The organism is Saccharothrix sp. AJ9571 (assembly GCF_021725495.1).
Classification (GTDB): domain Bacteria; phylum Actinomycetota; class Actinomycetes; order Mycobacteriales; family Pseudonocardiaceae; genus Amycolatopsis; species Amycolatopsis magusensis.
In genome coordinates, this window is the sequence record NZ_CP091382.1 from 2,793,761 (window position 1) to 2,904,842 (window position 111,082).

Here is a 111,082-nt window from a genome sequence, read left to right on the forward strand (position 1 = left end):
GGTGAATATCGAATAACACTCTTGCCACGGGGCTTGCGTGGCACACTTAACGGATGTGGCGGCCGTGGCTGATCGGACTGGGCTGCTTGGTCGCGGTGGCGTTGCTCCTGGTCTCGTTGCTCTACGCGTTCCAGCGCCGGATCGTCTACCTCCCCGCGACCGATCCGGTGCCCGCCGCGGCGTCCTTCCTGCCGGGCGCACGCGACGTCACCTTCGACACCGCGGACGGGATCCGGCTGGGTGGCTGGTTCGTGCCCGCGCGCGGCACGGACACCGGCTTCACCGTGCTCGTCGCGCCGGGCAACGCGGGTGACCGGTCGATGCGGGCGCCCTTGGCCCGCGCGTTGTCCGGCCGCGGGTTGAGCGTGCTGCTCTTCGACTACCGCGGCTTCGGCGGCAACCCCGGCTCGCCGAGCGAAGAGGGGCTGACGCAGGACATCCGTGCAGCACACCGCTTTCTCACCGCTGAGCTGGGCGTTCCGCAGGACAGGTTGCGCTACTACGGCGAGAGCCTCGGCTGCTCGCTGGTGACGAAGCTGGCGACCGAACGACCACCCGCCGCGCTCGTCCTGCGATCGCCGTTCACGGACCTGCCCTCGGTGGGGCAGCTGCAGTACCCGTTCCTGCCGGTGCGCTCACTGCTGTGGGACCGCTTCCCGGTGGCCGAGGACGTCCGGCGCGTCACCGCCCCGATCACCGTGGTCTACGGCGACGCCGATTCGATCGTGCCGCCGGAACAGAGCGTCGAGGTGGCCGCCGCCGGCCGGGCCCGCGCGGTCCCGGTGCACGGCGCCGACCACAACGACCGTGCCCTGCTGGACGGTGCCCAGCTCATCGACGCCGTGGTGAACCCGTAGCCGTGGGGGTGGGGCGCGTGCGGTTCGGTGTACCGATCAGTGATGACCAAGCGGTAGCCTTCCGGCTCGCCGACTTGCCGGGAACGCTCGTGGAGAACTGGATGCACGACGCCAAGCTCATCGCCAGAGGGGCCGCGCGGGCATGAGCGAGGAAGTGACCCCGCCGTCCCCGTTCTCGGACCCGGCCTCGGTGGCCGTGGTCGGCGCGAGCGCGGACCCGGCCAAGTGGGGGCACTGGCTGGCCAGGGGCGCGCTCACCGGCGAAGACCGGCGCCGCGTGTACCTGGTCAACCACCGGGGTGGCTCGGTGGCGGGCCGGATCCCGTACGCCACCCTCGCCGACCTGCCGGAACCGCCTGAGCTGGTGGTCTTCAGCGTGCCGGCGCGGGTCGTGCCGGAGATCGTCGACCAGGCGCTGGAGCTGGGCGTTCGCGGTCTGGTCGGGATCAGCGGCGGCCTCGAGGACGACTACGAACTGGCGCGCCGGGTGCGCGCGGGCGGGGCGCGGCTGCTCGGCCCGGCCTGCCTCGGCCTGTTCGACGCGGACACCCAGCTGGCGCTGGCCTGGGGCCGGTTCGAGCCGGGCGCGCTCGGCATCGTCTCGCAGAGCGGCCAGGTCGGCCTGGAGCTGGCCAGGCTGGCGGCGGAGGTGGGCATCGGCGTCTCGCGGTTCGTCTCGGTGGGCCGTCAGGCCGACGTGACCTTGGAGGAAGCGGTCGGCGAACTGGTCGACCACGCGTCCACGCGGGTGGTGGCGATCTACGCGGAAAGCTTCGGCGACGGCCGCGAACTGGTCCGCACGGTCACCCGGCTGACCGAGGCGGGCAAGCCGGTCGTGGTGCTCACAGTCGGCGAGAGCCCCGCGGCGCGCTCGCACACCGGCGCGCCCGCTTCCTCCCTTGAGGTGGTTGACGCGGCCTGCCGGGCGGCGGGCGCGGTCCGCGTGCGCACCCCGGCCGAGATGATCGACCTGGCGCGCTACCTGCTGCTCACCGTGCGGCCGCGGGGAAACCGGGTGGCGATCGTCGGGGACAGCGGTGGTCAGGGCGCGGTCGCCGCCGACGTCACCGCGCGCTCCGGACTGCGGGTCACGCCGTTGCCCGCGGTGCTGGCCGCCCGGATCGAAGCAGGCCTGCCGGACGCGGCGAACGCGATCAACCCGGTCGACCTGGCCGGCGGCGGCGAGCAGGACCTGCGCAGCTACGCCCGCGTGGTGCGCGAGCTGACCGGTAGCGGCGAGGTGGACGCGGTGCTGCTGACCGGGTACTTCGGCAGCTACGGCGAGGACACGCCGATGCTGCGGGAGACCGAACTCGGGGTGGTCGCCGAATTCGGCTTCGCCGTGCACCGCACCGGGATCCCGGTGGTGGTGCACAGCATGTCCGCCGATTCCGACGCGGTGCGCGCGTTGCGGGACTGCGGCGTGCCGACCTATCACACCGTCGAGGCGGCCGCCGGTGCGCTCGGCACCGCCGCGAGCTTCGCGCCGCCCTGCCCGCTGCCGCTCGTGTGGGGCAGCGCGGCGCCGGTCGGCGAGGGCTATCTCGCCGCCCGCGACCTGGTGGCGTCGGCCGGGGTGCGGTTCCCCGCTGGCGTGGCGGTGACCGATCGCGAAAGCCTGCTGGCCGCTGCGGAACTACTGAACCCGCCCTACGCGCTCAAAGCGGACTTCGTGGCGCACAAGGACGACACCGGCGGGGTCGAACTCGAACTCAAGGACGCGATGTCGGCGGTGTGGTCGCTGGAGGACATGATCCACCGGCTCGGCGCCGGCACGTACGTGCTCGAGGAAATGGACACCCGGCAGGGCACCGTGGAGATCATCATCGGCGCCCGCCGCGATCCGTCGTTCGGGCCGCTGGTGGTGGTCGGCGCCGGGGGCACGGACGCCGAATTGCACCGCGACACCACGATCGAACTGGGTCCGGTCGACACCGAGCGCGCACTGACGATGCTGCGTAGGCTCCGGTGCTATCCGCTGCTCGACGGCTGGCGAGGACGGGCACCGCTGGACGTGAAGGCACTGGCCGAAACGGTGGCGGCGGTGTCCTCGGTGCTGGCCGGGTGCGCGGCGGTGGCCGAGATCGAACTGAACCCGGTGCGGGTCGGTGCCGACGGCGTGCTCGCCGTGGACGCGCAGCTCACCAGGGCCGGAGAGGAACGCACGTGAAGCTCAGCGGTGGGGCCGCGCTGGTGGAGTCGCTGGCCGCGCACGGGGTCGAGGTGCTGTTCGGCATCCCCGGCACGCACAACCTCGGCATCTACGCCGAGCTCGGGCGCTACGGCGTCCGCCACGTGCTGACCAGGCACGAGCAGGGCGCCGGGTTCGCCGCCGACGGCTACGCCAGGGTGACCGGCAAGCCCGGCGTGTGCCTGACCACCAGCGGCCCGGCGATCCTCAACGCGGCGACCGCGGCCGCGCAGGCGTACTCCGATTCGGTGCCGATGCTGTTGATCTCCCCGGGACCGCCGGTACGCCACCCCGGACGCGGCAACGGAATCCTGCACGAGGTCCGCGACCAGACCGGCGCGATGGCCGCGGTGACCGCGGGCAGCCACCGGGTGACCAGCGTGGCCGAGATCCCGGTGGCCGTGGCGCAGGCGTTCGCGCAACTCCGCTCGGGACGCCCGCGCCCGCTCCACCTGGAAATCCCGCTCGACCTGATCGACGAGGCCGACGACATCGACCCGGTGCCGCCGATCCCGGTGGCCCCACCGGTCCCGGCCGCCGGCGCACTGGCCAGAGCGCTGGAGTTGCTGAACTCGGCGGAACGGCCGGGTGTGCTCGTCGGCGGTGGCGCCAGGGCCGCCGCGGAACCCCTCGCCGAACTCGCCTCGCGGCTCGGTGCGCCGGTGCTGTCTTCGGCCAACGGCAAGGGGATCCTGCCCGAGGACCACGCCTGCGCGCTGGGCGCCGGGCTGCACCACCGGTCGGTCGCGAAGTTCGCCGCCGACTGCGACGTGGTGCTGGCCGTCGGCACCGAACTGGCGCCCGCGGACCTGTGGCACGGGCCGCTGCGCTTCCCCGGCAAGCTGATCCGGGTCGACATCGACCCGGTGGGCGTGGTGACCAACGCCAATCCGGACGTGCCGCTGGTCGGCGACGCGGCGAGCACCCTGCACACCCTGCTCGACGGCATCACCCGGGTGTCCATTTCGGACTCTTTCGACCGGGTGGCCCGCTGGCGGCAGCAGATCTTCGCCGAAGCGACCCGGCAGGGCGGGCCGTGGCTGCCGATCCTCGCCGCGCTCGACGAGACGCTGGGCCGTGACGGCGTCCTGGCCGCCGACAGCGCGATGGTCTGCTACTACGGCGCGCTGTCGAACCTGCCGCGCTACACCCCCGGCTCCTTCCTGTACCCGACCGGCCTCGGCACGCTCGGCTACGGCCTGCCCGCGGCGATCGGCGCGCGGCTGGGCCGCCCGTCCTCGCGGGTGGCCGCGCTGCACGGCGACGGCGGCATCATGTTCACCGTGGCGGAACTCGCCTCGGCCGCCGCGCTCGGCCTGGCGCTGCCGGTGCTGGTGGTGGACAACGGCGGGTACGGCGAAATCCGCGACGAGATGGCCGAACGCGGCGACCTCCCGATCGCCGTCGACCTGCCCAGCCCCGACTTCGCGGAACTGGGCCGGTCGATGGGCTGCCACGGCGTGACCCTGCCCGACTGCGACGGCTTGGTCGACGTCCTCCGCGACGCCTTCGAAGCGCACCGCCCCACCGTCATCCACCTGCGCGGCTAATCCCCGACGGCGATCCGCGTGCGGTGGTGCTTCGGGGTGTCGATCTCGTCGAGCACCGCGATGGCCAGGTCCGCGTAGGACAGGTGGCCCGGCTCGCCCGGGGTGAGCACCTGGTCGCCACCGGTGCGGTAGCGGCCGGTGCGCGGTCCCTCGTCGAGCACCATCGGCGGGCTCAGCATCACCCAGTCCAGCTCGGCCGGCGCGGCGCGCAGCAGGTGCAGGCCGGTGGTGTGCCCGAGCGCGAACGGCAGGTACTCGGCCGGGAAACCCGGCTCGTCCAGCACCCGCACCCCCGGTGACACCTCCAGGTTGGCTGCCATGCCGATCGCCACCAGCCGGCTGACCCCGGCGCGCGGCAGGCCTTCGAACAGGGCCAGTGCCGCCCCGGCGAACACCAGGTCGGCCGGCCTGCCGAGTTCGGCCGCCGCGTTCACCACGGCGTCGTGCCCGGCCGACACCTCGGCGACACCGGCCGCGTCGGTGATGTCGCCGGTCACCACGGTGACCCCGGTGGTGGTCAGGTCGGCGTGCTTGGCCGGATCCCGCACCACGGCGGTCACCCGGTGGCCACGCCCGGCCGCCTCGGCCACGATCGCCCGGCCCGCGCGGCCTCCGGCCCCGAAAACCACGATTGCGCTCATTGCGTTTCCCTTTCGCTCGGACCCCGCCGAACGTATTCAGGAAAAATCCGTTACCGCAACGAAAGTCAGTTACCCGGAGGGAACCATCAGCACGTGGCTCTCCGCGGCCGGTTCGGCGAACCGCAGCAACTCCGCCCCGGCTGCCTCCAGTGCACTGACGTCCTTTTTGGACAGTTTCTCGAAGGGTTCCACGGTCAGCGTGGCGACCCCACCGGAGCGGTCGATGGTCCAGCGGCCCCTGACGAAGCCGTCGGTCAGCACCACCTGCGGGATGAGCCCGTTCTTGGTGAAGATCCGCTTGCGGTACTCCTCGCTGAGGATGCGGGTGCGGTCGGCGAACGAGAGCAGGTTCTGGTCGAACCCGCCGAGGAAGCACGCCGGCGCCGGGGTGTCGGGATCCGGCCGGGGCGCGTCGGGCAGGTCGAACAGCTCGCGCCCGGCCTCGGTGCGGAAGGTGCGCAGGCGCGGTCGCAGCCGGTCGACGACCTCGCCGAGCCGGGTCAGCCCGCACCAGGCCTGCACGTCCATCACGCTCGCCGGACCGAACGCCCGCAGGTACCGCAGCACGAACTCCTCCGGGGACGGGTTGGCCACCGTCGGCTCGCCAACCCATTCGTCCAGCACCACGTAGGTCGGCTGTCCCGCCCGGCCCCAGACACCCCGCGGCGGGATCTGCACGAGGGGCAGCAGGTTCCTGGCCGCCTGCGAGAGCGAGGACGGCGTGTGTCCCGGCCATCGCTCGGCCAGCGCGTCGCCCAGCGCCTTGCCGGACAACGGCCCCTCGGCGAGCAGTTCGCGTGCGTCCGCCGCCACCGCGGGGCAGTCCAGCCCGCGCCAGGTGGGATTGGTCCGCATGTAGTTGTCGAGCAGGGGCTGGGTCAGCGTGCGCCAGTCGAGCGCGTCGCGGGCGGTGAGGAGGTGCACCGTGCCACGCATGGTGACGATGCGAACGACCCGGCGGTCCAGCAGCAGTTGGGACAGCTCGTCCGGCTGGAAGCCGTCCAGCCGCGCCCACAACGCGTAGTACGGCGGAAACGGTGCCTGCGCCTGCAAACCGGCGAGGTGCTCCACCGCGTCGTACGCGGCCATCCGCGCGCGCCCCAACAACAACTGACGGCTCAACGTGGCGCGGTTGAGCGCACGCGTGTCCAGTACGTCCCCAGTCGACATGGGCAGAGCCTAAGAGAGAGCTGGCGTGTCGGCTTCGGCTGCGGTGTCGGATCTTCCAACATTGTCGGATGCGTGATCAGGTTTTGACCGACGAGCTGTAGGCGCGGCTGGAGCTCAAAGGGGGGACCACACCGGGCCGAGCCCGGTCGACCGGCGCAAACCCGGCTCCAAGCACCACCTGATCACCGACACGCACGGCACTCCGCTCGCCGTCACGCTGACCGGAGGACACCGCAGGCGGCGTCACCCAGCTGATCCCGCTGCTCGACGCCGTCCCGCCCATTCGGGGCGTGGTCGGCAAGCCACGTCGGCTGCCGCAGCGGCTCTACGCCGACCGCGGCTATGACCACGACAAGTACCGGCGCTTGGTCCGAGCCCGTGGCGTCACCCCGCTGATCTCCAAGCGCGCCCCGGCTGCTGGCCGTATGCGGAATCTCGGTTGGTGGCCGGCGGGGAGCCGAGGGCGGCGGACTGCCGGGGGCTGAGGTGAGGTGCTGAGGGCGGCGGGAGCGGGGAGTCAGGGTGATGGGAGCGGGCGGCGGGGTGGATGGTGTAGCTGGCGACACCGCGCGAGGGCCGGGGTGGGGGAAGAATCAGCGGTATGGACAACGTATGGCGCCGGGTGGCCGAGTCACTTCGGTACTGCCTCGGGACCCTGGGGACCGGCATCACCGCGGCGGTGATGCTGCCGGTGATGATCTTCACGGCGGCGGTCAGCCTGCTCGGGATCGGGTTGTTGGCGTTGCCCCATGAATTGCGGTGGCTGGCCATGGCCGCCGACTTCGAGCGGCGGAGGGCGGGGGGTCGCCTGGGGCGGACGATCCCCGGCCACGAGCGGCTTGGTGGCCAGGTGCGTGAGCTGCTGGCCGATCCGGCGACCGTTCGCGACCTGCGCTGGTTGCCGGTCCACCTGCTCGCCGGGCTGGTGCTGGGCACGATCGGCACCGGCTTCATCCTGATCCCGCTGCTCGCGGTGCCGGCGATCGCGCTGTGGTGGCTCTTCCCGGAAGACGACCCGATGCGGGTGCTCGCGAACATCCCGGTGACCAACTGGGGCAGCGCCATCGGGCTCGGGCTGGTCCAGTTGCTGCTGTGCGTCGTCCTCGCCGTGTTCGTGGCGCCTCGGATCGCTGACCTGAGCGCCCGGATCTCCGCGTTGCTGCTGGCGCCGTCGGCCAGGGAGGAACTGACCGAGCGGGTGGAGACGCTGGAGGAGACGCGGGCCGGGGCGGTCGACGCGCACGGTGCCGAGCTGCGGCGCATCGAGCGCGATCTGCACGACGGTACGCAGGCCAGGCTGGTGTCCATCGCCATGCGGCTGGGCCTGGCCGAGCAGCAGCTCGCCCGCGACCCGCAGGCGGTGGCCAAGTTGCTCGCCGAGGCGCGGGAGGGTGCCGAGGAGGCGATGACCGAGCTGCGCGGCGTGCTGCGCTCGATGTACCCGCCGATCCTGGCCGACCGCGGTCTGGAAGGCGCGCTGGCGGCGGTGGCGGCCAACTGCCCGCTGCCGGTGGAGCTGGACGTGCCCACGCTCGGCAAGCTGCCTGCCCCGGTGGAGGCGGCCGCGTACTTCGTGGTCAACGAGGCGCTGACCAACGTGGTCAAGCACAGCGGAGCGACCGGTGCGCAGGTCACGGTCACCCGGATCGGCGATACCTTGAGCGTGATCGTGCTGGACAACGGGCGCGGCGGGGTCAGCGAGGAAAGGGGTACCGGAGTGGCCGGGATGAGGCGCCGGATCGCCGCGCTGGACGGGCAGTTCATGGTGGACAGCCCGGTGGGCGGTCCGACCGTGGTGGCGATGGACTGCCCGTGCGGGTCCTGATCGTCGAGGACAACGTCCTGCTCACCGAGGGGCTGAAGCTGCTGTTGAGCACCGCCGGGCACGAGGTGGTCGACACGGTGACCGACGGCGCGGCCTTCGTCGAGGCGGCGGCAAGGCACCGGCCCGATGTGTCCATTGTGGATGTACGATTGCCGCCGTCGTTCACCGACGAAGGGGTGCGGGCGGCGCTGCGTGCCCGCCGCGAGACGCCGGGACTGCCCGTGCTGGTGCTTTCGCAGTACGTCGAGCAGACCTATGCCGGTGAGCTGCTTTCCAGCGGCGAGGGCGGGGTCGGCTACCTGCTCAAGGACCGCGTCGCCAGGGTGGCGGAGTTCCTGGACGCGCTGGAGCGGGTCGCCGGCGGCGGCACCGCGATGGACCCCGAGGTGGTCGCGCAGCTGCTGACCAGGCGGCACGACCCGCTGGCGGCGCTGACCGCGCGCGAGCGCGAGGTGCTGGAACTGATGGCGCAGGGATTCGCGAACGGGGAGATCGCGAAGCGGCTGGTGGTCACCGACCGGGCCGTGCACAAGCACATCGGCAACATCTTCGCGAAACTCGATCTTCCGCCGGACGAAGCCGGGCACCGGCGGGTTCTCGCGGTGCTGGCCTTCCTCGGGTGACCTCCCGGGTAACGCGAAAATTCTTCGAGTTGAGACCTGAGACACAACCCACCGGTATACCGGGAGGTAGGTCTTAAAAGTGAAGAGCGGCCAGGTTTTCCCTTCCTCTGGCCGGTGGAGGAATCTGTAGTGGCCGCCGTGCTCTGTGGACTCGGCGCGTGGCTTCCGCCGCGCGTGCTCACCAACGAGGAGATCGCCACCCGGCTCGACACCTCGGATGAGTGGATCCGCAGCCGCACCGGCATCGCCGAGCGGCGGGTCGCAGGCCCCGGATTGTCCACTGTGGACATGGCGGTGGCGGCCGGGGAGCTGGCACTGGCCTCGGCCGGAGCCGACGCCCCCGCGGTCGACGCCCCTGCGGTCGATGCGGTGGTGCTGGCCACCGCGACGCCGGACCAGGTGTGCCCGGCGAGCGCGCCGCAGGTCGCCGCCCGGCTCGGGCTCGGCGAGGTCAACGCGGTCGACGTGAACGCGGTGTGCAGCGGATTCCTCTACGCGCTGGCGACCGCGAGCGGGTTCATCGCGGGCGGGATCGCGCGGCGGGTGCTGGTCATCGGGGCGGACGCCTTCACCACGCTGGTCGATCCGGACGACCGCGGCACCGTGCCGATCTTCGGGGACGGCGCGGGTGCCGTGGTGCTGCGGGCCGGCGACGCCGACGAACTCGGCGCGCTCGGCCCGTTCGCACTGCACAGCGACGGCGCGCTGGCGGACCTGCTGATGGTGCCCGCCGGCGGGGCGAAGCAGCGGCGGTCCGACGATCCGCGCGACTACTTCCTCGACATGCAGGGGCAGGCGGTGTTCCGGCAGGCGGGCACGCGCATGGCCGAAGCCTCGCGCACGGTGCTGAACCAGGCGGGCTGGACCGTCGGCGACGTGGACCGGTTCATCGGGCACCAGGCCAACATCCGCATCCTGCAGTCCACCGCGAAGCACCTCGGGCTGCCGCAGGACGCGGTCGTGGTGAACATCGAGCGCACCGGCAACACCAGCGCGGCGTCGATCCCGCTGGCGATGGCCGACGCCCAGCGGGACGGCAACCTGCTGGCCGGGCAGAAGGTGCTGCTGAGCGCCTTCGGCGCCGGTCTGACCTGGGGCGCGACCCTGCTGCGCTGGCCGGCGCTGGTGGGTGCGTAGGAATCCGTGGGGCACCCCTCGACTGTGCCCCGCGGCGGTGCTCGCCCGCTCCGCCCGACCCGAATCTGTGGACAACCACCCCGCTTGTGGACAACTCAGGAGCGCGGCGTGAAGGTCACGGTAGGTTGTTGGCGTCCCCGGAGTCGGAGGCGGCGATGGCGGCGCCAGAGTTCGCGTTCGGTCGTGGTCGCGGCGTCGAGCACGGCCTGACTGGCCAGGATGCGGTGGCGGACGCCCTTCGCGTTGTCGGTCAGGCGTGCGGCTTCGTTCACCGCGTCGCCGATCACGGTGTATTCGAAACGGCTGCTCGAGCCCAGCTGCCCGGCGAACACCGGGCCGCTCGCGACGCCGATGCCCAGGTCCAGTTCACCGGCCTCGCGCACGGAGTCGCGGATGGCCCTGGCCGCCTGCAAAGCCGCGGTGGCGGGGTCGGCGAGCCGTGTGGGGGCGCCGAAGATGCAGAGGGCGGCGTCGCCCTGGAACTTGTTGACCAGGCCGCCGTGGGTGCCGACGGCATCGACGACGGCGGCGAAGAACCGGTTCAGCTTCCGCACGACCTCGACCGGAGGTGATTGGTAGGCCATCGCCGTCGAATCCACCACGTCGACGAACAACGCGGTCACCTCGCGCACATCGCCGGACAGCGACGCGCCGTACTCCATGGCGTGCCGTGCGACATCCGCGCCCACGTGCCTGCCGAACAGGTCGCGCAGCCGGTCGTGTTCCCGCAGGCCGTCGACCATGTCGTTCACCGACGCCTGGAGCCGGCCGATCTCGCTGGAGTCGTCGACCGGCACGTGCACGTCCGTGCGCCCGCGGGCGACCCGATCGAGGGCGAGCTTGAGCTGGTGCAGCGGAGAGGCGACCGAGCGCGCCAGCAGCGCGGTGGCGATGGCGCCGATCACCAGGCCGATCGAGGCCAGCAGGATCAGGCTCGCCGTGGGGTCGCGGGTGCCGAGGTACGGCGGCAGGACCACGACCAGCACGCCCAGCATCGGCACGCCGCTGGCCAGCGCCCAGGTCACCACCAGCCGGGTGAGCACGGTCACCGACAGCGTGCCCTCCGGCGGCCGGGCCTTCAGCGCCAGCGCCATCACCGGCCGGGCCAGCCGTTCGGCGAGCAGGTAGGTGAGGCCGACCGTGGTCAGGCCACCGAGGAAGATCGTCAGGCCGACGCCCATCGCGTCCCAGAGTGACCCGAGCACCCACGCGAGCCCGCCGAGCACCAGCGCGCCTGTCAGCCACAACGTGCCGCTGACCAGCGCGAGGTCGACCGGGATCCGCAGCGCGCGGCGCACCTCGTCCTCGGACGGCTCGCGGTCGAAGAGGAACCAGACCGCGGTCCGCCGCTGCAGCAGCGCCGTCCACAACGAACCGGCGAGCAGCGCGAAGACGATGTACCCGGCGGAGCTGATCACCATCGTCCAGCCGTGTTCGCCCACGTCGTGCGGGATGTCCTGGAGCGCCAGCAGCACGAAGACGACGCCGGAACCGCACACGCTGGAGCCGATGCCGAGCGCGGCGAAACCCAGGCTGGTGCGCAGCAACAGGGGGAATCTCGGCGGAAGAGACTCACGGATGCGCACGTGGTGATCGTATGGCGCCGCGGGAAAATGCGTGGCCGCGGCCCGCGCCGGAAATTACCCTGGCCGGTCGTTGCGTCGGAAAGGGGAATCGCGGTGGAGCCGCTCACAGAGGCCGAGATCAGGGCGTCGTTCGTCAACTGCTCGAAGGGCGAGGCGAAGGGCCTGACGCTGCCCGCCCGGACGGAGGAGATCCCCTGGCCGGACCTGGATTTCCTGGCCTGGCGGGATCCGCGGGCGGTGCAGCGGGCGTACCTGGTGACCCGGCACGACAGCGGCGTGGTCGGCCTGTCGCTGCGGGCGACGCAGCCGCCGAAGAGCCGGTTGCGCAGCAACATGTGCGGCCTGTGCATGACCACGCACGGAGTGGTCGACGTGGCGTTGTTCTCCGCGCGCCGGGCGGGTCAGTCCGGAAAGGACGGCAACACGCTCGGGCTGTACGTCTGCGCCAACCTGCGCTGCTGCGACTACATCCGCGGCAAGCTGAAGCCGGAGACACCGCAGCCGAAGGAAACCGTCACGCTGGACGAGCGGATCGCGCGGCTCGAAGCCAAGCTGCACCGGTTCGTGGACCAGGTACTCGGCGCCCGCGTCTGAGCAGGAAAACGGTCAGGAGGCCTTCTTCTTCGACGAAGACGAAGACGAAGACGAAGCCTTCTTGACCGCCTTCTCCAAGTCGGCCCTGGTCATCTTCGAGCGGCCCTTGATGCCCAGCTCGCGCGCCATCTTGTCCAGGTCCGCCTTGCTCAGCGAGGACAGGTCCTCCGCAGCGGAGGAGGAGTCGGAGGAAGAGGACGGCTTCCGGCCCTTCACGCTCTTCGCCAGCGCCTCGAACAGGTCCACCACCTGCGTGGCCTGGGCGGGCTCGTCCTCCGGGGTGACCGTGCGCCCGGCCTTCTTGTCCTTCACCAGCTTTTCCACGCGCTTGGTGTAGGTGTCCTCGAAGTTCTCGGGCTTCCACGGCTCCGACATCGAGTCCACCAGCGCCACGGCCATGTCCAGTTCCTTGCCGCGCGGCTTCGCCTTCGCGGGCAGCCTCCGCAGCTCCTTGGCGGGGTCGCGCAGGTCGGCCGGGAAGTGCAGCGTGTTCAGCACCAGCACGCCGTCGCCCGCGCGCAGGGCGGCCAGGTATTCCTTGCCCCGCATGACGAACTTCGAGATCGCCGCCTTGTTCGTCTTGTCCATCGCGGCCAGCAGCAGCGTGTACGCCCGCTCGAACTCCTCCTTCGACGGCGCCAGCCAGTACGTCTTCTGGAAGTACGTCGGGTCGATCTCGTCGAGGTCGACGAAGGCTTCGATGTCCAGCGCGCGCGAACGGCCCGGCGCGATCTCGTCCAGTTCCTCCGGCTCGATCAGCACGTAGTCGCCGTCTTCGAGTTCGTAGCCCTTGACGATGTCGCCGTACTCGACCTCCTTGCCGGTGCGCTCGTTCACCCGGCGGTACCGGATCCGGTCGGAGGTGCCGCGCTGGAACTGCCGGAAGTGCACGGTGTGGTCCTCGGTGGCGCTGTACAACTCCACCGGCACCGTGACCAGGCCGAAGTTCACCGCACCGGACCACATCGGTCGCGCCATCTCGAGCCTCCTAAGCGAACTCGGCGAGCTGGGCCCTGGCTTCTTCGGCCGATCCCGCGTGCTCGTGCATGTCCTGCCAGGGATCGTCCTTCTGCGCCAGGCGCCGCCGCAACTTGGGGATGTCGTAACCGTCCGGCTCGGTGCGCCCCAGTTCGTCCCAGTCCAGCGGGGTGGCCACGCGCGCGCCCGCCCGTCCGCGCAGGGAGTACGGCGCCACGAACGTCTGCGCGTACCCGTTGCGAGCCGTGTCCAGGAAGATGCGTTTGCCGCGCTTGTTCTTCCGGAACTCCGTGGTGAGCAAGGCCGGTGCCTTGGAGGCCAGGAAGTCCGCCGCCTCACGGGCGAACGCCACCACCGTCTCGTGTGGACTGGACCGGTCCAGCGGCGCCACCACGTGGTACCCGCGTCCGCCGGTGGCCTGCACGTACGCGGTCAACCCGACTGCCTTGTACAGCTCCCGCACCGCCCGCGCGACCTCGCGCAGCGAGTCCACGGCCGTGCCGTTCGGCGGGTCGATGTCGATCACCACGAGGTCCGGGTGGTCCAGCGCGTCCCAACTGGAGGTCCAGATGTGGAACTCCAGCGCGGCCTGGTTCGCCAGGTAGACCAGGGTCGCCGGGTCCTCGGCGAGCACGTGCCGGGTGCTGCCCTGGCCGTCGTGCTGCGGGACGTCCTCGGTGCGCATCCAGTCCGGCCAGTGGGAAGGCGCTTCCTTCTGGAACCAGTTCTCGCCGCCGACCCCGTGCGGGTAGCGGCGCATGGTCAGCGGGCGTCCGCGCAGGTGGGGGAGCATCACCTCGGCCACGGCCCGGTAGTGCTCGATGACCTCGCCCTTGGTCACCCCGTCGGCCGGGTAGTACACCTTGTCCAGGCGCGTGGTCTTCACGTCCAGTGCGGGCATCTCGCTGACCACCTCCCGCGGTGCCTTGTCCGTCCGCAACCCGAGGTACCGGGCGTGCCGCAGGCGGCCGTCCGACGTCCACTCCGCGAAGCCCGCCTGCACCACCAGCTCCGGCTCCACCCAGTGCGGCCGCCGCTCGGGCACCTCGCCGGTGAACGGCGAGTCCGGCCGGGACAGTTCCCGCAACCGCCCGTGCAGCTCACGCAGCGTCCGCTGGTCGAAGCCGGTGCCGATCTTGCCGGCGTACCGGAGCACTTCGCCCTCGTAGTACCCAGCCAGCAGCGCGCCGAACCCCGCCCGTGACCCGGTCGGGTCGGTGTAGCCGCCGATCACCACCTCCTGCTCGCGCACGCACTTCAACTTCAGCCAGTCGGAGGACCGGCCGGGGCGGTACGGCGCGTCACCGCGCTTGGCGATCAGCCCTTCCCAGCCCTCGTCGCGGGCTTCGGCCAGGAACTTCTCGCCCTCGGTGTCGCGGTGTTCGGACAGCCGCAGCGGCTCGTCGAAGTCGAACGCGTCCGCGAGCAGCTGCTTGCGCTGCCGCAGCGGCAGGCTGGTCGCCTCCATGCCACCGAAGGCCAGCAGGTCGAACAGGTACAGGAAGACCTCGATGCCGGTGGCCACCGACGCCCTCGGGTCACGCAGGTGCATCCGGTGCTGCAGGCGCGCGAAGCTGGTGCGGCCTTCGTCGTCGAAGGCCACCACCTCGCCGTCGACCACGAAATCCGGCCCGCCCTGCGTGGCCAGTGCCTCGACCAGCTCGGGGTACGCGCCGTTCATCAGCTTCTGGTTGCGCGACCACAGCTGCGGCTCGCCGCCGTCCTCCCGGATGATCAGCGCCCGCACGCCGTCCAGCTTCCGCTCGAAGATCCAGTTCGGATCGGTGAACGGGCGGTCGGACAGCGTGGCCAGCATCGGCTCGCGCTGGAGCTTCATCGGCGCACCCCCCGAAGTCTCAGAACCGGCAGCGGACTATGCGCCCCATCCTGTTCACCGCGGGGACCCACCGCAATGCCGCCAGCTGGAGCCGGGGCACCAGCGGCAGCTTCGGCAGGTCCTCTTCGGACGCGAACTGCTGCGCGAAGTGCTCGTCGACCAGCTCCAGGCCGAACTTCTCCAGCTCGCGCGAATCGTCGAGACCCCAGTACAGCGTCGACCCGCTCTTGCGCACCACCGGATTCATCTTCTGCGCCTTGATGCCCAGCTTGCTGAAGATGTCGAAGACGAACTCGCCGGACGGGAAGCGCTCGATGACGCGCCGGAACAGGCCCTCGGCCTCGGCGTCGCGCAGGTACATGGTCAAGCCCTCGGCGACCACGACGACGGGCCGGTCGGCGGGCACCTCCTCCAGCCAGGCCCAGTCCGTCACCGAAGTGGCCAGCACCCGGTAGTTCTCGCGCTCGTCCAGTTCGGGCCACAGCTGGTGGCGCAGCTCGGCGATCTCCGGGAAGTCCACGTCGAACCACCGCGACTCCGGCGGCGGGTCGATGCGGAAGACCCGGGTGTCCAGGCCGCACCCGAGGTGCAGCACGCTGGCACCCGGGTTCGCCGCGAGCGCTTCGCGCGCCCAGGTGTCGATCGATTTCGCCCGCAGCGCCACGCTCAGCGCCATGCCGGGTTTCATCAGCTTGCCGAAGTCGTAGTCCAGCCTGCCGATCGCCTCGTCGGCTGCGGTGTCCCCCAGCACCGGTCGCGCCGACCGGCTGTCCAGGGCACGCCCCCAGAGCGTGGCGAGCATCGTCTCCTTGGTTCCGCTGAGCTGCACCCGCACCATGGATCGAACACTCCAATCACAAGTTTCACAACTTTGTGAATGGAGCGTACTCTCATTCGCCCGGCCGGCGGCTGAGTCCTTCCCGGAGCTGGGTCAGCGTGCGGGCGAGCAACCGCGACACGTGCATCTGCGAGACGCCGATCTTCTCCGCGATCTGCGTCTGCGTCAGGTTGTGCACGAACCGCAGCGCCAGGATCTTCCGCTCGCGCTCGGGCAGGTCGCGGATCAGCGGCTGGAGCATCTCGTGGTTCTCCACGTCCGCGAGCGCGCTGTCCTCCTCACCGAGCGTGTCACCGAGCGAGACGTTGTCGGTGTCCCCGGAGAGCACCTCGTCCAGCGACATCGAGTGGTAGGCGTTGCCTGCCTCCAGCCCCTCGTACACCTCGTCCTTGTCGATGCCGAGGTGCGCGGCGAGCTCGCTCGGCGTCGGCGCGCGGCCGAGGCGCTGCGCCAGTTCGGTGCTGGCGGTGCTGATGGTCAGGTGCAGTTCCTTGAGCCGGCGCGGCACCCGGATCACCCAGCCGGTGTCGCGGAAGTGCCGCCGCACCTCGCCCATCACCGTCGGCACGGCGAAGGAGAGGAAGTCGAAGCCGCGCTCGGCGTCGAACCGGTCGACCGCGTTGATCAGCCCGACCCTGGCCACCTGGACCAGGTCCTCCTTGGCCACGCCGCGACCGGCGAAGCGCTGCGCGATGTGCTCGGCCAGCGGCAGGTAACCGGTCACCAGCTTGTCGCGTACCTCGCTGCGCCGCGGATCGTCTCTCGACAGCGCGGCCATCTCGCCGAACAGTGGTGCGAGGTGCTCGTACCCGTTGCTGTCCGGCTGGTTACCCGTCACGCGCCCGGCCGTACGTCGGCGCGACGCTTGGCGAGTTCGATGTGGACTACCTGCTCACCACCGGCCGGTACGTCGACCCAGCTGGCTGCCGAGTCGGCCAGGGTGGTCAGCACGCGCCAGCCGAACGACCCGGAGCTCGGCGCTTCGCCGTCGGTCGATGGCACCGTGCCGCGGAACCGCAGCTGGCCGTCCTCCAGGACGAACCGGCAGGTCAGCAGGCTTCCCGCCTGCGCGCGGGTGATCAGCGTGGAGCACGCCTCGTCGATCGCCAGACGCAGGTCGGCGATGGTGTCGAGGTCGAAGTCCGCGCGGACGGCCAGGTTCGACACCAGCGCGCGGATGATCGGCAGGTGCGCCAGATCGGCGCCGAGCCGCACCTCTATGTCATCCAGCGGGCCGATCTCGTCCAGCGCGGGCTGCTTGCCGTTTGTCACGTCCACCTCGTCAGTCGACCCGTTGTCGCGAAGCATTTTTACCCCGCGACGCAAAACCTGAAACCCGCTCCGAATCCTCCTGGGACGTGTGTCACGTTGTCTAGCGGGACACACCCGGTGCGTGTGCCGGAGTGCGGATGCTTAGGGTGCCGGTTGTGATGACCCAGTGACGTGGTGGCACGCGATTCTGATCGCTCTCGCGGGGGTCTGGGCGGGCACCATCAACGCGGTCGTCGGTTCGGGCACCCTGGTCACCTTCCCGGTGCTGGTCGCCTTCGGGTATCCGCCGGTGACCGCGACGACCTCCAACGCGATCGGGCTGGCGCCCGGCACGATCAGCGGTGCCTGGGGTTACCGGCACGAACTGCACGGGCAGGGCAAGCGCCTGGCCGTCTACGGCGTCGCGTCCTTCCTCGGCTCGGTCGGCGGGGCGCTGCTGCTGCTCGCCCTGCCCAAGGACGCCTTCGAGACCGTGGTGCCGGTGCTCGTCGGGCTCGCCGTGGTGCTGGTGATCATCCAGCCCAAGGTGTCCGGCTGGGTGGCCTCGCGCCGGGAGAACAAGCAGAAGCCGGAGCGGATCTACGCGCCGCTCCTGCTGTTCCTGCTCTTCCTCGTCGGCATCTACGGCGGCTACTTCACCGCCGCGCAGGGCATCATGATGGTGGCCTGCATGGGCATGCTGCTCTCCGATCCGGTGCAGCGGCTCAACGGCATGAAGAACGTGCTTTCCGCCGTGGTGAACGTGGTGGCGGGCACGATCTACGCCTTCGTCGCGCCGGTCGACTGGGCCGTGGTCGGCCTGCTGGCCGCCGGCTCGGTGCTCGGCGGCCTGCTCGGCGCGAAGATCGGGCGCAAGCTCTCCCCGGTGGTGCTGCGCGGGGTGATCGTGGTGGTCGGCCTCGCCGCGATCGTCCAGCTCGTGCTCAGGTGAGCGCGGGGAACGAGCGGGCGGCGGACAGGAAGACCTCGTTTTCCTCGGGGGTGCCGATCGTCACGCGGGCCCCGTCGCCGGCGAACGGTCGCACGATCACCTTGTTCGCCAGCGCGTGCTCGGCGAACTCCATGGTCTTCTCGCCCAGCGGCAGCCAGACGAAGTTCGCCTGCGACTCCGGGACCTGGTAACCGGCTTCCAGCAAGGCGTCCCGCACGCGGGTGCGCTCGCTGACGATCTCCGCGCAGCGCGCCAGCAGCTCGTTTTCGGCGTCGAGCGAGGCGATGGCCGCGGTCTGCGCGAGCGAGTTGACGCTGAACGGGATGTAGACCTGGCGCAGGGCCGCGGTGATGTGCGCCGGCGCGACCGCGTAGCCGACCCGCAGCCCGGCCAGCCCGTAGGCCTTGGAGAAGGTCCGCAGCACGGCGACGTTCCCGCGATCGGCGGCCAGCGCGAGGCCGTCCGGCACCTCCTGGTCGGTGACGAACTCGCGGTACGCCTCGTCCAGCACCACCAGCACGTGCGGCGGCACGGCGTCGAGGAAGCGCTCCAGCTGGGCGCGGCGGACCGCGGTCCCGGTGGGGTTGTTGGGGTTGCAGACGTAGACCAGCCGCGTCTTCGGGGTGATCGCGGCGAGCATGGCGTCGAGGTCGTGGGTGTGCCCGGCGTCCAGCGGCAGGGTGACCGCGGTGGCGCCGACGATCTGGGTGAGGATCGGGTAGGCCTCGAACGAGCGCCAGGCGAACATCACCTCGTCGCCCGGTTCGCACAGCGCCTGGATCAGCTGCTGGCACAGGGCGACCGAGCCGCAGCCGACCGCGATCCGCTCCTGCGGGACGGCGAACCGGGTGGCGATGCGGTCGACCAGCGCCCACGCGCCCATGTCCGGGTACCGGTTGATCTCGGCCGCCGAAGCCGCGATCGCCGAGGCGACGCTCGGCAGCGGACCGGCGGGTACCTCGTTGCTGGCCAGCTTGATCGCCCCGGGCAGGGAGCGCCCGGGCACGTACTTGGGCAGCGACTCGAGACCGGCGCGGGTCGGCACGACGGACGGAGTGGGCATCAAGGCTCCTCGTGGGTCACTTGGTCTGCTCCTGCCACGTTAACCCGGCTGGATCCGCTGGTTGAGGTTGACTCACGTTCACCCCTCAGTGGTTGAGTAGGTACATGACGCATACCCACACCGACGACTACCGGCGCGCCGACGGCCGCGCGCTGCGCCTGACCTTCGCCGAGCCGGACGGCGTGGTCCGCGGCGGACTGGTGGTACTGCACGAAGCGGACGGCGTCACCGACGGGGTGCGCTTCCTGGTGTCCAGCCTGGCCGAGGAAGGCTGGCTGGCGGTGGCACCGCACATCTACGAGGCGGGCCAGGACGGCAAGCTCACCGGGCAGGACGTGCTCGACGCCACCGACATCACGCTGGCCTGGCTGGTCGAGCGCGGGGTGCAGGCCGATCTGCTCGGCGTGGTGGGCTTCGACCTCGGTGGCACGGCGGCGCTGGTGGTGGCTTCGAGCAGGCGGCTGGGGGCGGCGGTGAGCGTCGGCGGCCAGTCCTCGACGAACGACCTGCCCGCGCTGGTGGACATCGCGGGCAAGCTGACCAGCCCGTGGCTCGGCATCTACGGCGATTCCGGTGACGAGACCGGGGTGGCCGAGGTGGAGCGCCTGCGCGAGGTCGCCGCGTCGTCGAAGGTCGCCACGAACGTGGTCCGCTACCCGGGCGCCAACCACCGGTTCGACGCCGATCCCGGTGCCGCCGCGGAAGCCTGGCAGCGCACGCTCAGCTGGTTCGACGCGCATCTGCGCTGACGCGGGAGCGAACCGGTACTGCCCTGCGTCCAAGCCCGGTACAGTTCAGCTTTGAGTGTCACGCAGGGTGGGGATTCGAAATGGCTGCTGTGAACAAACCCGCGAGCACACCACCGCCGGCCTTCGGGTCCGCGGCGGGCGGCGCGCTCGCCCCGATCGCCGGGGATGTCCGGAACGTCAAGATGGAGGCCAAGAAGGGCAGTCTCCAGCTCAGCGACGAAGCAGCGGAGGGGCTGCTCGGCGCGCTCGCCGAAATCGAGGCCACGGTCAACCAGCTGATCCGGGACTCGAAGGAACTGGACGTACCGCTGCGGCTGGGCGCCAACTTCGTCGGCCGCACCATGGGCGAGCGCCTGCGCGAGGCGGCGAACTCGGCGGCGACCCCGGTGCTGCAGGACTTCGGGAGCGTGCTCAACGACCTCGAACTCACCGTGCGGGCCGCGCGGAAGAACTTCAAGGCCACCGACGCGGAAGCGCAGGCGCTCCTGGCCGAAGCGCGCCGGCGCCTGGACGACGTGGCGGACAGCGGTGAGTTCAGGTGAACCGTCCCGACGAGGCGCGCTGCCTGCCGTACCCGCCGCCCTACCCGTCCGAGGAGCCCGAACCGGTCGCCGGTGATCTGGGCATCCCGGTCGACTGGCTGACCTACCCGCACCCCGACCTGTACACCATGGTGCACGAGGACGTGGACCTCGGCGGCGCGCAGACCGTCGCCGCGACCTGGGCGACCCTCGGCGACAAGCTGACGCAGATCGGCGCCGAACTGCGGGCCGCGATGGCGAAGGCGAGCCAGGGCTGGACCGGGGCGTCCGCGGAGAAGACCAAGGGGACCGTCGAGCGGCTCGCCGCCTGGTGCGACGAGACCGGCGTCCGGGCCACCGAGGTCTGCGGTTGCGTGACGCGGCAGGCGGAGAACGTGCGGGTCGCGATGAACACCATGCCCGAGCCGCGGATGACCGCGCTGCCGTACCCGATGCCCGCGGACGGCACGGCGGCCATGTCGTTCGCCGGTGGGCCGCAGCTGATCGCCGACGACGAGGCCGACCGGCGCGGCGGCGACGAACTGCACCAGCGGGCCGCCGACGTGATGAAGCAGTTCCAGGAGGAGACGTACGAGGTCTACGGGACCGTGCCGGAGTTCAGCACGCCGACCGGCGAGCAGATCACCTACCGCACGCCCGAAGTGCCGCCCGACGAGCCGACGCCGTCCGAGCCGAAACCCGAAGCGGCACCGCCGGACGACTCGACCGGTGCCAGCGGCGTGACCGACAACCCGGTCGACGGGGTGATCGGCGGCTACGCGCCGCGTGAGCCGTCGCCGTCGGCCCCGGTTCCGATGGTCGGTGGCGGTGGCCAGGTCGGCGGTGCCATGCAGGACCCGATCGCGGGCGGGCGCGCAGGTGCGCACCCGGGCGCGCCGGGGCCGGGTGTCGCGCCCGCGGCCGCCGCGGCCGCCGCGCGTGGTGGTGGCACGGGCGGCATGCCGATGGGCGCGATGCCGATGGGCGCGGGCGGTCAGCGGCAGGAGGACGTCGAGCACAAGCTGCCGGGCTACCTGCAGGAAGAGGACAACATCTTCGCGGCCGACCTCAAGGTCGCGCCGCCGGTGCTCGGTGAGGAAGGGCCGCGTCGCCGTGCGTGACCCCGAAAGCGGCTGGATCCGCTTGTACCCCAACGAATTCTTCCTGCTGTGGACGCGACTCGGGCTCGGTGAACCGCCGAGCGTGCTCGGCATCCGGCACGTCGGGCGGACGGCTGCCGCGCGCCGGTGGCACGCCGAAGCCGCCGACGCCGAACTCAGCGCGCGGGACCTCGGCACGATGGACTACCCGGCGCGGGATCTGGTGCAGCTGCTCAAGATCCTGGGCGAAAGCGAACTGCGGCTCGACCTCCACCTCGCCGGTGAGCGTGGCGAGGTCCGGTCGTTCTCGGCTGCCGGTCGCCAGGGCGCGGCGACGGCCGAGGTGATCGGCGGGGAGGTCCGCGTCGGTCCCGTGCGTGAGCCGATGCTGGTGGCGACCATGCTCGACGCGCTCAAGCCGCTGCCCGCGGCGCCGGGTGGTCCGGCGAACGTGCGGGTGGAGGATTTCCACGAAGCCTGCGCGGAAGGCGAACGCGACGGCCAAGCCGGGTTCCTGGGCAGGCTCGAGGACAGCGGCGTGCGCGGCGGCGAGGCGGGCATCCTGCTGCGGTTGCTCACCAGGCGGACCGGCGGCGGGCAGATCGGCGCCGGTGTGCGCGGCCGTTCGGGGCGCTGGTCGCGGGCGGGCAGCGTGGTCAACTGGGTGGACACCGACGAAGGCCGGTATGCCCTGCGCACGCGTGGCGGCTGGCTGACCGCGACGCCGGTGGACCCGCTCCGGCTGAGGGTGTGGGCTCAGGACATGGTCGGGGAGCTCGTCGGTCAGTAGGCTCCGCCGTATGACCAGCGACACCCCTGAAGTGCTGTGGCGGCCGGATGTGAACCGGGACACCAAGATCGACCAGTTCCGCGGGTGGCTGCGGGACAACCGCGGGGTCGCGACCGACGACTACAACTCGCTGTGGGAGTACTCCACCACCGACCCCGCCGGGTTCTGGTCCGCGACCGCGGAGTTCATGGGCGTGCGCTGGCACGACGAGCCGACCGAGGTCCTCTCCGGTGCCATGCCGTCCGCGCGCTGGTTCGAGGGCGGCACGCTGAACTACGCCGAGCACGCGCTGAGCCCCGGGGTCGCGGGCGCGCCCAAGGCCGACGACGAGCTCGCGGTGATCTTCCACCGCGAGGACGGCCTGGCGGCGCAGCTGACCTACGGCGCCCTGCGCGCCCAGGTCGCCGCCGCGCGTTCGGCGTTGAAGGAGCTGGGTGTCACGAAGGGCGACCGGGTGGTCGCGCTGGCGCCGAACAGCCCGCAGACCCTGGTCGCCTTCCTGGCCGCGGCCAGCCTGGGCGCGGTGTGGTCCTCGTGCTCGCCGGACTTCGGCGTGCGCGCCATCGTGGACCGGTTCGCGCAGATCGAGCCGGTGGTGCTGATCGCGGTGAACGGCTACGCCTACAACGGCCGCTGGTTCGACACCCGGCCGACCGTGACCAAGCTGCGCGAAGAGATCCCGGGGCTGAAGGCGACCGTGCTGGTCGACTACGCCGGCGGGCCGCTGGCCGGCACGCACGACTGGGACACGCTGCTGGCGTCGCACGCCGACGCTCCGCTGGAATTCGATCCGGTGCCGTTCGACCACCCGCTGTGGGTGCTGTACTCCTCGGGCACGACGGGGTTGCCGAAGGGCATCGTGCACGGGCACGGCGGCATCGTGGTGGAGCACCTGAAGGCGCTGGCGCTGCAGAGTGATCTGGGGCCGGGTGAGCGGTTCTTCTGGTTCACCACCACCGGCTGGATGATGTGGAACTTCCTCATCTCGGGGCTGCTGGTCGGGTCGACGATCGTGCTGTTCGACGGCAGCCCGGGGTATCCGGACCTGAACGCGTTGTGGCAACTGGCCGAGCAGCACCGCGTGACGTACTTCGGCACGTCGGCGCCGTACATCCAGAGTTGCCTGAAGGCGCACGTCAGGCCCTCTCGGGACTACGACCTCACCGCGCTGCGCGCCCTCGGCTCGACCGGGGCGCCGCTGAGCCAGGAGGGTTTCCGCTGGATCGCCGACGAGGTGGGGCGGAAGGTGCAGATCTGCTCGGTGTCGGGTGGGACGGACCTGTGCACCGCGTTCGTCGGCGCGTCACCGGACACACCGGTGTGGCTGGGAGAGCTGTCGAACCGCTCGCTGGGCGCCGCGGTGCAGGCCTACGACGAGGCCGGGAACGCGGTCGTGGAGGAGGTCGGCGAACTGGTGGTGACCGAGCCGATGCCGTCCATGCCGGTGTTCTTCTGGAACGATCCCGACGGCACCCGCCTGCGCGAGGCGTATTTCGACGTCTACCCGGGCATCTGGCGCCACGGAGATTGGATCAAGATCACATCCAGGGGCTCCGCGGTCATCTACGGCCGCAGCGACTCGACCCTGAACCGCGGCGGCGTCCGCATGGGCACGGCGGAGTTCTACCGCGTGGTGGAGAACTTCGATCAGGTCGCGGACTCGCTGGTGATCGACACCTCGGCCGCGGGTGCCGAAGGTGAACTGCTCTGTTTCCTGGTGCTGGCCCCAGGTTCGTCTCTGGAGGACATCGAGCCCGCGCTGCGCAAGGAGCTGCGAAGCGCCCTCTCACCGCGTCACGTGCCCGACCGCTTCGTGGTGGTCGAGGAGGTCCCGCGCACGCTGAACGGCAAGAAGTGCGAGGTGCCCGTGAAGAAGATCCTCTCCGGCGTGGACCCGGAACGCGCGGTCAGCCGGGACGCCCTCCTCAACCCGGACGCCCTTACCCCATTCGTGGCCCTATCTGCCCGCTGACCTGGGGTTATGGTTGATCTGGGGGGTGGCTTCACGCGGTCGAGGGGCGGTGTGTAATCTTTACGAGCAGTGGTCGTTCGACCTGGGAGGCTTCGCCTAGTCTGGTCTATGGCGCCGCACTGCTAATGCGGTTGGGGGTAACCCCCCCTCCCGGGTTCAAATCCCGGAGCCTCCGCTGGAGCTCGGTCCGCCGAGCACCACACCCGGTCGTCCGACCGGCACAACTGAACACGAGCGCCCGTAGCTCAACGGATAGAGCATCTGACTACGGATCAGAAGGTTAGGGGTTCGAATCCCTTCGGGCGCGCGTCTGGTTGAGACGGCGAAGAGCCCCCTGGCAACAGGGGGCTCTTTTCTTTTCAGTGCACCTGGTCCCAGGTGCACTGAACCACGGCGCGGGCCTCGTCGGCCGTGATGGTCAGGCGGGTTTGGCCGGAAGCTCACGCTGCCAGTGATTTTCGTCCGGTGCTCGGGCGAACGCGCTGGCGTGCGGTGGTTTGTTCGTCGGCCCGAATTTTCGGAAGAGGACGGCGGCTTCCCGGTTGGAGCGCGTCAAAGCCGACGAGCAGCCAGAGGTCGTACAGGTCCCGCAGCGCGGCGCGATCGAGCCAGGCGGCGGTTTCCACGCGGCGAAGGATTCGATGGTCGGCACGGTCAGCGTGGCTGCTGGCGCGTCGGAATAGCGCTGCGCCAAGGCGCGCGGCTCGGTCGGCCATGGCGGATAGCCGGTGCGGTTGAGCAGTTGCACGCGGACCGTGAGACCGTCGGCGGAGATCAGGACGGCGGGGTCGGTGTCGCGGACGCGGGTTAGCGGCGGGCTCCCAGCGGAGGCCGGGGAACTCACGGCGAGTCCGCCGCCGGATGGTCCGTTCGAGCTGTTTGGCGATCTTCGTGCGCGAGGTCAGTGCGATGAGGTCGATGTTCTCTGAGAGACGACCGCCGGGGGCGAAACTGCGGGAAAGCGCTGTGCCGCCGAAGAAGAGCACTTGATCCGCGAATTCGTCGCTGAGGATGGCTAGCAAGTGGGGATCAGGTGGTCGCGGCGCACCTGTGCGCTGGTGACGCCGAACTGTTCGGCCACCGCGCATTCTTCCGGTTCGAGCATGTAGGTCAGTCTCCAGCGAGAAGCCGTCGGAGGGTCGCCTGCCGACGTTGGGCGATTGCCAGCTCCTCGAGGATGTCCTGGTCGGCGCGGGGCAGCAGGGCGTGTGCCGTAGCGGTGGATTCGTCGGGCAGGTCGCCGAGCCGAGTACGGGCCGCGAGGTCGAGCACGGTCTGCTCAGCGGTGGTTACCCAGTATGTACCCAGCTCGTCGCTCTGCCGTTCTACGTCCAAAGTGGATACCTTGCGGCGGACGTACATCGCGGGTCGCGGCACGGTCGCCGAACCGCGGTGGCGACCGATGCCGGCCCGCGGCGACGATGGCCACGCCCAGCGCGCGGGGAATCGCACCGTGCAGCCGGGCTGCGGACAACCCATCGCCGCGACGGTGTCCACACCTTCGTCGGCCACCGCGATCTCCACCGCCGCCGGCTCTAGCTCCGGCAGCCACCCGATCATCCGGCACGACGGCGTAGTACCCGCTGGCCAGACGGTGAAGGGCGCCGACCCGGGCCTAGCCGCGCGATCTCGGGGCGGGCGTGCGCGTAGACCCGCGCCGCGTCACGCGGCCGGCTCACCCGCATCGCCCACTGAGCAACACGGCGGAACACGAGCAGGAGCATGCGCCACGAGTGTCACCTCCGCAGGGTTAGACCCCTACGTTCATGCCAATTGTCGAGCAATTCACCCAAGGACCTGGGCCGCGTCGCCTGGGCGCGGCCCAGGTCCCCCGAGTTAGCTCACGAAGTTGGCTACCATGGGTACTTCGTCAGCCACTCCACGCAGAACATGATCACCTCCTCGGCGGCCATCAGTGCCGCGCGCCTGAACAGCGTTCGCCAGATGGCCTGCTGGCGCTGCTGCCAGTAGAGCTTCCACTGGGTGAGATACGCGACGGGTTCCGGCAGTTCAGGGTCGCGAGGACTACCCTTCACTAAGGACCTCCTAAGTCGAAGCAAGTCGATCGGGACGGTTCCGAGGAGGAGGGTCGGCCGGTCAGGCGCCTAACCGAAGCCGGTCGACTCTTCTCTGCTGCTCGCCGATTGGCGGGAGGTCTTCCCGTCATCGATGGGCAGCCAACTATTTCAAGGTTCATTAAGATGACTTCGGGGCATGTGCAACGCGCATGACCACTCAGCTTTGCGATGTGAAGTTTTCGAACTTTTCAATTTCCTCCTAGTGGGCTGCCGTGGCACTCGTGGCAGCAATTCTTGAACCTCCCTCCGTGATCTAAATCGCGAAAGGTGGGCTCAGGCTACACGGTACGAGCGTAGATTACGAACCGCCCTCCTGCGGGTGTGTTGCAGCTGATTTTGGCCAACTTCCGACACATCTGGTGACCCGTCAACAATGGAGACATGTCGACACGGGCCTCAATGTGTCGTTGCGCCGGTCCCCCTGCTGGCGGGGATAACCAGAGAACGTTAAGTGTCGTTGCGCCGGTCCCCCTGGGGTGGAGATTATGGTGCCGTTGATCTCTTCCATGTGCCCTGACCTCGCCTTATGTTGGAAGAAGCGTCTGCCCGCCTCGATGAGACCCGGGTTGTCCTGAGTCCTTTTTGGGCACGCCTGGGACTTGCGACCGCAATGATTCCGAAATTCGCGCACTATACCCGAGTGGCGTCGTGATGTCAAAATCATAATAGCCTGCCCTGAGGTCGAGATCGAAGCGGCGGCATTATAGGGCAAACGCAACCTAGCTTCCAGGGTGAAATTTTTTTGTTAGAACATCGTTGTCTCTGCTGAAGCTTCCGGCGCGGATAGTTGGCTGAACATGCCCAGTTGTGCTATCAAGGTTAGTGGCGGCCAGCTAAGCCGTGACGGTGGTCGTCAGCCTTATAAAGGAGACACAAAGGTGCTTCCCTCGTGGACGGATCCCGACCTGGGTTCGATGAAACGCGTTGCTTTGTGGCTGCTCACTGTTGTGGGTGAAGGGCAGGAGTTCACCAAGGAGGAGTTACGCCAGGCGTTTCCCGGTGTGTCGCAGGTGGATCGGCGCATGCGGGACCTGCGAGACTTCGGGTGGCGCATCGACACCAACAGGGAGGATCCAAGCCTGGAAGCCCACCAGCAGCGCTTCGTCCGAGCTGGGGTGTCTGTCTGGGAGCACGGCAAAGCCACCCGGCCGGCGGGCGCGGTGGTCAGTGCTGCACGCCGACGGGAGGTCATGGCTGCTGACGACTACATGTGCAGGTCATGCGGCATCACCACGGGCGACACCTATCCCGGCAGCTACGAGCGTCCTCAGCTCGACATCGCGCGCCGCGAGGTGCGGAAGGCTGACGGCAAAACCGAGGTTCAGCTGGTGACGGAATGCAAGAAGTGCCGTGTTGGCGGACGTGGAATGGTGGTTGATCTGGCCGGGGTGACCGAAGAGGCCGACGCGCTTGATCCGCAGAGCCGGAAGCTGCTCGCCGGATGGATGGAAGCGGGCGAGCGCGTCTTCACGCCGGCGGAGCGCGTCTGGAGCAACTACCGGGCCCTCCCGGAGGAGTCCCGCGCGGCATTGCGTGCCACGCTGGGACTTGGCTGATCTCGGCGACCACCAGTACCAGGAGTGAACAGTGACGAAGGACTATGGCCGACCGCCGCGTGCTGATGAGAACCGTGTGCTGATCGGCCGTCGTCGCAAGGAGGTCGCTGATGCTGGCGGGCCGCGGGAGACGGTGACTGTTGACTGGCGCGGCAGGCCGACACACCTCGATGTGATCCAGATGCCGATCGGGGAGCTGTACTACAACCCGGCGACACATCGGATCAGGGCTCAGCGCAGCCACGATCCCAAGCGGGACAAACTTCTCGAGACGCAGCCCTGGGCGCCGGAAAGCCAGGAGTACCTGGGTTTCTTGCTGAAAGCGTTGCCGGCGAATCCAGCGTCCGACGATCCAGAGTTCGCGAAGCTGAAGAGCGATCTCGAGACCTACGGTCAGAACGAGCCGGGGTTAATCACGCCCGATGGCGTTCTGGTCAACGGCAACACCCGCCGCGCCGCACTGCTTGATCTTGGCCCTCCCACGCAAAACATGCGCGTGGGGGTGCTGCCCGACTCGTGTGACTGGAACGACGTTCGTGACATCGAGCTCTCGCTTCAGCTGCGCAAGGAACACCGTCGCGACTACTCATACATCAACCGGCTTCTAGCGATCGATGAGCTTGCTGCGCAAGGGCATTCAGCGGAGGCCATCGCGTCGATCTTCCGGATCCGGGTCTCAACGTGCAGGCAGGACCAGTGGGTGCTCTCCTGTATCAGGTCGATGATCGAGCGGAGCCAAGAGAGCGGTGTGCGACTCCCGCTGGTGGCGTTCGAAGACCAGACCGAGAAGCTCCGTGAGCTGCACCGTCGTTATGCCAAGGATGCTGCGGTAAACCAGGACCAAGCCGCCCTGATCCTCGAGTCCAGGCTTGCGGCGATCATGCTGGGCAAGTCGAAGACCGATGTGCGGTTGATCGAGCCTGACTTCCAGGACCGGTACCTACGGCAGTTGCTGCCGGACGAGCTGAAGCCCGAAACCGAAACATCCTCTGTGCAGATCCCTGGGCTTGGCAGGACGGTCAAGGGACCTTCCCAGACACTGGCCGCAGCTAAGGCGCTCACCGACACGGTGTTGAAGGCCAAGGCGGTTTCCGCAGCTGGCGCGGCACTGCCCGAAGCAACACGGGTGAAAGCGGAGCAGAAGACGCAGGTCATCCTGGGAGCGATGGAACGGGCGCTGGATTACGCGGGTAAGGACGACCGTGTGCGCAAGCGCAAGCAAGCGGCGCCGGACCGACTGGTCGAGGCCACCCGCATGGTCGAGCAGTGCACGACTGACCTGGTGATCTCCCGCGGTTCGAGGAGCCTGGACGAGGAACTCTTCGACGAGGAGATGCTGAACCTCAAGAAGAGCCTTGCCAAGCTTGCCAGGGAAGCCAGGAGGACGATCGCCGAGCCGGGCGATGGTGTGTCGTGGTTGCTCGATGCCATGCAGGTGGAGTCCTGAGTGCCAGCCGGGGGGAGCCGAGTCTAATCATCGGCTTCGACATCACCCGCACCCAGGCTCTCTTGCGGACCACAGCTGAGTTCAAGTCGGCTTTGGTCAGGCTGCTCACGGGGTTCCCGGCTGGCCGCCTGGCCGACCTGCAGGACGCGACCATCCCGGTAGAGGAATTCCTGGCTGGCATCGGAGTGCTGGCTGAGTGGCCGGATCCAGAAGGAGTTGTCTGGGAGGAACAGTTCCGCGCCGTTGCTGAAGAAATGCTCAATGACGCGGATCGCGCGGAGCGTCGGCTCGCGGGTGAGCCAGATGAGTTGACAATCACCGCGGATGACGTCCTTGGGCTGCTGGGCGCCGATTGGATCGGCGACCTGACGGAGTTCCAGCTTCGGGACGCGGCAGCTTTGCTGTCGCTGGGGCACAGCGCTAACTTCAGCGTTCCCGGGGCAGGCAAAACGCGTGTGGCTCTGGCGGTCTTCGCCGCACTGCGCGAGCGCGGTCAGGTGGACCGGCTGCTCGTGGTGAGCCCAAAGTCTGCTTATGAGGCATGGCAGTTCGAGAGCGTGATTTGTTTCGAGCAGCCGTTGAACATGCATGTGCTGACCAAGCGGGTGCCGGCTGGCACGGAGCTGTTGCTGGTGAACTACGAGCGGCTGGACCGGGTAGCTACTGAACTGGCGGAGTGGCTGGAATCCGCTCCAACGATGATGGTTCTCGATGAAGCGCACAGGATGAAGCTCGGTGGAGCTGGCGTTTACGGCGCCACCTGCCTGGCACTTGGCCCGCTCAGCCGGGTTCGCATGATCATGACCGGGACACCGGCTCCTAACGGTGCCAAGGATCTCGAGAGCCTCATGGCCTTCGTATGGCCAGGCCGGGGCCGCCGGGTCGTCACCCAGGCGATGGATGGTGGCAACCTCGCCCATGCGAGCCGGGTGCTGAAACCCTTGTACACCCGGACGACCAAGCACGAGCTGGGGCTCCCCCCAGTGGCGACAACGATCCGCCAGGTGGAGATGCCGCGTCTGCACCGGGAGATTTACGATGCTCTGGTCGGCCGGTTCACCGCTCGTGCGGAGCGCGGCCGCTCGGACTTCGAAGCGCTGGGGAACACCGTGCTGCGCCTGCTGATGGCCGCCACCAGCCCTGCCCTGCTGGCCAAGGGGTCCACTCGGTATGAGCCCCTGTCGTTCCAGGTTCCCCCGTTGGAGATTCCTCAACACGATCAGCTCTACACGCTGCTCAAGGAGCTGCCCAGCTACGAAGTGCCACCCAAATACCAGGAGGCACTGACTGTCGTGGCCGACAATGCCACACGCGGGCGGAAGACGCTGGTCTGGTCGAGTTTCGTCCGGAGCATCATGACGCTGGAGCTGCTGTTCAAGGAGTTTTCGCCGGCCGTGGTGCACGGCGGCACCACTGATCGGGAAGAACAGATCCGGCGGTTCCGCAAAGATCCGGGCTGCGCCGTACTCGTGTCCAATCCCGCGACACTCGGGGAAGGCATCAGCCTGCACCAAGTGTGCCATGACGCCGTCTATGTGGACCGGGACTTCCAGGCCGGCCGGTTCTTGCAAAGCCTGGACCGAATCCACCGCCTGGGCCTTGCGCCGGACACGCAGACCCGTGTGACTGTGCTCGCAGCGCGGGAGACGATCGATGAGCTAGTAGCGACGAGGCTCAGGGAGAAGCTCGAGTTCATGGGCCGGATACTCGATGATCCGTCAGTGCGGCAACTCGGTGATCCAGAGGAGGAGCCAGCCCTGGCTGCGGGCATGGACATGGGTGACGTCCGGGCTCTGATGGATCACCTCGACCACCGCGGTTAGCCAGAAGCCAGCGTTTCCAGCAGTAGCCCGTAGTCGAGAAGCCTGCGCTGGCCGACAACTTCTCGCCACGCGGCGGCCTGGTCGGGGTTGGCGTTTTCCTTCACGCTCGTGGCCAGTGCGTCGAAGGCGACGTGGTAGACCGCGTCCACTTCGCCAGTTCCCCTGGCGATAGCAGCCAGGCGGCTTGGCAATGGTTCCGCGGTCACGGTGACCAGGTGAGGTTGGCGGCCTCGGCGATGCCGGATCATCTGCAGGCATTCGTGGCGGATGTTCTGGACTCGATCCGATCGAATCGTCCATTTGCAGGCGACGGCGGCGTGCAGCAGCGGGCGGGCGGACGCGGTCTTGACGCCCTTGATCGCAACCGTTACGTCGGGCTTGATGAGGTAGTCCGTGCCGATGGTGATCCGCAACTCGGGGTTTGCTTTGACCAGCTGGTCCAGCTCGTCAAGATGCGCGTACTGATCGAATTCGGCGATGACCGCGCCTCTGGTGACATCCCAGTGGCGATCGGGGTGCAGCCTGCCGAGTGAAGAACTGAGGTCTTCACGGACAGCCTCTTCGAGCGGGGTGCCCGGACTGGCTGGGACCCGCGACGGCACACCGCCTTCCACACCGAGTGCATCGAGCATGCCACCCGCGATACGCAGGGATTCGGCGTTGTCGCTGTCAGCGCAGTTGGCGACGAGCTCGTGGTTCAGCTTGTTCTTGCTCGACCTTTTCCAGCCCAGCAGTTGCTTGGCGAAGCGTGCGTTCATCTCACCCCTCGTGGATGAACGCAGACTAGCTGATCTTGGCGCGGTGCTTCAAGAAGTACTCATGCCGATCGTGCTGCTCCTGGCCGGTGAATGCCTTGAACTGGCCGAGCCGGTACAGCGTTGTGCCGTTGCCTGGTTCGATCTCGATTTCGAAGTCCTTGCTCAACAGACTGATGCGCCGCTCGAGGTCAGATGCGTCCATCTTGTCCCCGGCTTCCATCAGCTTCTCCGCCTTGACGAAATCGCTCGCAGTGCGCAGCACCCGGTAGACGGGGTCGTGCTCGGTGAGCTCGCGGACTACCTTGCTACCGCGGCGTTCGAACGCGTTCACGATGGCGGTACCCACAGCATGCGCGACCGGGGGTGGGAACGCGTTGCCGATCTGCCGGTAGCGCGAGGTCTTGCGGCCGGTGAACTCCCAGCGGTACTCGCCAGACCAGCCCTGGATCCGCGCGACCATGTCGCAGGTGAGTTTCGGCCCCACGGAGAACTTCTGGCCCGGTCCTGGCGGCTCGTCAGCTACACCCATCGCATCGACGCCCAGCTCGGCCCAGGCTCGTTTTGCCCGCGTGGGACCGAGATCGGCGCCGCCGTGCTTTTTGGAACCACCGACGATCGTGGGACCGATCTTGTTCGCCTTGGCAGCCCAGGCATCGGTGCCTTCCCATCCGCCGGCCGCCATCAGGTCCTTGATCGCCTCACCGACGGTGACCTCTTCGGTTGACTTCTCCGGCCAGGTGAAGTACTCGGCATCGGCTTCCTGAAGCGCCACGAGTACAAAGCGCGGGCGTAGCTGAGGAACACCGAAACTCGAAGCCTGAAGGAGTTTCCATTCAGCTACGTAACCCGCTGCGGTCAACCGGTCCAGGACGTGCTGCCGGTAGCCGGCGAACCGCGGCATGCTCAGTCCGCGGACGTTCTCCAGGAGCAGCGCCCGCGGCTTGATGAGGCACGCTTGCTCGACTGCCCAGGCGAACAGGTCGCGTTCGTCGCTGGCGCCCAGTTGCTTGCCCGCGATCGAGAAGGGGGGGCAGGGGACTCCGCCGGCCAGCAGGGACACCTCGGCGTAGTCGGCTGGCTTCCAGACTTCCGGGTCGGCGACATCGCCCTGCTTGACGATCTCCTCCGGCAGGTTCGCCTTGAGCGTTGTGCAAGCGTTTTCGTCGAGCTCCACGGCGAGCGTGTGCTTGAAGCCCGCCTTCTCCAGTCCGAGAGCCTGGCCACCTGCACCTGCGCAGATCTCGACGGCCTCGAAGGACTTAGCCATGGAACATCCCTTCGGGGTGGCGCGGCGTGGGCGGTGGTTGCCCGGTATCTTCCACCACGAGACTCGCTGCGGCGAGCACGGGCCTAGTGATCATGCCGGAGTAGTTGTGTCTGACCGAGCGGATGTGCGAGCGCAGGCCCACGCCAAAGGGATCTATCCTGCGCCGGCGAACGAGGGGCGTTCGCGCAACATGCGCGCCAACCGGCGTTCTGACACGAAGCCCGAAGTCGCACTCCGTAAGGAGCTGCATCGGCTTGGTTACCGGTACCGGAAGGACATGCGACTCGACCTCCCGGAGGGTGTGCGAGTCCGGCCGGACATCGTGTTCACCGCGCGCCGGATCGCGGTCTTCGTGGATGGTTGCTTCTGGCACGTCTGCCCCGAGCACGGCCGGGAGCCGACGTCCAACGAGTGGTACTGGACGCCCAAGCTCCGGCGCAACCAGGAGCGCGACCGCATTGCCACCAGCTCCCTCGAGCAGGCTGGCTGGCGGGTCGTGCGCATCTGGGAGCACGAGCCGCTGCCGGCCGCGGTGGCCGTGGTCACGGAGGCGGTCAAACACGCGTTCGATCTTAAGCCGGAGGATTAGCCAGCGGCCGCAGACACGCTGACGGCGGCGGCCTGTGCCACTACAGCCGATGGACAGCGGGGGTTCAATGGTGGGCGTGACTTGGTTCAGTGAGGACGAGCTGCGCTCCCTCGCCGGTAACGCGGTGTTCCAGCGTGGGCGTGGGATGGTCGGCAAGGTGGAGGACCTCGGCGGGCTGGTGGACGGGGTCACGGCGGTGGTCATCGGGTCGGAGCCGTATCGGGTGGGGCTCAAGCATCGCGGGGGGACCATCGAGGCCCGCTGCACCTGTCCGTTCGCGGCGGACGGGGCGGTGTGCAAGCACGCGGTGGCCGTCGGGCTTGCGTGGTTGCGTGGGAGCAAGCCGGTGGGGGATCAGGCCGTCGTGCGCAAGTACATCGACGAACTCACCAAGGACGAACTGGTCGACCTCGTCCTGAACGAAGCCGGCCGGGATGCCTCGTTGTTGCGCCGGTTGTCGTTGCGGGCGATGGCCAAGCAGACCGGGACCTTGAGCGGTCGCGTGGACGCGCTCGAGCAGGAGCAGGCGTTCCTCGAGGACGCGCGCGACGTGCTCGACCTGCTCGAAGAGGAACTCGCCGAGAATCGGGACCTCATTCGCCGGGCCGTGGAAGTGATGGCCCAGGTCGCGCCTGACATCGACGACGAGTCCGGCGCCGCGGCCGCTCATCTGCTCAGGGCGATCGCGTTGTACGCGCGTGCCTGTGCGGTGAACCGGCCCGACCGGCAGGAGCTGGCGAGTTGGATCGCCGGGTTCGAGAAGACGTTGCCCGGCTGGCTGCAGGTGCGGCCGTTCGCCGAGGCGCTCGAAGAGGACGGACTCCGTCACCTCGTCGAGCTGGCCGGTGACGAGCGCAAGCTGCGCGAACAGGCCGTCGAGGCGCTCGGTGACGTCGACGAACTGGTCAGCCTGCTCGCCGAGGACCCCCGCGTCGACCACGTCCGGATCGCCAAGGCGCTCTACGACGCCGGCCGCGTGGACGAGGCGATCGAGCGCGCCGAGCACAGCATGACCGAGCTGCCCGCGACCCGCTGCGGCGAGCTGGCCGAGTTCCTGGTCTCCGTGCACCTCGAGGCCGACCGCCCCGACCAGGCGTCGGCCGTGCTCGAGCGGTTTCTCTGGCGCTCGCCGACCAAGCAGGCGTACGACCAGCTCAAGGAACTCTGCGAACGCTTGGGCACCTGGCCCGAGCCGCGCAAGCGCGTGCTCCGGGTACTCCGCGCGTCCGCGCGTGAACGCCAGGCTGACCAGCTGATCGACGTCCTTCTCGCCGAAGGTGAGGCGGCGCAGGCGTGGGACGCCGCGGCCGAGTTCGGCTGCTCCCAGTCGGCTTGGCTGCGCGTGGCCGACCAGGTCGCCGAGGTCCGGCCCGCCGAGGTTGCCGGGGTGTACCGCCTGCTCGCGACCGACTGCGTCAAGCAGGCCAGCCGCGACGGTTACCGACAGGCCGTGGTGCTGCTGAAGAAACTCCGCCGGGTGCACGAACTCCTGGAAAGCGACGAGGAGTTCGACGACTACGTGGACGAGTTGCGCCGCGATAACGAGCGGCGCCCGGCTTTCCTCGACGAATTGCGCAAAGCCGGGCTATAGCTCGTTCCAGGCGGTGCTCAGCAGAGTCGCCGCTTCGGTCACTTCGGTGACCGTGTGCGACGCGGTCACCAGGAGCGTGACCGCCGTGCCGCCCTGGCAATCCCTTCGCAGCAACGCATCCACGCCTCCGGTCGCCAGCCGTTTGAGCAACCGGCGGCCGGCGGCGGCGGTGACCGGCGGAGTCGCCTGTGCGGGAAAAAGGCCGCCGGACAACGGCAATCCCTGTTCACCACAGGCACGTCGCAACTGCCGGACCCGGGACGCCAGCCGTTCTCGTGCGGCATTGCCCTCGGTCTGGTTGAGCCGCAATGCGTGTGCGGCGGCCGCGACGTCCACAGTGGATGGTGGACTCGCGTGCATGGCGCTGCCGCCGTGCTTGCGGATCCGGTCCACCAGCAGCTCCGGACCGGCGACCGTGGCGACCGGCGCACCGAAGGCGTTGGCCAGTGAGGACACCAGCACCACCGGCCCCTTGGTGCCCGCCAGCCGCAGGGAACCGCCGCCGCCGTCGCCGAACGGGTGGCCGGGGCCAGGCCGGTCGCCGAACAGGCCGAGCGCCTGGGTGTCGTCCAGCAGCAGCACCCCGTTGCGGGCGGGCAGCCGGCTGACCGTGGCGGACAGCGGGAACGGCTTGCCGCACCCGCCGCACACCCCGTCCGCGACCACCAGCGGCCGCAGGCCACGCGCGTGCAGCCGGTCGAGCGCGTTCGCCAGGGAACCGAGGTCCTGGTGCGGGATCCGCAGGACCGGGCGGCCCAGTCCGGCCGCCCGCCGGACCGCCCAGCGCGCGATCGGGTAGGCCGCCGCGTCCAGCACGATGCCGGTGCGCTCGTCGCCGAGCACCTCCAGGCTGTCGGCGAAGCCGTGCAGGGTCGACCGCGCCAGCAGCGCGCGTTCGGTGCCCTGCAGTTCCGCCAGTGCCTTCGCCACACCCTCGGCGACCGGGGGCACGCCGAGCGCGGCGGGCCGCCCGGTGGTCAGCGCGGACCAGCCGGGCAACTCCGTGCTCGCATGCCGCATGCCGAGGTAGAGCGAGGACGTGAAGTCGGCCCGCTGACGGCTCATACGGCACGATAACCCGCCGCGGACCGGGAAATCGTCGGCTCAGGCAGTGGAAACGACCGTTCTGGTGAGTTCGGTAATCCGGTTGGCCGATTCCCGGAACGGCGTGCCCACGGCCTGCAGCGTCAGCACCACCACGATCTTGTCGTCGTTGCCACCGACCGTGCCGCTGGTGTGCATCAGCGGGCTGGTCAGGTCGACGTCCGAAGTGGACGGTCCTTCCGGGGCGGGAGCGCCGCGGCCGCCACTGCATTCCTCGCCGGGCGGCGGGGTGTCACCCCAGGCCGACCAGCCCTGCTTGACCGCCCACGGTTCGGTCACCGCACTCGGGATTCCCCACGACTGGTCCCAGGCGCCGGAACACTTCGTCGCGGCACGCAGGTGTCCCATGATGAACGTGCGGTGCCCGGCATCCGCACTGTCCAATATGTACTGGTATAGCTTCACCACGTCCGCCGCGCTGGTCGAGGTGAAGCCCCACATGCCGGGGTTGGCCGGGGGAGCGGTGTCACTCAGCCCCAGCTTGGCGACCATGCGGTTGACGATTTCGCCGTAGCCACCGCGAACCCACAGCTGGCTGGCCGGATCGTTCGCGCTGCTGCGCAACATCGGCTGCATCAGCGCGGCGTCCGCGGCCGGGATTTCCTTGCCCGCGCCCAGGGTTTCCAGGTAGTCCAAGGCGATCAGGATCTTGACCACCGACGCCGAGCGGAACCGCACGTGCTCGTCCTGCGCGACGGTGTGGCCGGAGGCGCGATCGAGGGCGAGGTAGCTCGCCGTCATCCCGGGTGGCAGGTCGATCGCCGCCGAGGCGGGCGGCGCGAAGAGGGCCGCGGCCAGGGTGGCCCCGGCCAGCGCCGGAGCCAGTCTGCGAAAACTGATCACGATGTACACCCCAGTTCTGGTCACTTTGTAACGCGGGACCGTACTCCCGGGGTTTCGCGGTTCGCAGCCCTCTTCAGGCCTGCCTGAATCAGTCGTCGATCGGGGCGCCCCGCGGCGGGATCTGCTCCGCCACGGCCGGGTCGATCTCGCGGACCGAGCCGTCGCCGGCGCTCTTCGCGATCGCCAGCATGGCCGCCAGCGCCGAGCGGATCTGCGCCTGCTCGTGCTCCGGGCCCATGTCGCTCAGCTCGATCAGCACGCTGCCGGTGCCGAGCAGGCCGTAACCGTTGCGCGCGATGCCTTCGTAGTCGCCGCCCGGGTACTGCGACACGTTGCCGCCGCCGACATCCATCGCCCGCTGGGCCACGACGGTGAGCTGCTTGGCGAAGTCGACGTCCGCTGGCTTCACGTCCGGGTGCGTCGGCCACAACGCGGACGCGGTGATCTCGCGGCCGTCGTCGCCGCGGTAGCGGCCCTGCATGTGGTAGTCGACCACGATGGACGGCTTGAAGGCGGCGAAGTGCCGCTGGATCAGGCCCGCCTCGGTGGCCGGGTTGTCGGCCGGGGCGACCGCCGGGTCGTGGTAGCGGTTGATGTCGTACCCCTTGCCCTTTTCGCCGTACTCGGGATCGGCGTCGGGGGCGTAGTTGAAGCGCCAGTCGCGCTCGTGCCCGTCGGGGTTCGCGCGGACCACGATGTCCACGGTGACCTGGCTGCGCAGCTTGCGCTGCCAGTTCGCGTTCCCGGTGCCGACCTGGCGCAGGAACTCCAGTGCGGCGGGTGTACCGAGCGGCTCGTCGCCGTGCTGCTGGGTGACGTAGAGGATGCGCAGCGGGCCGGTGCCGACCTTGGCGTGCCAGACCAGGCGGCCCTCGTTGGACCTGCCGATCTTGCCGACCTGGACCCGGCCGTGGCTGAGCCAGTGCAGTTTCTGCAGTTCGAAGGCCAGTTTTGTGGTGCCGGGCCGGGGGTCGAGGTGCCCGGCTCCGACGGCTGGCACGGTTGGTGCGGCGTGGGCGGCTGGTGCGGCGACCGTGGTGAGCACGAGAGCGGCGAGAACGCCGAGGATCCGCTTCATGGCCACCGAGTCTGCCAGCGCGGGTGCGGATCCGACAGGGCCGTGATCGCCATGCGTGCCGACGCGGCGACTGCGGGTTGTGGACTAGGCCACTGCTGTTGTAAGGTGGCCTAGTCCACTGATCAAGAGGCTAGTCCGAAAGGGGGTAGGGGTAGAGCAGCTTCCACACTTCGGCGGGGAAGACGGACTCGTCGAAGCGGAACGCGTTCCCCTCGGCGTCGAAGAGGATCAGGTGCTGTTCCAGTACGGCCGACGGATTCGGCAGTTGCAGCCGTTTCCGCTCACCGGCGGTGGCGAGCCGCGCGGACACCTGGTCGCGGCCATAAGAGGGCTTGCGTCCGGTCTGCGCCGTCACGTAGTCGTCGATCGAGGCCGGTGACTTCGCCGGGTCGAGCAGCTGGGGTGCCTGCGCGGCGAGTTCCTTGGAAAACCACGAGGTGCGCAACTCCGACGGCGTGCCGTTCTCGTCGTTGACCAGCACCTGCCGCCGCACGGCCGGGATGTCGGCGTGCTGCCCGAACGCGTCCGCGACGTGCGAAGGCACCGCGGTTTCCTCAACCAGCAGGACTTCGGGTGCCCCACCGGCGCCGAAGCTGACCTCGACCGTGCGCGCCTGGGCGAACCGCCTGCCGTGCCCGCCGGGCAGATCCGCGCGCACGTAGGTGCCCGAACCGTGGCGGCTCTCGACATACCCCTGGTGCCGCAACAGGCGCAACGCATCGGCGGCCGTCGGCCTCGCGACGTTCCAGTCCTTTTCAAGGCGGCGCTCGGACGGCACGCTGTCCCCAGGCTTCAGCTCGCCAGTGATGATCTGCCGGCGAATGCTGTTCGCGATCTGGTGGTACTTCGGCGTTCCGTCAGTGTTGTCCGGCATGCACGTCCCGGGTCAGCATGTGGTGCACAGGGTTGGGCACACACGTCAGTGGCACAGTGGCCCGGACTTTAGCAGCGAACTTTCCACTTGCGGTGCTTCCGCGCCGAGAGTTCACGCGTTTTCTGACGGTCGCACTACTCCTAACGGATGACCGGACCCCGGAGACGTGAACGCTGAGTGCGGCCTCCGGGGTTTCGCCGTTCAGTCTTCCAGTGGGTACGTGTGCGCGTAGTTGATCGTGCACACCAACGCGTCGCGGCGGGCGGGCTCGTTCGCGGGCGGCACCAGCGGCGTGGTGCTGTGCCGGAATCGGCGATCTTCGAACACGAGCAGGTCGCCGGGGTGCAGGATCTCCTTCTGCACGACCTCGTCCGAGTCGACGTCGAACAGCTCGGTCTCGGCGCCGCTGCCGTGTTTGTCCACCACGTAGACGTAGATGAACTCTTCCTGGTCCTGGTGCGGCCGGGTCACCACGTTGGTGTGGGTGCGGAACAGATTGATGCCGAAGGTCCCCCGCTGCTGCCGCCGGTGTTCGGGCACCAGGGAAACCGCCGCTTCGATCCAGTGGGCGAAATCGGTGTTCTCCAGCAAGGGCACGCGATCGAATTCGCGGCGCTCCGAACTCCAGTCACCACGGCCGTCGATGGCGACGCAGTCGTGTTCGCGCAGACTCAACTGGTCACCGCGCCAGTCATAGCGGACGACGTCGCGGGCGCGTTCCCGGTCGGCGGGGATGTCGCCGGGGTAATTGCGCAGAAAACCACCCTCGAAATACTTCTGATGAATGGTTTCGCGCACGGATCGGGGCAAACCCAGTTCGTGATCACTGGTGATCACGAAACCGTCGGTGACCAGCTTTTTCCGGGCCACGGCAAGGGCTTCCGGGTGCAGCCGGGTAAGGAGTCCAGTTGTCATCGGTTGTCCAAACGGGAGAAGAGCCTCCGGGAACGTCAGGAGTAGTACTGCTCCTGCACCGACCTGATCAGTGCGCGCGTTTCCTCGGGTGGCAGTGAGTGGGCGTAGAGCTCTTCGTAGTAACGCCGGTACCGGCTCACCTGCTCGGTGGTTTCGATGTACCGGAAACCAGCATGGGTTTCGACGTTCACCACGTCGCGGTCCATCGCGTCGTGGAATTCGAAATAGGCGTACATGCAGGTGCTGGTGAACAGCGGCGGGCTGCTGAACGGGAACACGCGGAGTTCGATGTTCGGCGCGGTGGACCGCTCGACGAGGTGGCCGAGCTGCTCGTGCATGATCTCCGCCGAGCCGATCGACTGGCGGATGCTCGACTCGTGGGTGATGGCGATCAGCTTCAGCGGCTGGAGGCCGTCGCGTTCCTCGAGTGCGGCCTGCCTGCGCTGGCGCACTTTGATCAGTTCTTCGATGTCGTGGTCGGTCCACCACGGTTCGGAACTGCGGTAGAACGCCCGTGTGTAGGGGGTGGTCTGCAGCAGGACCGGGAGCACGGGGATGGTGTAGACCCGGGCCACCGAGGCTTCGGTTTCGTAGGCGATGTGCGAGTCGAGGCCGCTCGGGAGGGTTTGCGAGTAGTCGGCCCACCAGCCCTGCTTGCCGGCGTTGCGCGCCCAGCGCATCAGCTTGTCGGCGAGTTCGGTGCCTTCGATGCCGTAGAGCCGGATCAGGTCCCTGACGTCGCGCGACTGCGGGCTGCCCTGCGCGTTCTCCAGCCTCGACAACTTGGAGGTGGAGATCAGCAGTTCCGAGGCGACGTCCTCGAGCGTGCGCCCGGCTTCCTCGCGCAACCTGCGCAGGTGCTCGGCGATGCGCCGCCGCGGGATGACCGGGCCTTGGATCGATGCCATGGGACCTTCTTGGGAGTGCTGCCAGTGACTATCTCGCTGAGGGATGTACCTCGTGGGAATCCCAGAGCGGGAGCGTACACCACGGCGGTCGAGTGCTTCTGAAGCACGCCTAGGCCAGTTGGCTGGGCTAACCGAGTGAACAGGGTGGTCCCAGGTTGCTGCGGATGGGCGCTTCGTTACGGGATCGCCGTTTTGGGAATTGCACGACGGGCATGCAATGCGGGATGCTTGCCGCGTAGCTCCCACCACACGTCACCGATCAACCAGCCTCGGCGGAAGGAGTCGCACTCGGGCCGCAGCAACCGGATGGAGGGGGCACCACCGAGCCCACCGGGCGGAGAGGACCGATCATGTTCGTCGCACTCCGATTAGGGTCCCTGGTTCGTGCCGCGGCGGTCGCCGTGCTGCTCGTCGGCTTCCTCGTGTTGTTGTTGTTCCTGCCGCAGTCCACCGAATCGGCGTCCGGCGTCCCCGCGCCGAGCGGGCCGGTCAACGAGAAGGCGTTGCCGAGCATCGCCTTCTCCCTCAGCGGCGCCGGTGGCCTGAACGTCCGCGACTGCCCCGGGCCTGCCTGCGCGAAGGTCGGGCTGGTGCGCTCCGGCGGCCACTTCACCGTCCACTGCTGGATTTCCGGTGCCACCGTCGAGGGGAACGACCTCTGGCTGCGTGGCACCTTCGACGGCAAGGCCGGATTCGCCTCCGCGCACTTCCTCGACGGTCCGGGATTCACCGCCACCCGTGACCTGCTCCCCGGCTGCACCGCCTCGGCGGAACCGCCGGAAACCCTGGCCGCCGGCTGAGTTCGGCGGGCTCGCGGGCGTCCGCGAGCCCGTCACCAGCGGTGATGTTACGGACGGTCAGCAACCACGGAGGGTCAGCCCGATAGGGTGGATTCGTCTGGTTGAGCCAGCGCTGCGACGTCCGGCCTAGTATCTTGGGTCGACTTTGTGGGAAATGGTCCCACCAGGCCCTGATTTCCGGTAAAAAGACGTCTCCGCGCGTCTTCTACTGTCGAAGGGTCTCCCGCGTGAAACACGAAGTGACGGTGGCCCAGCTGCTGGAGCGCGAGGGCTGGGACTCCCGGCGCCGCCCGAAGTCGCGCTCGCGGCTCCAGCTGTTCTCCGTGATGGCCGCCGTGGTGATCGGCTGCGGCATCGCCGCGCTGCTGGTCCGCGTGGTCCACGCACCCGCCCCGGAACACCGCGCCGAGACCATCGTCGAGGACGTCGGCATCATCCAGCCGCCGGCGCGCACGCCGAGCGGGGTGGCCGGCCCGGAGGCCACGGTCGCTTCCGACGAGCCGAAGCTGGTGCCGGGCGGGGGTGCCTGGTACGAGGAGGAGACCCCCGAGACCGAGCCGGACACCACCGAGCCGACCACGACCACGACCTCGAAGAAGCCCACCACGACCACCACGGCGAACCAGCCGTCGGAGCCCGGTGGGGAGGACCCGCCGACCACCACCACGTCGAAGAAGCCGTCGACGACCACCACGTCGAGGTGCGTGCTCTGGCCGCTGATCTGCTGAGCGTCAGCCGATCAGCGCGCTCAGGTTGGTGATCGAGCGTTGCAGCTCCCCGCGCACCGCCCGGCCGACGGCCAGGCCGAGCGGGCCGAACACCGGCTTCCCGCGCACGTCCGCGTCGATGCTGACCTCCGAACCCGAGGCCACCGGCCGGATGCCCAGCGAAAGCGCGATCCGCACGCCGCCGACCCCGTCGCCGGAGATGGACATCGCGCTCGGCTCGTCGTAGCTGTCCACCCGCCAGGTGATCCGGTTGCGGAACCCCTTCACCGACACCACCGAGGTGAACGTGGTGCCGTGGGTGATCTCCGGCGGGATCGGGCTGCGCCAGGCTTCGTGCAGCACCAGCCATTCGTCGAACCTGGTCAGGTCGGCCGCCACCGACCAGGTCTGTTCCGGCGTCGAAGCGATTCGAGCCGACACGCTCACCTTGGCCACCGGCGCAGGTTACCCGCCGCGGGGAATTATGTTGAGCGTCTGTCGACCGATGGAGGAGAGTTGTGATGCGGACCCGTTCACTCGGCACCACCGGCCCCGAGGTTCCCGTGCTGGGACTGGGCTGCATGGGCATGTCGGACCTCTACGGCCCGGCCGTCGCCGACGACGGGATCGCCACCATCCACGCCGCCCTGGACGCGGGCCTCACGCTGCTCGACACCGGTGACTTCTACGGCGCCGGCCACAACGAGCTGCTCATCGAGCGGGCGTTGCGCGGGCGTCGCGAGAAGGCCGTGATCAGCGTGAAGTTCGGCGCGCTGCGCGGGCCGTCCGGCGACTGGCTCGGCTTCGACGGCCGTCCCGAAGCGGTGAAGAACGCGCTCGCGTACTCGCTCGGCCGCCTCGGCGTCGACTACATCGACATCTACCGGCCCGCGCGGCTCGACCCGGCGGTGCCGATCGAGGAGACCGTCGGCGCGATCGGCGAGATGATCGAAGCCGGGTACGTCAAGCACATCGGCCTGTCCGAGGTGGGTGCCGAGACGATCCGGCGAGCGGCCGCGGTGCACCCGATCGCCGACCTCCAGATCGAGTACTCCCTGCTCTCCCGTGACATCGAGCGCGAGATCCTGCCGGCCTGCGCGGAACTGGGCATCGGGCTCACCGCGTACGGCGTGCTTTCGCGCGGCCTGCTGTCCGGGCACTGGACGCCGGACCGCGACTTGCCCGCCGACGACTTCCGTGCGATCAGCCCGCGCTTCCAGGGCGAGAACCTGCGCCGGAACCTCGAACTCACCGACGCGCTGCGCCGGGTCGCCGAGGCCAAGAGCGCCACGCCCGCCGCCGTGGCCATCGCGTGGGTGCTGACCCGAGGCGAGCGCGTGGTGCCGCTGGTCGGCGCGCGCAAGCCGGAGCGGCTGGCCGAAGCGCTGGCCGCGGTGGACCTCGAACTGTCCGAGGGGGACCTCGCCGAGATCGAGGCCGCGGTACCCGCCGGTGCCGCCGCCGGTCCGCGTTACCCGGAACCGCTCATGGAGCACCTGGACTCAGAGCACTGAGCTGACGGTCGTGCGGGCGCCGGAGCAGCAGCTGCGACGCGACGGCCCCGCACACGCACAGGAACATGTCCCACTGGGTGTCCCAGATGTCGCCCTGGGTGGCGAGGAAGTCCTCGGCGTTGGCGCCGAGGACCACCGCCGACCCCCATTCGACGAACTCGAAGCAGGCGGCGAAGGCGAGGCAAACGCTCGCGGTGAGCAGGAAGGTCCAGCCACCGCGACGCAACGGGGTCAGCCGCAGCAGCAGTTCGCGCACCAGGATCGCCGGCACGAAGCCCTGGACGACGTGCGCGAAGCGGTCGTAGTGGTTGCGCGAGGTGCCCCAGTTGTCCTGGACCCAGTTGCCGAGCGGGGTCTCGGCGTAGGTGTAGTGGCCGCCGTAGCAGAGCACGAGCGCGTGGAAGACCAGCAGCCAGCAGAGCAGCCGGGTCGGCGGGAACCGCTTGCGGAACACCAGCAGCAGCACCAGGCCGATGAAGATCCAGATGACTTCGAGCAGCCAGGTCAGCGCGCTCTTGGCGCCGATGCCCGACCAGAGCAGCCCGGCCGCGATCACGGCCAGCAGGAAGATCGCCTCACCGCGCCGGATCACTGCGTGGCCAGGACCATGAACAGCCGGGTGTTGATCCGTTCCATCAGCTCGTGCGGCACCGTGCCGATGGGGTCGCCGAGCAGCGACTTCGGCAGGTGGTCGAGCCGGGTGTAGGCCACGCGCGAGCCGTCGGCCAGCGCGACGTCCATCGGTTCCGGCACCGAGGTCACCTCCATGGTGATCACGTACGGCACGTCCGGCAGGTCGTTGAACATGTTGCCCGAGTAGACGAGCACCCGGCGGCCCGAGTCACCGGCGACCCGCCGGATCTCACCCCTACGCGGCGGAGGAGTCACGGCCGCCCTTCACCGCGCGCCGGTGGCGGTAGTCGGTGAGCTGGCGCTCGGCGGTCTCGGGGTGGTTCGCCCACCAGTCGTTGGTGTCCTGGCACAGCTGCCGGAAGTTCTCGCGCTCGATCGCGGCGGTGATCCACGAGTGCACCGAGACACCCGCCGCGTCCGCACGGGCCTTGATCTGCGCGTGCGTGTCGTCGGAGAGGTTGAGGCCGAGGCGCTTGGACATCGCGCCATGCTACGGCGCCGGTTCGTGGCGTCGGTGGACGGCGTGCCGCCCGGGCGTGCCGGGGCGAAAACCGCTGGACGGCCGGTCGACAATCGGCCTTGTGACCGAGAACCAGCTGCTCGACTGGACGGTGGCCCGCTTCGCGCCCACCGATCCCGAAGCGGTGCGCGTGCTGTTCCGCTACTACGACGAGATCGCCGCCCGGTACCACGGGCGGCCGATGGTCCCCGGGGAGGTGGAGCAGATCATGACCGAGTTCCCCAGCGACGACCTGACCCCGCCGACCGGGTTGTTCCTGGTCGCGCGGCTGGACGGCGAACCGGCCGGGTGTGTCGGCGTGCGGGTGTTCTCGCCCGAGGTCGCCGAGCTGACCAGGATGTTCGTCGACGCGGGCCACCGCGGCCGCGGTGGCGCCGGGGTGCTGCTGCGCGAGGCCGAGACAGTGGCGCGCGAGTTCGGTGCGAAGTCGCTGTGGCTCAACACCCGCGACGACCTGGTGGAGGCGCGGGCGTTGTACGCCAAGCACGGCTACCAGCCGATTCCGCCCTACGGCGATGACCCGTACGCCGAGCACTGGTTCGGCAAGGAGCTTTGACTCACCCGGTGGTGTGAACCACGGCCGGGGCCCGGTTAGATGGTGGGATTGCTGGGGCTGCCGGGACTGCTGGGGGATCGCGGGATGATGGGGCGGACGCACGCGCTCACGGGCTGGTGCGCGGGGCTGGCACTGGCGCCGGCGGTCGACGCGGGCACGGTGCACCAGGCGGTCGCGTTCGCCGCCACCACCGCGGGGTTCGCGTTGCTCCCCGACCTGGACCATCCGGGCGCACGGGCGTCGAAGCTGCTCGGGCCGATCACCGGCGCGCTCTCGTGGCTGCTGCGGCGGACGTCAGCCGGGCTCTACAAGGTGACCAAGGGACCCAAGGACGAGCGGCGGACCGGCACGCACCGGCACCTGTCGCACACCGTGTTGTTCGCCGCCGCGCTCGGCCTGCTCACCGCTTGGGGCACCGAAGCCGGTGGCCCGTGGGCGGTGGCGGGCGTGGTGGTCTTCGGCCTGCTGCTGGCCGAGGACGCGCTGGGCGACTGGGTGCTGCCGGTGGCCGGGGTGGCGATCGTCTGGTGGGTGCTCAGCGCCGGACCGGCGGCGTTCGCCGAGCTGGACCAGATCGCGGGCTGGCTGGGCATCGCCGTGGCGGCGGGCTGTTTCACGCACTGCCTCGGCGATTCGCTGACCGAATCCGGCTGCCCGTTCCTGTTCCCGCTGCTGATCAAGGGTGAGACCTGGTACGAGATCCGGCCGCCGCGCAAGCTGCGGTTCCGCACCGGCAAGAACGTGGAGAACCGGCTGATCTTCCCGGTGTTCCTGGTGCTGGCCGTGTTGCTGGTGCCGGGCGTGTGGGAGTTCCTCGCCTACAACTTCACCCGGCTGACGAGCCCGGCCGAGGTGCAGGCGGGAACGTGATCGGCGCCGACCAGCGGAACGCCGGGCTGTCGGCGAGCTCGGGGAAGGCCACGGCCATGCCGCGTTCCGGCGACATCGACCACAGGGTGAACTCCGGCGACAACGCGTGTGCCGCCCACTCATCCGTCCACTGTGGAACATATCGGGCGTAGAGGCGGCGCAGCCTGCCCTCGTCGGTCTCCTCGATCCGCGCCGGTCCGGTGGCGCGCAACTGCCGCACGTCGTGCGGTGGGTCGAAGGTCGAGACCAGCACCGCGACCTCGCGGCCCGCGCGGGCCGCGGCCAGGAACGGGCTCGGCTGGTCGTTCGGCGAGTTGAACCAGAACCGGCCGTCTTCGGCGAGGAACCACATCGTGGCCAGTGCCGGACCGCCACCGCGCCCGGTGGTGGCGACGCTCGCCGGGCGCAGGCGTTCGGCGAGGAAGGCCGGCACGTCGAATCCGGGTGCGTCCATGACGTCCATCATGGTCCGCCGGGTACATCCGCATCTGCCCCGGCGGCCCGGCGTGCTGGAAAGCTGGCCGGAGTGATCCTCGCCCTGGCACCGGTGGAGTTGTGCCCCCTATCCTGGCGGCCACTTGGGCGATCATGGGTGATGAAGCTGAACGACCAGCAGCGTTCGAGCCGGCTGATCCGGCTGGCGACGGTCGGCGTCGTGCTCTACGGCGCTGTCGCGCCGGTGCTGACCATCTACCGCGTCGCCACGCTGCCGATCGACACCGTGCGCGTGCTGCCCGCGCTCATCTTCACCGTCTGCTACCTGCCGCCGCACATCCGCAACGTGCTCTTCGCCGCGCGCGGGGAGCGGCCACCGCGGTCGCTGTGGACGCTCGGGGTGATGGCGGCGCTGATCATCGGCGCGATCCCGGTGGCGGGCATCGACTGGCTCGGCGCGCTCTACGCGCTGGCGGCCTCGGTCCTGCTGGTCATCCCGCCGCCGCTGTCCTTCTTCACCTTCGCCGGGGTGGCCGCCGCGCTGGTGCCGCTGGCCACGGGTTCCGGGCACCTGGAGTGGGCTGTCTCGCTGGTGCTCGACGCGCTGTTCTTCGCCCTGTCGCTGGCCCTGCTGACCTGGGTGATCGCCACCGCGCGGCAGTTGCACGAGGCGCGGCTCGAACTGGCCGAGCAGGCGGCCGTGCGGGAGCGGATCCGGATCGACCGGGACGTGCGCCGCACGGTCGGGGTCGAGCTGGAGGCCATCATCGAGCAGGGCGGGCGGGCCGCCGCGCTGACCGGTGACCCGGATGCCGCCGACGCGGAGCTGCGGGCGCTCGCCCTGCGGTCCCGTGCCACGCTCACCGCGGTGCGCCGCCGGGTCGCGCGCGGGCTGAGCGCGCGCGGCGGCGATCGGTGAACCCGTTCTGGACCACCCGGCGCACCCGGTTGTTCCTGGTGGTGGTGAACCTGCCGATCGCGGTGGCGCCGCCGGTGTTCACCCTGGTCGGCACGCCGCAGACACCGCCGACGCCGTACCCGGCGCTGATCCCGGTCGCGCTCGGGTTGCTGCTGGCCGGGCTGCAACTGCGGCACAGCATGGCCGCGGCACGCGGGGAGCGGCCCGATGCCTGGCAGTGGACGCTGGGTGCGATGGCGGTGCTGGCGTACCTGCCGCTGGTGTGGTTCGGCCGCCCGTGGCTGGACGCGCAGGTGCTGCTGGCGGCGTCGGCGCTGATGGTGGTGCCGCGGCGGTGCGCGCTGCCGGTGGCCGCGGTGCCGCTGGTGGTCACGGCGGTCTCGTCGGCGTGGCAGTCCGATTCGCTGGACGACGTGGTGCAGTTCGTCTTCGTGGTGCTGTCCGGGATACTGCTGTCGATCATCGCGGTGGCGCTCTACGGCGCGGCGCGGCTGGTGCGGCTGGTCGAGGAACTGCAGGTCGCGCGCATGGAACTGGGTGAGCTGGCGGCCGAGCGGGAGCGGCTGCGGCTCTCCCGCGACCTGCACGACCTGCTGGGGCAGAGCCTGTTCGCGGTGTCGCTCAAGGGGGACCTGGCGATCCGGCTGCTGCGGCACGAGCCGGGTAAGGCGAAGGCGGAGATCGAGAGCCTGGTGGTGGTCGCGCAGGAAGCGCTGCGGGGTGTGCGCGAGGTGACGCGCGATGAGCACGTCGCTTCGCTGCCGAAGGAGACCGAGGGCGCGGTGGCGTTGCTGGAGGCGGCGGGCATCGGCGTGCGGGTCGACCTGGACCTGCCCGCGCCGCACGAACTGCCGGACCGGGTGCACGCCACGCTCGCCTGGGCGCTGCGCGAGGGCGTGACGAACGTCCTGCGGCACAGCCAGGCCGCCTGCTGTGAGATAACCGGCGGGACGCGGGACGGGAAGTACGCGCTGGAGATCGTCAACGACGGGGCCGGCGGCGAGATCGGGGAGGGCAGCGGCCTGGCCGGGCTGTCCGACCGGGTGGTCGCGCTGTCCGGCTCGGCGGTGGTCGAGCACACCGGCGACGGCCGGTTCCGGTTGTCAGTAGAAATTCCGCAGGAGGCAACGTGATCCGGGTTCTGATCGCCGAGGACATGCACATGATCCGGGGGGCGCTGACCGCACTGCTGTCCATGGAGGACGGGGTGGAGGTGGTGGCGGAGCTGGATCGCGGGGACCAGATCCTGCCCGCCGCGCTGCGGACGCGCCCGGACGTGGCGGTGCTGGACATCGGCCTGCCGGGCCTGGACGGGCTCAGCGCGGCGGAGGCACTGCACGAGCAGTTGCCGGACTGCCGGACCCTGGTGCTGACCGGGATGAACCAGCCGGGTCACCTGCTGCGCGCGCTTTCCGCGCACGTGCGCGGTTTCATCGTGAAGAACGCCCCCGCCGAAACCCTCGCCGACGGCGTCCGCCGGGTGGCCGCGGGGGAGCGGGTGATCGACCCGGAACTGCTGGCCATGGCACTGGAAACCGGCCTGAGCCCGCTGACCCCCCGGGAGACCGACGTCCTGCGCGCCGCCGACAGCGGCATCGCCACCGGTGAGATCGCCCGCCGCCTGTCGCTGTCCCCGGCGACCGTGCGGAACTACCTGTCGAACGCCATCGGCAAGGTCGGGGCGCGCAACCGGATCGACGCCATCCGGATCGCCAGGGACGCGGGCTGGCTCTAGCGAGTTCGAGAAACCCAACCCCACTGTCACTGACACCCGAGCATAGCGATCCCCGCGGTTGTCCCCAGGAGTTGTCCACAGGGGGGTGTAGTTGTGGACAACCCGGGGTCGAAAAGCGGGGGACGTCGGGCCGGCGGGATAGGGTGGCCGGGCAGTGCGGGGGATGGGGAGAATGCTTCCGCGCAGTCAGCAGCACTAGGTAGAGGCGGTACAGGGTTTTGGCTACTTCCAGCGGCACGGTCAGCATCGAGCGCAAGATCGCCGAGGAGCTCGGCGTGGCGGAGCGGCAGGTTTCCGCCGCGGTGGGGCTGCTCGACGGCGGCTCGACGGTGCCGTTCATCGCGCGGTACCGCAAAGAGGTCACCGGCATGCTGGACGACACCCAGCTCCGCACCCTCGAGGACCGGCTCCGCTACCTCCGCGAGCTGGAGGACCGGCGCACCGCGGTACTCGATTCGATCCGGTCGCAGGGCAAGCTCGACGAGGCGCTCGAGACGCAGATCCTCGCCGCCGACTCGAAGGCCCGCCTGGAGGACATCTACCTCCCCTACAAGCCCAAGCGCCGCACGAAGGCGCAGGTCGCGCGCGAGGCGGGGCTCGAGCCGCTCGCGGACGGGCTGCTCAACGAGCCCGGCACCGACCCGCAGGCCGCCGCGGCCGCGTTCGTGGACGCCGAGAAGGGCGTCGCCGACGTGCAGGCCGCGCTGGACGGGGCACGCGCGATCCTCGTCGAGCGCTTCGCCGAGGACGCCGACCTGCTCGGCGAGCTGCGCGAGAAGATGTGGACCGGTGGGCGCCTGAAGTCGAAGGTCCGGTCGGGCAAGGAAGAGGAAGGCGCCAAGTTCGCCGACTACTTCGACTTCTCCGAGCCGTACACCAAGCTCCCCTCGCACCGGATCCTCGCCATGTTCCGCGGGGAAAAGGAAGAGATCCTCGACCTCACCATGGAGCCGGACGAGACCCCGGAGGGCGAGGTCATCACCGGTCCCAGCGAGTTCGAGACGCGCATCGCGCAGCGCTTCGGCGTCGCCGACAAGGGCCGCGCGGCCGACACCTGGCTCCTCGGCTGCGTCCGCTGGGCCTGGCGCACCAAGATCCTGCTGCACCTCGGCATCGACCTGCGCATGCGGCTGCGCCAGTCCGCCGAGGACGACGCCGTCGCCGTGTTCGCCGCCAACCTGCGCGACCTGCTGCTCGCCGCCCCGGCCGGCAGCCGCGCCACGATGGGGCTGGACCCCGGGTTCCGCACCGGCGTCAAGGTGGCCGTGGTCGACGCGACCGGCAAGGTCGTCGCCCACGACACCATCTACCCGCACCAGCCTGCCAACCGCTGGGACGAGGCGCTGGCCAAGCTCGCCAAGCTGGCGCACGCGCACAAGGTCGAGCTGATCGCGATCGGCAACGGCACCGCCTCCCGCGAGACCGACAAGCTGGCCGACGACCTGATCAAGAAGTTCACCGAGCTCAAGCTGACCAAGGTGATGGTCTCCGAGGCGGGCGCCTCGGTGTACTCCGCGTCGGCCTTCGCGTCACAGGAGTTGCCCTCGCTGGACGTGTCCATCCGCGGCGCGGTCTCCATCGCGCGCCGCCTGCAGGACCCGCTGGCCGAGCTGGTCAAGATCGATCCGAAGTCCATCGGGGTCGGCCAGTACCAGCACGACCTGTCCGAGGTCTCGCTGTCCCGGTCGCTGGACGCGGTGGTCGAGGACTGCGTGAACGGCGTCGGCGTGGACGTCAACACCGCGTCCGCGCCGCTGCTCACCCGGGTGTCGGGCATCGGCTCCAGCCTCGCGGAGAGCATCGTCGCCCACCGCGACCAGAACGGCCCGTTCCGCTCGCGCACCGCGCTGAAGGAGGTCGCGCGCCTCGGCCCCAAGGCCTTCGAGCAGTGCGCCGGCTTCCTCCGGATCCCCGGTGGGGACGACCCGCTCGACACCTCCGCGGTGCACCCCGAGGCTTACCCGGTGGTCCGCCGCATCCTGTCGGCCACCGGCACGGAACTGCCGTCGCTGATCGGCAACTCGCCGGTGCTCAAGAAGCTCGACCCGCGCGAGTTCGTCGACGACACGTTCGGCCTGCCGACCGTCACCGACATCCTGGCCGAGCTGGACAAGCCCGGCCGCGACCCGCGCCCGGCGTTCAAGACCGCCACCTTCGCCGAGGGCGTGGACAAGCTGTCCGACCTCAAGCCCGGCATGACGCTGGAGGGCGTGGTCACCAACGTCGCGGCGTTCGGTGCCTTCATCGACGTCGGCGTGCACCAGGACGGGCTCGCGCACGTCTCGGCGCTCTCGAAGAACTTCGTCAAGGACCCGCGTGAGGTGGTCAAGCCGGGTGACATCGTGCGGGTGAAGGTGCTCGACGTGGATGTGCCGCGCAAGCGCATCTCGCTGACCCTGCGCCTCGACGACGAGGTCACGCCGGGCGGCCGTCCCGATCGGGGTTCGAACGAGCGCCGCCAGCCGCAGCAGCCGCGCCGCCAGCAACAGGGCGGTGGCCAGCGGCGGGGCGGCAACGACCGTGGCGGCAACAACAGCAACAGCAACAGCGGCGGGGGTGGCGCACTGGCCGACGCCCTCAAGCGCGCCGGCTACCGCTGAGCCGGTCGTGAGTGCGCAAGGCCGCCGGAACGGCCCTGCGCACTCACGACCCTCAAGCCGGGAGCTTCAGCGAGACGATCTCGGCGCTCAGATCGCCACCCGGGGTGCGGTAGGTGATCGTGTCGCCGGACTGGTGGCCGACCAGCGCACGGCCCAGCGGGCTGTCGCTGGTCAGCGCGGACGCGTCCGGCGCGGTCGCCTCGTCGGCGAACTCGACCACCTGCATGGTTTCCTCGTCGCCGTCGGCGAAGCGCAGGGTCACCTCGGTGCCGCCGGGCAGCAGCCCTTCCTTCGCCGCCGCGGTCTGGCTCTGGCCGTGGGTCAGCAGGTCGGTCACTTCGCGGATGCGCCGGTCGATGAACGCCGTGGTCTCGGCGCGCTCGATCAGGTCAGCCTGGTCGGCGCTATCCCCGATCGGGTCCTCGTCCCGGAAGTTGGGCGCGTTCACCGCACGCTGTTCACGCAGGCGCGCGAGTTCCCCCTCCAGGCGTTCCCTGGCGGCGGGGCTCAGTTGTGTACCGCCCTGTTCGCTTCCGGTACTGGGCATGCGGGCCTCCGTCATTCACTGGTCTGTCGGGAACCAGTCTCCCTGTCCGGAGCCGTGCTCACCACCGTAAAACTGATCAACCCAAGCAGTCGCGCACGGCCGCGAGCACCGGTCCGTCCAAAGAGGTCAGTTCGGCCAGCGCCTCCCGCCGGGCGAGCAAACCGGCCAGGACCAGGTCCGCGAAGCAGGCGCCCACCTGTTCGGCGCTGTCCGGACCACCCGGATCGAACCAGGTCCAGGCCCAGTGCGCGGAGCCGAACATCAGCAGGCTCCGGAGACGGAAATCACCTTCGCGGAAATCACCCGAACGCTGACCCGCGGTCAACACGGACCGCACCAGCGCGAGGTACTCGTTGCGCAGCCGCACGCCTTCGGCCATCGACTCGTGTTCGGCCAGCCGGGCGATCTCGCGCTGGAAGGCGACCGTCGCCGCCCGGTCGTGCACCTGGTAGAGCATGAACGCGAACAGCAGCCCGGCCAGTTGCTCCGGCGGGCTCGGCAGGCGGTCGACGATCAGCCGGGCCTCGGCCAGCCGCCGCTGCATGTACGACTCGTGCAGCGCGGCCAGCAACCGGTCCTTCGTGCCGTAGTGGTGCACGATGGTGCCCTTGGAAATGCCCAGCTCACCGGCGATGTCGCCGAAGTTCGTGCCGTCGTAGCCGTGTTCGGCGACGCTGCGGGTGAAGGCGGCCAGGATGGCCGGTGACTTGCCTGCGATCGGCCATCCTGGGGAAGTCATCCGCTCATTGTGCTCACTTCGCCGCGGCCCGCTTGATGGCCTCCCTGATCCGGAAGTAGGTGCCGCAGCGGCAGACGTTCTCGATGGCGTCGATCTCGGCGTCGGTGGGGTTCGGGTTCTTCTTCAGCAGCGCGACGGTGGCCATGATCTGGCCGGGCTGGCAGTACCCGCACTGCGCCACGTCCAGTTCCAGCCACGCCTCCTGCACCGGGTGCAGCTTGTCCCCGTCGGCCAGCCCTTCGATGGTGGTGACCTCGCGACCGGCCGCTTCGGCGACCGGCACCACGCACGGGTTGATCGCCTCGCCGTCGAGGTGGCTGGTGCACGCCTTGCAGACGTCGATGCCGCAGCCGTACTTCGGCCCCTTGACGCCGAGCTTGTCCCGCAGCGCCCAGAGCAGCGGCAGATCGGCGGGCGCGTCGACGGTGACGGTCTTCCCGTTCACGGAAAAGGTGTAGGTGGGCACGGGTGCACTCCTCAGCGGGGGAACGGGTCGAAGTCGACGTCGAAGTTGATCGGGAAGCTGCGCGGCCGGGTGCCGGTCGCCCTGGCGTAGGCGTTCGCCACCGCGCCGACCGCGGCGGGCAGCCCGAGTTCCCCGGCGCCGCCCGGCTCCCCGTTCGCCGGCAACACGAAGACCCGCACGTCCCGCGGCGTGTCCTTCTGCCGCGCGTAGTGGAACTGCGAGTAGCTGCCCTCCAGCGGCAGGCCCTTGTCCACGTGCAGGCCGGCGCTGAGCACGGTGGCGATGGCGTCGGTCAGCCCGCCGAGCATCTGCGCCTCCAGCCCGCGCGGGTTGATCGGCCTGCCGACGTCGACGGCGATGGTGGCCTTGGTGACCCGCGGCTTCTTCGGGTCGCGCGCGTCGATCTCGACCAGGCAGGCCGTGCGCGACTTGTACTCCTCGTGGAAGGCGATGCCCTGCGCGAACCCGGCGGGCAGCTTCTTGCCCCACTCCCCGGCTTCGGCGACCTTGTCCAGCACCGCGCGCTGCTTGTCGTCCTTCAGGACCGACCGCCGGAACCGGTACGGGTCCTTGCCGAGCTTCTTCGCGATCTCGTCGACCACGATCTCCTCGGCGCCGCGCGTGGTGGCCGAGTACACCGACCGCCAGCTCGCGGTGTTCATCGGCAGCGGCACCTCGTTGAGCAGCTCGGTGACCACGCCGAAGTTGTAGGGCACCTTGACCGTGGTCAGGAAGACCGTCTGGGCGAAGCTGAGGTTGCCCGCCACCGGCAGGCTGGCCGCGGTCGCGGTGAGGATCTCGCCGAGGCCGTGCCGGAAGTCGGTCTCGACGCCGGCCACCCGGTGTTCGTAGGTGAGCACGTTGCCCAGCGCGAAGGTGGCGCGCACCTTGTGATGGGTGGCGGCGCGGGCCCGGCCGTGACGCATGTCGTCGATCCGGGTCCACATCAGCTTGACCGGGCGGCCCGCCTTCTTCGACACCTTCGCCGCTTCCAGCGCGCCGTCGAAGAACAGCCGCCTGCCGAACGACCCGCCGCCCGGCATGACGTGCACGGTCACCCTGTTCTCCGGCAGCCCGATCTCCTGGGCGATGGTCTGCTTGGCCACGATCGGCGACTTCAGCGAGGACCAGATCTCGGCGCGGTCGGCGCGGACGTCGGCGATCGCGGAGTTCGTCTCGAGCGGCGCGTGGCTGACGAAGGCGAAGTCGAACTCGGCGTCCACGTGCTGGGTGAGCAGCGGCGGCACGACGAACGGCAGCGCGGCCGCGCGCAGCTTCTTCTTGATGTCGGCGTCGGACAGCTCGTCGATGGTGCCCTTGTTCCACGTGACCTTCAGCTGGTCCTTGGCGTCGATCGCCTGGCCGAAGGTTTCCGCGATGACCGCGACGCCGCTGTCGATGGCGACGACGTCCACCACCCCGGGCATGGCGCGCGCGACCGAGTCGTCGAAGGACTTGACCGTGCCGCGGATCGTCGGCGGCCGCTTCAGCACGGTCGGCAGCGCGCCCGGCACGTCGAGGTCCAGGGTGTACTGCCGCTTGCCGGTGACCATGGCGAGCGCGTCGATGCGTGAGGTGGGCCGGCCGACGAGCTGGTGCTCCGACTCGGCCTTCGGCTCGGTGGCCACCGCGGACTGCCGCACCTTCGCCGCTGCCGTGGTGAGCGAGCCGAAGGTGGCTGTCCGGCCGTCCGGCGCGATCACCGAACCGCCGCGCACGTCGTACTTCGCCGCGTTCCCGCCGAACTTCGCGGCCGCCGCGGTGACCAGCCGGGCGCGGGCGGCCGCGGCGGTCGCGCGCACCGGGCCGTAGATCGAGCGGATGCTGTTCGAACCACCGGTCAACTGGTTGAACAACAGCTCCGAGCGGGCGTCCGACAGTGAAACGTCCACTTGGGACAGTGTCACCCCGAGTTCCTCGGCGACCAGCATCGCGGCCGCGGTGGTGATGCCCTGGCCGACCTCCGCGCGCGGCAGGTGCAGCCGGATCCGGTCGTCCTCGCCGACTTCCAGCACCAGCATGTGCGCGGTGGGCGTGCCTGCCAGGATCAGCACGTCGCCGAGGTCGACGATGTCGGCCGGGCCGGGGAGGCTGGGGATCTGCGCTTCGGCCTGCTGGTCGACGGCCAGATCGGCGGCGATGGTCAGGGTGGGGGCGGCGACCAGAAAGGCCAGGAAACCGCGGCGGCCGAAGCCCGAGCCCGTCTCCTGACCGCCTTCGTTCGTGGTGGGGGTAGCCATCAGGACTCCTCCTGCGGGGGCTCACAGCACGTCATCGAGCTGTTACCGCGGTCACCGTAGCGGCTGACCGCCCGTACGGTCTCTACCCCGTTCGGGTGTTGCTCGGCGTCCGATTGCCGTCCTGAGAAGGAGAAGCAACCGGCCGGGGCCGGGTCGCGTCTTGGCGGTATGCGCGTCCTCGCCCCACTGGTGCTCCTGTTCGCCCTGCTGTCCGCTTGCTCCGGTGGGGGAATGGCCTGCACCGCGATCGGCAGCCGCACCGGCGTGAGCGTGGACGTCGATCCGGCCGTCGCGCCGAAGGTCGGCTCCGGCACGCTCGAACTCTGCTGGGACGGCCGCTGCCGGACCGTCGACCTGGAGCTGTACCCGTCGACCGCGGCCGCGGAGACCACCTGCGAAGGCGAGGTGTGCTCGGCGCGGATGCGGCAGACCGGCGGCAAGCACGCCTTCGGGGACGTGCACGACCTGCCGCTGACCGAGGTCCAGGCGACCCTCCGGCTCACCGGCGCGGAGGTCGTCACGGCGACCCTGCCGTTCACCCCGGAACAGACCTACCCGAACGGTCCCGGCTGCGGCGCGGGCGGCCCGCAGCAGCGACTCGTGGTCGAGGCGAGCGGGGCCGTCCGCGCCGGGTAGGTCAGCCGATGTCGCGACGGCGGAAGCCCGCCAGCCCCACGCCGAGCGCGACCACGGAAATCCCCGCCAGCCACAGCAGCGGTGTCGCGGTGAACTCCGCGCCCGGCAGCTTCGGCACGTGCGTGAACGGTGAGATGTCCTGCACCACCTGGCTCAGCTGCAGCACCGGCCCGAAGAGGCTCAGCATCACGCACACACCCGCCACCGCCCAGGCCAGCGTGGCGTACTTCGGCAGGAAGCCGAACAGCAGCACGGCCGCGCCGAGCACCACCCACACCGCGGGCAGCTGCGCCATGGTCGCCCCGAGCACCGACGGCACCTGGTTCGCCACGTCGCTGACGCGCAATCCGTGCAGCAGTCCCGCCAGCACGGCGGCCACCGCCATCATCACCGCGGACCCGAGCAGCGCGAACAGCAGGTGACCCGCGGTCCAGCGCAGCCGTCCGACGCTGGTGGCCAGCAGCGGCTCCACCCGGACCGCGCCCTCCTCCGCCCGCATCCGCAGCGCCGCCTGCACCCCGTACATCGAGGCGATGATCGCGAAGATCTGGCCGAGCGTGCCGAGGAAGGCGTCCACGATCTGGTCGGCGCCACCCATCCGCGCGAGCATTTCCTTGGTGGCCTGGCTTTCGCCGACCACGTCACCGATGCCCGCGGCGAGTGAGCCGAACAACGCGCCCATCACCGCGAACGCGATCGTCCAGCCGAGGAACGAGCCGCGGTGTAGCCGCCAGGCCAGTGCGAGCGGACTGCGCAGGCCGGGGGCGGCGGTGGCGGGGCCGGGCCGTGCGGGCAGCAGGCCGAGGCCCACGTCCCGCCGCGTGCTCAGCGCGTAGGCGACCGCCCCCAATGCGATCGCCGTGCCGAACAGCAGCCCGAGCACCCACCACCGTTCCCCCGCGAACGGCCGGACCTGCGTGGACCAGCCGATCGGCGACAGCCACGACAGCCAGCCCACGTCCTTCGCCGCATCCCCGACGGCGCGGAGCAGGAAGGCGATGCCGAGCACCGCCATGGCCAGTCCGTTGGCCGTGCGCGCGTATTCGGCGAGCTGGGCGGTGATCGCGCCCACGGCGGTGAACACGAGCCCGACCAGCGCGATCGCCGCGCCGAACGCCACCGCACCGCTGACCGGCACCCCCGCGCCGGCCAGCGCGACGACGGTGAGCAGGCCGGTGCCCGCCGCGGTCAGCGCGCCCGTCACCACGCCCGCGGTCAGCGCGGCGAACCGGCCGAGCACGCCGGAGGACAGCAGCTCCTGGCGGCCGGTGTCCTCCTCCTGCCTGGTGTGCCGGGTGACGGTGAAGATGCAGGCCATGGCCAGGAAGAACGGGATCAGCGTGCCGTAGCGCCAGACGGTGAACCCGCCGGCGTCGGAGAGGTCGAACGGCGGGCCGTAGATCAGGTTCAGCGACGGGTTCGCCGCCATGCCGGTGGTCAGCGACTGCCGCTCGGCCTCGGTTTTGTACAGCTCGGCGTAGGATCCGGCGACGGCCGCCGGGATCACGCCGAGCAGCAGGATCCAGACCGGCAGGACGATCCGGTCGCGGCGCAGGGCGAGCCGCACCAGGTGACGCGTGCCGAGCAACGGGTTCGTGGTCATCGGGCCCTCGCCTCGTGCTTCGACGCGGTGGCTTCGGCGGTGTAGTGGCGCAGGAACAGCTCTTCCAGCGTCGGCGGCTGGCTGATGAGGCTGCGCACGCCGACGTCCGTCAGCTGCCGCAGCGCTTCGTCGAGCGAATGCGTCTCGACGTCGAACCGGACGCGATTGCCCTCGACGTGCAGGTCGTGCACGTTCGGCAGGTTCGACAGCCCGTTCGGGTGGCCGGCCAGTTCCGCGGTGATCGAGGTCCGGGTCAGGTGGCGCAGTTCGGCCAGCGTGCCGGTCTCCACGTTCTGCCCGTTGCGGATGATGCTGACCCGGTCGCAGAGCGCCTCGACCTCGGCCAGGATGTGGCTGGAGAGCAGCACCGTGCGACCCTGCTCGCGCTCCTCCTGGATCGCGTACTGGAAGGTGGCCTCCATCAGCGGGTCCAGCCCGGAGGTCGGCTCGTCCAGGAGCAGTAGGTCCACTTTGGACGAGAGCGCGGCGACGATGGCGACCTTCTGCCGGTTGCCCTTGGAGTAGGTGCGCCCCTTCTTCTTCGGATCGAGGTCGAACCGCTCGATCAGCTCGGCGCGGCGGCGCTGGTCGAGCCCGCCACGCAGGCGCCCGAGCAGGTCGATCACCTCGCCGCCGGAGAGGTTGGGCCACAGGTTGACGTCGCCGGGGACGTAGGCGAGCCGTCGGTGCAGGGTGGCCGCGTCGCGCCACGGGTCGCCGCCGAGCAGGCGGACGGACCCGGCGTCGGCACGCAGCAACCCCAGCAGGACGCGGACCGTGGTCGACTTCCCGGCGCCGTTCGGGCCCAGGAATCCGTGCACCTCCCCCGAGGCGACGGACAGGTCGAGGCCGTCGAGGGCCTTCGTCCGGCCGAAGGTCTTGACCAGGCCGGAGATGGAGATGGCGGTGTCCATGCGGCCGAAGTTACACTTATTTCACAAAGTTGTGAAGTTAAGAAAACGTATGGACCCCGTGATGGCTGTTCACCGGGTCGGGAAGGATGGAGCCATGGCCACCACCCCAGCCGACCAGTGCCCACCAGGCGACGCCGAGACCAGGCAGTTCATCGAGGACTTCGCCATCATGCTGACCGACGCCGGCCTGCAGCGCATGCCGTCGCGGGTGTTCACCGCGCTGCTGGCCACCCAGAAGGGCAGCCTCACCGCGGGTGAGCTGGCTGACGTGCTGCAGATCAGCCCCGCCGCCGTGTCCGGCGCGGTGCGCTACCTGACGCACATCGGCCTGGTCACCCGCGCGCGCGAGCCGGGGGAGCGGCGTGACCATTACCTGATCGGCGACGACCAGTGGTACGAGGGCTTCGGCCGCAAGGACACGATCTACCAGCAGTTGTCCGAGGTGCTGGCCCGCGGGGTGGACGCGGTCGGCCAGGACACGCCCGCGGGCAGGCGGATCGCCGAAACCAAGGAGTTCTTCGAGTTCATCAGCAAGGAGATCCCCGTGCTGATCGACCGCTGGCGGCGGGAGAAGGACCAGTGAGGCGGCGCGCCGACCTCGCCACCCTGCTGCTCGCACCGGTGCTGATCCGCCAGGGCCTGCGCGTGCGCCGGGACACGCCACGCCTGCCGGGCGCGGCCGGTCCGCTGAGCGGCCTGGTGCCCGGCCCGGACCCGTTGCGGTTGCTCGTGCTCGGAGAGTCCACTGTGGACGCGGTGGGCGCCGGGGACCACGACGAGGCGCTCACCGGGCGGCTGGCGGTCGCGCTGGCCGCCAAGACCGGACGCGGGGTGGCGTGGCGCGTGGCCGGGCGGACCGGGGCGAACGCCCGCGTGGTCCACGACGAACTGCTGCCCGGCGCGGTCGCCGAACCGGCCGATCTGGTGGTGATCGCGCTCGGCGTGAACGACACGATCGAGTTGCACTCGCCCGCCCGCTACCGGCGCGACCTGTTGCGGCTGGTCTGCGCGGTACGGCGGGCGCTCGGCCCGGTGCCGGTGGTGCTCACCGGCGTCCCGCACCTCGGGCGGTTCCCGGCGCTGCCGCGGCCGCTGCGCGACGTGCTCGGCCTGCGCTCGCTCGCGCTGGACGCGGCCGCCGCCTCGCTGGCCGCGCTGCCCGGCGTGCGGCACGTGGTGATGCCGGTGGACCGGATGACCGCGAGCGCGTTCGCCTCCGACGGATTCCACCCCGGACCCGAGGGCTACCGCATCTGGGCTGATCACGTCGTGTCGGGATGAGACAGTGAGGGCGTGAGCTCGCGCGATCTGTCCGCCCCGAACTGGCTCGTGCACCTCCTGCGCAGCAAGCCGGACCCGTTGCCGTGGACGCGCGCGATCCGCGCTCCGATCGCGCTGGCCGTGCCGCTGGCGATCGGGTTCGCGCTCGGCGACATCACGCTCGGCGCGGTGGTCTCGACCGGCGCGCTGCCGACCGTGCTCTCCGAAGCCGCCGGGCCGTACCGCTACCGCGCGCGCCGGATCACCGGTGCGGCCGTCGCCGCCTTCGCCGGATACGCCGCCGGGCTGTTCAGCGGCGGGAACCCGGCCGCGTCGATCCCGGTGGTGATCGTGGTCGCGGCGTTGTCCGCATTGATCAGCGCGGCCGGGAGCAACGCGTCGATCGCCGCGTTGCAGATGTTCGTCTTCTGCGTGCTCGGCACCGGGCAGCACCTGCTCGGCGTCCAGCTCGAGATCTCCCTGCTGTGCTTCGTGGTGGGCTCGGCCTGGGGACTGACGGTCGCGTTGTTCGGCTGGACGGTCCGAGCGACCACGCCTGAACGGACCGCGGTCACCCAGGTGTTCATCGAGCTGGCGGCGATGTTGTCGGCCGAGGACGAGGACACCCAGCGCGCCGCCCGGCACCAGCTGACCTCCGCGCTCAACACCGCCTACGACCGGCTGCTCACCGCCCGGTCCTGGCTGTCCGGCCGGGACGAGACCTACCGGCGGCTGCTCACCGTGCTCTCGGCGAGCACCCCGGCCGTCGAGGCGTCGGTGGCCATGGTCAACGCGGGGGAGCGGCCGCCGCGCGAGCTGATCGACTACCTGGTCCGGCTGGCCACCGCGGTCCGGATGGACGCCGAGCTGCCGCCGGTCCCCGAGCTCGACATCGACGAGCCGATGGCGCTGGCGTTGCGCGCGGGGCTGGTCAAGATCGGCAAGGGCAAGGAACGCAAGCGCCGCGAGCCGGTCCCGTTGCGCAAGCGTTTGCGCGACTGGCTCAGTTCCCTGGCCGGGCCGGTGACCTGGGCCGCGGCCCTGCGGTTGACCCTGTGCGTGGCGATCGCCGAGGTGGTCAGCCTGCTGGTGCCGTTCGAACGGTCGTACTGGATCACGCTGACCGTCGGCATCGTGCTCAAGCCGGACTTCGGCTCGGTGTTCGGCCGCGCGGTCCTGCGCGGGCTCGGCACGGTGGCCGGCGTGACCATCGGCGCGGCGGTGCTCGGGCTGGGCGCGCAGGGCTGGTGGCTGGTGGTGTTCAGCGCGGTGTTCGCCGCCGGGGTGGCGATCGGCAAGGTCCGCAACTACGGGCTGCTGGCCACCTTCGTCACGCCGCTGATCATCCTGCAGATGGACCTGTCCAGCCACGGCGACTGGGCGGTGGTGCTGGCGCGGCTGGTCGACACCGTGCTGGGCTGCGCGATCGTGCTGCTCTTCGGGTACCTGCTCTGGCCGGGCAGCATGCGGCCGCGGGTGGGCGGGCAGCTCGCCGACGCGCTGGACTCCGTGACCACCTACGCCGGCCGGGCGCTGGAACCGGTCGATTCGGCGGAGGACCGGGCCGAACGCTCGCGCGCCCGTCGCCGGGCGTACCGGGCGCTGGCCGACCTGCGGACCACGTTCCAGCAGGTCATCGTCGAGCCGTCGGCGGCGGGGCGGCAGGCCGTGGCGTGGTGGCCGGTGATCGTCGAAATGGAGCGGCTCACCGACGCGATCACCGAGGTGGTGGTGACCGTCGAGCACGGTGCGCCGCCCCCGGAACCCCGCGAGGTCGAGCACGTCACCGCGGCGCTGACCGAGCTGGCGGCGGCGGTGCGGGAGCAGCGGGACCCGGCGAGCATGGCCATGCCCCGCGGTGATCAGCTCTCCGGCGTGGTCGACGGGCTGACCGCCGTGTTCGACGCCGTGCGCGGGCCGGATCTGACCGAACGATCACCCATGCGGTTCGTCCGGCGGTTCCTCATCGATCGCTGGACCTGACGAGTGGGGTTGCGCTTCCGCTGAACTGCTGTTCCATGGGTACATGGGCATTAACTTCGACGAGTTGAAGAACAAGGCCAAGAACGCACTGGGCAAGAACAGCGGCAAGATCGAGCAGGGGCTCGACAAGGCCAGCGGGGTGGCGAAGTCGAAGTTCGGCAAGCACGCCGACAAGATCGACAACGCCACCGGCAAGGCGAAGGGCTTGCTCCACAAGAACCAGGGCGGTGGCGAGCAGGCGCCCGGCGACGGCCCGACCCCGCCTTCCGGTGGCCCTGCCGCCGGTGGCCCGACTCCTGGTGGCCCGACCCCTGGTGGGCCGACTCCGCCGCCCGGCGGCCCGACCCCTCCGGCTGGTGGGCCGACCCCGCCGACTCCGCCCCCGCCCGCGCACTGAGCAGGGGTTTCTCAGCTTGATTCGGCCGTGGCCTGGTCACCGGAGATACCGGTGATCCGGCCGCCCCGTTCCCCGAGCGCGCGCAACGCCTCCCGCGCGTCCGGCGCCGCGAGGCTCAGCTGGACGCCGACGCGATCCTGCGCGCGGTGCTCCGCGAACGCCTGCGCGCCCTGGTGACCGGCCTGGATCGTCTTGGCCAGCCCGCCGGTCGAGGCCAGTGAGCCGCGGGCGGCGCCCAGCCTGCCCAGCGCGTCGTCGACCACCGAGAGCAATGCCTCCCGGTTGCCCTCCGTCATCGCCCGGACCAGCTCGGGGCGACTACCCGCCACCCGCGTGCCGTCCCGGAACGAGCCCGCTGCCAGCGACATCGCCACCGGCCCGCCCTCGGCGCCCACGGTCGCCAGGATCGCGGCGAGCAGGTGCGGCAGGTGGGAAATCCGCGCGACGGCCTCGTCGTGCGCCGTCGCCGAGAGCGGTACGACGTGCGCGCCCAGCGAAATCGCGAACTCGGCGACCTCGGCCCAGAGTCCGAGGTCGGTGTCGTCCTCGATTTCGACCACCCACGGCGAATCCCGGAACAACTCCGCGTCACCAGCGTCCCAACCGGACTGTGCCGTCCCCGCCATCGGGTGCCCGCCGACGTACCGGGCCTCCGGCGCCCAGCGCCGGACCGCCCGCAGCACCGGGCTTTTCACGCTCGTCACGTCGGTGAGCAGCGCGTTCGGCGCGTGCTCCGCGACTAGGTGCAGCGTTTCGTCCACCACGGGCAGCGGCACGGCCAGCACGACCAGTGCGTCGTTTTCGGCGGCTCGGCGCAGCGCGGCGGCCACGTCGGTTCCCGCGTCGTAGCCCTGCGCTCTCGCCGCCGCGGCGTCCGATTCGGACGTCGTGGCACCCCACGCCGTCCTCTTCGCCGCGGCGGCGGCACGCAGCACCGAACCGCCGATCAACCCGAGCCCGATCACGCAGACGTCTCGCACGGGGTCATCTTCTCATTCGAGGAGAGCGCGCGGAGCGCTCCGTTGAGGGTGGTGGTGGGCGACGGGTGGGATCAGCTACGCAGGTGAGCTAGTGCGAACGCGGCGTACAGGGCTACTCCGTTCGCCATCGCGTCTTCGTCGTACCGCACGCGGTTCGAGTGGTTCGGCGCGACATCGTCCAAAGAGGTCCCCGGCGGGCAGGCGCCGATGAACGCGAACGCACCCGGAACCCGTTGCAGGACGTAGGAAAAGTCCTCCGCGCCCATGATCGGCTCGAGCATCGGCTGGACGTACTGCACGCCCAGCACCTCCTCGGCCAGCGAGTTCACCAGGTCCGCCTTGGCCGGATCGTTGGCGGTGACCGGATAGCCGGGCTCGATGTCCACCATCACCCGGCACCCGTGCGCGGCGCCGATGCTCTCGCAGACCTTCGGCAACTCCGCCCGCACGAGCGCGCGGGTCCGCTCGGACAGCGTGCGGATGGTGCCTTCGAGCTCGGCGGTCTCCGGAATGATGTTCGTGGTGGTGCCGGCCGAAATGCGGGTCACCGAGAGCACGGCCGGGTCGAACACGCTGACCCGGCGCGTGATCATCGTCTGGAGCGCGCCGACCATCTCGGCGGCGGCGTGGATCGGGTCGAGCGCCTGGTGCGGCGCCGAGCCGTGGCCGCCCTTGCCGGTCACGCGGACGAGGAAGCTGTCCGCGGAGGCGAGGACCGGGCCGTGGCGGGTGAGGATTCGGCCGGACTCGGCGTTCGCGTAGGTGTGCAGCGCGAAGGCCGCGCTGACCTGCTCACCGGCCGCGTCGAGCACGCCTTCGTGGATCATGTGGCGCGCGCCGTGATAGCCCTCTTCGCCGGGCTGGAACATGAACACCACGGACCCGGCCAGGTCGTCGACCCGGTCGGACAGCAGGCGCGCCGCCGACGCCAGCATCGCGACGTGCGTGTCGTGGCCGCAGGCGTGCATCGTGCCCTCGACCTCGGAGGCGTACTCGAGGCCGGTGTCCTCGGTGAGTGGAAGCGCGTCCATGTCGCCGCGCAGCAGCACCGCTGGCCCGGGGCGCGAGCCGCGCAGGACCGCGGTGAGCGCGGTGGTCGACTTTCCGCGGGTGAGCTCCAGCGGGAGCCCGTCGAGCGCGCGCTCGATCGCGGCCTGGGTTTTCGGCAGGTGCAGACCCTGTTCGGGGTGCCGGTGGAGTTCGCGGCGCAGGGCGACGGTTTTCGGTTGGAGTGCCTTGGCCGCGGTGAGCAACCCGGCGAAACGGGCACCCGGCAGGGGCGGCAGATCGGTGGGACCGGAAGGGCTCATGTCCCGATAGTGGCACCAGTGCCGGCTCGGGGTGGTTCGCGGGCGCAGCGCGCTGAGCGCGCGGTATACGGTGTGCGCATGGCGGGGCAGGAGGCGATCACCGGGTTCGCGGTGGCCGTGGTGCGCGAGGACGGTCGTTGGCGTTGCTCGCAGTTGGACACCGGGGCACTGGCGGAGCTGGACGCCGCGATCACCGAGTTGGCGAAACTGCGGTCCACCGGGGCCGTTTTCGGCCTGCTCGCGGTGGATGACGAGTTCTTCGTGATCGTGCGGCCGAGTCCGCGCGGCGCGGCACTGCTGCTGTCCGACGCCGCCGCGGCGCTCGACTACGACATCGCCGCGGACGTGCTCGACCTGCTCCGGGTGGACCCGCCGGAGGAGGACGACGACGCCATCTGGCCCGAAGGCGACCTGGAGATCCTCGCCGACTTCGGCCTGCCGGGCGCCGAGCTGGAGGTGATCGTCGGCGAGGTGGACCGCTACCCCGACGACCAGCTCCTGATGATCGCGCAGCGCTGCGGCTTCGGCGACGAGTTCACGAAGCTGCTCGACGAAGTGTGATGCGGTTCGAAGCCGAGGTCCGGGCCGCCATCGAGGTGGCACGGGGGGCCTTCGCCACCGGCGACGTGCCGATCGGCGCCGTGGTCTACGCCCCGGACGGCTCGGTGCTGGCGAGCGCTCGCAACGCCCGCGAAGAACTCGGCGACCCGACCGCGCACGCCGAGGTGCTGGCCCTGCGCGCGGCCGCCCGCGCCCACGGCGACGGCTGGCGCCTGGACGGCTGCACCCTGGCGGTCACCGTCGAACCCTGCACCATGTGCGCCGGCGCACTGGTCCTTTCGCGCGTGTCGCGGGTGGTTTTCGGCGCCTGGGAACCCCGCACCGGCGCGGTCGGTTCGCTGTGGGACGTGGTCCGCGATCCGCGGCTGAACCACAGGCCAGAGGTCTACGGCGGGGTGCTGGAGGCCGAGTGCGCGGCCCTGCTGGCGGACTTCTTCGGTGGTCGCCGCGCCCACCTCCGCGAGTGACCAGCGGTTCCCATTCCGGTTCGTGGGTACCCGAGGGGGGACCAACTGAATGGAGGGACCCTCATGAGCCTCGTGGACAAGGCCAAGGACAAGGCCCAGCAGGCGATGGGCGCCGCCAAGGAGAAGCTCGGTCACGCCACCGGCAACGAGGACCTGCGGGACTCGGGCAAGGCGGACCAGACCAAGGGCGAAGTCAAGGAAACCGGCCACGACCTCCGTGACAAGGCCCAGGGTGCGGTGCAGGACCTCAAGGGCAAGCGCCCCGAAGACCGCTGACGAGCCCCCGCCGTCACCCGGTGACGGCCATGCAGTAACCTAGTCGGCGGTAGCGTGTCCGAGCGGCCGAAGGAGCACGCCTCGAAAGCGTGTGACGGGTAACCCCCGTCCGTGGGTTCAAATCCCACCGCTACCGCCAGAGCCAGGCGAAACGCCCGGTGAGTCTCCCAAGACTCACCGGGCGTTTTGTCGTCTGCGGCTTCCTCGAGGTAGGTGTCGCCAACCTGGACTAACGGTCGTTATAGCGCGACGAACGGTCTCGCTCACCCCGAACGAGCGTCTGCACGTGCGGTTGCACGTCAAGATCTATCTCTCGGCAACCCCGGTTCCCTGAAAGGAGTCACCCACTACAAGGCGATTCATCAAGCCGGGTGATAAAGCACCTGTCGGTGTTTACTTAACCGGGAAAGACGCTGCCCAAATGGGTGATGGCGGCCGTTCGAGGGACAAGATTCGGCTCGCCTGGTCGGAATTGAGTGATCGGCCGCCTTTGGGCGCTTGGTTGCTTGCCGGGCTCGACCCGACGGGACCGCCTTCGCCATGATGTGTTCCGTGGACGCGGTCAGGTCGAACCTTTCCTGCCCTGTCCACACCGGTGAAAGAGATGTGGCCCCCTGGTGCAACAGGGGGCCACAAAGGTGCTTGCACCTTCACCAGCCGTTGAGACCCACAGGAAGGAACAAGCGTGACCACGATAGCTTCGCCCGAAGGTGAATGGCCAGAGGACCAACCGCCCGGTCGGGTTGAGAATATTCACGGACGTGAGCCCTTGCCCGCCGGCGAAACGAACTTCGTCGGCCTTGATGAACTGCTCACGGCCGGAGCGTCAGGGGTGTCGCCGCTTTCGCTGACCGCTGAGCCCCGCCGCCATTGCGCCAGTTGGCACAGCATTCCCCATCAACTGTTCTACGGGCGGCGCAACACCGCCCTGCGGGTTTTCGCGGTCCTGCTCACGTCGACAGCAGTGCTGGTGACCGCCGCGCTGCTGCTCGGTGAGGCCGGCTTGCAGACCGCGGTCGGGCTCATGGGCTTCGTCTACCTGTTGCGCCACCGCCATCATCAGCTGGCCTCGGCCGGTAGCTAGGAACTAAAGCTCACGCCAGGCGCGCTGCGGACGTTTCCGCAGCGCGCCTGTGCGTGTGAGCAACTGCCGACCGTTGTGTCAGGCGCTCTTCACCGGTTCCGGGGTAGTGCGGCGCGCCAGGCGGTCCAAGGCCAGGTAGGACGCGGCGACGATGATGACGCTGCCCAGGTACCCGGTGATCAGGACGCCCGGGCTGCCCGAGAGCGGCGGCAGCACCACGGCGAAGACGGCCAGGGAGCCAACCAGCACACCGCGCAAGCGGCCCGTCGGCAAGCAGGCGGCCAAGGGGATCGCGGCCCACAGGATGTACCAGGGTTGCACCACCGGCCCGAAGGCGACGACCGCCAACAGCATGGCGCCCAGGGCCGAGACCGCGTTCATGCGGCCTTTCAACTGGCGGTGCAACACGAAACCGATGCCGCAAGCGATCACGACGTAGCCGAGGATCTTGCCGACGCCGATCATGGTTTGCGTGATGTGCGCGCCGAAGAGGGAGCCCACGCCACCGGTCAGGAAGCCGAACCAGTTCGTGGGGGCCATCCAGCTGTTCACGCTGCCGGAGGTGCCCAAGGTCCGGAGCCAGCCGAAGCCGAAACCCGTGCCGATGGACACCGCGGCCGAGACCAGGGCCATGCCGGCCACCATCGCGGCGCCCACCAGGGCCAGTCGGCCCCAGGTGGCGCCCTGACGACGCGCGATCGCCGTGCCGAGGACGGCCAGTGCGACGATGGCGGGCAGCTTCACCAGCGCCCCGGCGGCTATCAGCAGCAGGCCGATCGACATCTGCGACCAGTCGATCCGCGACGACCGCAGGCTCTCCAGCCCGAACGCGGTACCGGCGAGCATCAGGCCCAGCATGAGCGAGTCGTTGTGCACGCCCGCGACGAAGTGCCACAGGACCAGCGGGTTCAGCACGCCGAGCCACAGGGCCACCCGTTCGGAGACACCCGCCGCCTTCGCCAGGCGCGGGACGGCCCAGACGATCAGCGCCAAGCCCGCCAGTTCGATGAGCCGGTGCGCGATCACCCCGGCATACGGGTTCTCGCCCACCACCCCGGCGATCCACCGCTGGAGCAGGCTGAACAGCGGCCCGTACGGCGAAGGCGTGTCACGCCAGTAGCCGCTCACGCGCTCGGTCATCGCGGACGCCGTACCCAGCGCCTCCGCCGGGCCGAAGGTGTACGGGTCCAGCCCGTGCGCGGCGATCTCCCCCTGCGCCAGATAACTGTGCACATCCCCGCTGAACAGCGGCGGAGCGATCATCAGCGGCGCGCCCCACAGCACCAGGGTCCACCGCAGCCAGCGCGAATCCGGCAGCTCCACCAGCACGCGGCCGAGCAGGGTCCAGGCCAGCACCAGCAGGCCCATCCCGGCGATCCCCGCCGCGAGCACCGGCGCCCCGCCCTTCACCAGGGTGGTCACCACCAGGAGGAGGACGCCGGCGAGGCCGACCCAGCGCAGTTGATCAGCCCGGAGCATCGCGCAATGCTAGTCACGGCAGCCGCGCGCCGCCCCCCGAATGGCGGATCGCCCAGGAGAGCTGTGGGGAAGGTCCCAGTAGCGAGCAACCCCCAGTTGGTGATCCCCTAACCCCCTAATGGGTGAGTGGGTGAGCCCTCGTTCGGATGAGGGGGATCGCCGCGCGTGATCCCCGATGTCCGTTCGGTCTCGAGTCCATAACGTCAGTCCCGGCACACGAGCCGGTTTTCGGCGTGGTGCCTGACGCTTTCCCGCCAATGAGGAGTTCCACCTTGTCTCTCCAGGACGTGACCCTGCACGACTTCGTGCTCAACCTGCTGACCGACGACGCTGCCCGGTCCGCCTTCGCCGCCGACCCCACCGCCGTGCTGAGCGACGCCGGCCTGGGTGAGGTCACCGCGCTGGACGTGCAGGAGGTGCTGCCGCTGGTGGCCGACCAGGCCGGACTGCCGGTCACCGACCTGCTCGGCGCGCTGCCGACCGACGGTGCCGAAGACGCCGTCCAGACCCTCGAGTTCTTCGCCCACCAGGTGACCGGCCACGTCGCCCCGTTCCTGGGTGACTTCACCTCCGCCACCCAGTTCGAAGACGGCGCCTTCGCCAACAGCTTCGGCTTCGCCAACGAGTTCCTCACCGGCGCGAGCGCCATCGCCGCCGACGGCACCGAGTTCGCCGCCAGCCAGGGCCTCGCCACCGACCTGGGCACCCTGGGCGTGGCCACCGCCGGTGGCACCGGCGGCCTCGCGGGCAGCCTCGGCTTCGGCAACGAGACCATCGCCGCCCAGGGCGCGGCCGCGGCCGGCCTCGGCGGTATCGCCGCCAGCGGTGGCGTGGGCACCGACGCCGCGGGCGTCGGCCTGGCCGCCGCGGGTGGCCTCGACGGCATCTCCGGCAGCACCGGCGTCGAGACCTTCCTCGGTGACGCCGACGGCGCCCTCGCCGTGAGCACCGAGGGTGCCGCGGTCGGCGGCGGCCTGGAGACCCCGGTCGGCGACCTGGGCCTGCAGGTCGGTGCGGACCTGTCCGGCGACCCGGCCGACGCGCTGAGCCTGTCGGTCGACTCCCCGCTGGGCTCGTTCGGCCTCGACGGCCTCGACGACATCACCTCGTCGCTGCCGGTGAACCTGCCCGAGCTGCCCTCGGAGCTCCCCACCGAGCTGCCGACGGACCTGCCGATCGACCTCCCCGTCGCCAACGAGCTGCCCGGCCTCGACCAGGTCACCGGCGTGGTCGGCAACGTCACCGGCGTGGTCCAGGACAGCCCGCTCGGCGGCATCGTCGACAGCACCCCGGTGGGCGACCTCGCCCCGCAGGTCGGCAACCTGCCGCTGGTCGGCGACCTCACCGACGGTCTGGGCCTCTGAGCCACTGACGCAGTACCCTCCTCGACGCACGGCGAAGGCGGGCACCGGGATCACCCCGGTGCCCGCCTTTCGTCATCCGCCGCCGGACTCGCGCTGGTAACCGTTGCGCACACGTCTTCCCCCGTTCACCCGTCTGGGTAAGGATGCCTGCGTGACCTCGCTCCGACGCAGACGAACCGTGCCGGCCACCCTCGCCGGTGCGGTGGCCGTCTCCCTTGCCGCCACGTTCGCCCCCGCCGCGCTGGCCGTGCCCAGCCCGGACGCGGTGATCTCCGAGGTTTACGGCGGCGGCGGCAACTCCGGTGCCGCCCTGACCACGGACTTCATCGAGCTGGCGACCGCCAACGCCGCGATTTCCCTGGACGGCTGGAGCGTGCAGTACCTGCCCGCGTCGGCGAACCCGTCCAGCCAGTGGCAGGTGACCCCGCTCAGCGGAACCCTGCCGTCCGGCGGCCGGTACCTGGTCGCGCAGGCGAGCGGGGCCGGGGGCACCACCCAGCTGCCGTCCGCCGACGCCACCGGCACCATCGCGCTCGCCGCGACCGCGGGCACGGTCGCCCTGGTCACCAGCACCGAGCGGCTGACCTGCCGCACGGTCGCCGACTGCGGTGCCGACCCCCGCATCCGCGACCTGGTCGGCTACGGCTCGGCCGTGGTCCGCGAAGGCACCGCCGCTCCGGCGACCGCGAACGGGACCTCCTCGGCACGCGCCAGCCTCGCCGACACCGACGACAACGCGGCCGACTTCGCCACCGGCGAGCCGACCCCGGTGAACACCAAGGGGGAGACCCCTGGCGGCAACGACCCCGGCGTTTCCGCGCGGATCCACGACATCCAGGGCACCAAGCGCCTTTCGCCGTTCGACGGCAAGCGGGTCAAGGACGTCACCGGCGTGGTCACCGCGCTGCGCACCTTCGGCAGCGCGCGCGGTTTCTGGCTCACCGACCCGAATCCGGACACCGACCCGCGCACCAGCGAGGGCCTGTTCGTCTTCACCGGCAGTGCCACGCCCGCGGTCAAGGTCGGCGACGCGGTGACCGCGACCGGCACGGTCAAGGAGTTCTACCCGGACAACCCGGCGAGCTCGAACCACCAGTCGCTGACCGAGCTGACCAGTGCACAGTGGACGGTCGACTCCAGCGGAAACGCCCTGCCCGCGCCGACGACCGCCGGGCCGGACACCGTGCCGGGCGAGCTGGTCGCGCAGCCGGGTGGCACCATCGAGGGCCTCGAACTCGAACCGGCCAGGTACTCGCTGGACTTCTGGGAAGCCCACGAGAGCGAGATCGTGCAGGTCTCGGACACGCGGATCGTCGGGCGCAGCACCGAGTACAACGAGCTGTACGTGACCACGAAGCCCCAGGAGCACGCGACCGTCCGCGGTGGCAGCGCCTACCTCGGCTACGACCGGCCGAACACCGGCGTGCTGAAGATCGAATCGCTGATCCCGTTCGCCGAGCGGCCGTTCCCGCGGGCCAACACCGGTGACGTGCTGACCGGCCTGACCGCCGGCCCGGTGGAGTACGACAGCTTCGGCGGCTACACGCTCTTCGCCACCGTGCTCGGTGAGGTCAAGGACAACGGCCTGGTCCGCGAGACCACGCGCAAGCAGCGCACCGGTGAGCTGGCCGTGGCGACCTACAACGTGGAGAACCTGTCCGCGGCCGACGAGCAGGCGAAGTTCGACGCGCTGGCCGACGGCGTCGTCGAGCACCTGGCCTCGCCGGACATCGTGACGCTGGAGGAGATCCAGGACAACAACGGCGCCGCCGCCGAGGGTGACGGCGTGGTCGCCGCCGACCAGACGCTCAAGCGGTTCACCGACGCGATCCTGCAGGCGGGCGGCCCGCGTTACGAATGGCGCCAGATCGACCCGCGGGACGTCAGCGACGGCGGTGAGCCGGGCGGCAACATCCGCGTCGGCTTCCTCTTCAACCCGGCTCGCGTGTCCTTTGTGGACCGGCCAGGCGGCGACGCGACCACTCCGGTGGACGTGGAGAAGGAGCGCGGCAAGGCCAAGCTGACCGTCTCACCGGGACGGGTCGTCCCGTCCAACCCCGCGTGGACGAATAGCCGGAAGCCGCTGGCGGGCGAGTTCGTCTTCCAAGGCCGCAAGGTTTTCGTGGTGGCCAACCACTTCGCCTCCAAGGGCGGTGACCAGCCGACGCACGGCCGGTTCCAGCCGCCCGCGCGGACCTCGGAGGTCCAGCGGCTCCAGCAGGCGCAGGCGCTTCGCGGGTTCGTCGACCAACTGCTGGCCGTGGACAGCAACGCCAACGTGGTGGTCGCCGGTGACCTGAACGACTTCCCGTTCTCGCCGACCGTGCAGACGCTGACCGCGGGTGGCGCGCTCAAGGCGCTGATCGACACGCTGCCGGAGAACGAGCGGTACAGCTACGTGTACGAGGGCAACTCGCAGGTGCTCGACCACATCCTGGCGTCGAAGGCCCCGCGTGGCGTCGACTACGACGTGGTGCACATCAACGCCGAGTTCGCCGAGCAGGCCAGCGACCACGACCCGCAGCTGGTCCGGTTCCGGCCGGGCACGGGGAACGCCGTGCAGGACGGCCTCTTCGACCTGCTCGACTGGCTCGAGCAGCTCCTCTCCAAGAAGCCGGGTGTCTAGCGGGAGCGCCAGCCCAGCTTCAGGATCGCCTGCACCAAGTCCTGGTACGCGGCGCGGACCTCTTCCAGGTAGCGGTCGAGGTACGCGCCGCGGGCCGACGGGCTCGGTTCCGGGCCGGCGCCCGTTTCCAGCCAGGACAGGCGGGAGACGTTGTCCTCGGCCATGCGCCACCAGCGGTTGACGCGCTCGATCGTCTGCGCCTCGCGTTCCTTCGCCGCGGCGACCGCCTGGTGCGCGTCGGCCAGCACGTGCTCCAGTTCGTCGGCCCTGGCCAGCTCCCACGTGCGGAGGTTCTCCTCCGCGCCGCGGGCCAGGCCGATGATCTCCTTGTACCGCATGGCGGCGCTGGTCATGGGCGCACCTGCTCCGGATCGGGGTGGTGGAAGGGGATCAGCACTTCGGGGCTGGCGTGGGTGGTGCGGTCGAAGAACAACGCGCGCCCGGGCCGCGGCGACCAGTGCACCACCTGACCGGCGCAGAACGGGCTCAGCTCGCTGCCCTGCACGTCCAGCGCCGCCCAGGCGCCGATGTCGTCGGTACCGGCGAAGCCGAGCGTGTCCTTGAGCCTGGCGATCGCCCGCCACCAGCCGATCGTGTGGAAACCCGAGCCGGGACCCTGCTTCAGCAGCACCCGGAAGTGGTCCAGCCCGCTCTTGAGCACGCCCGGCGCCTTGGCCTCCAGCGCGGGCAGTGCGGCTTCGGCGCCGTAGAGCAGCAGCACGCGTTGCCTATCCACAGTGGACAGCTGCTCGGTGTATTCGGCCAGTTTGCCGGGCAGGTCGGCCCCGGCGATCGTGGTGACCTCGTGCCCGTCACCGGCCAGCTTCTTGCACAGCGCGTCGACCGACGGCTGGCAGCGGTCCACCAGGTTGCACACCAGGAATTCGACCTGCCCCGGGGCGTACTGCTGCGCCAGCGAGCGAGCACAGGAGTCCATGATGGACAGTGCTTCGCGGATCGCCGTGCCGAGCACCGCGAAGTTCCGGCCCGGGGTGGGGGACAGCTCCACGCCGTGTGCCGCGTTGTGCACGTCGATGGTCTGCCCGACCAGCGTGCGCGGCCGCATGCCCACGCCCAGTTGCTTGAATTCCTCGTTCTCCTCCAGCCTCGGGGAGATGGCACCGTCGAACAGCCGGGGTTCGGCGTTGCTGGCGAAGCGTTCCCACAACTGGCGCTGCAGTTTCGGGAAGACGTCCTTCGTGGAGGCGTCCGGCACGTGGGCGAGCTGGTTCCCGTGCGACACGCCCGAATCGTGGTTGACCACCGCGTGCCAGCGTGGCGCGGAGACGGCCGCTTCGTTGGTCTCGGACAGCACCCGGCGCGCCTTCGGCATCGCGATGCGCAGTGTGCACTGCTCGAAGATGGCCGGTTTGCCCCAGAACGCCTCGATGCCCGCGACGTCCTGACTGGCCAGCACCAGGTGGATGCCTTGCGACCGGCCACGCCGCGCGATGTCCTCGAGCAGTGAGGTCGCCTGAGCGGTCACCGTGTCCCGGCCGGCGAAGAGGTACTGGAACTCGTCGATCACCGCGACGATCCGCGGCCAGTGCCCGTGCGGATCCTGTTCCCGCAGGTCGGCGAGGTTGGTCACCTCGTGGTCCTTGGCCGCGGCCGAGCGCCGCCGCAGCTCGTCGGCGAGGAAGCGCAGCAGGGCCAGGCCGAACTCGCGGTCGGTGTTGACGTTCACCCCGACGAGCCGCGCGTGCGGCAGCCAGCTGGCGTCCTTGCGCCCCGGCGCCAGCCCGGCGAACGACACGCCCTCCTTGAAGTCGAGCAGGTAGAGCGCCAGCTCGTCGGGGGAGTACCGCGCGGCGAGGCTGCCGAGCAGCGCGTAGAGGAAGTTGGTCTTGCCCGAGCCGCTGGGACCGCCGATCAGCGCGTGCGGGCTGGCGTCGCCGATCACCACTTCGACCGGGTCGCCCTCGTAGAACCCGACCGGGGCACGCAGTTCGTGTGCCGAGCGCTCCTGGCCGAACTCCCCGGGCAGCAGGTCGGCGAACGAGCGCGGACCGCCCTGCTTCTGGATCAGCGCTTCGGCGAGCCGGGTCGCGGCCGTGCTGACCTGGCTGGACGGCAGCGGCGGGTCCAGCGACACCACCAGATCGGTGCCGGTCATGCTGGTGATCGCGCGGCGTTCGTCGATCAGGCTGATGTTCTCCACCGAACCACCGAGCGTGGTCGGCACGTCCACCAGTACCAGTGAGATCCCGGCGGACAGCGCACTGCTGGCCACCCGGCGCAGGTCGCGCAGGCGCTCGGACTGCAGCTCCTCGCCGTTGCCGAAGAGCACCGCGATCCGCCACGGCTCCAGTCGCTTGCCGGTGGCCAGGCGCATCGCGCGCAGGGAGGTGTGCCCGCCCTGCATGGTGTGCGCGTGGATGCGGCGGATGTGCCCGGCGAGCTCGTCGAGCAGGTCCTGCAGGCGGGTCGGGTCGCAGACGTTGAGCGCGCCGGTGCGGCTGAGCGGGTAGAGGTTCGGCAGCACCGCGGTGAGCTGGCCGACGTCCCACAGGTGCACCCGCACCGCACCCGGTTCGAAGGTGGACAGCACGCGCATCAGCAGGTTCTCCACCAGCGCGTCCACCGTGGGCCGGGTTTTCGGGGCCGAGGTGATCGACAGGTGGGACTCGTCGAGCAGCGGCACGGCCACGTCGAAGGTCTGCGCCACCCCGGTGGTCTTGCTGTCCACAGTGGACGTGCCGATCCGCCACAGCTCCGGCACCGAGGTGCCGGGGTTGGCGCTGACCCGGCCGAGCCAGTGCCCCGGCGGGTCACCGGCCGGTCCGGGCGCGGCCCGGCCGACGATTTCGCGCAGCGTGTTCGGGCCCTCGGCCCAGTCGGCGTAGAACTGACCGCGGACGGTGTGCAGCCAGTTGACCACGTCGGCCATACCCGGCTGCCGAGCGCGTTCGGCGATGGCTTCGTCCGCGCCCGCCCGCTCGATGCCGGCGCGGACGATCATCCGCTCCAGTTCGAGCTTGGCGAGATCGGCCTCGGCCTCCTGCCGGGCACCGGCCGCGGCGCCGAGCGCCAGGCCGAGGTGGCGGCGGAGCTGGTCGAGTGCCGCCGTCACGCGTCCGCGTTGCTCGCTGCGCTTGCTCATCCCCGCCGCCTCACTACAGCATGGCCAGATACGTGCCCAGCGCCTCGTCCGCCCCGGCGATCCGGGCCTTGTGCGTGTCGAGCTGATCGGCCGCCTGGGACAGCTGCGGCGGGATCCAGGGATCCGCCTGCGCCTGCGGGTCGACGATCGCGCGGCGCGCCTCGTTGAGCAATTCGGCCGCCCGATCGAGGTGCGCCACCGCGTCGGCCGCGGCGGCCCGTACCGACGTCAGCCGTTCGTGGAGTTCGGAGACCGACATCGGCGGGCTTAGAGCCGGGCCGAGTACGAGTCGGCGGCGGAAATGGCGGCCTGGATCGTGCTCTGCGTGCCGGTGATGCCCTGCAGTGCCTCGGCGAACATGCCGTGGGCCTGGCCGACTTCGGGCTGGGTGCTGCCCGAAGTCGCCTGCGCCAGCGAAAGCTGGGCTTCTTCGAGCGCTTGGGCGGCCTGCTGGAGAGCGGCGACGCTGGCCGACGCCTTCTCCTTGGAAAGCGCGATTCCTGCGCGGATCTCATCCACTCCGGGCATGGGGCTGCGGACTCCTCGAACGATCGTTGGTGCGTGGTTGTGCCCGGCCGCCGGCGGTGGTGCCCGGCCGCGGCCCGGAACGGGCCAAGCCCCGGACGAGGTGCTGTCCGGGGCCGGTGGTCGGCCCGAACACTAGTGGCCGCGCGCCCGGACGCAGAACCGATCCCCCCGCAAGATCCATCTGGTGCCAGTATTACCGTCGGCGCCCTTCGCGCCCGGGTGGGACGCGGTGGGCGGCATGCGGCCGCGCGAGATCGTGGCCTCATCTACTGACTCCAACGAGTGGCAGCACTAGTTTCGTTGCAGTATGCGGGCCGAAAGCGCGCCTGAGCATCAGGCGAACGGGTAGGACGCGGTAGAGCGCGCTCACGCACAGCGAAAACCCCGGGCAGATGGCCTACCCGGGGCTTCGCAGTTGGCGGAGGATACGGGATTCGAACCCGTGAGGGCTTTTACACCCAACACGATTTCCAATCGTGCGCCTTAGGCCGCTCGGCCAATCCTCCGCCGAGAAGGCTACAGGACCCCCGCTCCGGCCCGGATGCGGGGTCTGAGCTGGGCGAACATCGTCAGAAGGTCGGGCAGCCGACCAGGTCGCGGGTGGTGGCGTCGCTGCCGACGACGCGCAGGTCGCCCCACAGGCCGGTGGTCACCGTGGTGCAGCTCAGCTGGTCTAGCGCGGTTTCCGGCAGGTCCGCCAGCGGGACCGGCAGGAACACGGTGAGCAGGTCGTTGTAGGCCACCTTCGACGACCTCGGGACGGCGGAGTCCAAGCCGCGGCGCCGTTCCTCGTCGTTGGGGCCGCTGACCAGTGCACGCAGGGTGCTTTCGGGACTGGCCACGCCCGGGGTCGTACGGGTGATCGGGTAGATGCGTCCGTCGAGGAGGAAATAAAGGGTCATTTCGGTTTGGTTCCTCCCGGGGAACGCGGGTGCCGGACCAGCGGAAATCACCCCGTCGGTGGGTCGCACACCACAGGCGGTGAGCAGCAGGACCAGCATCAGCGGCAGGATCCGTTTCACCGCGCCACCTCCGTGAACCGGGGCAGGTGCAGAGTGAAGCGCGCGCCGCCTTCCGGCCGGTTTTCCGCGTGGATGCCACCGCCGTGCATCCGGGCGTTCTCCAGCGCGATGGCCAGCCCGAGGCCGCTGCCGTCGGACCGCGCGCGGGCGCTGTCGGCCTTGTAGAACCGCTCGAACACGTGCGGGAGCACGGCCGGATCGATGCCGGGGCCGTGGTCGGACACCTCCACCAGCACCATCGCGGCGTCCGCGCGCAGCTTCACCTCGACCGGGGGACCGCCGTGCCGCAGCGCGTTGCCGACCAGGTTCGCCACGATCACGTCCAGCCGCCGCCGGTCCACCATGGCGCCGATGCCTTCGGGCAGCTCGGTCACCAGATCGGGGCTGTCCCGCCAGCCGCGCGCGGCCAGGCTGTCGCCGATCGCGGTGGCCAGGTCCCAGTCGTCGAGCCGCAGGTCCGCGCGGTCGGTGTCGAAGCGGGAGATCTCGATCAGGTCCTGCACCAGCCGCGCGAGCTTGCGCGTCTCCTCCGAGACCAGGCGCGCGGCGACGGCGGTGTCCGGCGGCAGCTGGCCGGCGTCCTCGTCCAGTACGCCGGTCACCGCGCTCATCGCGGTCAGCGGGGTGCGCAGCTCGTGGGACACGTCGGCGACGAACCGGCGGGCCGCGGCCTCCATCTGCCGCAGCTCACCGACGGTCCGGTCCAGCGCGACCGCGGTCTCGTTGAAGGTGTTGACCAGATCGGCGAGTTCGTCGGACCCGCGGGCGCGCAGGCGGGTGTCCAGCTTGCCCTCGGCCAGCCGCCGTGCGGCGACGTTGAGCTGGCGGACCGGGCGCAGCACCCCGCGGGCGGCGAGCAGCGCGAGCGCGGCGGCCAGCGGGAACACCAGCGCGACGGTCAGCCAGGCCCACTGCGCCAGTTCCTCGATGGCGCGCTGCTCGTCGGACAGCGACATCGACGCGTACACCTCGATGCCGGTCGGCCGGGTGGCGCCGGTGGCGTCGGGGGCCAGCACCGGCATGCCGACGTAGAACATCGGCACCTCGTCAACCAGCACGCGCTGGAACTCGATGTGGTCGTTGCCTTGGAGCGAATCCCGCAGTTCCCGGGGCACCGAGCTGAGCGGCAGCCCGCGACCCGATGAGGCGCTGTCCTCGAAGGTGACCAGGGTCGACCCGGTGAGCTTGCCCGCGAGCTGTTCCAGGTCGGCCTGCCCCGGCGGCACGGACAACTGCGGCAGGGTCTCGGTGACCTGGCGCTTGATCTCGTTCATGAAGTCGTCCTGCGCGCTGCCGAGCATGGTGTTGCGGGCGGAGACGTAGCTCGCGCCGCTGGCCGCCGCCGCGCCGAGCACGGTGGCCAGCGCGAACGCCGCCAGCAGGCGGGGCCGCAGCCCGGAGAGCCACTGCCACGGCCGGTTCCGGGTCATGGGCGGGCGAACCGGTACCCGAACCCGCGCACGGTTTCGACGTGACGCGGGCTCGCCGGTACCCGCTCGATCTTCGCGCGCAGGCGCTGCACGCAGGCGTCCACCAGCCGCGAGTCGCCCAGGTAGTCGTGCTCCCACACCGCTTCGAGGATCTGCTGGCGGCTGAGCACGCGGCCGGGGGTGCGGGAGAGTTCGAGCAGCAGTTTCAGCTCGGTCGGGGTCAGCGGCACCGGCTCACCGCGCAGGGTGACCACCAGGCCGGTGCGGTCGATCACCAGCTCACCGTACTGCTCGGTGTCGCTCTGCTGCTCGCTGACCGCCCGCCGCAGCACCGCGCGGATGCGGGCGTCGAGCACGCGGGGTTCGACCGGTTTGACCACGTAGTCGTCGGCACCGGCTTCGAGCCCGGCCACCACGTCGAAGTCGTGGCTGCGCGCGGTGAGCATGATGATCGGGGTGTCGCCGTCGGCGCGGATGCGGCGGCAGGTCTCGAAGCCGTCGATACCGGGCAGCATCAGGTCGAGCACGACGATGTCGGGCCGGTGCTCGCGCAACCGGTCGAGCCCCTGCTCGCCGGATTCGGCGGCGTGCACGACGTGCCCCTGGCGGCGCAGGGCCAGCCCGAGGCCCTCGCGCACGGCGCGGTCGTCCTCCACCAGTAAGACCATGGCCACCCGGTCATTAAACCGACGGGGGCCGGTCCCCGCGATCCGCGCCTGCCTTTGTGGCAAAACCATGACATTACCCGGACGAGACCGCGAAACAGCGCGGCGACCATGGGATTCATGCAGGTCAGTCTGGTTCTGGAAAACTCGGTCGGCCCGGCGTCTGCGTCCATGTCCGTGGACGAGGCGCCCGCCCGCCCGGCACGTCGTGGACGGCGCCGCCGCCGGATCGCCACGACCCCGCTCGCGGGCGCGTTCGGCTGCGTGCTCGCGTTCGCCTACACCTACTGGTTCTTCGTGCTGACCGAGAGCGGGCAGCGCGTGGAGGACACCGCGCTGCTCGCCGGTCGTCCGTCCACAACGGACTCCGTGGCCGGGTTGCTGCGCGACGTCGACTTCGTGCCGCTGCTCGGGGTGACCGCGGTGGTGCTGCCGCTGCTCGCGCTGGCCAGGCGCCGGTACGCGCTGGCCGGTGGCGCGCTGGTCACGCTGCTCGGCTCGCTGGCGGCGGCGCAGTTGCTCAAACTCGCCGTGCTGCCGCGACCTCGGCTGGGCGACAGCGACGGCGCGCCGGGCCACAACAGCTTCCCGAGCGGGCACGTGACCGCGGCGATCGCCGTGCTGCTGGCCACCATGCTGGTGCTGCCACGCCGGTACCGGGTGTGGGCCGCCATCCCGGGTGCGGTCGTCGTGGCCTGGGTGGCCGCGTCCACCGTGGTGCTCGGCTGGCACCGGCTGAGCGACACGCTCGGCGCGGTGTTCCTGGTCAGCGCGTTGTGCTGCCTGGCGATCGCCTTCCGCGGCACCCGGCGCCCGACCTCGTTCCCGGCCACGGCCACCGTGCTGGTGGCGCCGGTGCTGGTGGCGGGCGCCGGGTACCTGGCGACCACCGCGGGGGCCGACGGCGGCGGGGTGCTGGTGGTGGCCGTGGTGATGGCCGTGCTGTCCTCGGTCGTCATGGTGGGGCTGGTGACCTGGCTGATGCTCGGCGAGCGGCACCGGGTCCAACGGCCCTAGTGGACCGCCCCGCTTCCCGGCACGGTGTCGACATGGGGGAAGTCGCGGCGGTGAGGACGGGTGGAACCGGGATGCTCGACTCGTTCGGCCAGGAGGTGCTCAACCGGGCCCAGTCGCTCGAGCTGCTGGGCACGGCCGGGCTCGGGCGGGTGGTGTTCACCGATCGCGGCATGCCCGCGGTGCAGCCGGTCCGGTTCGTCCTCGACGAGCACGCGGTCCGCTTCCACGTGCCGTCCACGAGCGTGCTGGCGGCCGCCGCCCGCGGGAACGTGCTGGCCTTCGAGGCGGATTCGCTGACCGCGGACCTGGGCGAAGGCTGGTGGGTCACCGTGCTGGGGCACGCCAACCCGCACGAGCTGACCGGCGGGGAGTGCGTGGTGCGGATTTCCCTCGAAGTGGTGGCGGGGCGCCGGTTGCGAGTGGGCCAGTAACGAACAGGGTGCCGAAGTCGACCACTCTGGCGAAAGCTCCCCCTGCCGGACGGGACTGGTGCGCGCCCAGTGAACGACCACGGCGCCCAGCACATGCTGGACGCGGTCATCAGCATCGCCCACGGCGCGAGCGTGCCCGAGATCCTCGACCGGGTGGCCGGCGCCGCGTGCGAGCTGACCGGTGCGCCCGAAGGGGTGGTGCGGCGCACCGGCGCGGCCGCGCCGGATGCCGCGGGCGAGCTGGTGGTGCCGATCGACGTCCGTGGTGAGCGCTTCGGCGAAGTCCGGCTCCGCGGCAAGGAATTCACCGACGCCGACGCCGACCGCGTCCGCACCCTGCTCACCGCGGCCGGCGGATCGATCGGCAACGCGGCGCTGTACGAGCAGGCCGAGCAACGCGAACGCTGGCTGCGCGCCTCGAACGACGTCACCTCCGCGCTGCTCGCCGGTGAGGATCCCGAGGCCACGCTGCGGTTGATCGCCGAACGCGCGCGGCTGGTGGCCGGCGCGACAGCGGGCGGCATCGCGCGCCCGGTCGACGAGACGGCCGCCGTGCTCGTGTTCGAGGTGGTCGAACCACCGGGTCCGGACGCCGACCGGCTGACCGGGCTGACCGTGCCCACCGAGGGCACCGCCACCGGGATCGCCTTCACCAGCGGGGAACCCGTGGTGGTGCGCCGCTACGGCGACCACGTCACCGTGCAGCAGTCCGGGTCCGGGCGGGACCTGCCGCCGGTGGTCGCCGATCTGGACTCGGCGGTGGCCGTGCCGTTGCGCGTCGGCGGTGAGTCGCTCGGTGTGCTGGTGGTGGCGAAACTGCGCGACGAAGTGCGGTTCACCGACATCGAGGTCCGGCTCGCGCTGACCTTCGGCGCGCACGCCGCGGTGGCCATGGAGTTCGCCAGGGCCGAGCAGGACCGGCAGCGCCTCGCCGTGCTGGAGGACCGCGACCGCATCGCGCGCGACCTGCACGACCTGGTGATCCAGCGGTTGTTCGCGATCGCGCTCGGCCTGGAATCGACCGGCCTGCTGCTCGACGAGCCGCGCGTGGCCGGGCAGCTGCGGCGGTTCGTCGACGACCTGGACGCCACCATCACCGAGGTCCGCAACAGCATCTTCGCCCTGCAACAGCCCGCGGAAGGCCTGCGGACGCGGATCTCGCAGGCCTGCGCCGAGGCGGAGGGCAGCCTCGGGTTCGCGCCCCGCGTCGGCTTCACCGGCGCGGTGGACGCCGCCGTGCCGTCCGCGGTGGAGGCCGATCTGTTCGCCACGTTGCGAGAAGCGCTGTCGAACGCGGCACGGCACAGCAAGGCGACGAAGGTGTCGGTGAACGTCGCCGTCGACGCGCAGGGCCGGGGCCTGCGGTTGACGGTGGTGGACAACGGCATCGGCATGCCCGCGGCACCGGCCAGGCGCAGCGGGCTGACCAACCTGACCGCGCGCGCCGAGCGGTGGCAGGGCAGTTGTGCGGTACGGGGCGGGCCCGATGGCGGGACGACCCTCGACTGGGTGATCCGGCTCCCGGAGGTCCGATGACGGTTTCGGTTTTTCTGCTGGACGACCACGAACTGGTCCGCACCGGCCTGCGCACGGTCCTGGAGGCCCACGGCCTGGTGGTCTGCGGTGAGGCGTCGACCGCGGCCGAGGCGCTGATCCGGATCCCGGCGGCCCTGCCGGACGTGGCGATCCTCGACGTGCGCCTGCCCGACGGTGAGGGCATTTCGGTGTGCCGCGAGATCCGCGCCTCGATGGAACCACCGCCCGCCTGCCTGATGCTCACCTCGTTCTCCGACGACGAGGCGTTGTTCGGCGCGATCATGGCCGGGGCGGCCGGATACATGCTCAAGCAGGTTTCGGGTGGCGATCTGGTCAACGCCGTCCGCACGGTCGCCTCGGGCGGCTCACTGCTGGACGCGCACCTGACCGCGTCGGTGATGAGCCGCCTCCGCGGCGACGACGGCCCGGCCGACCCGGGATATGCCCAGCTCAGCCCGCAGGAACGGCGGGTACTGGAGCTGATCGCGGCCGGGCTGACCAACCGCCAGATCGCCGGACGGCTCGGGCTCGCGGAGAAGACGATCAAGAACTACGTATCGTCGTTGCTGCACAAACTCGGGTTCGAACGCCGGACGGAGGCCGCGGTGTATGCCACCAAACGCAGGCGGTCCCACCCCTGACCGCGACACCTACCGCACGGTCGCCGCGGCCGGGGTGCACGAGATCGAGGTGCGCCGGTCGCGGTTCCTCTGCGCGCTGGCGCCCGTCGACTCGGCGGAGGCCGCGCGCGAGGTGATCGCCGAGCGCCGCCGTGCGGAACCGGCGGCGCGCCACCACTGCCACGCGTTCGTGCTCGACCCGGACGGCCGCACCCAGCGCTCCAGCGACGACGGCGAACCGGCGGGCACCGCGGGCACGCCGATGCTCGAGGTGCTGCGGCGGCGCGGGCTGACCGGGACCGTCGCCGTGGTGAGCCGTCACTTCGGCGGCGTGCTGCTCGGCGCGGGCGGGCTGATCCGGGCGTACGGCCAGGCGGTCGCCGACGCGCTCGACGTCGTCGGCACGGTCGAGTACCGGCGGCTGAACCTGCTGCGCGTGAGCGTGGACTACGGCCGCGCGGGCCGGGTCGAGGGCGAGCTGCATGCGTCGAAGTACCGGGTCACCGGCACTTCCTACGACGACGCCGCCCGGTTCGAGGTCGGCGTGCGCCCGGACCAGGTGGCCGATTTCCGCGCCTGGCTGGCGGATCTGACCGGTGGCAGCGCGGCGGTCGAGGCGAGCGGCGAGGACTGGGTCCGCGGAAAAGTCTGAGATTTCCGCGGTATCCGGTGTATCTGGCGGCCGCCGCCGCGCCTCCTTGATTCCGTGGTGCTCGCGGTAGGGCCGTTGGACCCGGACCGGAATGGGGCATGGGGCCCTGGCCGGTCAGCCGCGGACATTGAAAGCTGGGAGCGATCCTCGGCTAGCAGGGGAGAGCGCCGATGAGAAAAGTGATCCAGGTCGAAGACATACCCATGTACCTGCGCACGCTCGCCGTGCTCGCGGTACTGCTCACCGCTTCGGTGCACGCGCCGTCTGGCTGGCGCTCCACCGGGGGACCCGTGGCGGTTGTGGTCGTTCCGGCCCAGTCGACGGGGGTGCTCGGCGAGCAGAGCGGGCCGGACGCCGAGCGGACCGGCAACCCGCTGGGCCGCTCCGTCGCGCACTGACCACCGAGGCTGGCTTAATGCGGCACAACGCCCCGGGAACTCCATCGGTCGCCGACCGGGTGCTGGACGTGCTCGACGCGTTCAGCGCGGAGCGCCCCGAACTGACCCTGTCCGAGCTGAGCAGGCGTACCGGCCTGCCCCTGTCCACCACCCACCGCATCGTCGGCGGGCTGGTCCGGCGTGGTGCGCTGGAGCGCGCCGACTCCGGGCGATACCGGGTCGGCCTGTGGTTGTGGGAGGTGGCTTCGCTGGCACCGCACGGCCTCGGCCTGCGCGACACCGCGATGCCCTTCCTGGAGGACCTGCACGAGGCCACCCGGCAGAACGTGCAACTGGCCGTGCTGGACGCACCCGACGTGGTCTACCTGGAACGGCTTTCCGGGCACACCCCGGTGCCGTCACGGGCCGGCGGGCGGCTGCCCGCGCACGCCACCGGTGTCGGGCTGGCGCTGCTCGCGCACGCCCCGGCCAACGTGGCCGAGCGGGTGCTCGCGCGGCCGATGAAGCGGTTCACCGACAAGACGATCGCGTCGCCGGAGCGGCTGCGGCGGGTGCTCGCCGACGTCCGCCGCGACGGCATCGCGATCAGCGACGGCCAGATCGAACTGGTGGGGCTTTCCGTCGCCGCACCCGTGTTCGGCGCCGAGGACACCGCGGTCGCGGCGATCTCGGTGGCGGTCCCGGCGACCGGGACCGATCCGCGCACGCTGGTGCCGGCGGTGCGAGCGGCGGCCCGGGGGATTTCCCGCACCCTGGGCGCGCCGCGCGCCAAACGCATGGGGTTGGCGGTCGGGGGCAGGGGCTGAGCTGGTCAACCCAGGGTTGACGATAAGCAATCGTCAACTTATGGTTGACGCATGGACAACCCCGTCAAGCTCGACACGATGATCGAGCTCATCAAGAACCAGCACCCCGGCGCCGACCCGTTGCAGCACCTGTCCGAGGCGGTGCTCGCCGCCGACCACCTGGGGGAGGTGGCCGACCACCTGATCGGCCACTTCGTCGACCAGGCGCGGCGCTCCGGCGCGTCCTGGACCGACATCGGGCGCAGCATGGGCGTGAGCAAGCAGGCCGTGCAGAAACGGTTCGTGCCCAAGGAAAGCGACGGGCAGTCGCTGGCCGAGGTGATGCAGTCGTTCGCCCGCTACACCGATCGCGCGCGGCAGGCCGTGGTCGGCTCGCAGCAGGTCGCGCTCGCCGCCGGGAACGCCCGCATCGAACCGGAACACCTGCTGGTCGCGTTGCTCAGCGATCCGGCGAACCTGGCCACGAAAACCGTGGTGGCACTGGGAGCTTCGCCGGACGAGCTGCGCGCGCGGCTGGTCGCCTCGTTCGAGCCCGCCGCGGAAACCGTGCCGGAGCAAGCCACGATCAGCGCGCGTGGGCGCAAACTCTTCGAACTGACCTCGCGGGAAGCCTTGCGGCTCGGGCACAACTACGTCGGTGCGGAGCACTTCCTGTTGAGCCTGCTGGAACTCGGTGAAGGTCGCGCGGTGGAAGTGCTCACCGAAGCGGGCATCACCAAGGAGGAGGTGGAAGCCGAGATCAGTCGGGTGCTGGCACAGATTCTGGCTCAGCGGCCCGCTTCCGGTACCTGAGGTCGACCAGCCAGGCGTAGAGGACCGACGGTGCCGCGATGAGCACCGCGTCACCCCAGGTCGCGGTCACCGTGCTCTGGTCGGGAATCGGGGCCCCGCCCGCCAGCACCATGGTGGCGATGTTGTTCACCGCGTGCAGCCCGATCGCCGCCTCCAGGCCGCCGGTGCGCACGGTGAGCCAGCACAGGATCAACGCGAACACGAACAACTCGGCGATGATCGGCATCGAGGTGTAGCCGTGCGTCGCCACGAAGGCCGCCGAGCTGAGCACCGCGCCCGGCCACGGCGTGCGCAGCCAGGCGCCGAAGGCCTGTAGCAACCAGCCGCGGAAGACGTACTCCTCGGCCGCGGCCTGGAACGGCACCAGCAGCAGGGTGAGCGCCACGATCGACAGGTAGGCGGGCAGGCCGGGCCAGCCGCTGCCGTCCCAGCCGGCGCCGAGCAGCAGGTCGACCACGGTCGCCGCGGCGAAGGCGGCCACCGCCCAGCCGGCGCACTCGGCCAGCCACCGCCAGCGCAGCCGACCGTCCACACTGGACACCGTGCCGGCCGGTCGGCGCTCACCGAAGCGGGCGGCGGCGAAGGCGGCGGGCAGGGTGACCGCGAGGGCGCCGAAGCTCAGCACCATTTCCCAGAGCTGGTCGGTGCTGGTGACCAGGGCGTCCGCGAGTGCGGTGAACACGGCGAGGCAGGCGAAGGCGACCGCGACGAGCACCGCCGCGCCGAGCAGTGGCCGCCACCAGCGGTAGGCCGGGCCACGGGTCTGGAGGTGGTAGCTCACCCGGGGCAACTTACCCGCTAGTGGAAAACCGGCTGTTACGCAAGGTTCCTTCGCTCATGCTGTCGAGTGAGTTGGAACTTTCGAAGGGTGTTAATGATTTACCAACAGTGCTTACGCTGCGTGTCATCCCCCGGGGAGGCAAGGGGGCAGCGAGAAGGAGATGCGGATGAAGGCACGTTCTCTGGTCGTGGGCCTGCTCACCGGCGCGGCCTGCGCGGTGGCCGCGGTGGCCGGCGCGACACCGGCCGGTGCCGATGTCACCCCGTTCATCGTCGGCGGGAACGACGCCGACCAGGAGTACTCGTGGATGGTCTCGCTGCAGGAAGGCGGGAACCACTTCTGCGGTGGTTCGCTGATCTCCCCGGAATGGGTGCTGACCGCCGCGCACTGCGTCCAGGGCTCCTCGGCCGACTCGATCAGCGCGCGGATCGGCAGCAACGACCGCACCTCCGGTGGTGAGGAAGCACAGGCCGCCGAGGTCGTCGTGCACCCGGACTACACCGGCACCGGGGCGGGCGGGGACATCGCGCTGGTGAAGCTGTCCGCGCCGGCCGGCTCGGCGCCGGTCTCGCTGGGCACCACCACCGACGCCGGCACCCAGACCCGCCTGCTCGGCTGGGGCCAGACCTGCCCCGAGCGCGGTGGCTGTGACGCGCCGGTGCAGTTGCAGCAGCTGGACACCCAGGTCGTCGCCGCGGACCAGTGCACCGGCATCGACGGCAGCCTGGAGCTGTGCACCGACAACCCGGGCGGCGACGCGGGCGCCTGCTACGGCGACTCGGGCGGCCCGCAGGTCGTCTCGGCGGGTGGCAAGTACGAGCTGATCGGCGTCACCAGCCGCACCGGCAACGGCGACCCGACCTGCGCCACCGGCCCGTCCATCTACACCTCGGTCCCGGCCTACGCGACCTGGATCGCCCAAACCGCCGGCTGACCCCTCGGCCAGATGCTATGAGTGGGGCATTACTTGCGTTGATTGCAAGTAATGCCCCATTCATAGCGTTCGAGGTGTCACGAATGTGGGACTCGGCTGCCTGAACGTGGGGTTCGGCTGCACGAACGTGGGACTCGCCCGGGATGCACCGGGAGCCGGGCGAGTCCCACGTTCAGGTAGCTGAGTCCCGCATTCCTGCAGCTGAACCCCGCACTCGCGGCATCAGACTGGACACGAATGTGGCTTTGGGGGCCGAATTCGCCCCCAAAGCCACATTCGTGACATGGGCTGAGGGGTTAGGCCGGGTGTTCTGGGCGGTCGTCGGTGGCCCATTCGGTGTGGAACGAGCCTTCGCGGTCCACCCGGCGGTAGGTGTGGGCGCCGAAGTAGTCCCGCTGGCCTTGGATCAGGGCGGCGGGCAGGCGTTCCGCGCGCAGGCCGTCGTAGTAGGCCAGTGAGGTGGCGAAGCCCGGTGCCGGGATGCCCAGGCGCGTGGCCGTCGAGACCACCGAGCGCCAGGCGTCCTGCGCGTCTTCGACGGCCTTGCGGAACAGGCCCGCGGTGAGCAGCGTCGGCAGCTCGGTCTCCGAGGCGTACGCGGCCCGGATGTCGTCCAGGAACTTGGCGCGGATGATGCAGCCGTCCCGCCAGATCGTGGCGATCTGCCCCAGGTCGATGTCCCAGCCGTACTCCGTGCTCCCGGCCTGGATCTGGTTGAACCCCTGCGCGTACGCCACCACCTTCGACGCGTACAGCGCCTGCTCCACGTCGTCGGCGAAGCGTTCGGCTTCCGCGCCGGTCAGCTTCGCGCGCGACGGGCCGGCCAGGCCGCGTGCGGAGGCGCGCAGGCCGGCGTGGCCCGAGAGCGAGCGCGCGAAGGTGGCTTCGGCGATGCCGCTGATCGGCACCCCGAGGTCCAGCCCGATCTGCACGGTCCAGCGCCCGGTGCCCTTCTGCTCGGCCTGGTCGGCGACCACGTCCACGAACGGCTTGCCGGTCGCCGCGTCGGTGTGGGCGAGCACCTGCGCGGTGATTTCGATCAGGTAGGAGTCGAGCCGCCCGGTGTTCCAGGTGCGGAAGACCTCGGCGATCTGCGCCGGCTCGTAGCCCGCGGCGCCGCGCAGCAGGTCGAACGATTCGGCGATCAGCTGCATGTCGGCGTATTCGATGCCGTTGTGCACCATCTTCACGAAGTGCCCGGCACCGTCCGGCCCGATGTGCGCGCAGCACGGCGTGCCGTCGACCTTCGCGGAGATGTCCTCCAGCAGCGGCCCCAGCGATTCGTAGGACTCCCGCGAGCCACCCGGCATGATGCTCGGGCCGTGCAGCGCGCCCTCCTCACCACCGGAGACACCGGTGCCGACGAAGTGCAGCCCGCGCTCGCGCAGGTCGGCTTCACGGCGGCGCGTGTCGGCGAAGTGCGCGTTGCCCGCGTCCACGATCACGTCGCCCTTTTCCAGCAGCGGCGCGAATTCCTCGATCACCGCGTCGGTCGGCGCACCGGCCTTCACCATGATCACCACCTGGCGCGGGCGTTCCAGCGAGTCGACGAACTCCTGCGCCGAGTACGCCGGGACGAACTCGCCCTCCGAGCCGAACTGCTCCACCAGGTCCCGCGTGCGCTGCTCGGAGCGGTTGTGCAGGGCCACCGTGTGCCCGTGCCGGGCCAGGTTCCGGGCCAGGTTGCGGCCCATCACCGCCAGGCCGGTGACCCCGATGCTCGCCTTCTTGGTCATGTGCCGCCTTCCGTATCGATCCTGATCGCAGGTTAGTCGCGTACTCCGGTTACGGGCGAGTTGCCGGACCAGCCTGGCCGGACCAGTCGATTTCCGCTGCGTGAGAGGGTAATGTCGGAGCGTCATCGCCGATTAATACGAAACCTTCTGAGGGGTGCCGTGAGACTGGCCTGCCAGGTCGGGGGACGCTGATGGCGAGCACCATCACCTCCCGCCGCAAGCAGCTGGGCAACGAGTTGCGCCACGCGCGCAACGCGGCCCGGATGACGCAACAGGCGGTCGCCGACGTGCTGGGCTGCACCCAGGGCAAGGTGAACAAGATCGAGTCGGGCGCGGTCGGCGTCAAACTCGGTGACGTGCGCGCGATGCTGGACGCCTTCGGCATCGTCGGTGACGAGGCCGAGACCCTGATGAACCTGGCGCGCGCCGCGGCCGGGCAGCGCGGGCACTGGTCCGGCTACCGCTCGGTGGTGCCGCACTGGTTCCGCACCTTCACCGACCTCGAACCCGCCGCCGCGGAAATCCTGACCTGGCACGGCGAGCGCATCCCCGGCCCGCTGCAGTCCGAGCACTACATGCTCAAGCAGTTCACCGAAGCCGGCGCCACCGACGTCACCTCACTGGTGCGCAACCGGCTCGACCGCAAGGCCGTGTTCGACCAGCAGCAGCCGCCGTACTACCGCTTCATCCTGAGTGAAGCCGCGCTGCGCCGGGCCCCCGGCGGGCACTCGCCCGGCGTGATGCTCGACCAGGTGGAGCACTTGCTCGAACTGGAGAAGCGCGCCAGGGTCTACCTGCACGTGCTGCCGTTCGACGCGCGGCTGGCCTCGGTGCCCAACGACTTCACCATCATGCGTTTTCCCGATCGCACCAGGGATTTCGTCTACATCGAGCATTCCGCGGGCGGGCTGTACCTCGACGACCAGAAGGATTTCCAGCTCTTCGTCGACTCGTGGGACCGGCTGCGCGGCGCCGCGCTGGAGCACCAGGACACCCGGCAGTTCTTCAAGGAACTGGCGGAGCACTACCGCGCGCAGTTGGCGAAGGACAGTTCGGCGCCCGGGTAGAAAGTTGCCGTCAGCAGTGGCTGCGGCCGTATGCTGGGGCGGGTGAGCACCACAGGGGGTAGCCGCGCCATGACCGAAAACGACGAGCCGGCCTTCGCTCCGCAGGGCATCGACCTCGAGCGGCCGAACGCGGCCCGCATCTACGACTGGTTCCTCGGCGGTGACGCGAACTGGGCCATCGACCGCGAATTCGGCGAGAAGGCGCTCAAGGCCGTGCCGCACGGCAAGCTCAACGCGCACGTGAACCGCGAGTTCCTCGGCCGCGCGGTGACCTACGCCGTGCGCCACGGCGTCACGCAGTTCCTCGACCTCGGGTCCGGGGTGCCGACCGTGGGCAACGTGCACCAGGTCGCCGACCGGATCGACCCGGACAGCCGCTGCGTCTACGTGGACAACGAGCCCGTCGCCGTGGCGCACAGCCGGATCCTGTTGGAGGAGAACGGCGATCCTCGCAGACACGCGGTGCTCAACGCGGACATGCGCGACGTCGAGCGCGTGTGGACCGAGGCCTTCGAAACCGGCGTGCTCGACCCGGCCAGGCCGATCGGCCTGCTGATGGTGGCGGTGCTGCACTTCGTCTCGCCGGAAGAAGGCGGAGAAGCGGCGGTCGAGCGTTATCGCGCGCTACTGCCACCGGGTTCGCTGTTGATCATGTCACACGGCACGACCGACGGAGTGCCGCCCGAGCATCTGGTTCAGCTCGAGGCCGTCCACGAGCAGTACAAGCAGTCCAGCACCCCCGTCACCCTGCGCACGCGCGCCGAGTTCACCGCGTTGTTCGGTGACTTCGCGCTGGTGGACCCGGGGGTGGTCTGGCTTCCGCAGTGGCGTCTTGACGAGGCGGAATCCGAGGCTACCGCCGAGGTCGCGCATAATCCGCCAGCGTCCTTCATGCTCGGCGGGGTCGCCAGGAAGGGCTGAGTCCGGCTCTTCGTGCCGCTCGGTCGGTGCCAGCAGTCGCACGGTCATGGTTCAGCTCCTCCCGTTCCCGGCGCGGATGTTGTCGATGTTGTCGGTTCGATCCGAAAGCCTGTCCACCCCTGTGTCCTCCCCGGTGAGGATCCCGTGGCCGATCCGCCTCGCCGTGTTCGCCGGAGTGGAGCCGATGTCTCGCGGCTGTCTCCGTGGTGCGGCGATATCCTGACCGTGCCCCCCATCCCGCTAGGAATAATCCTACTCCTAGATTAATCTTGCTGTCGAGCGATCGACGGGTGATCACCCGGGTGGCCCCACCCGCAGGGCGGATTTCTCACGGAGGGTTGCCAGTAGCAGCCTCACCTGGGCCGGGAGTGGTGGGACCCTGAGACATGCATGGAGGTAGGTCAGATGGCGGATTATCCCCGGGTCACCGATTACGACCCGGGCACGGCCGCGGCGCGGTTCGAGGCTTCGGCCTGGGAAAAGTCCTTCGCCAGTGAGCCCAACGGCGGCAACTGCGTGGAGGTCAACCTGGGCGTGCCCGGCCTGGTCGGGGTGCGTGACACCAAGCTGGTGGAGAGTCCGGTGTTCGTTTTCGACGCCGGCGAATGGAACGCCTTCGTGACCGCGGTGAAGGCAGGTCAGTTCGATCTGCACTGAAATCCCGCCGGGAGAGCCGCGCATTCTCAGCCCGTGGAAGAGAGTGCGCTAATTCACAGATCTGGTCAGGGAATTTTCACCGATCCGTGGAAAAGCTCTCCCGGCGGTGTGGATCAGCCCGCGACGCGAGTGCGGGTCCGGCGCCAGGCGAGCACCAGGAAGCCGATGAGACCGGCCAGCGGCAACACGCTGATCGACCAGCTCAGCGCCATCGGCGGCCCCGGCTGTTCGAGCACCGGGAGCTTGCTCAGCTCACCCTCGCCGCGCCCGGCCGGGCCGTCGATGACGAACCGGAACTTCCAGTCGCCCTGGCTGTCCAGCGCCCTGATGTCCAGGCCCCACACGTCCAGCTTGCGGGGGTGCCTGCTCAGCGGGTTCGACCGGCCCTGGCGGCCGGTCTCCGGGTTCGTGGTGGCGAACGTGCCGGACTTGTCCGCGATGCCGCCGTCCGGGATGAAGGTGAAGTCCAGTGACTGCATGGCCTTCAGCGGCCAGGTGCTGAAGCCGACGGTCAGCCCGTACGGCCCGGCCTGCACCCGCTCGGTGTGCACGATGTTCACCGGTTCGTAGGCCGAAGCCGGCGGTGCCGACGCGGCCAGCAGGCCGATCTTCGCCAGCAGGGCGGCCGCGCCGTCGCGGAACTTGCGCATCACACGGTCTCCTTGTCGGATCGAGGGGCCAGCAGCCGCAGCATTCCGCCGAAGCGCCAGCCGAGGAAGCCGCCGAGCAGGCCGAACACGGCCCCCACACCGGCGGTGGCCAGGATTTCGCCGGCCCCGGCCAGGCGGACGTCGTACAGCCAGGTGTCCTGGAACGGCTGCGCGCCCGCGATCACGAACCCGGCGACGGCACCCGAGAGCGCGCCCGCCCAGCGCGGTGCCGAGCCGCTCCGGCCGCTCACCCAGAGCACCAGTTCCGCCAGCAGAGCCGCGCCGATCAGGCACACCGGCATCAGCGACGGCATCGAAGCCACGTCGTCCACGTTGTCCCGCAGCGGCAGGCCGACCGCCGAGGCGTAGGCGTGCGCGGCCCACGGCGAGAACCACCAGGAGAACGCCTGCCAGGCGCTCAGCAGCACGGCCGCGCCGAGCGCGCCACCGGGCCTGCCGAAGAAACCGCGGCCCATTACCACGAGCATCACCGAAAGGAAGGTCATGCCGATGGTGACCGGACTGATTTCGGTGTCCACAGCGGACAATCCGAGCACGGTGACCGAGCTGAACGAGAGCAGCACCGCGATGCTCGCCAGCGTGCCGAACACCCCCCAGCGGTGGTCACGGGCGGCGGCGAACACCATCACCGTGCCGACCATGGTGACCATCACCGACAGCAGCAGCCCGATGTGCGGTGGCGAGTCGATCACCGCGTCGAAGCCGTACAGGCTGTGCCACCACAGGTCCCACAGGCCGTACAGCAGGAACAACGCGCCGCCGGTGCCCGCGATGAGGTACCCGACCGGCGCGGCGAAGGTCCGGCCGAACACGCCGACCGCCTTGCCGCCGACCGCCTCGTCCACCGGCCGCCCGGCGCGCTGGGCCGCGGTGGTGGACAGCACCACCACCAGGCTGATCAGCCCGGCGATCGCGCTGCCGGTGTAGAGGAACAGGTGCGGCAGGGTGAAGAAGGTGTCCGGGCCGACGTCGTCGTGCCACTCCACGTCCCAGGTCAGCCCGACCAGCGTGACCAGCGTGCCGGCGAGCAGGCCGGAGGCCGGTAACCAGGCCCTCGACGCGCTCCTGGTGGCCGCCACCGAACCGGTGAGCGGGACCGTGAGATCCATCGTTTCCTCCCTTAGTTCCCCACGAGCAGTGGGAAGACGAGTTCTTCGGTGCCGCTGTCCGCGCGCAGCCGGACGGTGATCTCCCACTGCCCGGACATCGGCAGCAGGGTCTCCGCGGCGTGGTACCGGCCGGGGACCCGCTCCCGCGCGGGCACCGGCTCCAGTGCGTGGCCCATCTGCGCCATCACCGGTTCGAGCGTCACTTCCAGCCCTTCGACCGGGTGCCCGAACGGATCGGTGACCTCCAGGTCGAACGCGTTCAACCCGGCCTTGGGTTCGTTGACCTGCAGGTTCACCGTGTTGCGGGCGCCGGCGGCGTGCAGGCTCGTCGCACCGTCCGAAGTGGACGGCCACAGCAACCAGGCCAGCACGGCGAGCACGGCGAGTCCGGCGATCACCAGCGTGGTCGGCTTCTTCACGGGCGGTCCCCCTCCGGCACGTCGAGCTGGATGGGCGCGGTCAGCACGGCGAAGTCCCGCATGCCCTGGAACCACAGGCGGTACTTCCCCGGTGCCGGGAAGGTGTAGGTGAACCGGACCTCGGGGCCGTAGGCGGCGACCGTCTCGTCCGGCTGCCCCGACCGGCCGGACATCGACGGCAGGCCGGTCATCGAGTGCACGTGGGCCCAGGTCGGCGCGGTCGCGGCGGCCGTGCCGACCGCGGTCCCGTCGGGCAGGGGGCCGACCACCATCAGGTGCCCGGTCATGCCCAGCCACGGCTGGAGCGTGCCGGTGTCGCCGAACTTCGCGGTCATCGTGGTGGCGGCGTTCGCGTTCACCTCGCCCGCGCTCAGCGTCACCGGGACACCGCCGACCTCCTGCGTGCCGAACCCGGGCGGCTGGGAAACCGGCGCGGGAGCCGGTCCCTCGACGTCCAAAGTGGACCGCAGCAGCTGGGTGCCACCGCCGCGCCGGGCGACTTCGGCGGACAACGCGTACCGGCCGCCTTCGGTGGCGTCGAGCCGGGCGGTGTAGGTGCCGGGGGCCGTGCGCACCGGATGCAGGTGCCGCAAGCGCCCGGACGGCCCGATCGCCACCAGGTGCACCAGCGCGTTGTGGTGCACCACGAGGTCGTCGGCGGGACGGCCGGTGGCGCCATCGGTCAGCCGCAGGGTGAACCCGGCGGGCGTGCCGGACACCGCCAGGTTCAGCGGTGGCCGACTCGTGTCCATTGTGGACGGCGGCAGTGCGTACGGGTCGCCGGCCGATTCGATGGTCGGGTCGAGCACGTCGCGGGCGGGCGGCGGGATGGTCGACGACAGCAGTGCCGCCGTGATCGCGACCGCCAGCGCGGCGACCACCCCGGTCGCCGGAACCACCGCGTGCCAGGACTTCCTGGCGCGCACCGCGGCGAACAACGCCACCAGCAGCAAGGCACCCGCCGCGACGAAACCGCCGTACGCCGCCTTTTCCCAGGGTGCGGGGACCTGCGCGGGAACCACGAACGGGATGCGCGCTACCTGCGTGCTGTCAGCGCTGTCCCTGATGGCCAGTTCCCACGGGCCCGCGTGGTCGACGCCGAGCGTCCCGCTGTACGTACCCGGGGTCGCACCGAGTTCCACCTGCGTGCTCGCGACCGCGCGTCCCGCCGAAAGCGCGCTCAGCTCCAGCGTGCCGGGCGCCGTTCCCGCGTGCGTGATGACGTCCACGCTCAGCGGTCCCGGCACTTCGGTCACCCGCCGCAGCACCACGGTCAGCTCGCGTTCGCCCAATGTCTGCGCCACGTGCACGTCGGTGCCGATCGGCCCGCCATCGGCTGCCGCCGGACCCGCGCCCAGCACCAGGCCGAGCAAAACCAGCAGCACGGCCGACGCGCTCCACCCCTTGACCCTCACCTGCCTCAAGTTAGGCAGTCCAGGGGGTGCGGCGCGTCACAGCGGCGGGGGATTCCCGTGTCCCCAGCACGGGGGACGACCCCCGGGGTCAGTCCCGGGGGGCCGCCCTGACAAGGCCGTGCTGATAGGCGTAGACCACCGCGTGCACCCGGTCGCGCAGGCCGAGCTTCGCCAGGATGCGGGACACGTGCGTTTTCACCGTTTCGTCCCCGACGTGCAGTTCCTCGGCGATTTCGGCGTTGCTGCGTGCGTCGGCGATGAGCAGCAGGACTTCGCGCTCGCGCGAGGTGAGCCGGTCCAGCTCGGCGGGTCCGGCGGGCGGCTCGATGCTGGTGGTGAACCGGGACACCAGGCGCCGGGTGACCGACGGATCGATCAGCGCGTCACCGCGGGCGACCACGCGCATGGCCGAGACCAGTTCCTCGGGCGGCAGGTTCTTCAGCAGGAAGCCGCTCGCCCCGGCGCGCAGCGCGCGGTAGACGTAGTCGTCGTGGTCGTAGGTGGTCAGCACGAGCACCTTCGTCGTGCAGCCGGGCGTGGTCAGGATGGCTTCGGTGGCGGCGAGACCGTCCAGTTTCGGCATGCGCACGTCGAGCACGGCGACATCGGGCCGCAGCCGGGCCACCTCGGCGACCGCGGCCCGGCCGTCGGACGCCTCGCCGACGCATTCGAGGTCCGGCTGGGTGTCCAGGACCGCGCGCATGCCGGAGCGGAACATGGCGTGGTCGTCGGCGAGCAGCACCCGCGTGTTCATGCGCCGTCCACGGGGAAGGTCGCCGAGATCCGCCAGCTCCGGCCGTCGTCGGTCGGCCCGCTGGAGAACTCCCCGCCGAACAACGCGACCCGCTGGCGCAGGCCCGCGAGGCCACGCCGGGTGCCCTCGCCGGTCCTGGCGGCCGGGCCGGGCCTGATCGGGTTGGTCACGCTCAAGCTGATCTCCTCGGTTCGATAGCACAACTTCACGTCCACCGGCCCGCCCGCGCCGTGGCGCAGCGCGTTGGTCAGGCCCTCCTGCGCGACCCGGTAGACCGCGACGTCCACCGAGCCCGGCAGCTCGCCGGGCACGCCCTGGGTGTGCAGCCGCGCGGGCAGCCCGGCGGCGCGGGTGCGCTCCAGCAGTTCCTCCAGGTTGCCGGTCCCCGGTTGGCGGACCGCGGTGTGCTCGCCGTGCAGCAGGTCGAGCATCCGCCGCAGGTCCTCCATGGCCGCCCGGCTGGCCGTCTCCACCGCGGACAGCGACCGGTGCACCGGCGTCTCACCGGCTTCGGCCAGCCCGAGCCGGGCCGCGCCGGCGTGCATGCCGATCGCGCTGACGTGGTGGGAGATGACGTCGTGCAGGTCGCGGGCGACCGAACTGCGTTCCTCGGCCACGGCCCGCCGGACCGCGGCATCCTCACGCCGTTCCAGCTCGGCGATCTGCGCGCGGCGCTCGGTGGTGTAGCGGCCGACCAGCCAGGGGAGCACGGTGTTGGCCAGCAGGATGGCGCTGAGCAGCCGCCAGTCGCGCCCGGCGAGGTTGGCCTCCAGCAGCTCACCGGCGGCCGACCCGGCGATCAGCGCCAGCAGCGAGGCCACCGCGGGCAGCGTGGTCAGCCAGGCCCCGGCGCGGTACCCGGCGATCAGCATGCCCGCGGTGTTGGAGGCCTCGGCGCCGGGCAGGTCGTTGAGCAGGAGCGGGGTGAGCGGGTACAGCACGGCGTGGCCCAGCGCGACCAGGCCGGACAGCCGCGCGGGCCCGGCGAGCGCGAGATCGGCGGCGATCGTGCCGAGCCCGATGACCCAGGTCTGCCAGTGGTCCAGCGGCGGCCCGATCAACAGCGCGACGCTGACGTCGGCCACCATGCAGACGACCGCGATCAGCCACGCCTGGCGCGCCAGCGACCCGGTGATGTCCCGCACCCAGCCGAGCTTGGCACATCCAACCCCCACCCGTACGAGCTTCCCCACGTCCCCACAGCCGAGTCCCACGTTCAGGCAGCCAAGTCCCACGTTCAGGCAGCCAAGTCCCACGTTCCCGCAGCCGAGTTCCACGTTCAGGCACCCGAACCTCACACTCAGGCAGCCGAACCCCACACTCAGGCAGCCGAGTTCCACGTTCAGGGGCCTCAAGCCCGCCGAGTCGGAACGCTATGAGTGGGGCATTACTTGCGTTCAATGCTAGTAATGCCCCATTCATAGCATTGGGCTGGAGCCGTGGGCGGGCGTTCACAGGGGGCGCACAGGTGTTCCACAGGCGGCGCCTACGAGGGTGGCTGACACTGCTATCCATGACCGGTATGCCTGGCCGCGCGGTGCGCGTGCTCGTCGTCGACGACGAGCCGCCGCTGGCGGAGCTGTTGTCCATGGCTTTGCGCATGGAGGGCTGGGAGATCCGCACGGCGGGCGACGGCACGTCGGCGGTGCGCGTGGCCCGCGAGTTCCGCCCCGACGCGGTGGTGCTCGACGTGATGCTGCCCGACTTCAGCGGGCTGGAGGTGATCCGGCGGCTGCGGTCGGAGTTCGAGCACCTGCCGGTGTTGTTCCTGACCGCGAAGGACGCCGTCGAGGACCGGATCGCCGGGCTCACCGCGGGCGGCGACGACTACGTGACCAAGCCGTTCAGCCTCGAGGAGGTCACCCTGCGGCTGCGGGCGCTGCTGCGTCGCGCGCGGGTGGTCACCTCGGCGACGGACTCGCTGCTCACCGTCGGCGACCTGACCATGGACGAGGACACCCGCGAGGTCCACCGCGACGGCACGCCGATCACGCTGACCGCCACCGAGTTCGAGCTGCTGCGCTACCTGATGCGCAACCCGAAACGCGTGCTGAGCAAGGCGCAGATCCTCGACCGGGTGTGGAGCTACGACTTCGGCGGGCAGGCCAACATCGTCGAGCTGTACATCTCCTACCTGCGCAAGAAGATCGACGCGGACCGCCCGCCGATGATCCACACCATGCGGGGTGCGGGCTATGTCCTCAAGCCTGCGAGCTGAGCTGCGGCGGCCGTGGTCGCTGCGACGGCGGCTGATCGCCCAGGTGCTGGCCCTGCTTTCCCTGGTCTGCCTGGCGATCGGCGTGGTCACCGAGTTCGCGCTGCGGGACTTCCTCCTGGAACGGGTGGACAGCCAGCTGACCGCACTGGACAACCGCCCGCCGCCACCCGGTGACGCGCTGCCGCCGGGGCGGCGGGCGCGTTTCGAGCTGATGCCGCTCGGGCAGCCGGACGGCACCGTGGTCGGCCTGGTGTACCGCGGGCAGGTGCGGGACGCGAAGATCCTGGTCAACGGGGAATACACCGACCTCGGCCAGAACGAAGCCGAGACCTTCGTCGGGCTGACGACCCCGCGCAGGCCGGTCACCGTGACCATCGGCGACCTCGGCGAATACCGGCTGCAGGCGACATCGGGACTCGAGGGCGAGATCGTCTTCCGGGCGCTGTCGCTGACCGAGGTGAACGACACGCTGTGGCGGCTCGGCTGGATCTTCGGCGGGGTGGCGCTCTGCGGGCTGGTGCTCGCGGGCGGCATCGCCGCGCTGACCGTGCGCCGCACGCTGCGCCCGCTGGACCGGGTCGCGACCACCGCCGCGCAGGTCAGCGAGCTGCCGCTGGACCGCGGCGAGCCGGCGCTGCCGATGCGGGTGTCCGAAGTGGACACCGACACCCGTACCGAGGTGGGCAAGGTCGGCGCCGCGCTGAACCGGATGCTCGACCACGTCTCCGCCGCGCTGGCCGCCCGTCAGCGCAGCGAAAGCCGCGTGCGGCGGTTCGTCGCCGACGCCAGCCACGAACTGCGGACCCCGCTCGCCTCGATCCGCGGGTACGCCGAGCTGACCCGGCGCAGCACCGCCGATCTGCCCCCGGACTTCGTCTACGCGATGGGCCGCGTGGAATCGGAGTCGACCCGGATGACCGACCTCGTCGAGGAACTGCTGCTGCTCGCGCGCCTGGACGAGGGACGGCCCGTGGTGCACGCCCCGGTCGAGCTGTCCGGCCTGGTCGCCGACGCCGTGGCCGACGCGCACGCGGCCGGTCCGGACCACCGCTGGCTGCTGGACCTGCCGCCCGAGCCGATCAGCGTGGTCGGCGAGGCCGGGCAGTTGCAGCAGGTGGTGCTGAACCTGCTGGGCAACGCCCGCGCGCACACCCCGCCCGGCACCACCGTCCGCACCGCACTGTCCACAGCGGACGGTCAGGTGCGGCTCGTGGTGGCCGACGACGGGCCGGGCATCCCGCCGGAAGTGCTGCCGGAGGTGTTCGAGCGGTTCGCCCGCGGGGACACCTCACGCTCGCGCGCGGCGGGCGGCACCGGGCTCGGGCTGGCCATCGTGGCCGCCGTGGTGGCCGCGCACCACGGGAAGGTGTGGGTGCGGAGCAAGCCCGGCCGCACGGAATTCTCCGTTGTACTCCCGTCTCCATGAAGCATTCACTTGTGGGTGGGGTGCGCGTCAGGTAGGCCGGGTTCGGTGTCGGGAGCCGAACTGAGGAGCCGAAATGCCGCTGAACCGTCGGGATCTGCTGCGCGGGGCCGCCGCCGCGGGCGCACTGGGCGTGGCCTGGCCACTGAGCGGCGGGCTCACGCTCGCGCAGGCCGAGGAGGCCGCCTTCGCGCTCGGCGCCAGCTGGGACGAGGCGCCGTTCACGGTGGGTGTCGCGTCGGGTGACCCGCTGCCGGAGAGCGTGGTGCTCTGGACCAGGCTCGCACCGCAACCGCTCGCCGAGGAACAACCGCTGCCGGACACCGTCGAGGTCGAATGGGTGGTCGCGACCGACTCCGCCTTCCGCCGCCGGGTCGCCCACGGGACCGCGCCCGCCACCGCGGCGCTCGGGCACAGCGTGCACATCGCGGTCACCGGGCTCGAGCCCGCGAGGCGGTACTACTACCGGTTCCGCGCGCTGGGCAAGACCAGCCGCACCGGCCGGACCCGCACCGCGCCCGATGGTCACGTCCGGCGCGTCCGCTTCGCCGCGGCGAACTGCCAGGCCTTCCACGACGGCTTCTACGCCGCCCACCGCGGGATCGCCAAGGAGGACCTCGACTTCGTGGTGCACCTCGGCGACTACATCTACGAGCACGGGCAGGTCGGCGGTGACCACGTGCGCGACCACGAAGGTCCCGCGGTGACCACGCTGCCCGCCTACCGGAGGCGCCACGCGCTGTACAAGAGCGACCCGTCGCTGCGGGCCGCGCACGCCGCCCACCCCTGGTTCATCACCTGGGATGATCATGAGGTCGTCAACGACTACAGCGGCACCACGCCGGGTCTGCGCGCGCGGCGCGACGCCGGGTACCAGTCGTGGTTCGAGCACATGCCGGTCCGCCCGGACCACCCGACGACGCCGCAGGTCTACCGGCAGCGGTCGTGGGGCGACCTGCTCGACCTGTCGATCCTGGACCTGCGGCAGTACCGGTCGGCGCAGAACCTGCCCGACGGCACCATCCTCGGCGGCGCGCAGAAGGCGTGGCTCAAGGACCGGATCAGCCACGCCGGCGACGCGTGGCACTGCTGGGTGAACTCGATCATGCTGAGCCAGCTCGCCAAGCCCGGCGGCGGCTACTACTTCACCGACCAGTGGGACGGCTTCCTCGCCGAACGCCGCGAGGTGCTCACCCATGTGCACGACACCGGGATGCCGGACCTCGTGGTGATCACCGGCGACTGGCACTCCGCCTTCGTCGACGACATCCGGCCCGACTTCGACAACCCGGACGCGCCGGTGATCGGCACCGAGTTCACCGCGCACTCGATCTCCTCGGGCGCCTACTCGCCGGAGTGGAACGCGGCGAACGGGCCGGTGATGGGCGCGGCGAACCCGCACCTGAAGTACTTCGAGGGCAACCGGTACGGCTACGACGTCCACGAGGTCACGCCGCGGCGGTGGAGCACGCACATGCGGGTGATCGGCGACCGGCGCGACCCGAACTCGCCGGTCAGCACCCTGACCACGTTCCACGTCGACCGCGGCAAGGCCGGTTCGCACGAGGACCGCGGCACTCGGACCTCCCCGGCTCAGTACCGGCGCGATCGGTAGGTACACTGGTCGACGGACCCCCGCGGCGTCCATCCTGTGAACCTCCCCAGGGCCGGAAGGCAGCAAGGATAAGCAGGCTCTGACGGGTGCGGGGGTCCCCTTTCGTCTCCGGGGGCCGTTGCCCCTCGGGCCCGTCCGTGGTGTCGGTGCCTGCCGGTAGGCTGCCGCCGTGGCATTAGCGCTGTACCGCAAGTACCGCCCGGCGACCTTCGCCGAGGTGGTGGGTCAGGAGCACGTCACCGAGCCCCTGCGCACCGCGCTCGCGGCCGGGCGAATCAACCACGCCTACCTGTTTTCCGGGCCACGCGGCTGCGGCAAGACCTCCAGCGCGCGCATCATGGCCCGGTCGCTGAACTGCGAGCAGGGGCCCACGCCCGATCCGTGCGGCGAGTGCAGCTCGTGTCGCGCGCTCGCGCCCGAGGGCAGCGGCAGCATCGACGTCACCGAGCTCGACGCCGCCAGCCACGGTGGTGTCGAGGACGCCCGCGAACTGCGTGACCGCGCCTTCTACGCGCCTGCCGAGTCGCGGTACCGCGTGTTCATCATCGACGAGGCGCACATGGTCACCACGCAGGGCTTCAACGCCCTGCTGAAGATCGTCGAAGAGCCGCCAGAGCACCTGATCTTCATCTTCGCCACCACCGAGCCGGACAAGGTGCTGACCACCATCCGCTCGCGGACGCACCACTACCCGTTCCGGCTCATCCCGCCGAGTTCCATGCGGGACCTGCTGGAGCGCAACGTCGCGGCCGAAGGCGTGCCGGTGGAGCCCGCGGTCTTCCCGCTGGTCATCCGCGCCGGTGGGGGGTCCGCGCGGGACACGCAGTCCGTGCTGGACCAGCTGCTCGCCGGCGCCGGGCCGGAGGGCGTGACCTACGACCGCGCGGTGTCGCTGCTCGGGGTCACCGACGTCGCGTTGATCGACGACATGGTCGAGGGCCTGGCCGCGGACGACTCGACGGCCGTGTTCGGCACGGTCGAGCGCCTGACCGAAGCCGGTCACGACCCGCGCCGCTTCGCCACGGACCTGCTGGACCGCCTGCGCGACCTGGTGATCCTGCGCTCGGTGCCGGACGCGGCCACCCGCGGCCTGGTCTCCGCGCCGGAGGACGAGCTGAACCGCATGGTCGCCCAGGCCGAACGGGCCGGGCTCGCGACGCTGTCGCGGTATGCGGAGATCGTGCACAACGGCCTGCTGGAAATGCGGGGCGCCACGGCTCCGCGGTTGTTGCTGGAGCTTTTGTGCGCTCGCATGCTGTTGCCTTCGGCCGCTGATGGTGAGGCGGCGTTGCTGCAGCGGCTGGAACGGCTGGAGCGGCGGGCCACGGTTGCTCCGGCTCCTGCTGCTGATGGGGCTGCGGCTCCTTCGAGTGCATCCGAGCGTTTTCAGAGGCCTTCGCGACGTCCCGGCGACGCCGCCGAGCCCGCTCCGGCTCCGGCTCCGGCTGTCGCTCCGGTTGTCGCGCCTGCCGCCGGTGCCACGCGCGCCGCCGTCTCCGCGCCGCCTGCCCCGGCCGTGGTTCCGCCTGCGCCGGAGCCCGCACCTGAGCCGGAACCGGCTTCCGGGGGGCTGGACGCGGCGGCCGTGCGCCGGGTGTGGCCGGAGTTGCTGGCGGCCATCCGCAAGATCCCTGGTGGCCGGAGCACCGAGGCGATGCTGACGCAGGCCGGGGTGCAGAGCGTCGACGGGTCGTCCGTGGTGCTCACGCACACCGCCGAACCCCTCGCGCGCCGACTCGCCGAGCCGCACAACTCCGACAAGATCGCCGGCGCCCTGCGCGAGGTGCTCGGCGGCGAGTGGCGGGTCACCTGCGTGCACGGCAACGCCAAACCCCAGGCGGCGGCCCCGCAGCAGCAGCGGCAGGCGCCCCAGCAGCAGCACAGCGCGCAGCAGGTGGCCGAGGAGCGGCCGCAGCAACGGTTCCGGCGCCCCTCCGAGGGCAAGCCGGCGCCGCAGCCGCAGCCGCAACAGCCGCCGCCGGAGCCGCCGAAGCCGAAGGTCGCCACCTCCGAGCCCGACATCCCCCTCCCGCCGGAGCCCGAGGACGAAGACGAGTATCTGGAAGCGGCGACCACCCCGCCGCCCCCCAACGGCTCGGTCCCGCCGCCACCGCCGCCCCCGGTCCCGCAGGCGGACGAGGTAGAAGAAAAAGCACACCGCCTGCTCTCCGAACACCTGGGCGCCCGCCCCCTCGACTAACCCAACCCAACGCGACGACGCAGACCTCCGCCGCCTCAATGTGGGACTCAGCTACGGGAGCGTGGAACTCGCCTGCCCGAACGTGGGCTTCGGCTGCCTGAACGTGGAACTCGCCTGCAGGAGTGTGGAACTCGCGCGCCTGAGTGTGGGGTTCGGCTGCCCGAGTGTGGAACTCGGCTGCGGGAGTGCGGAAAGCGCCGTACGCCGAACCCCACACTCAGGCACCCGAACTCCACACTCAGGACGCCGAGTTCCACGCTCAGGCACCCGAGTCCCGCGTTCCTGCATCCGAGTCCCACACTTGGGCGGCCGAGTTCGGCGTTCCTGCAGCCGAGTTCCGCGTTCGGGCAGCCGAACCTCACGTTCAGGCAGCCGAGTCCCGCGTTCCTGCATCCGAGTCCCACACTTGGGCGGCCGAGTTCGGCGTTCCTGCAGCCGAGTCCCGCGTTCAGGTAGCCGAGTTCCGCGTTCGGAAGCTGCTGCACTTGGGTAGCCGAGTTCCCACTTGGGTGGCTGGTGCCGCGTTCTGGGGTCTCGGGTCGGGTTGGGGCGAGTGTTGTGAGTGGGGCATTACTTGCATTGAACGCTGGTAATGCCCCATTCATGGCATTCAGGCCCAGGGGCCGTTGCCGGTGATTCGGGTGGGGGTGATCCGGGCGATCACGGCGGTGGTGGAGCTCCGGTTTTCGAAGGGGTACTGCGGCAGCCCGAGGTAGCGCCGCGCCTGTGCGTCCATCAGGGCGTCGAACTCGTCCGGGATGCCGGGGCCGGTGATCGTGGCGGTGCCGTGCAGCAGGAGGTACTGGCGGAGCCCCCGCACCTCGTCGGGCTCGTGGTCTTCGATGAGCAGGGTGACGCGCGGATCGCGCCGCAGGTTGCGGCCCTTCGGGCGGCCGCCCTCCATGCCGATCAGGATCTCGTCGCCGTCGCGTTCGGCCCAGACCAGGGACGTCTGCGGCGTGCCGTCGGGGTTGATGGTGACCACGGTGGCGTGGTGCGTGGACTCGAACAGCCGGTGCGTGCTTTCGGGAAGCTTCATGCGACCGAGGTTAGGAAGCCGACGGGCACCGGCCGGTATCCTGGGAACCGTGGGTGACTTCGCTGGTGGAGCCGATGTTTTCCTCGCCGACTGCCCGGCCAGGCTGGCCGTGGAGATCATCGCCGACAAGTGGGCGGTGGTGGTCGTCTTCGCCCTCAGCCGCGGCCCGCGGCGGCACGGCGACCTGATCGGGCTCATCGGCGGCATTTCGAAGAAGATGCTCACCCAGACCCTGCGCCGCCTCGAACGGCACGGGCTGGTCGAGCGGGAGGTCTTCGCCGAGGTGCCCCCGCGCGTGGAGTACCGGCTCACCGACCTCGGCAGCACGCTGGTGGAGCCGATCGCCGTGCTCACCAAGTGGGCGGAGAGCTGCGGTGAAGCGGTGGTCGACGCGCAGGAGCGCTTCGACGCCCAAGCGCCCAGATGACTCAGGCACCCGGATGACTCAGGCGCCCAGGTAACTCAGGATGCCACCGGCGATGCCCGCCGCGTACTGCTGCCGACCGTCCGCGGTGGACATCCGCGCGGCTTCGGTGGCGTTGCGCATGTTCCCGCATTCGACGAGGGCCGCCGGGCGTTCGGACAGGTTCAGCCCGGCCAGGTCCTCGCGCGCCGAAAGCCCGTTTTCACCGAGGTAGTCGGAATAGCGAAATCCGTTCTCCCGCAGGGAATCCCGCAGCGACCGGGTCAGTTTCGCGGCCGGCTCGCCCTGCGCGTCGTTCAACGGCGGCGCCGAATAGGCGATGTGGAAGCCGTTCGCGCCGGGGGAGTTGTTGCCGTCGGCGTGGATGGAGACCACCGCCGCGGCCTGCGCCGAGTTGCCGATCTCCGCGCGCTTGTCCACGCACGGCCCGACCGAGGTGTCGTCGTCCCGGGTGAACACCACGCGGATTCCCTTGTCCGCCAACAGTTTTCCGGTCCGTTGTGCCACGTCGAAGGTGAACGCGTGCTCGGCGTAACCGTCGTTCGTGGTGGTGCCGGTGGTGTTGCAGGGCTTGGTCCGGCCGCGCCCGGCGGGCACCTTGCGGTTGATCGCCGCCGGGTTGGCCGCGTTGCCGCCGTTGTGCCCTGGGTCGAGCACGACCACCGGCGCTTCGACCGGGGGCGGAGTGCTGGTCACCGGCGGTGCTGCGGACGACGGCGGAGCCATCGGTGGCGAGGTAACCAGGGGCGGCGGGGCCGCCGTTGGAGCTGGTGTTTCCGCAGAGCAGCCGGCCACCAGCACCATCGCCGTCACGGCCAGCGCCTGTCGAATCACACCGACACCGTGTCACACCGGTGGCCCCGGCTAGGCTGGAGGTAGGCGTACTCACCCGAGCTAGCGATCGGACGGACGAATGGTGCAACCCGGCGGCGGCTTCGACATGCAGCAGATCCTGCAGCAGGCGCAGAAGATGCAGGAGCAGCTGGTCAGCGCGCAGGACGAACTGGCGAAGGCCGAGGTCACCGGCACCGCGGGCGGTGGACTGGTGACCGCGGTGGTCAGCGGCGGACTCGAGCTGAAGAGCCTGACCATCGACCCCAAGGTGGTCGACCCCGAGGACACCGAGACCCTGGCCGACCTGGTGGTCGCCGCCGTCCGCGACGCCACGGCCAACGCGCAGAAGCTCACCGAGGAGAAGCTCGGCCCGCTCGCCGGCGGTCTCGGTGGCGGCGGCATGCCGGACCTGGGTGGTCTCGGCCTGCCCGGGCTTCCCGGTCAGTAAGGCGTCACCTTGTACGAAGGGGTGGTCCAGGACCTCATCGACGAGCTCGGGCGGCTGCCCGGGGTCGGGCCGAAGAGCGCCCAGCGCATCGCCTTCCACCTGCTCGGCGCCGACCCGGTGGACATCGGCAGGCTGCAGGAGGTCCTGGGCAAGGTCAAGGAGGGCGTGCAGTTCTGCGAGATCTGCGGCAACGTCTCCGAGCAGACGACCTGCCGCATCTGCCGGGACGTCCGCCGCGACCTTTCGCTGATCTGCGTGGTCGAGGAGCCGAAGGACGTGCTCGCGGTGGAGCGCACCCGCGAGTTCAAGGGCCGCTACCACGTGCTCGGCGGCTCGCTCGACCCGTTGTCCGGCATCGGCCCGGACCAGTTGCGCATCCGTGAACTGCTGGCCCGCATCGGCGGGGAGGAGGTCACGGAGGTCATCATCGCCACCGATCCGAACACCGAGGGCGAGGCCACCGCGACCTACCTGGTCCGCATGCTGCGCGACTTCCCCGGGCTGTCGGTCACCCGGCTGGCCTCGGGCCTGCCGATGGGCGGCGACCTGGAGTTCGCCGACGAACTGACACTGGGGCGCGCGCTGTCGGGCCGCCGCGCCCTGTGATCGTCGAGCGGGTGCTCGCGGGACGGCCCGCGCTCGGCGGCGTCCGGCTGGTCGCCGTCGACGGGCCGTCCGGCGCGGGCAAGACCACGCTGGCGGGCAACCTGCTCGCCGGATTCACCGAGCGCGGGGTCGACGCGCTCGGCATCGGCACCGACGAATTCGCCACCTGGGACGATCCGGTGTCCTGGTGGCCCCGGTTGCGCGACGGCGTGCTCCGGCCGCTCGCGCGCGGCCGCGGCGGTGCCTATCGCCGGATGGACTGGACCTCCGGCATCCCCGTCCCGGGTGAGTTGATCACTGTGCGTGTACCCGAGGTCCTGGTGCTCGAGGGCGTTTCCGCGGGCCGCGCCTCGGTGCGTGCTCACCTAACGTGCTTGGCCTGGCTCGATGGTCTGGACCAGGCCACCCGGCTGGAACGCGCCGTTTCCCGCGACGGGGAAAGGGAGCGAAAGCACCTGCGCGAATGGCAGGACTTCGAGCTCGGCTGGTTCCTCGCCGACCGCACCGCGGCCGCCGCGACGGTGCGCATCGAGTCCAACGCGGTGCGTCCGTTCGTACCAGTGGCACCGAAATTCGCCACGCACAGTCATTATTCGTGAGCGCAATGCGCCGACGGAGTCACTCACGTAGCGCGATCGTAACCTCGAGTGCTTAAGTGAGCGCCCGATAACCGACTAGTGTCGGCCACCAACCAATGCGCCGCCCGGCTGTCCGATAACCGGGCGGTCCGATCTGAACATGTCCAAGGGGTGCCAACATGCTCCAATCGCGAGGCGCTCGAACGCGTCGAATCGCCCTGATCGGGCTATCCGGTGCGCTCGCGCTCTCTGTGACCGCCTGTGCCGAATCCCAGCGTGACGCCGGGGCCGACAACGCAGGCACGTTCATCTTCGGAGCCGCCGGCAACCCGAAGATGTTCGATCCCGTCTTCAACGACGAGGGTGAGACCTTCCGCATCACCCGGCAGATGTACGACACGCTGCTGCAGAACAAGCCGGGTACCGCCGAGGTCGTCGGTTCGCTCGCGGAGAAGTGGGAGTCCAGCAACGAGGGCAAGACCTGGACGTTCAACCTGCGCAAGGGCGTGACCTTCCACGACGGCACCCCGTTCAACGCCGCGGCCGTCTGCTTCAACTTCGACCGCTGGTTCAACATGAAGGGCAAAGCCGCCCAGAGCCAGATGATCTACTACGGCGACGTGTTCGAGGGCTTCGCGGCCAACGAGGGCGACGCCGCCGGCGACCCGGTCTACAAGAACTGCGAAGCCAAGGACGACTCGACCGCCGTTCTCAACCTGAACAAGTCGAAGGGTGCCTTCCCGGCCGCGTTCACCCTGCCGTCGCTGTCGATCTCCAGCCCGGACGCGCTGAAGAAGTACAACGCCGACCAGGTCACCCAGACCGGCGACTCCTTCTCCTACAGCGACTACGCGAACTTGCACCCGACCGGCACCGGTCCGTTCAAGTTCGAGGGCTACGACCAGGGCAAGGGCGAGATCACCCTGGTCCGCAACGACGCCCACTGGGAAAAGGCCAAGCTCGACAAGCTCATCTTCAAGGTGATCAAGGACGAGAACGGGCGCAAGCAGGCGCTGAAGGCCGGTGAGATCCAGGGCTTCGACTACCCGGCGCCCGCGGACTACCAGCTGCTGCGCAACGAGGGTCAGAACGTGCTGATCCGCCCCTCGTTCAACTTGCTCTACCTGGGCATCAACCAGTCGGGCAACCCGAAGCTGGCTGACGTGAAGGTGCGCCAGGCGCTGGCCCACGGCATCAACCGCGAGCAGTTCGTGAAGAGCAAGCTGGCCGAGGGTTCCGAGGTCGCGACCGAGTTCGTGCCCAAGGCGATCGCCGGTTACACCGAGGACGTGCCGAAGTACGCGTACGACCCGGAGAAGGCCAAGCAGCTGCTCAAGGAAGCCGGTGCCGAGGGCCTGACGCTGAAGTTCTACTACCCGACCGAGGTCACCCGGCCGTACATGCCGAACCCGGCCGACACCTTCACCTCGATCTCCGAGGACCTCAAGGCCATCGGCATCAACATCGAGCCGATCGCCAAGCCGTGGAACGGCGGGTACAAGGACGACGTGCAGAAGCACGGCAAGCACGACCTGCACCTGCTCGGCTGGACCGGTGACTACAACGACGCCGGCAACTTCGTCGGGACCTTCTTCGGCCGCGAGAAGCCGGAGTTCGGGTTCAAGAACGACCAGCTGTTCCAGGCGCTGGCGACCGCCGACGGCACCCAGGGCGACGGTCCGCACGCCCAGGCCTACCAGGGCGTGAACAAGCAGATCATGGAGTTCCTGCCCGCGGTCCCGATCGCGTACCCGACCCCGGCGCTGGTCGTCGGGCCGAAGGTGCAGGGCATGGTGCCCAGCCCGCTCACCGACGAGCGCTTCAACACGGTGAGCCTCGGATAGCCCGAGCCTGCTACACCTAGCCGACCAGGGGCGGGACGCGTATTCTGCGTCCCGCCCCTTGGCCCGCCACCACCTGGGCTATCAAGAGAGACCTCCTTCCCATGCTCCGATTCATCGTGCGTCGGTTGCTACAAGCGATCCCGACGCTGTTGATCCTGTCCATCCTTGTCTTCGCCTGGCTCCGCGCACTGCCCGGTGGACCAGCGGGCGCGCTGCTCGGCGACAAGGCCACCCCCGAAAAGATCGCCGAGCTGAACCAGATCCTCGGCCTCGACCAGCCGATCTTCATCCAGTACTTCAAGTTCCTCGGCCGCGTGCTCACCGGTGACTTCGGCAGCTCGCTGATCTCCACCCAGCCCGTGCTCTCCGAGATCGCTTTCGCACTCCCCGCGACGCTCGAGCTGTCCATCGCCGCGCTGCTGCTCGCGGTCGGCCTCGGCATCCCGCTGGGCTACGTCGCCGCCCGCTTCCGCGGCGGCTTCCTGGACAACGCCACGATCATGGCCACCCTGGTCGGGGTCGCCGTGCCGGTGTTCTTCCTCGGTTACCTGCTGCAGTTCGTCTTCGCCGAGAAACTGGGCCTGTTCCCGGTCGGCGGACGGCAGGACACGCTGATCGGCGCCACCGACGTGACCGGCTTCGCCGTGCTCGACGGGCTGCTCACCCAGGAGTGGGACGCGTCATGGGACGCGATCGTGCACCTGGTGCTGCCCGCCGCGGCGCTGGCCACGATCCCGCTGGCGGTGATCGTCCGCATCACCCGCGCCTCGGTGCTCGACGTGCTGAACGAGGACTTCATCCGCACCGCCCAGTCCAAGGGGCTCGCCGGGCCGACCATCCGCCGCCGGCACGTGCTGCGCAACGCGCTGCTCCCGGTGGCCACCACGATCGGCCTGCAGACCGGTTTGCTGCTCGGCGGTGCCGTGCTGACCGAGCGGGTGTTCAACCTCAACGGCATCGGCTCGCTGCTGGCCGAGGGCATCGAGCGGCGTGACTACCCGCGGCTGCAGGCGCTGATCCTGCTCGGTGCGGTGGTCTACGTGCTGGTGAACATGCTGGTCGACGTCTCCTACGGCATCATCGACCCGAGGGTGCGTGTGCGATGACCAACA

General features: G+C 70.1%; 112 protein-coding genes, 4 tRNA genes, 1 other RNA gene and 2 pseudogenes (1 of these 119 only partly in view). 66 read left to right on the top strand and 53 right to left on the bottom strand.

Annotation, left to right across the window (positions count from 1 at the left end; translation table 11 throughout):
- Positions 1-53 precede the first annotated feature (53 nt).
- The 3 genes from L3Q67_RS12350 (at position 54) to L3Q67_RS12360 (ending at position 4,598) form a co-directional block, all read left to right on the top strand.
- Entirely contained in the window at positions 54-857 is an 804-nt protein-coding gene (locus L3Q67_RS12350) for an alpha/beta hydrolase (protein ID WP_499189642.1), read from the top strand.
- A 142-nt stretch (positions 858-999) separates the two neighbouring features.
- A complete protein-coding gene (locus L3Q67_RS12355) occupies positions 1,000-3,027 on the top strand; it encodes an acetate--CoA ligase family protein (protein WP_499189643.1) in 2,028 nt (675 codons plus the stop codon).
- Positions 3,024-4,598: a thiamine pyrophosphate-binding protein gene (locus L3Q67_RS12360; RefSeq protein ID WP_499189644.1), complete on the top strand. Its 1,575-nt coding sequence runs from the start codon at positions 3,024-3,026 to the stop codon at positions 4,596-4,598. The genes L3Q67_RS12355 and L3Q67_RS12360 overlap by 4 nt, the downstream gene beginning before the upstream one ends.
- Here L3Q67_RS12360 and L3Q67_RS12365 read toward each other — a convergent pair.
- Positions 4,595-5,239, bottom strand: coding sequence for an NAD(P)-dependent oxidoreductase (locus L3Q67_RS12365; protein ID WP_499189645.1), 645 nt, complete (start codon positions 5,237-5,239; stop codon positions 4,595-4,597). The two genes, L3Q67_RS12360 and L3Q67_RS12365, sit on opposite strands and share 4 nt — an antisense overlap.
- A gap of 69 nt (positions 5,240-5,308) precedes the next feature.
- The gene (locus L3Q67_RS12370; RefSeq protein ID WP_499189646.1) at positions 5,309-6,409 is read right to left on the bottom strand and encodes a winged helix DNA-binding domain-containing protein; all 1,101 of its coding nucleotides are present in this window, start codon (positions 6,407-6,409) and stop codon (positions 5,309-5,311) included.
- Between the two features lie 85 nt (positions 6,410-6,494).
- Here L3Q67_RS12370 and L3Q67_RS12375 point away from each other — a divergent pair.
- From L3Q67_RS12375 to L3Q67_RS12390, 4 genes and pseudogenes are all read left to right on the top strand, one after another.
- Positions 6,495-6,831: pseudogene (locus L3Q67_RS12375) on the top strand (transposase); the annotation flags it as partial.
- Between the two features lie 179 nt (positions 6,832-7,010).
- On the top strand, positions 7,011-8,234 hold the full coding sequence (locus tag L3Q67_RS12380) for a sensor histidine kinase (protein WP_499189647.1): 1,224 nt from the start codon (positions 7,011-7,013) through the stop codon (positions 8,232-8,234).
- Positions 8,222-8,857 (top strand): response regulator transcription factor, encoded by a 636-nt coding sequence (locus tag L3Q67_RS12385; RefSeq protein WP_499189648.1) that lies wholly within the window; start codon positions 8,222-8,224, stop codon positions 8,855-8,857. The genes L3Q67_RS12380 and L3Q67_RS12385 overlap by 13 nt, the downstream gene beginning before the upstream one ends.
- A gap of 114 nt (positions 8,858-8,971) precedes the next feature.
- Entirely contained in the window at positions 8,972-9,994 is a 1,023-nt protein-coding gene (locus tag L3Q67_RS12390) for a beta-ketoacyl-ACP synthase III (protein ID WP_499189649.1), read from the top strand.
- Between the two features lie 95 nt (positions 9,995-10,089).
- Here the strand turns inward: L3Q67_RS12390 and L3Q67_RS12395 are convergent, their stop codons facing one another.
- Complete coding sequence (locus L3Q67_RS12395) at positions 10,090-11,574, bottom strand: adenylate/guanylate cyclase domain-containing protein (RefSeq protein ID WP_499191510.1); 1,485 nt, start codon at positions 11,572-11,574, stop codon at positions 10,090-10,092.
- A 99-nt stretch (positions 11,575-11,673) separates the two neighbouring features.
- Between L3Q67_RS12395 and L3Q67_RS12400 the strand changes: the two genes are divergently transcribed.
- A complete protein-coding gene (locus L3Q67_RS12400; RefSeq protein WP_499189650.1) occupies positions 11,674-12,174 on the top strand; it encodes an FBP domain-containing protein in 501 nt (166 codons plus the stop codon).
- A gap of 12 nt (positions 12,175-12,186) precedes the next feature.
- Here L3Q67_RS12400 and ku read toward each other — a convergent pair whose 3' ends face one another.
- From ku to L3Q67_RS12425, 5 genes are read right to left on the bottom strand one after another with little or no spacing between them, the layout of a single operon-like run.
- Entirely contained in the window at positions 12,187-13,152 is a 966-nt protein-coding gene (gene ku, locus L3Q67_RS12405) for a non-homologous end joining protein Ku (RefSeq protein WP_499189651.1), read from the bottom strand.
- Between the two features lie 10 nt (positions 13,153-13,162).
- Entirely contained in the window at positions 13,163-14,989 is a 1,827-nt protein-coding gene (gene ligD, locus L3Q67_RS12410; RefSeq protein WP_499189652.1) for a DNA ligase-like domain-containing protein, read from the bottom strand.
- 19 nt (positions 14,990-15,008) lie between these two features.
- The gene (locus L3Q67_RS12415; protein ID WP_499189653.1) at positions 15,009-15,827 is read right to left on the bottom strand and encodes a class I SAM-dependent methyltransferase; all 819 of its coding nucleotides are present in this window, start codon (positions 15,825-15,827) and stop codon (positions 15,009-15,011) included.
- 52 nt (positions 15,828-15,879) lie between these two features.
- Positions 15,880-16,605, bottom strand: coding sequence for a SigB/SigF/SigG family RNA polymerase sigma factor (locus L3Q67_RS12420; RefSeq protein ID WP_209670818.1), 726 nt, complete (start codon positions 16,603-16,605; stop codon positions 15,880-15,882).
- Positions 16,606-16,661: 56 nt separating this feature from the next.
- The gene (locus L3Q67_RS12425; protein ID WP_245369232.1) at positions 16,662-17,135 is read right to left on the bottom strand and encodes an ATP-binding protein; all 474 of its coding nucleotides are present in this window, start codon (positions 17,133-17,135) and stop codon (positions 16,662-16,664) included.
- Positions 17,136-17,265: 130 nt separating this feature from the next.
- Between L3Q67_RS12425 and L3Q67_RS12430 the strand changes: the two genes are divergently transcribed.
- A complete protein-coding gene (locus L3Q67_RS12430; RefSeq protein WP_499189654.1) occupies positions 17,266-18,030 on the top strand; it encodes a sulfite exporter TauE/SafE family protein in 765 nt (254 codons plus the stop codon).
- On the opposite strand, the gene hisC is transcribed toward L3Q67_RS12430, so the two are convergent.
- A complete protein-coding gene (gene hisC / locus L3Q67_RS12435; protein WP_499189655.1) occupies positions 18,023-19,093 on the bottom strand; it encodes a pyridoxal phosphate-dependent aminotransferase in 1,071 nt (356 codons plus the stop codon). The two genes, L3Q67_RS12430 and hisC, sit on opposite strands and share 8 nt — an antisense overlap.
- A 104-nt stretch (positions 19,094-19,197) precedes the next feature.
- On the opposite strand from hisC, the gene L3Q67_RS12440 reads away from it, so the two are divergent.
- The 7 genes from L3Q67_RS12440 to L3Q67_RS12470 all read left to right on the top strand — a co-directional run bounded on the left by L3Q67_RS12440 (position 19,198) and on the right by L3Q67_RS12470 (position 24,532).
- Entirely contained in the window at positions 19,198-19,842 is a 645-nt protein-coding gene (locus L3Q67_RS12440; RefSeq protein ID WP_209663150.1) for a dienelactone hydrolase family protein, read from the top strand.
- Positions 19,843-19,922: 80 nt separating this feature from the next.
- Positions 19,923-20,384 carry a hypothetical protein gene (locus L3Q67_RS12445; protein ID WP_499189656.1) on the top strand — a complete coding sequence of 154 codons (462 nt, stop codon included), beginning with the start codon at positions 19,923-19,925 and terminating at the stop codon, positions 20,382-20,384.
- The gene (locus L3Q67_RS12450) at positions 20,381-21,484 is read left to right on the top strand and encodes a WXG100 family type VII secretion target (RefSeq protein ID WP_499189657.1); all 1,104 of its coding nucleotides are present in this window, start codon (positions 20,381-20,383) and stop codon (positions 21,482-21,484) included. The genes L3Q67_RS12445 and L3Q67_RS12450 overlap by 4 nt, the downstream gene beginning before the upstream one ends.
- Positions 21,477-22,253: an ESX secretion-associated protein EspG gene (locus L3Q67_RS12455; RefSeq protein WP_499189658.1), complete on the top strand. Its 777-nt coding sequence runs from the start codon at positions 21,477-21,479 to the stop codon at positions 22,251-22,253. The genes L3Q67_RS12450 and L3Q67_RS12455 overlap by 8 nt, the downstream gene beginning before the upstream one ends.
- Positions 22,254-22,263: 10 nt before the next feature.
- Positions 22,264-24,225, top strand: coding sequence for an acetoacetate--CoA ligase (locus tag L3Q67_RS12460; RefSeq protein ID WP_499189659.1), 1,962 nt, complete (start codon positions 22,264-22,266; stop codon positions 24,223-24,225).
- Between the two features lie 85 nt (positions 24,226-24,310).
- Positions 24,311-24,400 (top strand) — tRNA-Ser (locus L3Q67_RS12465).
- Positions 24,401-24,459: 59 nt separating this feature from the next.
- Positions 24,460-24,532, top strand: a tRNA-Arg gene (locus L3Q67_RS12470).
- Between the two features lie 111 nt (positions 24,533-24,643).
- Here the strand turns inward: L3Q67_RS12470 and L3Q67_RS12475 are convergent.
- The 4 genes and pseudogenes from L3Q67_RS12475 to L3Q67_RS12490 all read right to left on the bottom strand — a co-directional run bounded on the left by L3Q67_RS12475 (position 24,644) and on the right by L3Q67_RS12490 (position 26,261).
- Positions 24,644-25,069 (bottom strand): hypothetical protein, encoded by a 426-nt coding sequence (locus L3Q67_RS12475; RefSeq protein WP_499191814.1) that lies wholly within the window; start codon positions 25,067-25,069, stop codon positions 24,644-24,646.
- A 49-nt stretch (positions 25,070-25,118) separates the two neighbouring features.
- Positions 25,119-25,211: pseudogene (locus L3Q67_RS12480) on the bottom strand (nucleotidyl transferase AbiEii/AbiGii toxin family protein); the annotation flags it as partial.
- 124 nt (positions 25,212-25,335) lie between these two features.
- Positions 25,336-25,785, bottom strand: coding sequence for a hypothetical protein (locus L3Q67_RS12485; RefSeq protein ID WP_499189660.1), 450 nt, complete (start codon positions 25,783-25,785; stop codon positions 25,336-25,338).
- A 293-nt stretch (positions 25,786-26,078) separates the two neighbouring features.
- On the bottom strand, positions 26,079-26,261 hold the full coding sequence (locus L3Q67_RS12490) for a hypothetical protein (RefSeq protein WP_499189661.1): 183 nt from the start codon (positions 26,259-26,261) through the stop codon (positions 26,079-26,081).
- Positions 26,262-27,181: 920 nt separating this feature from the next.
- On the opposite strand from L3Q67_RS12490, the gene L3Q67_RS12495 reads away from it, so the two are divergent.
- The 3 genes from L3Q67_RS12495 to L3Q67_RS12505 all read left to right on the top strand — a co-directional run bounded on the left by L3Q67_RS12495 (position 27,182) and on the right by L3Q67_RS12505 (position 31,129).
- A complete protein-coding gene (locus L3Q67_RS12495; RefSeq protein WP_499189662.1) occupies positions 27,182-27,859 on the top strand; it encodes a KpnI family restriction enzyme N-terminal domain-containing protein in 678 nt (225 codons plus the stop codon).
- 31 nt (positions 27,860-27,890) lie between these two features.
- Positions 27,891-29,306: a ParB N-terminal domain-containing protein gene (locus L3Q67_RS12500; protein ID WP_499189663.1), complete on the top strand. Its 1,416-nt coding sequence runs from the start codon at positions 27,891-27,893 to the stop codon at positions 29,304-29,306.
- Between the two features lie 62 nt (positions 29,307-29,368).
- Entirely contained in the window at positions 29,369-31,129 is a 1,761-nt protein-coding gene (locus tag L3Q67_RS12505) for a DEAD/DEAH box helicase (protein WP_499189664.1), read from the top strand.
- On the opposite strand, the gene L3Q67_RS12510 is transcribed toward L3Q67_RS12505, so the two are convergent.
- Both L3Q67_RS12510 and L3Q67_RS12515 read right to left on the bottom strand, forming a co-directional pair.
- On the bottom strand, positions 31,126-31,887 hold the full coding sequence (locus L3Q67_RS12510) for a PDDEXK family nuclease (RefSeq protein ID WP_499189665.1): 762 nt from the start codon (positions 31,885-31,887) through the stop codon (positions 31,126-31,128). The two genes, L3Q67_RS12505 and L3Q67_RS12510, sit on opposite strands and share 4 nt — an antisense overlap.
- Before the next feature lie 25 nt (positions 31,888-31,912).
- Positions 31,913-33,154: a DNA cytosine methyltransferase gene (locus L3Q67_RS12515; protein ID WP_499189666.1), complete on the bottom strand. Its 1,242-nt coding sequence runs from the start codon at positions 33,152-33,154 to the stop codon at positions 31,913-31,915.
- Between the two features lie 190 nt (positions 33,155-33,344).
- Between L3Q67_RS12515 and L3Q67_RS12520 the strand changes: the two genes are divergently transcribed.
- The gene (locus L3Q67_RS12520; protein ID WP_499191511.1) at positions 33,345-33,743 is read left to right on the top strand and encodes a very short patch repair endonuclease; all 399 of its coding nucleotides are present in this window, start codon (positions 33,345-33,347) and stop codon (positions 33,741-33,743) included.
- A 76-nt stretch (positions 33,744-33,819) separates the two neighbouring features.
- A complete protein-coding gene (locus tag L3Q67_RS12525; protein ID WP_499189667.1) occupies positions 33,820-35,334 on the top strand; it encodes an SWIM zinc finger family protein in 1,515 nt (504 codons plus the stop codon).
- Here L3Q67_RS12525 and L3Q67_RS12530 read toward each other — a convergent pair.
- The 6 genes from L3Q67_RS12530 to L3Q67_RS12555 all read right to left on the bottom strand — a co-directional run bounded on the left by L3Q67_RS12530 (position 35,329) and on the right by L3Q67_RS12555 (position 41,056).
- Positions 35,329-36,399, bottom strand: a complete 1,071-nt coding sequence (locus tag L3Q67_RS12530) for a PLP-dependent aminotransferase family protein (protein ID WP_499189668.1) — start codon at positions 36,397-36,399, stop codon at positions 35,329-35,331. The two genes, L3Q67_RS12525 and L3Q67_RS12530, sit on opposite strands and share 6 nt — an antisense overlap.
- A gap of 39 nt (positions 36,400-36,438) precedes the next feature.
- Entirely contained in the window at positions 36,439-37,281 is an 843-nt protein-coding gene (locus L3Q67_RS12535) for a serine hydrolase (RefSeq protein ID WP_499189669.1), read from the bottom strand.
- Between the two features lie 88 nt (positions 37,282-37,369).
- Positions 37,370-38,359, bottom strand: a complete 990-nt coding sequence (locus L3Q67_RS12540; RefSeq protein ID WP_499189670.1) for a M14 family zinc carboxypeptidase — start codon at positions 38,357-38,359, stop codon at positions 37,370-37,372.
- A gap of 130 nt (positions 38,360-38,489) precedes the next feature.
- The gene (locus tag L3Q67_RS12545; protein WP_499189671.1) at positions 38,490-39,233 is read right to left on the bottom strand and encodes a GntR family transcriptional regulator; all 744 of its coding nucleotides are present in this window, start codon (positions 39,231-39,233) and stop codon (positions 38,490-38,492) included.
- A 201-nt stretch (positions 39,234-39,434) separates the two neighbouring features.
- Positions 39,435-40,148: a 2OG-Fe dioxygenase family protein gene (locus tag L3Q67_RS12550; protein WP_499189672.1), complete on the bottom strand. Its 714-nt coding sequence runs from the start codon at positions 40,146-40,148 to the stop codon at positions 39,435-39,437.
- Between the two features lie 35 nt (positions 40,149-40,183).
- Positions 40,184-41,056 carry a helix-turn-helix domain-containing protein gene (locus tag L3Q67_RS12555; RefSeq protein WP_499189673.1) on the bottom strand — a complete coding sequence of 291 codons (873 nt, stop codon included), beginning with the start codon at positions 41,054-41,056 and terminating at the stop codon, positions 40,184-40,186.
- Between the two features lie 350 nt (positions 41,057-41,406).
- Here L3Q67_RS12555 and L3Q67_RS12560 point away from each other — a divergent pair, with 350 nt between their 5' ends.
- Positions 41,407-41,856, top strand: a complete 450-nt coding sequence (locus L3Q67_RS12560) for an SH3 domain-containing protein (RefSeq protein ID WP_499189674.1) — start codon at positions 41,407-41,409, stop codon at positions 41,854-41,856.
- 227 nt (positions 41,857-42,083) lie between these two features.
- Positions 42,084-42,584, top strand: coding sequence for a hypothetical protein (locus L3Q67_RS12565; RefSeq protein ID WP_499189675.1), 501 nt, complete (start codon positions 42,084-42,086; stop codon positions 42,582-42,584).
- A 3-nt stretch (positions 42,585-42,587) separates the two neighbouring features.
- On the opposite strand, the gene L3Q67_RS12570 is transcribed toward L3Q67_RS12565, so the two are convergent.
- The gene (locus L3Q67_RS12570; RefSeq protein WP_423581021.1) at positions 42,588-43,019 is read right to left on the bottom strand and encodes a type II toxin-antitoxin system Rv0910 family toxin; all 432 of its coding nucleotides are present in this window, start codon (positions 43,017-43,019) and stop codon (positions 42,588-42,590) included.
- 65 nt (positions 43,020-43,084) lie between these two features.
- On the opposite strand from L3Q67_RS12570, the gene L3Q67_RS12575 reads away from it, so the two are divergent.
- Positions 43,085-44,077: an aldo-keto reductase family protein gene (locus tag L3Q67_RS12575; protein WP_499189676.1), complete on the top strand. Its 993-nt coding sequence runs from the start codon at positions 43,085-43,087 to the stop codon at positions 44,075-44,077.
- On the opposite strand, the gene L3Q67_RS12580 is transcribed toward L3Q67_RS12575, so the two are convergent.
- From L3Q67_RS12580 to L3Q67_RS12590, 3 genes are read right to left on the bottom strand one after another with little or no spacing between them, the layout of a single operon-like run.
- On the bottom strand, positions 44,049-44,669 hold the full coding sequence (locus L3Q67_RS12580; RefSeq protein WP_499189677.1) for a DUF2238 domain-containing protein: 621 nt from the start codon (positions 44,667-44,669) through the stop codon (positions 44,049-44,051). The two genes, L3Q67_RS12575 and L3Q67_RS12580, sit on opposite strands and share 29 nt — an antisense overlap.
- A complete protein-coding gene (locus L3Q67_RS12585; protein WP_308158651.1) occupies positions 44,666-44,965 on the bottom strand; it encodes a type II toxin-antitoxin system PemK/MazF family toxin in 300 nt (99 codons plus the stop codon). The genes L3Q67_RS12580 and L3Q67_RS12585 overlap by 4 nt, the downstream gene beginning before the upstream one ends.
- The gene (locus L3Q67_RS12590; RefSeq protein WP_499189678.1) at positions 44,946-45,191 is read right to left on the bottom strand and encodes a ribbon-helix-helix protein, CopG family; all 246 of its coding nucleotides are present in this window, start codon (positions 45,189-45,191) and stop codon (positions 44,946-44,948) included. Before L3Q67_RS12590 ends, L3Q67_RS12585 begins: the two co-directional genes overlap by 20 nt.
- Before the next feature lie 100 nt (positions 45,192-45,291).
- On the opposite strand from L3Q67_RS12590, the gene L3Q67_RS12595 reads away from it, so the two are divergent.
- On the top strand, positions 45,292-45,786 hold the full coding sequence (locus L3Q67_RS12595) for a GNAT family N-acetyltransferase (RefSeq protein ID WP_499189679.1): 495 nt from the start codon (positions 45,292-45,294) through the stop codon (positions 45,784-45,786).
- Between the two features lie 84 nt (positions 45,787-45,870).
- Complete coding sequence (locus L3Q67_RS12600; protein WP_499191512.1) at positions 45,871-46,656, top strand: metal-dependent hydrolase; 786 nt, start codon at positions 45,871-45,873, stop codon at positions 46,654-46,656.
- On the opposite strand, the gene L3Q67_RS12605 is transcribed toward L3Q67_RS12600, so the two are convergent.
- Entirely contained in the window at positions 46,613-47,110 is a 498-nt protein-coding gene (locus L3Q67_RS12605) for a pyridoxamine 5'-phosphate oxidase family protein (RefSeq protein WP_499189680.1), read from the bottom strand. The two genes, L3Q67_RS12600 and L3Q67_RS12605, sit on opposite strands and share 44 nt — an antisense overlap.
- Positions 47,111-47,251: 141 nt before the next feature.
- On the opposite strand from L3Q67_RS12605, the gene L3Q67_RS12610 reads away from it, so the two are divergent.
- The 4 genes from L3Q67_RS12610 to L3Q67_RS12625 all read left to right on the top strand — a co-directional run bounded on the left by L3Q67_RS12610 (position 47,252) and on the right by L3Q67_RS12625 (position 52,345).
- Positions 47,252-48,010: a hypothetical protein gene (locus L3Q67_RS12610; RefSeq protein ID WP_499189681.1), complete on the top strand. Its 759-nt coding sequence runs from the start codon at positions 47,252-47,254 to the stop codon at positions 48,008-48,010.
- Complete coding sequence (locus tag L3Q67_RS12615) at positions 48,007-49,143, top strand: sensor histidine kinase (RefSeq protein ID WP_499189682.1); 1,137 nt, start codon at positions 48,007-48,009, stop codon at positions 49,141-49,143. The genes L3Q67_RS12610 and L3Q67_RS12615 overlap by 4 nt, the downstream gene beginning before the upstream one ends.
- Positions 49,140-49,745: a response regulator transcription factor gene (locus L3Q67_RS12620; RefSeq protein ID WP_209663127.1), complete on the top strand. Its 606-nt coding sequence runs from the start codon at positions 49,140-49,142 to the stop codon at positions 49,743-49,745. The genes L3Q67_RS12615 and L3Q67_RS12620 overlap by 4 nt, the downstream gene beginning before the upstream one ends.
- 218 nt (positions 49,746-49,963) lie before the next feature.
- The gene (locus tag L3Q67_RS12625; RefSeq protein WP_499189683.1) at positions 49,964-52,345 is read left to right on the top strand and encodes a Tex family protein; all 2,382 of its coding nucleotides are present in this window, start codon (positions 49,964-49,966) and stop codon (positions 52,343-52,345) included.
- 52 nt (positions 52,346-52,397) lie between these two features.
- Here L3Q67_RS12625 and L3Q67_RS12630 read toward each other — a convergent pair whose 3' ends face one another.
- The 4 genes from L3Q67_RS12630 to L3Q67_RS12645 form a co-directional block, all read right to left on the bottom strand.
- Positions 52,398-52,892 carry a GreA/GreB family elongation factor gene (locus L3Q67_RS12630; RefSeq protein ID WP_499189684.1) on the bottom strand — a complete coding sequence of 165 codons (495 nt, stop codon included), beginning with the start codon at positions 52,890-52,892 and terminating at the stop codon, positions 52,398-52,400.
- Between the two features lie 76 nt (positions 52,893-52,968).
- Positions 52,969-53,631 (bottom strand): TetR/AcrR family transcriptional regulator, encoded by a 663-nt coding sequence (locus L3Q67_RS12635; RefSeq protein WP_499189685.1) that lies wholly within the window; start codon positions 53,629-53,631, stop codon positions 52,969-52,971.
- A gap of 13 nt (positions 53,632-53,644) precedes the next feature.
- Entirely contained in the window at positions 53,645-54,097 is a 453-nt protein-coding gene (locus tag L3Q67_RS12640) for a (2Fe-2S)-binding protein (protein ID WP_499189686.1), read from the bottom strand.
- An 11-nt stretch (positions 54,098-54,108) separates the two neighbouring features.
- Positions 54,109-56,337: a xanthine dehydrogenase family protein molybdopterin-binding subunit gene (locus tag L3Q67_RS12645; RefSeq protein ID WP_499189687.1), complete on the bottom strand. Its 2,229-nt coding sequence runs from the start codon at positions 56,335-56,337 to the stop codon at positions 54,109-54,111.
- A 168-nt stretch (positions 56,338-56,505) separates the two neighbouring features.
- Between L3Q67_RS12645 and L3Q67_RS12650 the strand changes: the two genes are divergently transcribed.
- Entirely contained in the window at positions 56,506-56,973 is a 468-nt protein-coding gene (locus L3Q67_RS12650) for a hypothetical protein (RefSeq protein WP_499189688.1), read from the top strand.
- 1 nt (position 56,974) lies between these two features.
- Here L3Q67_RS12650 and L3Q67_RS12655 read toward each other — a convergent pair whose 3' ends face one another.
- Positions 56,975-58,576, bottom strand: coding sequence for an ABC transporter permease (locus L3Q67_RS12655; RefSeq protein ID WP_499189689.1), 1,602 nt, complete (start codon positions 58,574-58,576; stop codon positions 56,975-56,977).
- Positions 58,573-59,490 (bottom strand): ABC transporter ATP-binding protein, encoded by a 918-nt coding sequence (locus L3Q67_RS12660; RefSeq protein WP_499189690.1) that lies wholly within the window; start codon positions 59,488-59,490, stop codon positions 58,573-58,575. The genes L3Q67_RS12655 and L3Q67_RS12660 overlap by 4 nt, the downstream gene beginning before the upstream one ends.
- 94 nt (positions 59,491-59,584) lie before the next feature.
- On the opposite strand from L3Q67_RS12660, the gene L3Q67_RS12665 reads away from it, so the two are divergent.
- From L3Q67_RS12665 to L3Q67_RS12680, 4 genes are read left to right on the top strand one after another with little or no spacing between them, the layout of a single operon-like run.
- Positions 59,585-60,073, top strand: a complete 489-nt coding sequence (locus tag L3Q67_RS12665) for a GbsR/MarR family transcriptional regulator (RefSeq protein ID WP_499189691.1) — start codon at positions 59,585-59,587, stop codon at positions 60,071-60,073.
- A complete protein-coding gene (locus L3Q67_RS12670; RefSeq protein ID WP_499189692.1) occupies positions 60,070-60,771 on the top strand; it encodes an SGNH/GDSL hydrolase family protein in 702 nt (233 codons plus the stop codon). Before L3Q67_RS12665 ends, L3Q67_RS12670 begins: the two co-directional genes overlap by 4 nt.
- 12 nt (positions 60,772-60,783) lie before the next feature.
- A complete protein-coding gene (locus L3Q67_RS12675) occupies positions 60,784-62,733 on the top strand; it encodes an FUSC family protein (protein ID WP_499189693.1) in 1,950 nt (649 codons plus the stop codon).
- A 43-nt stretch (positions 62,734-62,776) separates the two neighbouring features.
- On the top strand, positions 62,777-63,130 hold the full coding sequence (locus L3Q67_RS12680) for an antitoxin (protein ID WP_499189694.1): 354 nt from the start codon (positions 62,777-62,779) through the stop codon (positions 63,128-63,130).
- 11 nt (positions 63,131-63,141) lie between these two features.
- On the opposite strand, the gene L3Q67_RS12685 is transcribed toward L3Q67_RS12680, so the two are convergent.
- Together L3Q67_RS12685 and L3Q67_RS12690 are read right to left on the bottom strand one after the other, a co-directional pair.
- Complete coding sequence (locus L3Q67_RS12685) at positions 63,142-64,095, bottom strand: prephenate dehydrogenase (protein WP_499191513.1); 954 nt, start codon at positions 64,093-64,095, stop codon at positions 63,142-63,144.
- An 86-nt stretch (positions 64,096-64,181) separates the two neighbouring features.
- On the bottom strand, positions 64,182-65,420 hold the full coding sequence (locus tag L3Q67_RS12690) for a M20 metallopeptidase family protein (RefSeq protein WP_499189695.1): 1,239 nt from the start codon (positions 65,418-65,420) through the stop codon (positions 64,182-64,184).
- A gap of 78 nt (positions 65,421-65,498) precedes the next feature.
- Between L3Q67_RS12690 and L3Q67_RS12695 the strand changes: the two genes are divergently transcribed.
- The 5 genes from L3Q67_RS12695 (at position 65,499) to L3Q67_RS12715 (ending at position 67,808) form a co-directional block, all read left to right on the top strand.
- Positions 65,499-65,981: a tRNA adenosine deaminase-associated protein gene (locus L3Q67_RS12695; protein ID WP_499189696.1), complete on the top strand. Its 483-nt coding sequence runs from the start codon at positions 65,499-65,501 to the stop codon at positions 65,979-65,981.
- Complete coding sequence (locus tag L3Q67_RS12700) at positions 65,981-66,448, top strand: nucleoside deaminase (RefSeq protein WP_499189697.1); 468 nt, start codon at positions 65,981-65,983, stop codon at positions 66,446-66,448. Before L3Q67_RS12695 ends, L3Q67_RS12700 begins: the two co-directional genes overlap by 1 nt.
- A 63-nt stretch (positions 66,449-66,511) precedes the next feature.
- On the top strand, positions 66,512-66,724 hold the full coding sequence (locus L3Q67_RS12705; RefSeq protein ID WP_499189698.1) for a CsbD family protein: 213 nt from the start codon (positions 66,512-66,514) through the stop codon (positions 66,722-66,724).
- Positions 66,725-66,772: 48 nt separating this feature from the next.
- Positions 66,773-66,863: transfer RNA gene (locus L3Q67_RS12710), tRNA-Ser, on the top strand.
- 546 nt (positions 66,864-67,409) lie between these two features.
- Complete coding sequence (locus L3Q67_RS12715; RefSeq protein ID WP_499189699.1) at positions 67,410-67,808, top strand: hypothetical protein; 399 nt, start codon at positions 67,410-67,412, stop codon at positions 67,806-67,808.
- Positions 67,809-67,886: 78 nt separating this feature from the next.
- Here the strand turns inward: L3Q67_RS12715 and mptB are convergent, their stop codons facing one another.
- Positions 67,887-69,287 (bottom strand): putative hexosyltransferase, encoded by a 1,401-nt coding sequence (mptB, locus tag L3Q67_RS12720; protein ID WP_499189700.1) that lies wholly within the window; start codon positions 69,285-69,287, stop codon positions 67,887-67,889.
- Between the two features lie 272 nt (positions 69,288-69,559).
- Between mptB and L3Q67_RS12725 the strand changes: the two genes are divergently transcribed.
- Both L3Q67_RS12725 and L3Q67_RS12730 read left to right on the top strand, forming a co-directional pair.
- Positions 69,560-70,651, top strand: a complete 1,092-nt coding sequence (locus L3Q67_RS12725; RefSeq protein WP_499189701.1) for an IniB N-terminal domain-containing protein — start codon at positions 69,560-69,562, stop codon at positions 70,649-70,651.
- A gap of 178 nt (positions 70,652-70,829) precedes the next feature.
- Positions 70,830-73,277: a DUF8508 domain-containing protein gene (locus tag L3Q67_RS12730; RefSeq protein ID WP_499191514.1), complete on the top strand. Its 2,448-nt coding sequence runs from the start codon at positions 70,830-70,832 to the stop codon at positions 73,275-73,277.
- Here the strand turns inward: L3Q67_RS12730 and L3Q67_RS12735 are convergent.
- The 8 genes from L3Q67_RS12735 to L3Q67_RS12770 form a co-directional block, all read right to left on the bottom strand.
- Positions 73,274-73,630 carry a hypothetical protein gene (locus tag L3Q67_RS12735; RefSeq protein WP_423580967.1) on the bottom strand — a complete coding sequence of 119 codons (357 nt, stop codon included), beginning with the start codon at positions 73,628-73,630 and terminating at the stop codon, positions 73,274-73,276. The two genes, L3Q67_RS12730 and L3Q67_RS12735, sit on opposite strands and share 4 nt — an antisense overlap.
- Positions 73,627-76,380, bottom strand: a complete 2,754-nt coding sequence (locus L3Q67_RS12740; RefSeq protein ID WP_499189702.1) for an FtsK/SpoIIIE domain-containing protein — start codon at positions 76,378-76,380, stop codon at positions 73,627-73,629. The genes L3Q67_RS12735 and L3Q67_RS12740 overlap by 4 nt, the downstream gene beginning before the upstream one ends.
- A gap of 13 nt (positions 76,381-76,393) precedes the next feature.
- Positions 76,394-76,639, bottom strand: a complete 246-nt coding sequence (locus L3Q67_RS12745; RefSeq protein ID WP_209663105.1) for a hypothetical protein — start codon at positions 76,637-76,639, stop codon at positions 76,394-76,396.
- 8 nt (positions 76,640-76,647) lie between these two features.
- Positions 76,648-76,908, bottom strand: a complete 261-nt coding sequence (locus L3Q67_RS12750; protein WP_395905512.1) for a hypothetical protein — start codon at positions 76,906-76,908, stop codon at positions 76,648-76,650.
- A 416-nt stretch (positions 76,909-77,324) separates the two neighbouring features.
- Positions 77,325-77,414: transfer RNA gene (locus tag L3Q67_RS12755), tRNA-Ser, on the bottom strand.
- Between the two features lie 63 nt (positions 77,415-77,477).
- Complete coding sequence (locus L3Q67_RS12760; RefSeq protein ID WP_499189703.1) at positions 77,478-77,930, bottom strand: hypothetical protein; 453 nt, start codon at positions 77,928-77,930, stop codon at positions 77,478-77,480.
- The gene (locus tag L3Q67_RS12765) at positions 77,927-79,360 is read right to left on the bottom strand and encodes a sensor histidine kinase family protein (RefSeq protein WP_499189704.1); all 1,434 of its coding nucleotides are present in this window, start codon (positions 79,358-79,360) and stop codon (positions 77,927-77,929) included. Before L3Q67_RS12765 ends, L3Q67_RS12760 begins: the two co-directional genes overlap by 4 nt.
- Positions 79,357-80,034 carry an MtrA family response regulator transcription factor gene (locus L3Q67_RS12770; RefSeq protein ID WP_499189705.1) on the bottom strand — a complete coding sequence of 226 codons (678 nt, stop codon included), beginning with the start codon at positions 80,032-80,034 and terminating at the stop codon, positions 79,357-79,359. The genes L3Q67_RS12765 and L3Q67_RS12770 overlap by 4 nt, the downstream gene beginning before the upstream one ends.
- A 111-nt stretch (positions 80,035-80,145) precedes the next feature.
- Between L3Q67_RS12770 and L3Q67_RS12775 the strand changes: the two genes are divergently transcribed.
- From L3Q67_RS12775 to L3Q67_RS12810, 8 genes are all read left to right on the top strand, one after another.
- The gene (locus L3Q67_RS12775; RefSeq protein WP_499189706.1) at positions 80,146-81,042 is read left to right on the top strand and encodes a phosphatase PAP2 family protein; all 897 of its coding nucleotides are present in this window, start codon (positions 80,146-80,148) and stop codon (positions 81,040-81,042) included.
- Positions 81,043-81,074: 32 nt separating this feature from the next.
- Positions 81,075-81,473, top strand: a complete 399-nt coding sequence (locus L3Q67_RS12780; RefSeq protein ID WP_499189707.1) for a pyridoxamine 5'-phosphate oxidase family protein — start codon at positions 81,075-81,077, stop codon at positions 81,471-81,473.
- 69 nt (positions 81,474-81,542) lie between these two features.
- The gene (locus L3Q67_RS12785) at positions 81,543-83,009 is read left to right on the top strand and encodes a GAF domain-containing sensor histidine kinase (RefSeq protein ID WP_499189708.1); all 1,467 of its coding nucleotides are present in this window, start codon (positions 81,543-81,545) and stop codon (positions 83,007-83,009) included.
- Positions 83,006-83,650 carry a transcriptional regulator gene (locus L3Q67_RS12790; RefSeq protein WP_499189709.1) on the top strand — a complete coding sequence of 215 codons (645 nt, stop codon included), beginning with the start codon at positions 83,006-83,008 and terminating at the stop codon, positions 83,648-83,650. The genes L3Q67_RS12785 and L3Q67_RS12790 overlap by 4 nt, the downstream gene beginning before the upstream one ends.
- Positions 83,619-84,281 carry an IMPACT family protein gene (locus L3Q67_RS12795; protein ID WP_499189710.1) on the top strand — a complete coding sequence of 221 codons (663 nt, stop codon included), beginning with the start codon at positions 83,619-83,621 and terminating at the stop codon, positions 84,279-84,281. Before L3Q67_RS12790 ends, L3Q67_RS12795 begins: the two co-directional genes overlap by 32 nt.
- Before the next feature lie 170 nt (positions 84,282-84,451).
- Positions 84,452-84,679: a hypothetical protein gene (locus L3Q67_RS12800; protein ID WP_209663097.1), complete on the top strand. Its 228-nt coding sequence runs from the start codon at positions 84,452-84,454 to the stop codon at positions 84,677-84,679.
- 17 nt (positions 84,680-84,696) lie between these two features.
- Positions 84,697-85,485 carry an IclR family transcriptional regulator gene (locus L3Q67_RS12805; RefSeq protein WP_499189711.1) on the top strand — a complete coding sequence of 263 codons (789 nt, stop codon included), beginning with the start codon at positions 84,697-84,699 and terminating at the stop codon, positions 85,483-85,485.
- A gap of 51 nt (positions 85,486-85,536) precedes the next feature.
- Positions 85,537-86,277, top strand: a complete 741-nt coding sequence (locus tag L3Q67_RS12810) for a Clp protease N-terminal domain-containing protein (protein ID WP_499189712.1) — start codon at positions 85,537-85,539, stop codon at positions 86,275-86,277.
- Here the strand turns inward: L3Q67_RS12810 and L3Q67_RS12815 are convergent.
- Positions 86,225-87,058 (bottom strand): CPBP family intramembrane glutamic endopeptidase, encoded by an 834-nt coding sequence (locus tag L3Q67_RS12815; protein ID WP_499189713.1) that lies wholly within the window; start codon positions 87,056-87,058, stop codon positions 86,225-86,227. The genes L3Q67_RS12810 and L3Q67_RS12815 overlap by 53 nt on opposite strands.
- Positions 87,059-87,224: 166 nt before the next feature.
- Here L3Q67_RS12815 and L3Q67_RS12820 point away from each other — a divergent pair, with 166 nt between their 5' ends.
- Complete coding sequence (locus L3Q67_RS12820) at positions 87,225-87,992, top strand: S1 family peptidase (protein WP_499189714.1); 768 nt, start codon at positions 87,225-87,227, stop codon at positions 87,990-87,992.
- Between the two features lie 296 nt (positions 87,993-88,288).
- On the opposite strand, the gene gnd is transcribed toward L3Q67_RS12820, so the two are convergent.
- Positions 88,289-89,728 carry an NADP(+)-dependent, decarboxylating phosphogluconate dehydrogenase gene (gene gnd / locus L3Q67_RS12825; protein WP_499189715.1) on the bottom strand — a complete coding sequence of 480 codons (1,440 nt, stop codon included), beginning with the start codon at positions 89,726-89,728 and terminating at the stop codon, positions 88,289-88,291.
- A gap of 191 nt (positions 89,729-89,919) precedes the next feature.
- On the opposite strand from gnd, the gene L3Q67_RS12830 reads away from it, so the two are divergent.
- From L3Q67_RS12830 to L3Q67_RS12840, 3 genes are all read left to right on the top strand, one after another.
- The gene (locus L3Q67_RS12830; protein WP_209663091.1) at positions 89,920-90,795 is read left to right on the top strand and encodes a helix-turn-helix domain-containing protein; all 876 of its coding nucleotides are present in this window, start codon (positions 89,920-89,922) and stop codon (positions 90,793-90,795) included.
- 69 nt (positions 90,796-90,864) lie between these two features.
- The gene (locus tag L3Q67_RS12835; RefSeq protein WP_499191515.1) at positions 90,865-91,716 is read left to right on the top strand and encodes a class I SAM-dependent methyltransferase; all 852 of its coding nucleotides are present in this window, start codon (positions 90,865-90,867) and stop codon (positions 91,714-91,716) included.
- Positions 91,717-92,121: 405 nt separating this feature from the next.
- Entirely contained in the window at positions 92,122-92,373 is a 252-nt protein-coding gene (locus L3Q67_RS12840; RefSeq protein WP_209663089.1) for a DUF397 domain-containing protein, read from the top strand.
- A gap of 113 nt (positions 92,374-92,486) precedes the next feature.
- Here the strand turns inward: L3Q67_RS12840 and L3Q67_RS12845 are convergent, their stop codons facing one another.
- The 6 genes from L3Q67_RS12845 to L3Q67_RS12870 all read right to left on the bottom strand — a co-directional run bounded on the left by L3Q67_RS12845 (position 92,487) and on the right by L3Q67_RS12870 (position 97,916).
- Complete coding sequence (locus L3Q67_RS12845; RefSeq protein WP_499189716.1) at positions 92,487-93,023, bottom strand: hypothetical protein; 537 nt, start codon at positions 93,021-93,023, stop codon at positions 92,487-92,489.
- Positions 93,023-94,153 (bottom strand): hypothetical protein, encoded by a 1,131-nt coding sequence (locus L3Q67_RS12850; RefSeq protein WP_499189717.1) that lies wholly within the window; start codon positions 94,151-94,153, stop codon positions 93,023-93,025. Before L3Q67_RS12850 ends, L3Q67_RS12845 begins: the two co-directional genes overlap by 1 nt.
- A gap of 11 nt (positions 94,154-94,164) precedes the next feature.
- Complete coding sequence (locus L3Q67_RS12855) at positions 94,165-94,572, bottom strand: FixH family protein (protein ID WP_499189718.1); 408 nt, start codon at positions 94,570-94,572, stop codon at positions 94,165-94,167.
- A complete protein-coding gene (locus tag L3Q67_RS12860; RefSeq protein WP_499189719.1) occupies positions 94,569-95,987 on the bottom strand; it encodes a DUF8832 domain-containing protein in 1,419 nt (472 codons plus the stop codon). The genes L3Q67_RS12855 and L3Q67_RS12860 overlap by 4 nt, the downstream gene beginning before the upstream one ends.
- Before the next feature lie 88 nt (positions 95,988-96,075).
- Complete coding sequence (locus L3Q67_RS12865) at positions 96,076-96,741, bottom strand: transcriptional regulator (protein WP_499189720.1); 666 nt, start codon at positions 96,739-96,741, stop codon at positions 96,076-96,078.
- The gene (locus L3Q67_RS12870) at positions 96,738-97,916 is read right to left on the bottom strand and encodes a sensor histidine kinase (RefSeq protein WP_499189721.1); all 1,179 of its coding nucleotides are present in this window, start codon (positions 97,914-97,916) and stop codon (positions 96,738-96,740) included. The genes L3Q67_RS12865 and L3Q67_RS12870 overlap by 4 nt, the downstream gene beginning before the upstream one ends.
- Positions 97,917-98,254: 338 nt before the next feature.
- On the opposite strand from L3Q67_RS12870, the gene L3Q67_RS12875 reads away from it, so the two are divergent.
- The 5 genes from L3Q67_RS12875 to L3Q67_RS12895 all read left to right on the top strand — a co-directional run bounded on the left by L3Q67_RS12875 (position 98,255) and on the right by L3Q67_RS12895 (position 104,197).
- Positions 98,255-98,959, top strand: coding sequence for a response regulator transcription factor (locus L3Q67_RS12875; RefSeq protein ID WP_499189722.1), 705 nt, complete (start codon positions 98,255-98,257; stop codon positions 98,957-98,959).
- Positions 98,937-100,385 carry a sensor histidine kinase gene (locus tag L3Q67_RS12880; protein ID WP_499189723.1) on the top strand — a complete coding sequence of 483 codons (1,449 nt, stop codon included), beginning with the start codon at positions 98,937-98,939 and terminating at the stop codon, positions 100,383-100,385. Before L3Q67_RS12875 ends, L3Q67_RS12880 begins: the two co-directional genes overlap by 23 nt.
- Positions 100,386-100,458: 73 nt before the next feature.
- Complete coding sequence (locus L3Q67_RS12885; RefSeq protein ID WP_499189724.1) at positions 100,459-101,997, top strand: alkaline phosphatase D family protein; 1,539 nt, start codon at positions 100,459-100,461, stop codon at positions 101,995-101,997.
- A gap of 9 nt (positions 101,998-102,006) precedes the next feature.
- An RNA gene (gene ffs, locus L3Q67_RS12890) (signal recognition particle sRNA small type) lies at positions 102,007-102,105 on the top strand.
- A 61-nt stretch (positions 102,106-102,166) separates the two neighbouring features.
- Positions 102,167-104,197, top strand: coding sequence for a DNA polymerase III subunit gamma and tau (locus tag L3Q67_RS12895; RefSeq protein ID WP_499189725.1), 2,031 nt, complete (start codon positions 102,167-102,169; stop codon positions 104,195-104,197).
- 610 nt (positions 104,198-104,807) lie between these two features.
- Here the strand turns inward: L3Q67_RS12895 and L3Q67_RS12900 are convergent.
- A complete protein-coding gene (locus L3Q67_RS12900; RefSeq protein WP_499189726.1) occupies positions 104,808-105,236 on the bottom strand; it encodes a PPOX class F420-dependent oxidoreductase in 429 nt (142 codons plus the stop codon).
- A 49-nt stretch (positions 105,237-105,285) separates the two neighbouring features.
- On the opposite strand from L3Q67_RS12900, the gene L3Q67_RS12905 reads away from it, so the two are divergent.
- On the top strand, positions 105,286-105,663 hold the full coding sequence (locus L3Q67_RS12905) for a winged helix-turn-helix transcriptional regulator (RefSeq protein WP_282770680.1): 378 nt from the start codon (positions 105,286-105,288) through the stop codon (positions 105,661-105,663).
- A gap of 18 nt (positions 105,664-105,681) precedes the next feature.
- Here L3Q67_RS12905 and L3Q67_RS12910 read toward each other — a convergent pair whose 3' ends face one another.
- Positions 105,682-106,356 (bottom strand): N-acetylmuramoyl-L-alanine amidase, encoded by a 675-nt coding sequence (locus L3Q67_RS12910; RefSeq protein WP_499189727.1) that lies wholly within the window; start codon positions 106,354-106,356, stop codon positions 105,682-105,684.
- Positions 106,357-106,573: 217 nt separating this feature from the next.
- On the opposite strand from L3Q67_RS12910, the gene L3Q67_RS12915 reads away from it, so the two are divergent.
- From L3Q67_RS12915 to L3Q67_RS12940, 6 genes are all read left to right on the top strand, one after another.
- Positions 106,574-106,942: a YbaB/EbfC family nucleoid-associated protein gene (locus tag L3Q67_RS12915; RefSeq protein WP_209663077.1), complete on the top strand. Its 369-nt coding sequence runs from the start codon at positions 106,574-106,576 to the stop codon at positions 106,940-106,942.
- Positions 106,943-106,951: 9 nt separating this feature from the next.
- Positions 106,952-107,548, top strand: coding sequence for a recombination mediator RecR (gene recR / locus L3Q67_RS12920; protein ID WP_499189728.1), 597 nt, complete (start codon positions 106,952-106,954; stop codon positions 107,546-107,548).
- Positions 107,549-107,559: 11 nt separating this feature from the next.
- Positions 107,560-108,147 carry a uridine kinase family protein gene (locus tag L3Q67_RS12925; protein WP_499189729.1) on the top strand — a complete coding sequence of 196 codons (588 nt, stop codon included), beginning with the start codon at positions 107,560-107,562 and terminating at the stop codon, positions 108,145-108,147.
- Positions 108,148-108,305: 158 nt separating this feature from the next.
- On the top strand, positions 108,306-109,970 hold the full coding sequence (locus tag L3Q67_RS12930; protein ID WP_499189730.1) for an ABC transporter substrate-binding protein: 1,665 nt from the start codon (positions 108,306-108,308) through the stop codon (positions 109,968-109,970).
- Positions 109,971-110,071: 101 nt separating this feature from the next.
- The gene (locus tag L3Q67_RS12935) at positions 110,072-111,076 is read left to right on the top strand and encodes an ABC transporter permease (RefSeq protein WP_499189731.1); all 1,005 of its coding nucleotides are present in this window, start codon (positions 110,072-110,074) and stop codon (positions 111,074-111,076) included.
- Positions 111,073-111,082: the 5' end (the start) of an ABC transporter permease gene (locus L3Q67_RS12940; RefSeq protein WP_499189732.1), read on the top strand. The gene runs 920 nt beyond the window's last position; only the first 10 of its 930 coding nucleotides appear in the window; the start codon lies at positions 111,073-111,075; its stop codon lies beyond the right edge, outside the window. Before L3Q67_RS12935 ends, L3Q67_RS12940 begins: the two co-directional genes overlap by 4 nt.

Excerpts from the sequence above, each read along its gene's own strand:
- L3Q67_RS12370 (WP_499189646.1), bottom strand. The coding sequence starts at position 6,409 with ATGTCGACTGGGGACGTACTGGACACGCGTGCGCTCAACCGCGCCACG.
- L3Q67_RS12830 (WP_209663091.1), top strand. The coding sequence starts at position 89,920 with ATGGCGAGCACCATCACCTCCCGCCGCAAGCAGCTGGGCAACGAGTTG.
- L3Q67_RS12665 (WP_499189691.1), top strand. The coding sequence starts at position 59,585 with ATGGCCACCACCCCAGCCGACCAGTGCCCACCAGGCGACGCCGAGACC.
- L3Q67_RS12765 (WP_499189704.1), bottom strand. The coding sequence starts at position 79,360 with ATGACCCGGAACCGGCCGTGGCAGTGGCTCTCCGGGCTGCGGCCCCGC.
- L3Q67_RS12745 (WP_209663105.1), bottom strand. The coding sequence starts at position 76,639 with ATGTCGGTCTCCGAACTCCACGAACGGCTGACGTCGGTACGGGCCGCC.
- L3Q67_RS12645 (WP_499189687.1), bottom strand. The coding sequence starts at position 56,337 with ATGGCTACCCCCACCACGAACGAAGGCGGTCAGGAGACGGGCTCGGGC.
- L3Q67_RS12540 (WP_499189670.1), bottom strand. The coding sequence starts at position 38,359 with ATGAAGCGGATCCTCGGCGTTCTCGCCGCTCTCGTGCTCACCACGGTC.
- L3Q67_RS12820 (WP_499189714.1), top strand. The coding sequence starts at position 87,225 with ATGAAGGCACGTTCTCTGGTCGTGGGCCTGCTCACCGGCGCGGCCTGC.
- L3Q67_RS12845 (WP_499189716.1), bottom strand. The coding sequence starts at position 93,023 with ATGCGCAAGTTCCGCGACGGCGCGGCCGCCCTGCTGGCGAAGATCGGC.
- L3Q67_RS12680 (WP_499189694.1), top strand. The coding sequence starts at position 62,777 with ATGGGCATTAACTTCGACGAGTTGAAGAACAAGGCCAAGAACGCACTG.
- L3Q67_RS12915 (WP_209663077.1), top strand. The coding sequence starts at position 106,574 with ATGGTGCAACCCGGCGGCGGCTTCGACATGCAGCAGATCCTGCAGCAG.
- L3Q67_RS12485 (WP_499189660.1), bottom strand. The coding sequence starts at position 25,785 with ATGATCGGGTGGCTGCCGGAGCTAGAGCCGGCGGCGGTGGAGATCGCG.
- L3Q67_RS12700 (WP_499189697.1), top strand. The coding sequence starts at position 65,981 with ATGCGGTTCGAAGCCGAGGTCCGGGCCGCCATCGAGGTGGCACGGGGG.
- hisC (WP_499189655.1), bottom strand. The coding sequence starts at position 19,093 with ATGCCCACTCCGTCCGTCGTGCCGACCCGCGCCGGTCTCGAGTCGCTG.
- L3Q67_RS12510 (WP_499189665.1), bottom strand. The coding sequence starts at position 31,887 with ATGAACGCACGCTTCGCCAAGCAACTGCTGGGCTGGAAAAGGTCGAGC.
- L3Q67_RS12865 (WP_499189720.1), bottom strand. The coding sequence starts at position 96,741 with ATGAACACGCGGGTGCTGCTCGCCGACGACCACGCCATGTTCCGCTCC.
- L3Q67_RS12380 (WP_499189647.1), top strand. The coding sequence starts at position 7,011 with ATGGACAACGTATGGCGCCGGGTGGCCGAGTCACTTCGGTACTGCCTC.
- L3Q67_RS12575 (WP_499189676.1), top strand. The coding sequence starts at position 43,085 with ATGCGGACCCGTTCACTCGGCACCACCGGCCCCGAGGTTCCCGTGCTG.
- L3Q67_RS12800 (WP_209663097.1), top strand. The coding sequence starts at position 84,452 with ATGAGAAAAGTGATCCAGGTCGAAGACATACCCATGTACCTGCGCACG.
- L3Q67_RS12605 (WP_499189680.1), bottom strand. The coding sequence starts at position 47,110 with ATGGACGCACCCGGATTCGACGTGCCGGCCTTCCTCGCCGAACGCCTG.
- L3Q67_RS12875 (WP_499189722.1), top strand. The coding sequence starts at position 98,255 with ATGACCGGTATGCCTGGCCGCGCGGTGCGCGTGCTCGTCGTCGACGAC.
- L3Q67_RS12415 (WP_499189653.1), bottom strand. The coding sequence starts at position 15,827 with ATGGTGCGGGTGCAGCTCAGCGGAACCAAGGAGACGATGCTCGCCACG.
- L3Q67_RS12425 (WP_245369232.1), bottom strand. The coding sequence starts at position 17,135 with ATGCTTCGCGACAACGGGTCGACTGACGAGGTGGACGTGACAAACGGC.
- L3Q67_RS12775 (WP_499189706.1), top strand. The coding sequence starts at position 80,146 with ATGCAGGTCAGTCTGGTTCTGGAAAACTCGGTCGGCCCGGCGTCTGCG.
- L3Q67_RS12610 (WP_499189681.1), top strand. The coding sequence starts at position 47,252 with ATGAAGCTGAACGACCAGCAGCGTTCGAGCCGGCTGATCCGGCTGGCG.
- L3Q67_RS12560 (WP_499189674.1), top strand. The coding sequence starts at position 41,407 with ATGTTCGTCGCACTCCGATTAGGGTCCCTGGTTCGTGCCGCGGCGGTC.
- L3Q67_RS12530 (WP_499189668.1), bottom strand. The coding sequence starts at position 36,399 with ATGAGCCGTCAGCGGGCCGACTTCACGTCCTCGCTCTACCTCGGCATG.
- L3Q67_RS12780 (WP_499189707.1), top strand. The coding sequence starts at position 81,075 with ATGGGGGAAGTCGCGGCGGTGAGGACGGGTGGAACCGGGATGCTCGAC.
- L3Q67_RS12445 (WP_499189656.1), top strand. The coding sequence starts at position 19,923 with ATGGCTGCTGTGAACAAACCCGCGAGCACACCACCGCCGGCCTTCGGG.
- L3Q67_RS12365 (WP_499189645.1), bottom strand. The coding sequence starts at position 5,239 with ATGAGCGCAATCGTGGTTTTCGGGGCCGGAGGCCGCGCGGGCCGGGCG.
- L3Q67_RS12550 (WP_499189672.1), bottom strand. The coding sequence starts at position 40,148 with ATGACAACTGGACTCCTTACCCGGCTGCACCCGGAAGCCCTTGCCGTG.
- L3Q67_RS12350 (WP_499189642.1), top strand. The coding sequence starts at position 54 with ATGTGGCGGCCGTGGCTGATCGGACTGGGCTGCTTGGTCGCGGTGGCG.
- L3Q67_RS12835 (WP_499191515.1), top strand. The coding sequence starts at position 90,865 with ATGACCGAAAACGACGAGCCGGCCTTCGCTCCGCAGGGCATCGACCTC.
- gnd (WP_499189715.1), bottom strand. The coding sequence starts at position 89,728 with ATGACCAAGAAGGCGAGCATCGGGGTCACCGGCCTGGCGGTGATGGGC.
- L3Q67_RS12935 (WP_499189731.1), top strand. The coding sequence starts at position 110,072 with ATGCTCCGATTCATCGTGCGTCGGTTGCTACAAGCGATCCCGACGCTG.
- L3Q67_RS12460 (WP_499189659.1), top strand. The coding sequence starts at position 22,264 with ATGACCAGCGACACCCCTGAAGTGCTGTGGCGGCCGGATGTGAACCGG.
- L3Q67_RS12630 (WP_499189684.1), bottom strand. The coding sequence starts at position 52,892 with ATGCCCAGTACCGGAAGCGAACAGGGCGGTACACAACTGAGCCCCGCC.
- L3Q67_RS12740 (WP_499189702.1), bottom strand. The coding sequence starts at position 76,380 with ATGAGCAAGCGCAGCGAGCAACGCGGACGCGTGACGGCGGCACTCGAC.
- L3Q67_RS12880 (WP_499189723.1), top strand. The coding sequence starts at position 98,937 with ATGTCCTCAAGCCTGCGAGCTGAGCTGCGGCGGCCGTGGTCGCTGCGA.
- L3Q67_RS12795 (WP_499189710.1), top strand. The coding sequence starts at position 83,619 with ATGCCACCAAACGCAGGCGGTCCCACCCCTGACCGCGACACCTACCGC.
- L3Q67_RS12750 (WP_395905512.1), bottom strand. The coding sequence starts at position 76,908 with ATGCCCGGAGTGGATGAGATCCGCGCAGGAATCGCGCTTTCCAAGGAG.
- L3Q67_RS12810 (WP_499189712.1), top strand. The coding sequence starts at position 85,537 with ATGGACAACCCCGTCAAGCTCGACACGATGATCGAGCTCATCAAGAAC.
- L3Q67_RS12590 (WP_499189678.1), bottom strand. The coding sequence starts at position 45,191 with ATGTCCAAGCGCCTCGGCCTCAACCTCTCCGACGACACGCACGCGCAG.
- L3Q67_RS12600 (WP_499191512.1), top strand. The coding sequence starts at position 45,871 with ATGATGGGGCGGACGCACGCGCTCACGGGCTGGTGCGCGGGGCTGGCA.
- L3Q67_RS12735 (WP_423580967.1), bottom strand. The coding sequence starts at position 73,630 with ATGACCAGCGCCGCCATGCGGTACAAGGAGATCATCGGCCTGGCCCGC.
- mptB (WP_499189700.1), bottom strand. The coding sequence starts at position 69,287 with ATGCTCCGGGCTGATCAACTGCGCTGGGTCGGCCTCGCCGGCGTCCTC.
- L3Q67_RS12690 (WP_499189695.1), bottom strand. The coding sequence starts at position 65,420 with ATGAGCCCTTCCGGTCCCACCGATCTGCCGCCCCTGCCGGGTGCCCGT.
- L3Q67_RS12635 (WP_499189685.1), bottom strand. The coding sequence starts at position 53,631 with ATGACTTCCCCAGGATGGCCGATCGCAGGCAAGTCACCGGCCATCCTG.
- L3Q67_RS12705 (WP_499189698.1), top strand. The coding sequence starts at position 66,512 with ATGAGCCTCGTGGACAAGGCCAAGGACAAGGCCCAGCAGGCGATGGGC.
- L3Q67_RS12655 (WP_499189689.1), bottom strand. The coding sequence starts at position 58,576 with ATGACCACGAACCCGTTGCTCGGCACGCGTCACCTGGTGCGGCTCGCC.
- L3Q67_RS12660 (WP_499189690.1), bottom strand. The coding sequence starts at position 59,490 with ATGGACACCGCCATCTCCATCTCCGGCCTGGTCAAGACCTTCGGCCGG.
- L3Q67_RS12520 (WP_499191511.1), top strand. The coding sequence starts at position 33,345 with ATGCGCGCCAACCGGCGTTCTGACACGAAGCCCGAAGTCGCACTCCGT.
- L3Q67_RS12900 (WP_499189726.1), bottom strand. The coding sequence starts at position 105,236 with ATGAAGCTTCCCGAAAGCACGCACCGGCTGTTCGAGTCCACGCACCAC.
- L3Q67_RS12850 (WP_499189717.1), bottom strand. The coding sequence starts at position 94,153 with ATGGATCTCACGGTCCCGCTCACCGGTTCGGTGGCGGCCACCAGGAGC.
- ku (WP_499189651.1), bottom strand. The coding sequence starts at position 13,152 with ATGGCGCGACCGATGTGGTCCGGTGCGGTGAACTTCGGCCTGGTCACG.
- L3Q67_RS12515 (WP_499189666.1), bottom strand. The coding sequence starts at position 33,154 with ATGGCTAAGTCCTTCGAGGCCGTCGAGATCTGCGCAGGTGCAGGTGGC.
- L3Q67_RS12790 (WP_499189709.1), top strand. The coding sequence starts at position 83,006 with ATGACGGTTTCGGTTTTTCTGCTGGACGACCACGAACTGGTCCGCACC.
- L3Q67_RS12885 (WP_499189724.1), top strand. The coding sequence starts at position 100,459 with ATGCCGCTGAACCGTCGGGATCTGCTGCGCGGGGCCGCCGCCGCGGGC.
- L3Q67_RS12545 (WP_499189671.1), bottom strand. The coding sequence starts at position 39,233 with ATGCCGGACAACACTGACGGAACGCCGAAGTACCACCAGATCGCGAAC.
- L3Q67_RS12355 (WP_499189643.1), top strand. The coding sequence starts at position 1,000 with ATGAGCGAGGAAGTGACCCCGCCGTCCCCGTTCTCGGACCCGGCCTCG.
- L3Q67_RS12650 (WP_499189688.1), top strand. The coding sequence starts at position 56,506 with ATGCGCGTCCTCGCCCCACTGGTGCTCCTGTTCGCCCTGCTGTCCGCT.
- L3Q67_RS12805 (WP_499189711.1), top strand. The coding sequence starts at position 84,697 with ATGCGGCACAACGCCCCGGGAACTCCATCGGTCGCCGACCGGGTGCTG.
- L3Q67_RS12930 (WP_499189730.1), top strand. The coding sequence starts at position 108,306 with ATGCTCCAATCGCGAGGCGCTCGAACGCGTCGAATCGCCCTGATCGGG.
- L3Q67_RS12695 (WP_499189696.1), top strand. The coding sequence starts at position 65,499 with ATGGCGGGGCAGGAGGCGATCACCGGGTTCGCGGTGGCCGTGGTGCGC.
- L3Q67_RS12420 (WP_209670818.1), bottom strand. The coding sequence starts at position 16,605 with ATGGCCGCGCTGTCGAGAGACGATCCGCGGCGCAGCGAGGTACGCGAC.
- L3Q67_RS12840 (WP_209663089.1), top strand. The coding sequence starts at position 92,122 with ATGGCGGATTATCCCCGGGTCACCGATTACGACCCGGGCACGGCCGCG.
- L3Q67_RS12555 (WP_499189673.1), bottom strand. The coding sequence starts at position 41,056 with ATGGCATCGATCCAAGGCCCGGTCATCCCGCGGCGGCGCATCGCCGAG.
- ligD (WP_499189652.1), bottom strand. The coding sequence starts at position 14,989 with ATGAAGCTCCAGCGCGAGCCGATGCTGGCCACGCTGTCCGACCGCCCG.
- L3Q67_RS12440 (WP_209663150.1), top strand. The coding sequence starts at position 19,198 with ATGACGCATACCCACACCGACGACTACCGGCGCGCCGACGGCCGCGCG.